Source organism: Streptomyces sp. SCSIO 30461, from assembly GCF_037023745.1.
In the GTDB taxonomy this organism is placed as follows: Bacteria; Actinomycetota; Actinomycetes; order Streptomycetales; family Streptomycetaceae; genus Streptomyces.
Genome location: NZ_CP146101.1, coordinates 7,110,001 through 7,222,908, shown reverse-complemented (window position 1 = coordinate 7,222,908; position 112,908 = coordinate 7,110,001). Strand labels below are relative to the sequence as shown.

Genomic DNA, 112,908 nt, shown 5'->3' with positions numbered 1-112,908 from the left:
AGTTCCCCGAAACGGGCCAGGGCCAGCGCCCCCGCCACCGCGATGGCGAAGCCGGTGACGGCCAGCCAGGTGAGGCCTTCGCGGGGGCTGTCGCCGAGCCAGACGACGCCGACGGCGGAGGGCAGCAGGGTCTCCGTCAGAACCAGGCCCGCGGTAGCCGTGGTCACCGAGCCGTGCGCGAACGCCGAGGTGAGCAGCAGGAAGGCGCAGGCACCGCCGAGCACGATGGCGTACAGCGCCGGGTTGCCGAAGTCGAGCGAGTCGAGGAGCCGCACCGCCACCTCGGGCACTCCGAAGCCGATGCCCGCGCCGAGGCCCAGGACCAGCGCCCGAGCGCGGCCTGGGAGGCGCCCGGCCGCCGCGCCGATCAGCAGCACCACGACAGCCGTACCGAGCAGCACCCACTTCAGGGCGGGCGGCGGGGTGGCGCTGCCTTCCGGGCCCGAGGCGATGCCCAGCATGGCGAGCCCGGCGCAGACCATGCCCACCGCGCCCCACTCGACCCGGGTAAGCCGCACCGACAGCAGCCGGGTCGCCGCGACGGCCGTCACCGCCAGGCTCGCGGCGAGCGCCGCACTCACCGCGTAGATCGGGATCAGGCGAAGGGCGACGATCTGGAGACCGAAGCCGGCGCCGTCCAGGGCGAGCCCTGCGATGTACCGCCACTGCCGCACCGCACGCAGCAGCAGCGCGGTGTCCAGCCCGGAGGTCGCGTCCGGGCCGGCGACGGAGCGGGCCGCGATCGCCTGGAAGACCGTCGCCAGGCCGTAGCAGACCGCCGAGGCAATCGCGCAGAGCATCCCGAAGTGCACAAACCGACTCTAGATGGGGAGGCTTCGTGGACCGGGCTTACGGCGGCACGGCACGTCCCTCTAGTGTGTGCGGCGTTCCATGGGCTGGCTTGATATGTGCATACATGTGCGCGAGGACGAGAACGGGGGGCCGGGGAATGGCACGGCGCAGGCTGAGGTCGGGGACGGTCGTGCTCGGCGGTATGGGGGTGCTCGCGGCGACGCTCACCTCCTGCGGCTCGGAGCCGGACGAGCGGTGCGTGGACCCCGTGACGTACGAGGTGCTGCCCGACTACGAGTGCGATGACGACGGCGGCAGCGGTCGCCACTACTACGGAGGCAGCATCAGCAACGGGAAGGCCTCCGGCGGAAGCTACGACAAGTCGGCTGTCAAGACCGGCGGTTTCGGCTCATCCGGCTCCAGCGGCGGCTGAGCGCGAGACGCAGGCACAGGGAACGACCGAGCAGCGATGAGACGCCACACCATCGAGCCCCGCCCCGGCTGGCAGCAGACCGTCGAGGAGCAGGGCGTCATCTACCCGCTCACCCGCTACCCGGACGGTTCACTGCGTCCGTACTGGGACGAGAGCGCGTACTACGAGTTCTCCCTGCCCGAGGTCGAGGCGCTGGAGGAGGTCGTCGAGGAACTTCACGTCATGTGCCTGGCAGCGGCCGGGCACATCGTGGAGCAGGACCGGTTCGCCGACCTCGGCATCACCGACCGCAGGCTGGCCCGGCGGGTCACCGAGTCCTGGCGCCGCCGCGCCGAGCTGCCCTCCCTCTACGGGCGCTTCGACCTGCGCTACGACGGCACGGGACCGGCGAAGCTGCTGGAGTACAACGCCGACACCCCCACCTCGCTGGTGGAGGCCGCGAGTCCGCAGTGGTTCTGGATGGAGGAGCTCTTCCCGGGCGCCGACCAGTGGAATTCCCTGCACGAGCGTCTGGTGGACGCCTGGAAGCGGCAGGCACCGCTGTTGCCGCCCGGCCCGGTGCACTTCGCGCACTCGGACGGCGACGAGCTCGGCGAGGACCTGATGACGGTCGCGTACCTCCGTGAGACCGCGCAGCAGGCCGGGCTGGCCACCGAGGCGCTGTCGGTCGAGCGGATCGGCTGGGACCGGATCTCCGGGCGGTTCGTGGACGACCGGCTCCGCTTCATCCGCAGCTGCTTCAAGCTGTATCCGTGGGAGTGGCTGGCCACCGACCCCTTCGGCCCGCACGTCCTGGACACCCTGGACAACGGCGGCGGCACCGGGACCACCTGTTGGATCGAGCCCGCCTGGAAGATGCTGCTCTCCAACAAGGCCCTGATGGCGGTGCTGTGGGAGCTGTACCCGGGGCATCCGAACCTGCTCCCGTCCTATCTCGACGGTCCGCGCGAGCTCGCCACGACCACCGGCTACGTGGCCAAGCCGCTGCTGGGCCGGGAGGGCGCGGGCGTCACCATCCACGAGCCCGGCGACGCGGACCCCGTCATACGCGACGAGCCCTGCTGCTACCAGGAGCTCGCGCCGCTTGCCGAATTCGACGGCAATCGTGTCGTGCTCGGCGCCTGGGTCGTGGAGGACGAGGCGGCGGGGCTCGGCATCCGCGAATCGGCGGGGCTGATCACGGACGAGTACGCCCGCTTCATCCCGCATGTGATCCTCTGAGTCGCCGGGGCCTCGCGGAGGCACGCCGCCGCGAGGCCCCGGCGCTCGGTCACTCCCCGGCCAGCACCGCGCGGAGCTGGTCCAGACCCCAGTCCAGATCCTCCTTGCTGATCACCAGTGGGGGAGCGATCCGGATCGTGGACCCATGGGTGTCCTTGACCAGCACGCCCCGGTCCATCAGCTTCTCGGAGATCTCCCGGCCCGTACCGTGCGACGGCGCCATGTCGACTCCCGCCCACAGCCCGCGCCCGCGCACCGCGTCGACCGCGCCGCCGCCGACCAGCAGCCCCAGCTCGTGATGCAGATGCTCACCCAGCTCGGCCGCGCGCTGCTGGAACTCGCCCGTACGCAGCATCCCGATGACCTCAAGCGCGACCGCGCAGGCCAGTGGGTTCCCGCCGAACGTCGAACCGTGCTCACCCGGGCGATAGATCCCGAGGACGTCGCTGGACGACACGACAGCCGAGACCGGGACGACACCGCCGCCCAGTGCCTTGCCGAGCACGTACATGTCCGGGACCACGCCCTCGTGCTCGCAGGCGAAGGTACGGCCGGTACGGCCCAGACCCGACTGGATCTCGTCGGCGATGAACAGCACACCGCGCTCGCGGGTCAGCTCCCGCACCCCGGTCAGGTATCCGGCCGGGGGCACCAGGACCCCGGCCTCGCCCTGGATCGGTTCGAGCAGCACGGCCACCGTGTTGTCACTGAGCGCGCGCTCCAGCGCGGTGAGGTCGCCGTACGGGACGATCTCGAATCCGGGGGTGTACGGGCCGAAGTCGGCACGGGCCTCCGGGTCGGTGGAGAAGCTGATGATCGTCGTCGTGCGCCCGTGGAAGTTGTTGGCCGCGACGATGATCTTCGCCTGGCCCTGCGGCACTCCCTTGACCTGGTAGCCCCACTTACGGGCCGTCTTGACGGCGGTCTCGATCGCCTCGGCACCGGTGTTCATCGGAAGCACCATCTCCATGCCGCACAGCTCGGCGAGCCGGCCGCAGAAGTCGGCGAACCGGTCGTGGTGGAACGCCCGCGAGGTCAGCGTCACCCGCTCCAGCTGGGCCTTCGCCGCGTCGATCAGCCGCCGGTTGCCATGGCCGAAGTTGAGCGCCGAATAGCCGGCCAGCATGTCGAGGTAGCGGCGGCCCTCGACATCGGTCATCCACGCGCCGTCCGCGGACGCGACGACGATCGGCAGCGGGTGGTAGTTGTGGGCGCTGTGCGCCTCCGCGGAGGCGATTGCCTTGTCCGTGGGCGTCGCCTTCTCCGTAGCAGACACGGGGTCTCCGTTCGTCCTGCGGCGTGGGTGTGTGGGCCGATGGCCTGCCGAACCCGGGCCGGGATGGTGGCCCTTTCGCCGGCCCCTTTCTCCGGCCTCTTTCTATCGTCGCTCGCGCGGAGCGGGAAGAAACCTGAGTGGCGCAACCCGGGCCGTGGGGTGTCCGCACCGGTGAGTGGGGTGGGCGGAACGCACGGCGGCGGGACGACGACGGCGTCATGCCGCCCAGGCCATGGGGTCGTGTGTTCCTCGTCTCACCGGCGATCCTCGTCAGGCCCGGAGTGTCACGCCGGGCGCCCCGTCGCGGCTCCGGCCCCCCGGCGGTTCCCGGAACCGTGCGGCCCGATCGCAGTCGGACTGCCCCGCTCTGCCCCGGGCACATGCCCGGGGCAGAGCGGCGGCGGGGAAGTCGCGGCACCTGCCCGGAAACCGTTCCCGGACTGTCCGCGGCACCTGAGAGAATGCTGCACATGGCCTCTGACAGTCCTCGCGTGCTTTCCGGAATCCAGCCCACCTCAGGTTCGTTCCACCTGGGCAACTACCTGGGCGCGGTCCGCCAGTGGGTGGCGTTGCAGGAGACCCACGACGCCTTCTACATGGTCGTGGACCTCCACGCGATCACGGTTCCCCAGGACCCGGCGGAGCTGCGAGCCAACACGCGGCTCGCTGCAGCCCAGCTGCTCGCGGCGGGTCTCGACCCCGAGCGCTGCACGCTGTTCATCCAGAGCCACGTGCCCGAGCACGCCCAGCTCGGCTGGGTGATGAACTGCCTCACCGGCTTCGGCGAGGCGTCCCGGATGACCCAGTTCAAGGACAAGTCCGCCAAGCAGGGCGCCGACCGTGCCACGGTCGGGCTCTTCACCTATCCGATCCTCCAGGTCGCGGACATCCTGCTCTACCAGGCCAACGAGGTACCGGTCGGCGAGGACCAGCGTCAGCACATCGAGCTCACGCGCGATCTCGCCGAGCGTTTCAACGGCCGCTTCGGACAGACGTTCAAGGTCCCGTCGGCGTACATCCTGAAGGAGACGGCGAAGATCTACGACCTTCAGGACCCGTCCGGCAAGATGAGCAAGTCGGCGGCCAACCCCAAGGGCCTGATCAACCTGCTCGACGAGCCGAAGGCGACGGCCAAGAAGGTCAAGAGCGCGGTCACCGACACGGAGACCGTGATCCGCTTCGACGCCGAGCGCAAGCCGGGTGTCAGCAACCTGCTCACCATCATGTCCACCCTCACCGGTACGGCCATCGCCGATCTTGAACAGAGCTACGAGGGCAAGGGCTACGGCGCGCTGAAGACCGACCTCGCCGAGATCATGGTGGACTTCGTGACGCCGTTCCGGGACCGCACCCAGGAGTACCTGGGAGACCCGGAGACTTTGGACGCGATCCTGGCCAAGGGTGCGGAGAAGGCCCGCGCGGTCGCCGCCGAGACCCTTTCCCAGGCCTATGAGCGGGTGGGTTTCCTGCCGGCCAAGCACTGAGTCCGGTCCTGAGTCCAGGCACTGGTCCAGGGCACCGAGCAAAGGCAGCGGAAGCAGTGAGTCCAAGGACACAGGCATCGGGGCCGGGGGCAGACCAAGGGCCCTGGCGGGAGGCCCGCCGCAGCCGTCACACTGGCGGCTGTGGGGACCGGCTGCGGACCGGCTTCACGACGACCACCGGAGAGAGCATCGACCCGGGTTCCGGACACGCGGCCGGAGACCCGGAGGGGAGTACGACGTGGGGACCGTAACGCTCGGCGTTTCGATCGCGGTCCCGGAGCCGTTCGGCAGCCTGCTCCAGCAGCGGCGCGCGGGCTTCGGTGACGCCGCCGCGTACGGCATTCCCACACATGTCACCCTGCTCCCGCCCACCGAGGTCGACGCCTCGGCGCTGCCCTCCGTCGAGGGGCATTTGAGCAGGGTGGCCGCCGTGGGGCGGTCCTTCCCGATGCGGCTGCGCGGCACCGGCACGTTCCGCCCGCTGTCGCCCGTCGTCTTCGTCAAGGTCGTCGAGGGAGCGACGGACTGCACCCGGCTCCAGCAGCAGGTCAGGGAGCCGTCCGGCCCGCTGGCCAGGGAGCTCCACTTCCCGTACCACCCGCATGTGACCATCGCCCACGGCATCGCCGATGAGGCCATGGACCTGGCGTACGAAGAGCTCGCGGGCTACGAGGCGGTGTGGACCTGCGCCTCCTTCGCGTTGTACGAGCAGGGTTCGGACGCCGTGTGGCGCAAGCTGCGGGAGTACGACTTCGGGGGCGGCGGATCCGGACTGCACAATGTGCCTCCGCAGGGCACCGCCGTCGATTCCGACGCCCCGGCGCCCGCGCCCAGGTAGGGATGGGCGGGACTCGCCGTGCTCGCGGGGCTGGCGACCCCGCTCGCCCTGGCCGCTCCCGCCGCGGCGCAATCCGGCACCTATGCCTTCGTGGCCAACCAGGGCGCGGACAACGTGTCCGTGATCGACACCACCAGCAACACCGTGGTGGACACCGTCGGGGCGCACGGCAGACCGGCGGCGCGATCGCGTCTCTCGCGCTCGTCCTCATGGGGTCGGTCCGGTGGAGCCCCTGGCCCGGGTGCGGCAACTCCTGACCGACGCCCGGCCCTCACACGGGCAGCCGCCGGAACACCGCGCGCGGTACATGCCTCAACGCCGACATCACCACCCGCAGCCGCCCCGGCACCCACACCGTCTCGGTACGCCGCCGCAACCCCGTCTCGATGGCCAGGGCGACCGTCTCCGGAGTCGTCGCCAGCGGTGCCTCGGGCAGCCCGGCCGTCATCTTGGACCGTACGAACCCGGGCCTGACCACCATCACATGCACACCGGTCCCGTGCAGCGCGTCGCCGAGACCCTGCGCGAAGGCGTCCAGACCCGCCTTGGACGACCCGTAGATGAAGTTGGCCCGGCGGGCCCGCTCGCCCGCCACCGACGAGAGCACGACCAGCGAGCCGTGCCCCTGGGCCTGGAGTGCCGCTGCGCAGACCAGACCGGCTGAGACCGCGCCGGTGTAGTTGGTCTGGGCTACCTGTACCGCCGAGAGCGGTTGGGCCTCGTCCCGCGCCTGGTCGCCGAGTACACCGAAGGCGAGCAGCACCATGTCGATGTCGCCTTCGGTGAAGACCTTGCCCAGCACCTCCTCGTGCCGTGCGGGTTCGAGGGCGTCGAACGGCACGGTGCGCACATCCGCGCCCAGGGTCCGGAGCGAGTCCGCGGCCTCGTCCATGGCGGGGGACGGCCGCCCGGCCAGCCAGACCGTGCGCGTACGCCGCGCCAGCAGCCGGCGGGCGGTGGCCAGGCCGATCTCGGATGTGCCTCCGAGGACGAGCAGGGACTGCGGTGCGCCGAATGCGTCCTTCATGAGGTGCTCCTTCTTCGAGCGATGGCGGTGGACGTCTACAGGGACAGGCGGCGGGACAGGTCCGAGACGAACACCCCGCGCGGATCGAGCTCCGCGCGCAGCGTCCGGAAGCGCTCCGCCTCCGGGTACATCGCCGCCAGCAGTTCGGGCCGCAACCGGGAGTCCTTCGCCAGGTACACCCGTCCACCGGCGTCCGCCACGTCCTCGTCCAACGCGTCGAGCAGCGTGTCGAGACCGGGCAGCCATGCCGGGACGTCCAGGGCGAGTGTCCAGCCGGGCCGGGGGAACGACAGCCAGCCCGCGTCGGCTTCGCCGAATCGCTTCAGCACCGCGAGGAACGCCGGACAGCGGTGCCGTGCGATCCGCCGCACGATCCGGTGCAGTGCCTCCTCCTGACCGAACCCGACCACGAACTGGTACTGCACGAAGCCACTGCGCCCGTAGATCCGGTTCCAGTGCGGTACGCCGTCCAGTGGGTGGAAGAACGTCGAGACCGGCTGGAGTTCACCCGTACGTGAACGAGGAGCCCTGCGGTACCAGAGCTCGTTGAACCAGGACACCGATGTGCGGCCGATGAGCCCCCGCGGTACGAAGTCCGGCGCGAGGCCGGTGAATCCGGGGGCGGCGGGCAGCCGTCGCGGCCGGAACTCCAGAGGCTGCCGCAGGGTGTGCGGCGGAAGGGCGTCGAGCGGCGCGTGGTCCCCGCGGGTGAGGATCGCGCGGCCGGTCGATCCGCCGCGCGCGAGCAGGTCGATCCAGGCGACCGAGTAGCGGTAGCGGTTGTCGCCGGCGGTGAGCCGGACCATCAGATCGTCCAGGTCCAGGGTCCGTTCCGTGTCGACGGACATCAGGGACGTCTCGACGGGGTGCAGCCCGAGCGTGGCGGACAGGATGACCCCGGTCAGGCCCATACCGCCCGCCGTCGCGTCGAACAGGTCGGTGCCGGGCACGGCGACACGGACTTCGCCGTCGGCGGTGAGCAGTTCCAGCGAGCGGACATGGCGGGTGAAGGAGCCGCAGACATGGTGGTTCTTGCCGTGGATGTCGGCGCCGATGGCCCCGCCGACGGTCACATAGCGGGTCCCGGGGGTGACCGGGACGAACCAGCCGAGTGGCAGCAGCACCTCCGTCAACTGGTGCAGGCTGACACCCGCGTCGCACACCACGATGCCCGCTTCGGCGTCAACGGTCCTGATGCGGGCGAGGCCGGTCATGTCGACCACGGCGCCGCCCGCGTTCTGCGCTGCGTCACCGTACGCCCGTCCCAGACCGCGTGCGATGGAACCGCGTCCGCCGCAGTGGCGTACGGCTTCCACCGCCTCCTCGTGGGTGCGGGGGCGGATGACCAGTCGCGCGGCGGACGGGGCGGTGCGGCCCCAGCCGGTCACGGTGACGGGGCTCGCAGGGGGGGCAGTGGCGGCGTCACCGGATTCGGCGGCACGGGACTCGGCGGAGCAGTCGGCGGGCATACCCGGACGCTAGCGCCCCTTATATGTGAATTGCCGGTATCTCTTCCCTGGGCTCCACCGACTCGCCTGACTCGCCGAAATGGGTGATTAAACGGGTGTCATTAAAGATGTGCCGTGAATGACGGCCTCTGGTTGAGAAGAGTCGCCCGTATGCGACACGTCGACTGGACGCATTGGCCGCACCTGACGTCCATGCCGGGCTTGGCGTCCTTGCCGTACTGGGTGCACGCCGACCAGCGTCTGCTGACGGCCCTGCGCGACTGCGGGCGGGATCAGCGCGTGGCCGCCGTGGCCCGTGCCTTCTCGCACGGCGGCGAGCACGGCGCGGTGTGGCTTGCGGCGGGCCTGGTGTGCGCTGCTGCGGACCGGGAACGCCGCCAGGGTTGGCTGCGCGGCACCGCGCTGGTGGGCGCGGCCCACTTGGCGAGCATGGGCGTCAAACGCCTTGTCCGGCGTCCGCGCCCCCGCCTTCCCTGTCTCGAACCGCTGGTGAAGACCCTGAGCCGGCACTCGTTCCCCAGCTCGCACGCCACTGCCGCGGCCGCGGCGACGGTCGCCTTCGGCGCCCTGCGCCCGGCGGGGGGACGGCTGGTGCCGCCGTTGGCCGCCGCGGTGTGCGTCTCCCGGCTGGTCGTCGGGGTCCACTACCCGACCGATGTGGCCGCGGGTGCGCTGCTGGGCGGGCTGACGGCACGTCTGGGTGCGGGCTGGCTGCGGTCCGCGCCGGTCGCCGGAGGCAGAGCGCGCGGCAGGGGCAGGGGTGACGCCAGGGACGGCGGAGGAGGCGGTCATGGCTGAGCCCGGTACGGTCGTCCTGGACCAGCCGGAGCGGCGCCCGGACGGCCTCGGTACCACCGCGACCGCCCCCGCCCGCCGCCGTACGGGCGGCGTGCTCACCGGACTGCTCAGGACTGCCCGCCCGCACCAGTGGATCAAGAACGTCCTGGTGGCTGCGGCCCCCGTGGCGGCCGGCGAGCTCGCCTCCTGGGACACGGCCGCCCAACTGGGCCTGGTCTTCGTACTCTTCACGACGGCCGCTTCATCGGTCTATCTGATCAATGATGCGCGCGATGCCGAAGCCGACCGCGCCCATCCGGTGAAGTGCCGCCGCCCGGTGGCCGCGGGCGAGGTCCCCGTATCCGCCGCCTACACCACGGGCGCGTTGCTCTCGCTGGCGACGATCGGCGCCTCCGTGGCGCTGTGCAACGCGCTGACCGCCGCGCTGCTCAGCGCCTACGTCGCGATGCAGCTTGCCTACTGCGTACGGCTCAAGCACGTCCTCGTGGTGGACCTGGCCGTGGTCACCACCGGATTCCTGATGCGGGCCATGACCGGCGGGGTGGCGCTGTCCATCCCGCTGTCCCGGTGGTTCCTGATCACCGCGGGGTTCGGCGCGCTGTTCATGGTCGCGGCCAAGCGCTATTCGGAGGCCGTGCGGATGGCGGACGCGGGTGGCGCGACCCGGGCGCTGCTCACCTCGTACACCACCGGATATCTGCGCTTCGTCTGGCAGCTCGCGGCCGGGGTCGCCGTACTCGGCTACTGCCTCTGGGCGCTGGAGTCCGGGGACGCCGCCACCGTGAACGGTTCGCTGCTGCCCTGGCGCCAGCTCTCGATGATCGCCTTCACCCTGGGCGTGCTGCGTTACGCGGTCTTCGCGGACCGGGGCGCGGCCGGTGCCCCCGAGGAGGTCGTCCTGCGGGACCGGCCGCTGGCTGTCATCGGGCTGGTGTGGCTGGCGATGTACGGCATGGCCGTGGCGGGCGTCTGACGATCGGGTCCATACCGCGCCGATGTGTGGATCGTGCTCGATGTGCGGATCGATCTCGGCTCGGAAGGGCAGGCGTACGGCATGGACTGGCTGACCCGAATTCCCGTCATCGGACCGCTCGCGCGGCGCCTGATGAAGACCCACGCCTGGCGCACCTATGAGCGGCTCGACCGGGTGCACTGGACCCGGTTGGCCGCCGCGATCACATTCATCAGTTTCCTGGCGCTCTTCCCGCTGATCACCGTGGCCGCCGCGGTCGGCGCGGCACTGCTCAGCGACGGTCAGCTGAAGGACCTGGAGAACCGGCTCGCCGACCAGGTCCCGGGGATCTCCGACCAGCTCGACATCGAGGGCCTCGTCTCCAACGCCGGGACGATCGGGCTGATCGCGGGTGCCCTTCTGCTGCTCACCGGCATCAGCTGGATCGGCTCGATGCGCGACTGCCTGCGCGCGGTCTGGGAGCTGGACGACACCGACGAGGGCAACCCGATCGTGCGCAAGGGCAAGGACGCCCTGGTGCTGCTCGGCTTCGGCGCGGTGGTGCTCGCCTCGTTCGCCGCGTCCGCCCTCGGCTCCACCGCGCTGGGCTGGAGCGCCGAACAGCTGGGCATCGACCGCACCGGCGCGGGGGGCGTTCTGCTCCGCGTCTGCGCCCTCGCCATCGCCGTGCTCGCCGACTTTCTGATGCTGCTCTACGCCCTGACCCTGCTGCCCGCGGTGCAGCCGCCGCGCCGCAGGCTGATCGTCGCCGCGCTGCTCGGCGCCGTCGGCTTCGAACTGCTCAAACTGCTGCTCAGCGGGTACATCTCGGGCATCGCGGCCAGGTCGATGTACGGCGCCTTCGGGGTACCGGTGGCCCTGCTGCTGTGGATGAACTTCACCGCGAAACTGCTGCTGTACTGCGCGTCCTGGACGGCGACCGGAAGCGCGAGCACCGACGCCGACGCCCAGGAACCCGCTCGGACCGGTCCTAGCGGCGAGGGAGGCGGCGGACCAGATCGGGCAGCGGCCAGCGCCGGTTGACCAGGAGCCCCCCGCCGGCCAGCAGCACCAGCACGCCGCCGGTGATGGCGAGCGCGACTCCGACTCCGCTGGAGCCCTCGTGTGCCGCTGCGGAGGCGTGCTCGGGCTCGGCGCCGTTCTTCACGCCCTCCCCGTTCGCGTCTCCGTCGCCGCTGCCTTCGCTGTCGCCACCGCCACCACCGGAGGTCGACTGCGAGCCGCCCGATGGGCCGGTCACCGCGGACCTGGGCGGGACCAGTTCGCCGACCGGCTCCACCTTGCCGGCGGCGGCGAAGCCCCAGTCGAGCAGGCGCTCGGTCTCCTTGTAGACCGCCTGGCTCTCCTTCGACGACGGGTTCATCACCGTGACGAGGAGCACCCTGCCGTTCCGCTCGGCCACTCCGGTGAAGGTCGCGCCCGCGTGGGTGGTGTTGCCGTTCTTGACGCCCGCGATGCCCTGGTAGGCGTTGACGCCGGATGCGCCGGTGAGCAGCCTGTTGGTGTTCTGGATCTCGAAGGTCGGCCGCGCCTTCCCCGGTTTCTTCTCGCCGGGGAACCGGGCGCGTACGGTCGAACAGTACTCGCGGAAGTCCTTCTTCTGGAGACCGCTGCGGGCGATCAGCGTCAGGTCGTACGCGCTCGACACCTGGCCCGTCTCGTCGTAGCCGTCCGGGGTGACCACCTGGGTGTCGAGGGCCTGCAGTTCCTCCGCGTGGTCCTGCATGTCCCGTACGGTCTGGTCGATCCCGCCGTTCATCGCGGAGAGGACATGGACGGCGTCGTTGCCCGAACGCAGGAAGACGCCGAGCCAGAGGTCGTGGACGGTGTAGGACTGCTTCTCCTTGACCCCGACGAGGCTGCTGCCCTCGCCCACCCCCATCAGCTCTTCACGGGTGACCGTGTGCACGTCGTCCTTGTTCATCCTGGGCAGCAGGGTGTCCGCGAACAGCATCTTCAGCGTGGAGGCGGGGGCGAGCCGCCAGTGCGCGTTGTGGGACGCGAGCACGTCGCCGCTCTCCGCGTCCGCGACGATCCAGGAGCGGGCCGACAGGTCCTTGGGCAGCACCGGGGCGCTGGCGCCGAGGTTGACCTGGGTGCCCGGGACACCGAGCTGAGTACCGCCGACTGTCGACATCTGCGCGGGCGGATTCGGAGCCTTGGGGTCCGCCTTGGTGGCACCGGCCGCTGCCTTGGGCGCCGTGGTGGCCGCGAGCGCGGGGGAGGCGGCGATCGAAGGCAGCAGTACGGCGGCGATGACCGTCAATGCGGTCTTTTTCAAAGCAGACACGATCGAGAAAGTACATGGACTTGTCATCGAATCTGACACCGGACGGAGGACCCGCCGCGAGCTCCCCCGGGACAGCCCATCCGCCGGACCCCGCCGTACCGGAGTGGTGGACAGCGGTGATACTGGGTCCATGAAGCTCAGCCGCCCCGTCTCCTGGTTCCTGCTCGTGTTCGGGGTATGGAGCTGGGTCATCTGGGTCACTTTCATCAAGAACCTGTGGCAGGACGCCGGCGGGCTCGCCTTCGACGCCGCGGGTGACCCGACTGCCTACTTCTGGGTCCATCTGCTGCTCGCCATCACGTCCTTTCTCCTGGGGACGGTGATCGGGGCCATCGGGTTGCGTGGTCTGCGGGCCTTGCGCCACGACCACGAGACCGCTGCGAACCACGAGAACCACGGGTAAGAGGGAGCGCTGCCATGCCGGTGGTTCTGCTGGTGATCGTCTTGGTCCTCGCGCTGTTCGGCGGCGTGCACTGGTACGTGTGGCGGCGGTTGGTCCGCGACACGACCATGCCCGGAAGTGCCGTACGCCACATCGGCACCGTCGCCGTGGTACTGCTGCCGCTGCTCTCCGTGGGGGCGATGACCTCGGGGCGGGCGGGTGTGCCGTTCTGGCTCCAGCAGGTGCTCGCCTGGCCGGGCTATCTGTGGCTCGCGGTGCTGCTCTACCTGACGCTCGCCCTGGTGGTGGCCGAGGGCGTACGGCCGCTGCTGCGGCGCTGGCTCGCGCACAGGGCTGACATGGGGTCAGCGGATGCAGGCCGGGTGGCTCTGCCGACGGCAGCCGAGGCCCCGTCCGTCGCGGTGGTCGCCCACGGCGGCGGAGCCTCGGTCGCAGCACCTCTTGAGCCTCTCGACGCCGGTACGGCCCCGAAGACCCCTCCCGCGGCCGACCCCACCGACCCCGCCGACCCCGCCGACCCCGCGGGTTCGTCCGGGTTCTCCCCTTTCCCCTCCTCCGGGGGTGTGACACGACGGCTGTTCGTCGCCCGGGTCGCGGGCGGCGCGGCCGCGGCGGTCGCCGCCGGGACCGTCGGCTACGGGACGTACGGGGTGCTGCGTGGGCCCCGGGTGAAGAGGGTCACCGTGCCGCTCGCCAAGCTGGCGCGCGGGGCGCACGGCTACCGGATCGCGGTCGTCAGCGATGTCCACCTCGGGCCGGTGCTCGGCCGCGCCCATGCCCAGCGGATCGTGGACACGATCAACGCCACCCAGCCCGATCTGGTCGCCGTCGTCGGCGATCTGGTCGACGGCAGCGTGGCCGACCTCGGACGGGCCGCCGAGCCCCTGGCGCAGATCGAGGCACCCGACGGAGCCTTCTTCGTCACCGGCAACCACGAGTACTTCTCCGGCGCCGACGCATGGGTCGACCATGTCCGTGAGCTCGGCCTCACCCCGCTGCGCAACGACCGTGTCGAGCTGGCCGGCTTCGATCTCGCGGGCGTGGACGACGTCGCGGGCGAGAGCGAGGGCAAGGGGCCCGACTTCGTCCGTGCGCTCGGGGACCGCGACCGCAGCCGCGCCTCGGTGCTGCTCGCCCATCAGCCCGTCGTGATCCACGACGCCGTACGCCATGGAGTGGACCTCCAGCTCTCCGGTCACACCCACGGCGGCCAGCTGTGGCCCGGCAACCTGATCGCCGACGCCGCCAATCCGACCCTTGCCGGTCTGGAGCGCTACGGCGACACCCAGCTCTACGTCTCGCGCGGCGCGGGCGCCTGGGGTCCCCCGGTCCGGGTCGGCGCACCGTCCGACATCACCGTCGTGGAGCTGGCATCCCGCCAGGCCTGAACGCCGTCCGGACCGCCACCGCCACCGCCACGACGGGTCGGGCCGCAGGACACGGCCCTCAGCAGGACGTTCCAGCGCGGCGTCCGGACTGGCCGGCGGTCTACCGTGCGGTCATGGGCGTGAGCGGTGGCACGGACGGTACTGCGGACGGTGCGGGGTCCGCGTATGTGGAGAGCCCGGCGCGGCTCATCGCGCTGTCCGACGGGATCTACGCGATCGCCATGACGCTCCTGGTGCTGGATGTCTCGGTGCCCGAGGGCCTGGATACGGCGGGCTTTCGGCACGAGATGAGCGAGGTATGGCCGAAGCTCGCCGCCTACGCGCTCAGTTTCGGCGTACTGGGCGCCTTCTGGCGCGACCAGCGCCAGATCCTGCACCGGGTACGGCGGGTCGACACCTTCACCATCCGGCTGACCCTGGCAGGCCTCGGCGCGGCGGCGCTGCTGCCGTTCCCCACCTCGCTGCTCTCCGAGTACGGCAGCGAGGAGCCCCTCGCGGTGTCCGCCTACGCGGCCACTGTCGCCCTGCTCAGCCTGCTGCACCTTGCGCTGTTCACCAGCATCTGGCGGCGCTCACACCTCCAGGCCCGTCCCATTCCCGCCCGGTTGGGCAGGACCGTCGTCACGGAGCAGGGCGCGGTCGCCTTGGTCTGCGCGGCGTCTGTGGTGGTGGCGTTCACCGTCGCCCCGCAAGCGGCTCTGTACACGTGGCTGCTGACGTTCCCGGTCAAGCACGCGGTCCGGTGGCGCGGCCGGGTAGCTGCCCACCGGACCTGACAGCCAGGACGTCTCAGGAACCGGAGCAGGCTCGGAGGAAGTCGACGAGAGCCTCGGTCACCTCGGCCGGGCGTTCCTGCTGCGTCCAGTGGCCGCACCCGGCGAGCTTGACGGGCTTGCGGTGCAGGTTCGGCATGAGGGCGGGCAGGCGTTCGATGAGTTCGGGCATACCCGGGAACGCCGGGACGGGGTCGCGGTCGCCGTAGACGTAGAGCGCGGGCCTGGTGACCAGGGCTCCCTGCCATGGGGCGGTGAGCTCCCAGTTGCGGTCGAGGTTGCGGTACCAGTTCAGGGCTCCGGTGAAGCCCTGCGAGAAACTACCGGTGAGAGAGTCGAGATCCTCCTCGGTGAGCCAGGGCGGCAGCACCTCGGGGTCGGACATGTCCGCGAGCCAGCCCCGTTCGAGGTCGACCAGTGGCTGCCTGACCTCGGGGTGGTCGCCGGACGCCGAACAGAGGAACTTGCGCAGCGTGGTACGCGTGTCCCGCGCGAACTCGGCGTCAGCGACACCCGGGCGGTTGAAGTAGTTCCAGTAGAAACGGCCGCCGAACTGCTTGTCCATGGCGGCCAGCGGCGGCACCGGCCCGCGGAACGAGGGTGCCACGCTCAGGCCGGCCACGCCGAGCACCATGTCCGGTCGCAACAGCGCGGTGTGCCAGGCGACCGGCGCTCCCCAGTCGTGCCCGACGACGTAGGCCCGGCGCTCTCCCAGTGCCTGGATCAGCCCGACGACATCACCGACCAGATGGAAGATGCTGTACGCGCCGACATCGGCGGGATGGTCGCTGCTCCCGTACCCACGCTGGTCCGGTGCGACCACCCGGAAGCCCGCCTCGGCCAGCGGGTCGAACTGGTGGCGCCACGAGTGCCAGGATTCGGGGAACCCGTGCAGGAGCACCACCAGCGGGCCTTCGCCCTGCTCGGCGATGTGCAGCCGGATCCCGTTCACGTCGATCATCCGATGCTCAACCATGGGCACCGAGCGTACGCCGCCAGGCCGGGATTCCCCCGGCTTGGCTACTCAGCCACGCCGCTTCGCACCTTCGGCACCACGAACTCCTGCATCAGGTCCACGGCGTCCCGCACCAGCGGGCGGACGATCTTGAAACGGGAGAGCCGGACCGTGCGTGCCACCAGCGGGGTGCACTTGTGCACGAAGGCCCGGGTGCGCTCCGTGTCCTCGCTGCGGTCGAACACCCAGTAGAGGACCACGCCCATGAGATACAGCCACAGCAGATCAGGCAGCAGGCCGCTCAGCTCCGTGTCCAGCTTCGCTCCCACCTTCGAGTCGCCCAGCACATCGCGGAAGATCTGCACCGCCTGGGCGCGGGCCGGGTGGGACTCGTCGGAGAAGGGGCTCAACGGGCTGTCCGGGTCAGCCGCCGTGCTGAAGAACTGGGCCGCGAACTCGTGATAAGGGCGGGCGCAGTCCACCCAGGCCGCCACCGCGATCTCCAGCCGCTCCTCGAAGTCCTCGATTCCTCGGAGGCGCTCCTGGGTCATGGCGGCGTGTTCCCGGGTCATGCGGTCGTAGAAGCCGGTGATCAACGACGCCTTCGAGTCGAAGTAGTAGTAGGCGTTGCCGACCGAGACTCCGGCTTCCGTGGCGATGGCCCGCATGGTGGTCTTCTCGTATCCACGCTCCTGGAAGAGCCGCATGGCTGTCTCGAGGATGAGCGTCCGGGTCTGCTCGCTCTTGCCCGGCTTCGCCGCCGGCCTGCCGCGCTTCTCGTCCTGGAGGTCGTTCTCGTGGGTCACGGTGCCCGAGCCTAACCGGGCGGGACCGGCGCCTCGCACCGCCCGTCCACGCAGGAAGCCGCGGTGGCCTCCCGGTACTTCGCGGCGGCCAGCACGGTGACCCTGGCGAAGGGCGCGCCGGCCGGGGTCGCAAGCCAGTGGGCCTTCGGCCGGTAATCGGCCAGGGCCCAGAGGCAGACGATCCAGGCGGCGGTCGACCGGTACACCTGGCCGCGGTCCCCGACCACGGTGATCTCCCGCAGGGTGCTCGCGTGGTCGAGACCGGGGAAGCGGCGTCTGGCCTCGTCCGATGCCGCGGGCACCAGGTCCAGCGGGACCAATTGCCGCTGTCGCATCAGCCAGTGCCGCAGATGGACGCAGAGCGAGCACTGCGCGTCGTAGAGGACCGTCAGCCGCTTCACCGGTGTCCCCATGAGCCGCTCACACGCCCGTGGCGGGTGCGGGCGGGGCCCAGTGGCCGTCGCCGCGTGCGCCGGTCCAGCCCTGGGGCGGCACGGGCGGGATCTGCTCACGCTCCATCATCCCGCGACGGCGGATCTTGTTGAGGACGTAGACGTTGCCCAGGTGCATCATCCCGAGGACCAGCAGCACGACGCCGAGCTTGACCGAGAGTGCTTCGAAGACCCCACGGGCGGTCGTGACGGTGCTGTCCTGGTTCAGATAGAGCGCGACGAAGCCGAGGTTGACCAGGTAGAAGCCGACCACCAGCAGGTGATTGACGGCGTCGGCGAGATCCTCGTTCCCCTTCAGCACATCAGCGAGGAATATCCGCCCGTTGCGGCTGAGCGTGCGGGCCACCCAGACGGTGAGCGCCACGCTGATCAGCAGGTAGACGGCATACGCGAGCACAGTGAGGTCCATGCCCCACCCTCCCTTGAACACGTTCAAAAGGCTGTCGTCATGGACTGTAGACCTCTTGCTGAACGCGTTCAAGTCAGGTCGCCCGTCGTTCTGATCGGACACGTCCGGGCTGCGGGGGCGCCTCTGCCGGTCCGCGCGTTCAGCGCGGGCCGGACCCGGCTCGGCGCCGCTGCGCCCCCAAGCCGCAGCCGAGGTGTCGTCTCACGCGGCTGTCTCGGCAGGCGTCAGCCCTGTGGTGCGGGTCGCGAGGTGGCGATGCGTCCTTTCCGCGCCGCTTGCGTGATGGCCACGCCTGTGCAGACGAGCCAGGCGGCCATCGGCCAGACGGCCACGCGTTCGAACGCGCCCTGCACCGGACGGACAGCCTCCAAGCGGGTGGCCACTCCGGCGATGAGGGAGACGACTCCGCATACGACCCCTGTTGTTCCCCACCGGTGATTGCCCATGCGGTGAAATGCCAGACCCAGGAAGAGGGCTCCCAGCCCCCCGAAGATGATGGTGATCCCCGCGGACGTCAGGTGAACGTCCACTCGCTCGTTCAGGGGATTCAAGCCTGTGGAGATCAAGGCCGCACCGCTGATGGCGGCGACGAATAGTCCGGCATTCCTCCATAGCGTGGGGCGAAAGAAGTCGACATTGCACCATGCGCCCACGATGAGGCAGATTCCGGCAATGACCCAGGAGATGTCGCTCGCACTGTGCCACGATGAGCAAGCCCACACTCCGTCGATGCGTCCGCAGTGTGTGATTCCCAGAGCGGAAATGGGGTCGTGCCTCAAGCGGTAACTAGGCCACCACCGGAAGGCCACGATCGAATCGACGACGAAAAGTTGTGCAACAGCAGCCCACGCCAACCCTCCGATCGCCACTCTTCTGGAAACGGGTAGCTCACGACCGTTCATGCGGACGACCTTTTCACGATCCGTTCATGAGGCCGCCTTGGCGCGCCGACAGGAACCTCGGCTGCCTCCGCCACGCCTCGGTCTGAAACGATCGGATAAGTGGGTGCGGTGCGAGGCGAGTTGCGGTTGAATCGCGTCGATGACTCTTGTGCATGATGTGACGGGGCGCGGCCCTGCAGTGGTACTCCTCCATTCATCCGTCTGTGACCGGCGGATGTGGGATGCCCAGTGGAAGGTACTGGCCGAAGCCGGACACCACGTGGTGCGCTGTGACTTCCGGGGCTACGGCGAGACCCCCGCCGAGGAGGTGCGGGCGTACGAGGACGCGGATGACGTGCTGGCCCTGCTGGACGGCCTCGGTGTCAAGCGCGCCACCCTGGTCGGGGCGTCCCACGGCGGTGAGGTCGCCGTGGAATTCGCCGCCCGCCATCCCGAGCGGGTGAACGGGCTGGTGCTGCTCTGCGCGGGGCTTCCCGGGTATGAACCGGGCCCGGCGCTCAAGGACTTCGGCGCGCGCGAGGACGCCCTGCTCGAGGCGGACGACCTCGATGGCGCTGTCGAGCTCAATGTGGCCACATGGCTTGGCCCCGAGGCGGACGAGCCGACGCGTGAGCGCGTACGCGCCATGCAGCGGCACGCGTTCGAGGTCCAACTCGCCGCCCACTACGCGGCCCAGGCCGCGGCAGCCGCGCCGGTGGAGGCTGCGGAGGCGGCGCCCGAGCGGCCCTTCGACCTCACCGCCGTCGAGGCCCGCACCCTTGTCGTCACGGGAGCGCATGACGTGGACGACTTCCGCACCATGGGCACCCTTATCGCCGACGGCATCTCCGGGGCGCATCGCGTCGAGCTGCCCTGGGCCGGCCATCTCCCCTCACTGGAACGGCCCGACGAGGTCAGCGCTCTGCTCACCGGCTTTCTCAGCGGACTGCCCGGCCGCTGAGAAAGCGGTGCCCCTCCACGCCGGGGCCTGGCGGGGCTCCTGGAGCACGGCTGAGAGGGCACCTCCCAGGCGAAGCTCTGGGGGAGTCGCGAGCCGGTGAACCCATCCGGTCACAGCGCCGGGCGTATCGCCCCGTGAGGCTCAGACGCTCAGCGTGCGTGCGTAGTTGACCTGCCCCATGACCCACTGGATGGCCCCCGGGTTCGCCGCGGGGATCATCGTGGTGTGGTGGCGGCCACCGCTGCTGACGCTCACCTGGATGAAGCCCGTCGTCACCTTCTCCTTCATCAGCAGGAAGAACAGGCCGAGCAGGCAGAAGACCGCGAAGACCACCGCCAGCACGATCGCGACGGTGGGGATCTTCTCCTCGGTGCGGGACATGTCGGTGACGTTCCACACCGCTCCCTTGAGGGGGAGGGTGCCCGCCGGGGTGACGATCGAGTCCTGGAGCACGGTGATGTCCCCGAGTGACAGGAGTGGCATCCCCGGCGTGCCGGCGTGTACACCGGGAACCGCGGGCAGCGTATGCGGGTAGCCGTAGCCCGGCACGGTGTGGGGGTAGCCGTACGCGGGACCGGCGTACTCGGGCGTGCCCGGCGGCTGCGGCGGTCCCCACTGGTAGTCGCCGCTGTCCTGGTAGGGGTTCGGCGCGCTCATCTGCTCCCCGCTCTCACGCAACATCGATCAATGGCAAACGGCAATGGCGAAGGGCCCGTTTCCGTACGGTGAGCGTACAGAAGCGGGCCCTTGCGCGCTGCCCTGCTCGGGAGTTCCCGGTCGCCGACGCGGTCGGCTCGGGAATCAGAAGCGGCGCGTGATCAGCGCCCGCTTGACCTCCTGGATCGCCTTGGTGACCTCGATGCCACGGGGGCAGGCGTCCGTGCAGTTGAAGGTCGTACGGCAGCGCCACACACCGTCACGGTCGTTGAGGATCTCCAGGCGCTGCTCCCCGGCCTCGTCACGCGAGTCGAAGATGAAGCGGTGCGCGTTGACGATCGCGGCGGGGCCGAAGTACTGCCCGTCGTTCCAGAACACCGGGCAGGACGACGTGCACGCCGCGCAGAGGATGCACTTGGTGGTGTCGTCGAAGCGCTCGCGTTCCTCGGCGGACTGCAGGCGCTCACGCGTCGGCTCGTTGCCGGTCGTGACCAGGAACGGCATGACGTCCCGGTACGCCTGGAAGAACGGCTCCATGTCCACGACCAGGTCCTTGAGGACCGTGAGGCCCTTGATGGCCTCGACCGTGATGGGCTTCTCCGGGTTGATGTCCTTGATCAGCGTCTTGCAGGCGAGCCTGTTCTTGCCGTTGATCCGCATCGCGTCGGAGCCGCAGATGCCGTGCGCGCAGGAGCGCCGGAAGGTCAGCGTGCCGTCGACGTCCCACTTGATCTTGTGGAGGCCGTCGAGCACCCGCTCCTTGGGGTCGATCTCGATCTGGAAGTCCTGCCACTCCGCCTCGGCCGAGACCTCGGGGTTGAAGCGGCGGATCCGGAACGTGACCGTGATGTACGGGGACGCGGGGCTGGCCGGGATCGCGTCCGACTTCTCGAGTACGGGGGTTGCCATCAGTACTTACGCTCCATCGGCTGGTAGCGGGTCTGGACGACGGGCTTGTAGTCGAGACGCACGGTCTCGGAGCCGTCGGCGCCGACCTCGCGGTACGCCATGGTGTGGCGCATGAAGTTGACGTCGTCGCGGTTCGGGAAGTCCTCGCGGTAGTGACCGCCGCGGGACTCCTTGCGAGCCAGCGCCGAGACGGCCATGACCTCGGCCAGGTCGAGCAGGTTGCCCAGCTCGATGGCTTCCAGCAGGTCCGTGTTGAAGCGCTTGCCCTTGTCCTGGATGGACACGTTCTTGTAGCGCTCGCGCAGCTCGGCGATCTTCTCGACGGCCGTCTTGATGGTCTGCTCGGTACGGAACACCATCACGTTGGCGTCCATCGTCTCCTGGAGCTCCTTGCGGATCTGGGCGACCCGCTCGCTGCCGGTGGAGGCGCGCAGCCCCTCGACCATCGCCTCCACGAGGGAGGCGGGGTTCTCGGGAAGCTCCACGTAGTCCGCCTTCGCCGAGTACTCGGCGGCGGCGATACCGGCGCGGCGTCCGAAGACGTTGATGTCGAGCAGCGAGTTGGTGCCCAGGCGGTTGGCGCCGTGCACCGACACGCAGGCGACCTCACCCGCGGCGTACAGACCCGGGACGACGGTGGCGTTGTCGCTGAGGACTTCACCCTCGACGTTGGTCGGGATGCCGCCCATCGCGTAGTGCGCGGTCGGCTGGATCGGGATCGGGTCCGTGTAGGGCTCGATGCCGAGGTACGTACGCGCGAACTCGGTGATGTCCGGGAGCTTGGCGTCCAGCTGCTCCGGCGGCAGGTGGGTCAGGTCCAGGTAGACGTGGTCGCCCTCCGGACCGCAACCGCGACCCTCGCGGATCTCCGTGTAGATGGAGCGCGAGACGACGTCACGCGAGGCGAGGTCCTTCATGACGGGCGCGTACTTCTCCATGAAGCGCTCGCCGTCCTTGTTGCGGAGAATGCCGCCCTCACCGCGGGCGCCCTCCGTCAGCAGGATGCCCATGCGCCAGATGCCCGTCGGGTGGAACTGGAAGAACTCCATGTCCTCCAGCGGCAGACCGCGCCGGTAGCAGGCGGCCTGGCCGTCACCGGTCAGGGTGTGCGCGTTGGAGGTCACCTTGAAGAACTTGCCGGTGCCGCCGGACGCGTAGATGACCGCCTTCGCCTGGAAGACGTGGATCTCGCCGGTGGCCAGTTCGTACGCGACGACGCCGGCCGACTTCTTGACCCCGTCGACCTCGGTGATCAGCTGGTCCAGGACGTAGAACTCGTTGAAGAACTCCACGCCCTCCTTGACGCAGTTCTGGTAAAGCGTCTGGAGGATCATGTGACCGGTGCGGTCCGCGGCGTAGCAGGACCGGCGCACCGGGGCCTCGCCGTGGTTGCGGGAGTGGCCGCCGAAGCGGCGCTGGTCGATGGTGCCGTCCGGGGTCCGGTTGAACGGAAGGCCCATCTTCTCCAGGTCGAGGACGGCGTCGATGGCCTCCTTCGCCAGGATCTCGGCGGCGTCCTGGTCGACCAGGTAGTCACCGCCCTTGACGGTGTCGAAGGTGTGCCACTCCCAGTTGTCCTCCTCCACGTTGGCCAGCGCGGCGGCCATACCGCCCTGCGCGGCGCCCGTGTGGGAGCGGGTGGGGTAGAGCTTCGTCAGCACGGCGGTGCGGCTGCGCTTCGTCGACTCGATGGCGGCGCGCATACCGGCGCCACCGGCGCCGACGATGACGGTGTCGTACTTGTGGATCTTCATCAGTGTTTCGCCTCAGCCCCGTGCCTAGCGGATGTTCGGGTCGAAGGTGAAGATCACCAGCGTGCCCAGAAGGATGGTGAACACCGTGGCGGTGTACAGCAGGCCCTTGAGCCACAGGCGCGTGTTCGCCCGCTCCGCGTAGTCGTTGATGACGGTACGCAGGCCGTTGGCGCCGTGCAGCATGGCCAGCCACAGCATCAGCAGGTCCCAGACCTGCCAGAACGGGGACGCCCAGCGGCCGGCCACGAAGGCGAAGCCGATCTTGGAGACGCCGCCGTCCAGCACGAGCTGGATCAGCAGGTGGCCGATGACGAGGACGACGAGGACGACACCGGACAGGCGCATGAAGAGCCATGCGGCCATCTCGAAGTTGCCGCGTGTGGTCCTCGCGGTCTTGGAGGTGCGCTTGCGCGGCGCCTCGATGACAGGGGCGGGGTGCTCGGAGTCGTAGAGGGCGGAGCCCTCGACGTCCCCGATCGCGGAAGGGGTCTCAGCGGACATGTCTGGCGTCAGCTCCCGAACAGTTCACGTGCGGCGTGGCCGAGGACGGGGTAGATGGCGCCTGCCATCAGCACGACCCAGATGCCCATGACGGTCCAGAGCATCTGCTTCTGGTAGCGCGGGCCCTTTGACCAGAAATCGACGGCGATGACGCGAAGGCCGTTGAGCGCGTGGAAGAGGATGGCGGCCACGAGGCCGTACTCCAGCAACGCGACGAGCGGTGTCTTGTACGTCGCCACGACCTCGTCGTAGGCCTCGGGTGAGACGCGGACGAGCGCGGTGTCCAGCACGTGTACGAACAGGAAGAAGAAGATGAGGACGCCGGTGACTCGGTGAGCCACCCAGGACCACATACCTTCCCGGCCGCGGTACAGCGTTCCAGCCGGCACGGAAAAACCCTCCGGGAGCGGGGATTGGAGCCGGCCGCCAGCGTTCTCCCAAAGGTGACAGCTCTGTCGGTCTGGCCCGGCCGGGTACGGTCCACCGGCCCCGGCCATGGTAGCGACGAGTTGTCGGTTCCCTCGCGCGGGGTCGTGTTGTGTGATCAAACAGGCACGGACGGGCTATCAGGTCGGCCTCCCGGACAACCGGAATGGCCCTGGCGGCTCTGTACGGGCACGACGGGCGGAGTGGCGGCCGTGGCGGCCATCAGGCGGGTGAGCCGGGCGCGGGTGAGCCGGCGCAGTTCGTCGGCCGCGATCACGCGCTCGTCGTCCGGATCGTTGCCGAGTCGTGAGCGGATCGCCGCCAGCGTCTGGTCGAGCTGCTCGTCCGGACGGTAGCCCTCCAGGCAGATCACGAAGGCATGGCCGAATCTGCTCCGGTAGGCGGTGTGTGCGGCGTCCAACGCCATCAGGGCGGCAGGCGGCGCGTCCGGTGGCAGGACGGGGGTCTCGCCGGCGAGGGCCTCGTGCACGTCCGCGGCCGAGAGGTCGTAGCCGGCCTCGTCGGCGGCGGCGAGGAGCGCGTGCAGGTCGGGGTAGGGCCGATGGGCGGCGATGCGGCGGCTCCAGCGGCTGCTGCCGCAGCAGCCGAGCAGGGTCGCTTCGGCGGAGGCGACGGGTGCGGTGTTGAACCGCTCCAGACCGGGCAGGCGGGGACGGGGAGGTGCGCCCACCGAGCCGCGAGGCCGTCCGGCGGGGGCGGGGACCCGTGGGAGGCCGCCGTGCGATTCGCTGGACCTGGACAGCGTGTGCTCCTCGGCTCCGTGGCTTGCTTCCCCCTCCAGCTGCCGTGGCCGGGCGTGTCGGACGCCTTGCGAACAGTGGGGCGTGTGAGTCTCGACGTTATCGATCCTGGAGTGGAAGCCGTCCGGATGTTGCATGAACTTCACCCGGACGAGAGAGTTTCGGGGCGCATTGTAGACGAATGCGCCTGACTTCGCCCGATTCATCTTGATTGGTCATACTTCTTCGTGACGAGGAGGCTGATCAGATGATCTGGCAGTCCAAGGGCGGACGACCGCTCGCGGGCTCGATAGCCGTGGTGACGGCTGCCCTGACGGCGCTGGTGTCCTGCTCATCGGGAGCGTCCGAGGCGTCCCGCGACACCGCGGCAGGCGAGCCGGGCGAACGGCATCCGCCGGGCGCCGCCACCGACGCCGCCGGAGAGGCCACAAGCCCCACTCCTGCACCGACGAAGAGTCATCCGCTCTCCACCGCCCCCCGCACCATCCCCTCGGTCCGCTCCCACGAGCCGGCCCGCGGCCCCGGCTGGCGCCCGGCCCCCGGCAGCGCGATCGTCGTCGCCAAGGGCAGCGAGGCACTCGCCGACGAGGCACGGCTGCTGGCCGAGGAGCTGAAGACCGGAGTACGCAACGGCGGCCAGGTCCGGGCAGGCGATGTGGAACTGGCGCTGGGCTCCAAGGGCTCCGGCGCCCCCGAGTCGTACGCCCTCACCACCCGCGGCGACCGGGTCCGGATCACCGGCCCCGACGAAGCGGGCGTCTTCTACGGCACCCGCACCCTCAAGCAGGCGTTGCGCTCGGGTGGCACCATGCCCGAGGGCGTGGTCCGTGACCGGCCCGACCGTCCGCAGCGCGGGCTGAACGTCGACATCGCCCGCAAGTACTACAGCGCGGCCTGGATAGAGGCGCGGCTGCGTGAGATGGCCGACCTCAAGCTGAACACGCTGGGCCTGCACTTCTCCGACGACCAGGGCTTCCGAATAGCCTCCGACTCCCATCCCGAGGTGGTCTCCGCACAGCACCTCAGCAAGGCCGAGGTGCGCCGGATCATCGCCCTCGCCCGCAGTCTGCACATCGAAGTCGTCCCCGAGGTCGATTCGCCCGGGCATCTGGGCGCGGTGCTGCGGGCGCATCCGGACCTGCGGCTGCTCAATACCGACGGCGTGCCGAGGCAGGGCGCGATCGACATATCCAAGCCCGGCGCCGCCAGGCTCGTCGACGAGCTGCTGCGCGAGTACGCGGGCCTCTTCCCGGCCGGCTCGTTCCACGTCGGCGCCGACGAGTACCAGGCGCTTACCGTGCGCGACCCGGCCGCCTCGTATCCGCAGCTCGCCCGGGCGGCGGTGCGCGAGTACGGGCCGGACGCCGGTGTGAAGGACCTGGCCACCGGCTGGCTGAACGACCGTGCCGCCGTCGTGCGAGCCGCGGGCAAGCAGCCGAAGGCGTGGAACGACGGGTTCTTCGACGGAGGCGTGATCAGCCCCGCCGAGGACATCGAGGTCGAGTACTGGACCGGCAAGGAGATCGGCGCCAGGTCGCCGCAGGAGTATCTGGCCGAGGGCCGCAAGGTGGTCAACCTCAACGACGAGTACCTCTACTACGTACTCGGCGAGCCCAACGACTTCACCTACCCGACCGGCCGCCGCATCTACGAGCAGTGGACCCCGCTCGTCCTGCGCGGCAGCGCGGCGGTCCCGGCCCGCTATTCCAACCAGATCCTGGGCGGGCGCCTGGCCGTCTGGAGCGACCTGGCCGACTCCCAGACCGAGGAGCAGGTGGCGGCGGGGATCAGGATGCCGCTGCGGGCGGTCTCCCAGAAGCTCTGGACGCCCGGTCAGCCGCCGTTGGACTGGGCGGCGTTCGGCGGGCTGGCGGACCGACTGGGGTAGGCGGGGCGGCGCGCCGATAGGGCGGGTGGGGGCGGGGCGCCCCTGTCGCGCTGGACGACGCACGCCCGTGACGCATAGGGTCCGCGGGCGGTCCGACCAGACCGCCCTGGCACCTTTGGGGAGAGGGGCGCCGGATCATCCGCACCACCACAGGGGGACTCTCAGCCGTGCAATGTTCCAACTGCACCACGCATCCGGCCGTGACGAGCGAGGGTCTCTGCGAGGACTGCACCGCGGCGCTGGACTCGGCACCCGGGTCCACGCCCACGCCCGCTCCTGCCGGGTCCTCCGCCCCGGCCCCGGCCGCGACCCAGGCGGCTCCGGAGGCTCCGGCCCCCGTCTCGACCCCGGCGGCGGCCCCGGCCCCGGTCTCGACCCTGACTCCGCCCCCCGTACCCGCACCCGGGCCGGTGCTCCGTGCGCCCGTCGTGCTCTCGTACGTCGTCATCACCATGCTCGCGGTCGTGGCGCTGACCGACCTGGCGCGGACCGCGGCGGCCGCGCACATCCGCGGGCTCATGGAGGACGTGGGTGCGCACACCGAGGACGAGCTGTACAGCGGTGAACTGTTCATGGCCGGCTCCTTGACGGCCTATGTGATCGCTCTGCTCACGACGGGTGTCTTCTTCGTCATCTGGTTCCACCGCACGCGCGTCAACGCCGGGGCGCTGCGCCCCGATCTGCAGCGCCGCGGTTCCGGCTGGGCGATCGGCGGCTGGATCATCCCGATCGGCAACCTCTGGCTACCGCGCTCGGTTGCCGGTGACATCTGGGACGCGTCCCTGCCCGACTACGGGCAGGGCGGGAAGGGCTCGTCGCACGCCCTGCTCAACTCCTGGTGGGCGCTGTGGCTGGTCTCGGCGTTGGCCGGCCGGATCGCGGGCAGCTCATACGACGGTGCCGACACCCCCGACGCGATCAGTACCGCCGCTGCTGTGGTGATGGTCGGCAATCTGATCGACATCGTGGCCGCCCTGCTGGCGATCGCCGTCGTTCACAGGTTGACGGTCATGCAGCACCGGAAGATCAGCGGAGCCGTGCCGAGCGTGGCGCTGCCCCAGTCCGGGCAGCAGGTCTGAGACGCCACGAGTTCGACACTTTTCAGCCGACGGGGTGACGATTTTGCGCCACGCGACGCAGAATGATGCGGAGACTACGGGGAGCACGCAGCGTCCGCATCGTTCGGGAGGCGTCGATGGGCCTGGTGGAACTGATCGCAGGAGCGGATGAGAGGAGCCTGGCCGCCAGTGGTGTGGCCTGCCTCGACCGCTGCCTGCCCCTCCTCGTGGAGGAGACCGATGTGCTGCGCCCACTCTGGGCGGGCATCGCGGACGGTGAGGACGGCTGGGCCGGGCAGCTCCGTTCCGCCAGGGCGGCGCTGGACGACACATCGGCGATCGGTGAGGCCGCGGCTCCGGTGCGGAAGATGATCCGCGAGGCTCCCGCCGAATGGTCTTCCGGGAAGCTCTGCGCGTGGGCCACGGCCTGCTCGGCGCTCGCGCTCGAACTCCACCAGGAGATCGACCCGTCGGGCGGTGCCGAAGGGCCGCTCGCCGCGGGCGAGCAGCGCCGACAGGTGCAGATTCTGGAAGCGCTGTCGGCGATCCCTGGCGGCGCCGGGCTGCGCGCCGCGCTCGACCTCTCAACGGAGGGGCAGCGTGTGCTGCGCGCCGCCCTCTCCCGCAGGGCGAGGGCGGCGCGGGCCTGAGAACCGTCCGACCCCGAGCGGCTGTCAGTTCGCAGGAGCCTTCGCGGCGGCATCCACGACGGCGACGGCCCCGTCCGCTCCGCCCTTCGCCACGACCACGCCGCCGCTGAGCAGTTCGTCGTAGCCGTCGCCGTCGGTGTCCCGAGCGGCGAATGCCGCCGCCGCTGAGGCCGAGGCCGGCTCACCGGCCGCAGCGGCCCACCGGCCGTCGAGTACCGGTGCCCCGGTGGTGGTCAGTCCGTTGGCCGAGCCGTGGAAGGTGGCGATGCCCCGACCCGTGAGCGCGGCCAGGTCGGCGTAGCCGTCGCCGTTCAGATCGCCCGCGGCCAGGGCCTGCCCGCCCGCGCCGAACAGCGTCGTGGGGAACGCGGTGTCAAAACCGTTCGCCGTGCCGTTCATGATGAAGAGGGGAAGGTCACCCAGCGGCGTACGGAAGGACAGCGCGGCGTCCTCGTAGCCGTCCCCGTTGAAGTCCCCGGTCGTCACCTGGAGGCCGGACAGGCCGGAGATCCAGGGGATGCTCCCCGGAGTGAGGCCTGCCGCCATGGCCGTGGCCAGTGCCCGGATCTCGGGCAGATTGGCGTACAGCCTGTCACCGGGGCAGTCGGTCGCGGAGCCGTCGCGGTGACCTGAGATGCGGCGCAGGCTGACCCGCTGCCCCGCCCGGTACTTGCCGTTGTCGGTGGACACGGTGAGCGTGACGCTTCCCGAAGGGTCCTGCTTGTAGAGCCCCAGCTTCCAGGCGGCGACCCAGGCGACCGCCCTGCGCGCCGCCGCGCTGCTGGTGGCGGTCATGTAGTTGCCGAGCACCGAGACGCTGCTCGTGTCGACGTTGAGGCCGAGGGTGTGCGCGCCCTGGACGGGGCGGTCGATACCGCCGGCCCGGCCTTCGAAGATCTTGCCGCACTTGTCCACGAGGAACTGGTAGCCGATGTCGTTCCAGCCCTGACTGACCACGTGGTAGCGGAAGATGGCACGGATGATCGAGGGCGACTGGGCGCAGGTGTAGTTGTTCGTCCCCGCCGTGTGGTGGACGAAGACCGCCTTGGTGGTGCGGTTGTACTTCGGCGGTTCCTTGACGAGCGACTCGTCGGCGCCCCAGCCGGAGCGGCTGACGACGGCGGGCCTCGGGACCGCGGCCCGGATACGGGCGTCCGCCGACGGCGGCGACCCGGGGGCCGACGGCGGCGCCCCGGCGACGTCCCGTCCACCGCCCGCCTGGCCGGGATCGACCAGCTCCAGGCGTAGTCCACGCGGCAGGGCGTCCCCCCGCGCCCGCAGTTGTACGCCGTCGGCGGGCCCGGTCCACAGTGGCGCGGTTCCCCCGCGCAGTGCCGTGCCCGCCCGCTCGGGAACGGGGTCCGGCGCCCGGACACCGGCTTCGAGTGCCTGCCACGCGGACCAGGCACCCGTACGGCTGTCCCGGGTGCGCACCTCGACCGTGCCGTCCAGCGCCGCCCCGGGGTCGTCCCAGGTCAGACCGAGCAGGCTGAACGGCTCGGTGGCGCGGGCGGGCAGCGTGCGCAGCTCAGGATCACCACCGGCCGGCAGGGGGACGCTGCGGACGCCACCGGCCGCACGGGTCTCGGGGGAGGGGGTTGGTTCGGCTGTGGGCGGGGGAGCCGGCGCGGCGTACGTCGTGGGCCCAGTGAGGGACACCCCCACGGCAACGGCGACGGTGGTGAGGAGGGCGCTGCGTGGACGCCTCTGGGCGCGACTGGTCATGCCGCGCGAGCTTACGGAGCACTTCGCGCCACATGACGCAGGCCCGGCGCCGGTCTCCGCGTTGATCGCCCGAAATGAGGAAGTGATCGACGGGCCATCGGCGTACGTCCCGACGGCTGCCGGGGTGGCGTCTGCCGCCTCACGGTGATGGTCGAGATTCAGCCGTCGATGCGTCAACTATAGTTACGCGCAAGCTCGTCAACTATAGTCACGCTTGAGGGATGGGGGGGTGCGGTGGAGGATCGAGGGATTGACCCTCAGCCGGTTCGACCGGTACCCGTCCCGGGTCCTGGGGCATCGTTCAGCGACCGCCTCAACTTCCTCTTCGACCGGGTGCGCCCGCCCGGGGCCGAGGAGTACACGAACGCCCATGTGGCCCGCACGATCTCGGCTTACGGCGAGGACGGCTACACGCGTTCCCACATCAGCCTGCTCCGCGCCGGCAAGCGGACCCCGACCATCACCATCGTTCCGCTCCTCGCCCGCTTCTTCGGCGTGGAGGCCGCCTACTTCGTCGAGGACGAGGTCACCCGGAAGATCGCGACACAGTTCGAGATCCTCCGGAAGCTGAGGGAGGGCGGAGTGGAGCAGATCGCTCTCCGGTCGATGGGCGTGTCCGCCGCGGGGCAGCGCAAGGTACTGGCGGCACTCGAAGCCGTACGGAGAGAGGAAGGACTGCCCGACGACCCCGCGAAGGACCTGCCGTGACCGGTGACTGCTGCCGGGACGAGAGGAGGAACCCCGATGTGGCTCAGCCGTCGTAACCGCCGAACCGGCCGCGAGGCTGCCGGAGCCGGTCGACCGGACGGGCCCGAGCGAGTCGGCCGGATCGGCCGTCGCATCCCTGATGGAGTCGCCGAACCCGACGAGGTCGAACGCCGCAGCAGGGATTTCGTCCGGAAGCTCGGGCTGCCCGCCGTCGACAGCGTCCTCGATCTGGTGCCGTTCATGGAGGAGCGCCTCGACCGGTCGATCCGGCTCATGCCGTTCGCGTCGGACCCGGCCGATCCCGACTCACTCGACGCCTCTTCCCCGTGCGGAATGTGGCTGGCCACGCACGAAACCGACTATGTGTTCTACGACACCGCTGTCGGCCGGGCACATGCCGAGATCGTCGTGGGCCATGAGTTCGGCCATATGCTCAAGCGCCACCGGGGCAGTGCCCCGATCGACGCGGGCAGCCTCGGCGGACTCATCACCGACATCGACCCCGCCACCGTGCAACTCGTCCTGGGACGTACCCGGTTCCACGAACCGGAGGAGTTCGAGGCCGAGATGCTGGGGTCCCTGCTGCAAGAGCATGTGAGCGCGTCCCGTGCACCGGATGTCCGGGCAGGACGGGAAGCCGACGCCGACCCCATAGCCCGCACCCTGCTGCGCTGAGCGAAAGCCGACCGACAGAACCCGTGAAAGACGTACTCCATCCGCTGTGCCTCGCCATCGCGGGCACCGGCTTCCTGTTCCTGCTCCGCGACCTCCTGGTCCGCGACCCGGGCCAGGACGGGAACCGGAGCCGCCGCGACCCGGCACTCATCGCCTTGGCCTTCACCTACGGTTTCTCCGCGCTCAGCTACGCCGTGTCCCTCACCTGGGTCTGGGTACGCATCGACGGTTTCTTCGGTGTGCCCAATATCGTCGTACCGATCGCCCAGGGCTTTGTGATCGTCGTACTCGCCCTCCAGGCGGCCGTCCTCGCGTACTGGTCGAGGCCGCCCGACAGGGCCCGCCGCCGCACCCGGATGCTGCTCGTCGCCGCCGTGGCGGTGATCACGGCGATGGCCGTGCTGTTCACCCTGCTCACCCCGGCCACCACCAGGCCCACCGACTTCTCCCTCTACTACGCGCACGATCCGGTCTTCCAGACCTACGTGCTGCTGTACTTCGGCACGTACAGCGTCGCCGAGACCTACCTCGCGGTGTCCTGCTGGAGGTACGCGCGCAACGCGGTGAACCGGTCGATCGCGTTCAGCCTGCGGCTCGTCACCGTGGGCGCGGCCATCACCCTCGTCTACAGCGGAATCCGGATTGCCGCGATCATCGGAGCCGAGACCGGCTTCAGCGTCAGCCACCTCAACGACCTCGCCTGGGCCTGCGGAGACATCGGCGCCACACTCACCCAGATCGGCTATCTCATTCCGACGGTCGCCCTGCGCGCGGCAGGTGTACGCCGCTGGGCCACCGCGCATCTCCGCTACCGGCGTCTCGGGCCGCTGTGGTCCGCGCTCGACCAGGCCGACCCGGGCATCACACTGCGCCGCCCGTCCCGTCAGGGCCGGGACGTGATCCGGGGCCGCAGCGCCCACTTCCCGTTGCTGCGCCGCCGAGTCGAGATCCGCCAGGGCCAGAAGCTGATGCGCCGCTACCTCGACCCCGCGGTAAGGACGCGGGCGGAGCAGCGCCGTGCGGCCGAAGGCCTCTCCGGACCCGAGTTCGCCGCGGCCGTCACCGCCGACCAGATCCACGCCGCCCTCGTATGGCACACCGCGGGCGAACCCGCCCCGGAGCCGGCAGAGTTCGCCGACTCCGAGTTGCTCCTCGACACGATCGACGACGAATTGCTGCACCTTCAGCGCGTGGCCGCGTACTTCGCGTCCGCCGCCACCCCTGACCCGTTCGACCCGTCTGCCCCATCCGCACCGTCCGTTACGAGCGCCACCTCAGGTTCAGGAGCCCGCCCGTGATCCTCCGTCGTACCCTGCTCATCGCCTGCACGGCCATCGCCGCGACAGCGTCCATGGCCGCGATGTCCGTGGCTGCCCCGCGTTTCCGTGGCGAGGGCGGCAAGGGCGAGGGGGGTGGCAAGGGCCATGGCGGAGATGCCGAGCCTTCGCGCACCGAGGACCTGCACCTGGCGCCCGCCCGCGAGCAAATCGCCGCCCTGAAGCAGCGGGTGATCACCAGCCGTGCCCTGCTGGAGCAGTACCTGCGTCATATCGAGGCGACCGACCCCGGGCTCAACGCCGTCGTCACTCTGGACGCCGAGGCCGCACGCGCGGCGGCCGACGCCGCCGATCGGCATCTGGCGAAGACCGGCAAGCCGCTCGGCGCGCTCCATGGTCTGCCCCTCACGGTGAAGGACGCCCTGGAGACCAAGGGCCTGCGAACCACCTCCGGTTCGCCCGACCTCAGCGGCCATGTCCCCGAGCGGGACGCGGACGCCGTCGCGCTGCTGCGCGCCGCCGGGGCCGTCATCGTCGGCAAGACCAACGTCCCGGTGATGTGCCAGGATCTCCAGACCTCCAACCCGGTCTTCGGCACGACCAGGCACCCGTATGACGTGACGAGGACCCCCGGCGGCTCATCCGGTGGTGCGGCTGTCGCCGTCGCCACGGGCATGACCAGTGTGGAGCTCTGCTCCGACCTCGCGGGTTCCCTGCGCCTCCCGGCCGCCTACTGCGGGGTGTACGCGTTGCGTCCCAGCGGCGGTGTGGTGCCCACTCGGGGCCATATCCCGAGGCCCCCGGACTGGGTCACCAGCTCCGACATGCTCACCATCGGCCCGCTCGCCCGCAACGCCGAGGACCTCGATCTCGCGCTGGACGTATTGGCCGCCCCCGCCCCGGCCGATGCCGCCGCCTGGCGGATCGACCTGCCCGAGCCACGGCACGGACGGCTGGCGGACCACCGCTTCGGACTCTGGCAGGACGACCCGTACTGCCACGTCGACGAGGACACCCGCACCCTGCTGGACCAGGTCGCCGCACTCCTGCGGGCAGCGGGCGCCAGCGTCGACGACAGCGCGCGACCGGTGGACTTCGCCGAAAGCGACCGGCTGTTCCAGCGTCTGATGTTCGCCACGGCGAGCGCCACCGCCGCAGACGACGCATTCGCCGCCGATGTCGCGGCTGCCGAGAAGATCCCCGTCGGTGACCCCAGTGGCCTCTTCCTGCACTCACGCACCATGCGACACCGGGACTGGCTGCGTGCCAACGAGGACCGCGAGCGGTTGCGCGGCCGGTGGGCCGACTACTTCGCCACCCACGACATCCTCATCGCACCGGCCGTCCCCGCCGCTTCCGTCGCCGACCAGGCGTCCGTGCCCGTCCCGCAGCGGTCGATCACCGTCGATGGCGAGAATCGTCCGTACTTCGACCAGACCGCCTGGCTGAACCTGGCCGGCCTGGCCGGTCTTCCGTCCGTCGTGATGCCCGCGGGCAGGACCGCCGACGGCCTGCCACTGGCCGTCCAGCTCATCGGCCCGTACCTCGCCGACCGCACCGTGACCGCCGCCGCAACCCGGCTGGCCCGTCGCCTGACCGGTGCGACCGGCCCGCACGGTTGCGACAACCGGCGTGACGCCCACGCCCGCGCCCTGCCCGGCGCGTGACCGGGCGCCCATGAACCGGGCTCGCTCTGCCCCCACGGGGGTGGGGCGGGGCGAGCCCGCACATCGAGCTCGCGCCCCCGTCGGGGTGCGGGTGCCTCCACCGCCGGTCGGGTGCCCCCGCCGGCGCCGCCGACCGGTGTCAGCGGGTGTCTCCCAGCGAGATCAGCAGAGTGCGCAGGATGCGGGTCAGCGATTCGCGGTCCTCGTGCTCCAGACCGGCGAGGATCTGCTGCTCGTTGCGCACATGGCCTTCCACCGTGCGGTCCACCAGTTCACGTCCCTCGTCGGTGAGGCTGATGTGGAGGCTGCGTCGGTCCCCGGGGACGGGTTCGCGGGTGACGAGGCCGCGGGAGACGAGCCGGTCGACGCGATTGGTGAGGGCGGCCGAGCCGATCATGACCCCGGCCGCCAGCGCTTTGGCCGTCAGCGGCTCGCCGCTGCGCCGCAGCGTGGCGAGGACGTCGAACTCCCATGACTCCAGGCCGTGCTCGGCGAAGTAGTCCCGCACTCGCGCGCCGACCAGCCGTGACAACCGCTGGATGCGGCCGACGGTACCCATGGTGTCGAGGTCCAGGTCCGTGCGTTGGCTGGCCCACTGGTCGAGGAAGTCGTCCACGGCGTCGCGCATCTGTTCACCTTCTCGGGTTGGCTGCAAGGATTGTTTCATCTGCGTTAGTTAGACATCGAACTGTTTGACATTGACGCGCGCCGGCCTCTAACGTCTCGACGTCGGATAGTTCGATATCGAAGGGCCAAGGTGTGTGCATGCAGTCATCAGCGGCCGATCAGGCCGCCGGCCGATCAGGCGCTGGAGGCGCCGCGCGGTCCGGCAGCGCCCTCGGAGAGGAGCGCGCCATGCGGGTGCACGTCGCGGGTGGAACCGGCGACTTCGGTGGCCGATGCCAGGGCACGCCCGACTCCGGATCGGTCACATGAGCGGCCAACGCATCGCGGCCACCTCCGCGCTGACCGCAGTCGCCCCCGCCGTATGGGGCTCGACGTACCTGGTCACCACCGAATTCCTGCCGCCCGGCACTCCCTTGCTGGCGTCCACGCTGCGGGCTCTGCCCGCAGGACTCATCCTGCTGCTGGTGACACGGATGCCGCCCCGGGGTATCTGGTGGTGGCGGGCCGCGGTCCTCGGTGTGTTGAACATCGGGGCCTTCTTCTACCTCCTCTTCCTCGCCGCCTACCACCTGCCCGGTGGAGTGGCCGCGTTGGTGATGTCCATCCAGCCGATGGTCGTGTTGCTGCTCGGGGCGCTCCTTCTCAAGGCCCGAATCCGGTCGTCGCACGTCGGAGCCTGTGTCCTGGCCGCAGGCGGGGTCGCGACGCTGGTTCTGCAGCCGCACGCGGGTCTGGACGCCACGGGTGTGCTGGCAGGGCTCCTCGCCGCGCTGTCCATGGCATCCGGAATCGTCCTCACCAAGAAGTGGGGGCGTCCCGACGGGGTGAGCCTGCTGGCGTTCACGGGCTGGCAGCTCACCGTCGGGGGGTTGGTCCTGCTGCCCATCACGCTGGTGGGGGAAGGGTTGCCGGACCACATCACCTGGAGGAACGTCGGCGGATTCACGTATCTCGGCATCGTCGGCGCACTGATCGCCTACGTCCTGTGGTTCCGCGGTCTGTCGAAACTCCCGGCTCTCGCGGCCTCGTTCCTTTCCTTCGCCTCGCCGCTGTGCGCGACCGTGCTCGGTTATCTCTTCCTCGACCAGAGCCTGAGCCCGCTGCAACTACTCGGTGCGGTGGCCGTGGTGGGGGCCGTTGTCATGGCGCAGCCGCGCAAGCGCCGCAGGACACCGGCGCAAGAACCGGCCGCACGGGGCGCGGGCCGGATCGCGGACGGCTCGCCGCCGCCCACGCCCGTCACCGCGCCGCCAGCCGGGCCGACGACCCTCCCGGACACCCCCTTGCCTCGCCCCTGACCCGTCCCGGCGATCCGGGCGTCAGCGCTGACGTCACCCAAGCCCACGGTCGTGTCCGGGGGTACGGCGTCCTCAGGGCGTGCGCGTGGCCGCCGATCGGCCGCGTGGCGCGCGTGGCCGCCGTCAGAGCGGGGGCGCGAGATCGATCTCCGCCCATACGGTCTTGCACGGCACCGGCCCTGGGTGGACACCCCACCGGTCGGCGAGCGCCTCGACGAGAAGCAGCCCCCGGCCCGACTCCACGTCGGGGGAAGGTGGTTGGGGAGCGGGCAGGCGGTCACCGCGTGTGTCGGTCACCTCGATACGGAGGGTGTCCGGCGTCGCCTCCAGACGCAGTCGGAAGTCCCGTCCGGACACCCGCCCGTGCAGTGCGGCGTTCGTGGCCAACTCGGCGATCACATGGACCGTGGAGTCCGAGACCAGGCCCCACGAGCGGAGTTGCTCGGTGGCGAGCAGCCGGGCGAGGCGGGCGCCGCGACGGGTCGAGGACAGCCGGACGCTGAATTGCAAGGCGGTGGCGAGAGGTCGCCGAGTTCGCTGGTTCATGTGACTCAGCGTGGCGGCGTGCGCATGCTCGGAACAGTGATGTGGCCGATACGTACCGTGACTGTCTTGGTGCTGTCCTGTCTTGTCTCGGCTGTCTTGGGTGACGGGTGGGTACGCCGGGCGTTGGACACGGTCAGCGCGCGGCGCGACGAAGGGGCGGTGGGTGCGGATGAGCAGTGGGCCGGAAGTGAACGGCGGTGTGGACGAGCCGGGTTGGGACGTCGATCCGGAAGACGAGATCGCACCGGTGGTGGAGATGGCGGGCAGGCAGCTCAGGATCTGGCGGGAGGGCGCGGGGCTGAGGGTGCCGGAGCTGGCGCTGCGTCTGGGGTACAGCGAGGACCAGATCCGCAAGGTCGAGCGGGGAGCGCGGATTCCGCGTCCGGAGTATCTGGACGGTATGGACCGGGAGGTGGGCGCGGAGGGGAAGATCTCCGCGATGAAGGAGGGGCTGGCGGAGGCGCGGTATCCGAAGCGAGTGAGGGAGTTGGCGAAGCTGGAGGCGAAGGCGGTCGAGGTCCAGTCGTACGGCAGTCACAACTTCCATGGCCTGCTCCAGACAAAGGAGTATGCGTCGGCGCTGATCGGTACGAGGCGCCCCGGGCATGCGCCGGACGAGGTGCAGCGGTTGGTGGAGGCGCGTATGGCGCGGCATTCGATCTTCGAGCGCCTGCCCGCTCCGGCCCTGAGCTTTGTCCAGGAAGAGGTGACCCTCCGGCGTCCTATCGGGGGCAGAATGGTCCTGCGGCGTCAGCTCGAACATCTGCTGGAGCTCGGCCGGTTGCGGAATGTCGAGATCCAGGTGATGCCGACGGACCGGGACGACCACGCGGGAATGGCCGGTGCGATGCAGGTGCTGAAGTTCAGGGACGGCACGGCAGTGGGGCGTGCGGAAGGAGTGTTCAACAGCCGCCCGGTCTCCGAGCCGAAACAGCTCCGGATCATCGAGTTGCGCTGTGGCATCATCCAGGCTCAGGCTCTCAGCCCACGGGAGTCACTGGCGTTCATCGAGCAAGTGCTGGGAGAGACATGACCCTCAAGCCCTCCATCGGGGACGGCCCTCGGCTCCAGTGGTTCAAGAGCAGTTACAGCGACAGCAGCGAAGGCGACGACTGCGTCGAGGTCGCCTGGTTCAAGAGCAGCTACAGCGACAGCAGCGACAGCAACGAGTGTGTCGAGGTCGCCGCCACCGCCGCCTGCCCCTGCGTCCATGTCCGTGATTCCAAGAACCCCGGCGGGCCTCAGCTCGACTTCGGCTCGGCCGCCTGGTCCGGCTTCGTCTCGTTCGCGGGCGAGACCTCGGTCTGACTCCGCCGCCCCCGGTGGCGACGCACCAGCGCCGGTATCCATGGCGCTGCGCCCGCCGCGAGCAGCAGCACCAGCAGCGGGAGCCGCCACCACCAGGTGGGGCTCGGTGCGGATGGTGCCGCGGGGGTGTCGGACACCCATGGACGTGCGGTCTTCGACCACGCGAGGAACGCGTCGCCTATGGGCATCAGGCCGAAGGCGTAGCGCTTGGTCCACGGGGTCTCCACCGGTGCGCCCAGCAGTTCGCTGAGGTTGGTGAGGCCTTCCGCGAGTGGCGCGTCGCCGTGGGCCTGGGCCGCGCCCGCCGTGACCACCGAAGCGGACAGGCACCCCCGTCATGCGCCCCGACCCTATCCACTCCCCGCGTCGGGGGCTCGGGGCCCTGTGGAAGCATGGGAAGCATGACCAGCACCGTCATCACCAACATCGGCGCCCTCGTCACCAACGATCCCGCCGCCGGCGACGGCCCCCTCGGGCTGATCGAGAACGCCGCGCTGGTCATCGACGGTGACACCGTCGCCTGGACCGGACCCGGCGCCGACGCGCCCGCCGCCGACGCGGCGTGTGACGCGGGCGGCCGGGCGGTGATCCCCGGGTTCGTCGACTCGCACTCGCACCTGGTGTTCGCCGGTGACCGCACCCAGGAGTTCAACGCCCGGATGTCCGGTCGGGCCTACTCGGCGGGCGGGATCCGCACCACCGTCGCCGCCACCCGCTCCGCGAGCGACGCGGAGCTGGAGGCCAACCTCACCCGCTATCTGGGCGAGGCGCTGCGGCAGGGGACCACGACCTTCGAGACGAAGTCCGGGTACGGACTGACCACCCACGACGAGGAGCGGGCCCTCCGGATCGCCGCCCGGCACACCGACGAGGTCACCTACCTCGGCGCCCATGTGGTGTCCCCGGACTATGCCGACGACCCCGCCGCGTATGTCGCCCTCGTCACCGGCGAGATGCTGGACGCCTGCGCTCCGCACGCCCGCTGGGTGGATGTGTTCTGCGAGAAGGGCGCCTTCGACGGTGACCAGGCGCGTGCCGTGCTGACGGCGAGCATGGCCAAGGGCCTCGTCCCGCGTGTGCACGCCAACCAGCTGACGTACGGCCCGGGCGTGCGGCTCGCGGTCGAGCTCGGCGCGGCGTCGGCCGACCACTGCACCCACCTCACGGACGAGGACGTGGACGCGCTCGCGAACGGCGACACCGTGGCGACGCTGCTCCCCGGTGCTGAGTTCTCCACGCGTGCCGAGTGGCCGAACGCCCGCAGGCTGATCGACGCCGGGGTGACGGTGGCGCTGTCCACGGACTGCAACCCGGGCTCTTCGTTCACCTCGTCCGTGCCGTTCTGTATCGCCCTGGCCGTACGCGACATGGGCATGACCCCCGACGAGGCCCTGTGGTCCGCCACGGCAGGCGGTGCAGCGGCCCTGCGCCGCACCGACATCGGTCGTCTCGTCCCGGGCGCCCGCGCGGACCTCGCACTGCTGGACGCTCCGTCGCACGTCCACCTGGCGTACCGACCGGGGGTGCCCCTGGTCGGTGAGGTCTGGCGGCGAGGCGCCCGGGTGGCCTGACGGCGTCCGAGCGCCCACCGCGCCACGCCCGTCCGGGCTCGGCGCTCCGCCGGGACCCGACGGTCAGGCGCCGGGGGATTCGACCGGCAGGCCCCGCTCCATCGCCGCCGATGCCAACCGCTTGTCATAGGTGACGAAAGCGGTGAGTGCCTGTTCGAGGTACTCCGCACTCGCGAGGTGGACGGCGTCGAGCGTGCGCAGGTGGCGAATGGGGAACATTCCGGCGGCCCTGAGAACAGGGTCGGTGATTCTGATCCGCAGCATCCGGTCGAGAAGCTCTTCGGCGGCATCCCCGACTTCGGGATCGGCGCCGGCTCGTACCAGCGCGCGAGCCACCTCGGTTTGAGACAGCGCGGATGTGACGTGCCCTTCGGCTGCGCGTGCGCTCAGGAACGTGCGCAGTGAAGCGGTCTCGGGCTCGGGGATGACGAGCTTCAGCAGCGCGCATGAGTCCAGGTAGATCAACGGTCTTCTTCCTCGCGCATGCGCAGCAGCACCTCGGAGAGCTTCGACGGTTCGGCGGACCGCGCGGTCAGCGGCTCCCAGTCGGCGAGGCCCCGCGCCGACGCTGCGTTGTCAGGATCCACCGTGCCCGTGCGGACCAGGTCCTCCAAGACCCGCTGCTCCGGGTCGGGCGGGCCGAGCACGGCGATGAGACGGCCATTGCGAGTGATCTCGACCCGCTCGCCCGCCGCCACTCTGTCGATCAGCTCACTGGCATGCTGCTGCAGCTGCCGGATGGGAACGCGTGTGGTCATACGGCAAAGCTAGATGCCGTGTGCGGCGCTTGCCATGAATGTGCGGCGCCTTCACCCGCCCGAAGTACGTCCAGCGTGCTCGTGGTCCCGTGCGCTCCTGCCCTGTGCGACACTCGGCCAGGCGATTATCGAACGTGCGTGCGTATGCCGGGCCCTGGACCGGGAAGGACCCACTCCCCGCTGCTCCACGCGAGTCGCTGAACGGCTCATTCGTACCTCTGGTCACGGGTTGACCGTCTCACCCTGTCCCGGGACGTTTTCGGCCGGTACCGTCCTGTCCGGGGAAGCTCAGGGGGAGATCCGGGAGAGTTCCGGGTGAGCCGGGGGGTCGAGTTGAGCGGTCTGCGCATACATGTCGTCAAGCCGGGGGAACTGACCGAATCCGAGTGCGAGTCCTGGCGCGAGCTGCGGGCCAAGTCCGATGCTCCCGCCAACCCGTTCATGGAGCCCGAGTTCACCCTTGCCGTCGCGGCAGTGCGGCCCGGTGCGCGGGTCGCGGTGATCGAGGACGCCGGGGACCAGGCCGGGTTCTTCCCCTACGAGAAAGGCCCCTTGGGACAGGGCCGGGCCGTCGGCCTCGGGGTGTCCGACTGCCAGGGAGCCGTGCTGCGGCCCGGACTGCGGATGTCGGCGCGGGAACTGCTGCGCGGCTGCTCCCTGGCCACCTGGGAGTACGACAACCTGGAGTCCGGGCAGGCGCTGTTCCTTACGGGCGGCGCCGAGGAGTTCGCCTCTCCGGTGATCGACATCGGCGCGGGGTACGCCGCCTACGAGGAGCATCTGCGGCGCCACGCCCCCAAGTTCCACCGGACCACGGCCGCGAAGGAGCGAAGGCTCGCCCGGCAGACGGAGACGGACCGCGGCGCGGTGCGGTTCGTCTTCGACGAGCGGGATCCCGCCGCACTGCGCACCCTCATGGAGTGGAAGTCGGCTCAGTACCGAAGGACAGGCCGCCGCGACCGCTTCGCCCAGGACTGGATCAGCACCCTCGTGCGGAGGCTGCACGGAACCCGCGCACCCGGCTGCTCCGGCGTGCTGTCCGTGCTGTACACGGCGGACCGGCCGATCGCCGCGCATTTCGGGTTGCGCTCGCGCACCGTGCTGTCCTGCTGGTTTCCCGCCTATGACACCGAATTCGCCAAGTACTCGCCAGGTCTTGTCCTGCACCTCAGGATGGCGGAGGCGGCGGCGGCTGACGGCATCGGGCTGCTCGATCTGGGCCGGGGCGCGGCCGAGTACAAGGACTCGCTCAAGACCGGTGAACTACGCGTCCACGAGGGCTCGGCGACCCGCCCGGGGGCTCGGGCGGCGTTGCACCGGCTGAGCCGGGAGCCCGCGCGCCGCGCCCACAGCTACGTACGCAACCGGCCACGGCTCGCCCGGCACGCCCAGCGGACGCTCAGGCTGCTCGGACGGCTGCGGGGCCAGTGAGCACGGAGGGGGAAGCACATGTACCAGGTCGCCGAACTCGACCTCGATCTCGACGGCGCCGAACCCGAGCTGCGACCGGCCCCGGGGGCGCCGCCCATCGTGCCCGGCGAGGTGTTCGTGCTCGTACGGCTGCATGGACGGCCCGCCGCAGGCTTCACCGGGACCGTGCCCGACGGTGCCGACCCGGCCACCGTACTCGCCGAACAGGCCGTGGCAGTCGTCGAGCGGGCCCGGCAGCGGCTGGGCGCGGCGGCGTCCGCACGGCCGGTGAGCAGCGGACTGCCGCCGGCCACCGTGGTCGTCGCCACCCGCGAGCGCCCCGACCGGCTCACCGCGGCCCTCGACTCGCTGCTCGCCCAGGACCACCCCGACTTCGAGATCGTCGTCGTCGACAACGCGCCCGTCACCGACACCACCCGCGAGCTCATCACCTACAAGTACGTCGACCGGGTCCGTTACGCGTACGAGCCCGTCCCGGGTCTGGCCGCCGCGCACAACAGGGGCATCGCCACAGCGCACGGACCGGTGCTCGCGTTCACGGACGACGACGTGATCGCCGACCCGCACTGGCTCAGCGCGCTCAGCGCACCGTTCGCGCGCGATCCGCGCATCGGCTGTGTGACGGGGCTGATCCTGCCCGCGCGGCTCGGCACACCCGCGCAGATCCTGCTCGAAAGCCACGGCGGCTTCGCCAAGGGCTTCACCGCCCGCACCTGGGATCCGGCCCGTCCGCCCGCCGCCGCCGAGCCGCTCTTCCCGTTCACGGCCGGGCGCTTCGGATCGGGCGCCAACATGGCCTTCAGGACCCGTGCGCTGCGCGCCGTCGGCGGCTTCGACCCGGCCACCGGCACCGGAACCGCCGCACGCGGCGGGGACGACCTCTATGCCTTCGTGCGGATACTCGCCGCCGGGCACCGGCTGCACTACACCCCGGACGCGCTGGTCTGGCACCACCACCGTGAGACTCCGCAGGACCTGCGCGACCAGGCGTACGGCTACGGCGCCGGGCTCACGGCCTATCTCACCGCCCTCGTCGCCCGCCGCCCCGCGCTCGTGCCGGCGCTGCTGGCCCGGCTGCCGCGCGGTCTCGCCCACGCCCGCGCGATGACCGCCGAGCGGGGAGAGGGACAGGACGGGGTGCCGGGAGAGCACGGCGTCCAGCGGTACGCCTGGCCACGGGAGCTGTCCCGACTGGAGCGCCGGGGGATGTGGTACGGGCCCGTCGGGTACCTCAAGGCCCGGCGAAGGGTGCGGGGGATGCCGCTGCCCTGGAAGCCGGGGGAGAAGACCGGCGAGAAGCCCGCGGTGCGGCCTGGGGAGGCGGCGCGATGAGCGGCGGCGGCAGTGCAAGCGGCAGCAGCGGTAGCAGCGGTAGCGACCGGAGTGCCCGGGTGTCCGCCCGTACACCCGTGCCCGTCCGCATACCCGTGCTGCTCTACCACGCCGTGATGGACGACCCGCCCGGCTGGATCGCCGAGTTCAGCGTCACGCCGAGGGGCTTCTCCGCCCAGCTCGACGCCGTCCGGGCCAGTGGGCGTACCCCGGTGACCATCAGCGCTCTCACCGACCACCTACTCGGCCGTGGCGAACTCCCGCCCCGGCCCGTGCTGCTCACCTTCGACGACGGCTTCGCCGATCTGCCGGGGCCCACGGCTGAGGCGCTCGCGTCCCGCGGGCTGCCCGCCACCGCCTACCTCACCACCGGTGCCATCACCCCGGGACTGCGCAGCCTGCTGCCACCCGCGCCGATGATGACGCTGGCCCAGGCACCGCTGCTGGAGCGGTACGGCCTGGAGGTCGGCGCGCACACGGTCACCCACCCCCAGCTCGACACCCTCGGACCCCGGCGCCTGCGGCACGAACTACGGCACTCCAAAGCCGCGCTGGAGGACACCCTGGGCCACGAGGTGCGACACCTCGCCTATCCGCACGGCTACAACAGCCGTGCCGTACGCCGTGCCGCGCGTGCCGCCGGATACGAGTCGGCCGTCGCCGTACGCCATGCGCTCAGCTCGGATCGGGACGAGGCCTACCGCATCGCCCGGCTGATCGTGCGGCGCGGGCACAGTGTGGCCGACGTCGGGACATGGATGGCGGGCACGGGAGTGCGGGTCGCACCGTATCCGGACTCGCTGCCGACTATGGGGTGGCGGCTGTGGCGGCGCGCTCGGGCAGCGGTGAGAGGGCCGGAGTTCGCGGGATGAGCCGAACGAAACGTGACCTCTGTGATTGCGTGCCGGTTGCCCGTTCGTCTGCATTTCGGGTGAGAGGGGTTCAAATCCGCACCAGGTTCCTATAATTCGCTGAAGGGGCAGCGGCGTGACGAGCCGCGACCACATCCGTGGGGGGAGTCGCACCGTGCAGCAGCAACGCGTGCCCGCAACGGCGGTCACGGGCGGCCCTGAGTCGGCGCCGCCCCCCGCCCGACGCCGTCGAGGGCACCTCGCCCGACTGACCGGCCGCCCCCAGACGCTGTTCAGCCGGCTGCCGCTCCTGCTCGCGGCAGGCCTCTGGCTGTACGCCGTGCCCCGCACGGACTTCCGCGACATCGGCGACTTCGGGCTGCTGGACCGCTTCCCCCCGGCGTACTACGCCGCCCTCGCCGTGCTCACGGCAGGATTCCTGGTCACCCTGCGGCGCGCCGGGACCGCCCCGTGGTGGCCGGCCGCATACTGCCTCGCGATGCTCGTCGCGCTGAAGGCGCCGCCTGCGCTGCTCTATGACTCCGTGCGTTACGCCTGGGCGTCGAAACACGACGCCGTCATCACCCGGATCCTGGCCGAAGGCGCGGTCCATCCGACCGCCGAGCTCTCGGGCGGGATGTCCGCGTACGACCAGTGGCCCGGGTTCTTCGCGCTCAACGCGGCCCTGGTGCGTGCCTTCGGCGTGGACGCCGCCGCGGCGTACACCAACTGGGCGCCGGTCGCACTCGGTGCGCTCATGCTGCCGGTACTCGTGCTGGTCTACCGCACCTTCAGCGACGACTGGCGGTTGGTGTGGACGGCGGTGTGGATCTTCCAGCTCGCCAACTGGGTGGGACAGGACTACCTCTCCCCGCAGGGTTTCGCGTATCTGTTGTATCTGACCGTGCTGGCTCTCGTCGTGCGGCACTTCGTGAGGCCGGGCTCCGCCGGTCGGCTGCGCGAGCGCGGCGGACTCGACCCGGCCGCCGCCGCGGTGCCGCCACCCACCGGGACCCGGCAGCGGGCGGTCGCCGTCGCGATCGCCGCCCCGCTGATGGCCGCGATCAACGCCTCGCACCAGCTCACCCCGGTGATGCTGTGCGCGACCCTGGCCGCGCTGTGCCTCACCCGCCGCTACCGCAACTGGGGGTTGCTCACCGTCGCCGTGCTGATCATGGTGGTCTGGGACCTCACCATGGGGCGGACGCTGTTCCTGGACACGCTCGGCACGCTGCGCGAATCGGCGGGCGATCTGCTGTCCAACTCCCGTGCGGGATACGCGGGGGAGCCGACCGGTCCTGGACCCGAGCTGGTGGGCGCCGCCAATATCGCCATGGTGGGCTTGCTGGCCGTGCTCGCCGGTGCTGCGGTGCTGCTGCGCCGCCGGTTGACCCGGAGCGCGCTGCCGCTGCTGCTGGCCGCGGCGGCGCCGGTGCCGATGTTCGCGGTCAACGACTACGGCGGCGAAATGCTCTTCAGGGTGTATCTCTTCGGGCTTCCCGGCACCGCGTTCTTCGCCGCCGCCGCGCTCGTCCCGGCGGCGGCCGGCCGCCGCCGCGCCCTGACCGTGGCCCGGAGGATCGCGCTGCCCGCCCTGCCTGTGGTGCTCATCGCCCTGTCGGCCGGCTTCCTGCCCTCGTACTACGGCAAGGAAGGCATGCACTACGCGCCGCCCGCGGAGCTCGCCCTGACCCGACGGGCCTACGACCGCGCGCCGGAGGGAGCGCTGATCCTCGCCACGACCGGCTCGTTCCCCGGTGCGTACCACCGCTACGACCACTATGAGCGCTGGTTCTTCACCGAGCAGGACATCCCGGAGAATCTGCGGATGCTCAAGGACCCGGCGGGCTACCTGGCCCGTGGGATACCCGAGGGGCGGTCGGCGTACGTGATCCTCACACCGACCCAGGAGAAGGCCGTGACGGGTGAGGGATATCTGCCGCCCGGCGGGTTCACGGCGCTGAAGGCGGCGCTCACGGCGTCCCCGCTCTTCCGGATCGTGGAGGAGAGCGAGCACGGGCTCGTCCTCCGGTACAGCAGCCGGTGACCGTGACAGGGAGATCGTCATGCGGGTTATGCGGGTCATGCACACCATGAAGCCGGGACACATCGGGTTCAGAACCGCCCTGGCCGCATCCGGCTGGATCGCCCTCGGAGCGACCGCGCTGCCCGGCGGGTCCCCGCTGCGCTGGCTCCCGGTGCTCGCATTCACGGTCATGGGCCCGGGACTCGCCCTGCTGTACCCGCAGCCGGACGGTGGCGGACTGCGGCCGGGGGCCCGGCTTGAGGCGCTCGCGCTGGCCGCCCCGGTCAGCCTCTCGCTGGGTGCGCTCACGGCCACCTCGCTGCTGCTCGTCCAGGCCTTTTCGGCCACCGCATTCCTGGTGTCGCTCGCCTGCTTCGCCACGCTCGCCGCCGCCCTGCCGGGACTGCCGCTGCCCGCGGCCACCCGGGGAGCGGTCGAGCGGACCCGTCCCGCGTCGGACCCCGAGCCCGGGAGCGGCGGATGACGGGAACCCACCCCGCACACCCCAGGGGCACGAGGGCCACGCGGACGACGCGGAGTGCCTACGCCGTCGTCCTCGCCACCATCGGCGCACTGCTCGCCGGTCTCGGGGTGTGGATCGCCCATGGCGACGGAAGGGAGGACGATCCGGGCTCCCCGGGTGGCCATGCGCTGCCCGGCAACGCGGCATCCGGCGCGTTCCCCGATGGCTCCTGCGCGCCCACCGAGAAGCTGGAGCCGCGCTGCGGGGCTTGGTGGGGCGCCTACATCCCGTACGCGCCCAGCGGCTCCCTCACCGAGGCGGTGTACGCGTTCGAAGCGAAGATCGGCCGCAGGCTCGATCTCGTCTACAACTACCACGACATGTCCCGCACCCCGTTGGACGGCCGACTGCTCACCGCCGACGAACAGGAACTGGGCCGCGACCGGTTGCTGATGCTGGCCTGGGAGTCCACGGTCTGGACCGAGCCGCACCACGCCAACTGGACGGAGACCCAGCTGGGCTGGAAGAACATCGCATCGGGCGCGTACGACCGCGACATCATCGACCCCCAGGCGCGCCGCCTGAAGGCCTACGGGAAGCGCCTGTTCTTCTCCTTCGACCAGGAGGCCGACTTCCGCATCAAGGAGGGCGCGGGCAGCCCTGAGGAGTTCGTCGCCGCCTACCGCCACATCCACGACCGCTTCCGCCGGCTCGGCGTCGACAACGTGGTGTGGGTGTGGACCGTCTCCGGCTACCTCGGCAACGCCGAGCTGATGAAACGGCTGTACCCGGGTGATGACTACGTGGACTGGATCGGCATGGACCAGTACAACTACTACCTCTGCCACAGATCCCCGAACTGGCTGGACTTCGAACGCAGTCAGCGTCCTTCCTACGACTGGCTGCGTGCGCACATCTCCGACCGCAAGCCGCTGATGCTCGCGGAGTTCGCCACCGCGCCCGATCCGGTCCTGCCGCAGCGCCAGCGCGACTGGTACGCCCGTATCCCCCAGGTCGCTCCGAGCCTGCCCCGGGTGCGGGCGCTGGTGCACTGGAACCGCGCGGTGCCGGGAGCGGGTTGCGACCTCACGGTCGACAGCGGCCCCGGCCTGGACGGCTACCGGATCGCCGGGCGCGACCCCTACTTCAGACAGCCCGTCCCGACCCGCTGACGCCTTCCGTCCGCCGTCCGCCTGGACAGGAGGCACCGGTACGCCGACCCCCCGACCGCCAGCGCCACACACGCCGACGGGGTGGGCGGCCCGCCAGGGCGGCTCTGACGCCCGGCGCCGCGGCCAGGGCCACGGCTGTCATCGACAGCAGCACCGCGAGGCCCGCGCCCGAGATGCCCAGCGGTCCGAGCAGCACCGCCGTGCTGCCCAGCACCGACACGCACATCGCTCCCTGGAGCACCGCCAGGGCGCCCGTACGCCCCTGGACCCGCAGCACCCCTATGTAGAGCTCGACCACGACCCGCGGCAGCGCGGCTGCGGCCAATAGCCGCAGCACCAGGGTGCCGTGCTCGGCGTAGTCCGGGCCGAACGGTGCGAGGATCCGCGGGGCGAACACCACCAGGACCAGCACCACGGGCACCAGCAGCAGCGTCATTCTGCGCAGTGCCCCGCGTACGCCGTCGGCCAGGCCCTCCGGGCTGTGCGAGGCGTGCGCGGTCAGCGATGAGGCCATGTTGATGGCCATGAACTCCATGGTGCCGCCGACGGTGTAGGCGATGTAGAAGAAGCCGTTGTGCGCCGCGTCGAACCGCACGGCGACCATCACCGGTACGAGGTTGATCACCGCCAGCGAGAACAGCGCACCGACCGAGTCCCCGGCCAGGAACCGCCCGATGTCCCGCAGCCGAGGCGGCTCGCGGTCGTGGTCGGCAGCCGCCTGGCACGGAATGAGCCGGCCGAACACCAGCCAGCCCAGCGGCAGTACGGACAGCGCGATGGCCGCCGCCCAGGACACGAAGACCCCGAGCACCGGCAGGGCGGTGGCGAACGCGACGAGCAGCAGCAGCTTGCCGAGCGAGAACACGGCGTTGCCCACGGGCACCCAGACCGCCTTGCGCAGCCCGGTGAGCACCCCGTCCTGGAGGGTCAGCAGCGCCCAGGCCACACATGCGGCGGTGAAGACCAGCCCTGCGGCCGGACCGTGCAGGGGCGCATACGAGGGTCCCCACAGGTCGAGCGTGAGCAGGAAGCCCGCGCACACCAGGCACACCACGGCGGAACTGGCCGTGTACACACGCCAGACCAGTCCTGCGGTGGCCCGCCCGGCCCTCGGCACGTAGCGCACCACCGCGCCGATCATCGTGGTGGCGGTGACCGATGCGAGCAACCGCATGGCGGCGATCGCGGCGGAGCCCTGGCCGACCGCCTCCTCGGTGTAGTACCGCGCGGCCACCAGCCAGAAGCCGAGCCCGAGCGCGGCCGATACACCGGTCGACAACATCAGGGCATAGGCGTTGCGGAACAGGGAGTCCCCATCGCCCCGGGAGGTACCGGCTGCCTCTGGCGTCGCCGGTGCGCGTCCCCGTCCGCCCAGTCGTGCGGTGTCAGCCACCGGTCCCGTCCCGGTACGGGCCGACGAGTCCTGCGGCGGCCCCTTCGGCGGGACGGATGCCGTCCGTACGCAGCACCGCCAGCACCTGCTTCGCCTTCAGCGGGTCGGCCGGCAGGGCATGGCGGGCGAACCAGCGGGCGGGCGCGGGATCCGGGGACGGGTCCGTGAACAGGGCGGAGGCGTAGTCGTCGAGCGGCGGATCGTAGAGATAGCCGGTGGTGATCCGCCGGCGCGCCAACGCGGCGATCGCCGCGTCCCGGTCGGCGACCAGCAGTGGCACCCGGAACAGCGGTTGTACGAAGCCGGGTCCGCGGCTGCCGCCTGAGCCCGGACCGGGCGCTCCCCAGGGGCTGTCCAACAGTCGTCGCGTACCGTCGAGATGGGCCGCCAGACGTTCGTCGAGGCGGTCGAGCAGCCGGGCGGAACGCCGCAGTCTGGCCGCCCCGGGCGCCATCCGGTAGGTGTGCATGTCGACCCGCACCCAGGAGTGGAACAGCCCGAGGGCGGGCGCACCGGTCACCGCCCGTTCCAACTCGGCGGCCCGCAGCGGCATGCGTATCGCCTCGCGCTCTGCCAGCCCGAGCAGTCGCTGCACGGCCCGCGCGGCCCGCACCAGCCTCAGTCCGCGCACCGAAGCCTCGGCGTACGGCCGCAGGGCGTAGGCGAGTTCGGACAACGCACGCGAAGGCAGCAGCAGGTCGTCGCGTGCCTCTTCGAGCGCGGACCGTCGCGCAGGGTCGGCGACGGTCAGGAAGCCTCCGGCCTTGGCCCCCGCGTGCTTGGAGAGCGAGAACACCGACGCGTCCCCGTAGTCGCCGACCGGCCTCCCGTCCGGCAGCTGTGAACCGATGGCGTGCGCGGCGTCCTCGATCAGTGGGATGCCCAGCGTGTCGCAGCGGTCGCGCAGCGCGGGTGCGGGGTCGGGGTTGCCGTACAGATTGGTGGTGAGCACGGCGGAGAGGCTCCGCCATGATGCGTCCGGAACGGCTGCCGGGTCGATGGAGCCGTCCCGGGCGTTGAGCGGCGCCTGTACCGGCCGTAGTCCGGCCGCGAGCACCACGAAGAAGATCACGTCATCGTTGACGGGGGACATCAGCACCCGCCCGCCGGGTCTGCACCAGTGGCGCAGCGCCAGGTACAGGCCGAAGCGGCACGACGGCACATACAGGCACTCCCGGCCGGTGCGGTCGCGCATCCACGCGTCCAATGCCCCGTTGATCGCCATATGACCCCCCTGAACCCCGGGCTCAATGTGGCGCATTCCGGACCGCACCGTCAATAAGGCGGAAGGGCCCATCCCTTGACGGAATGGACCCTTCGGATGCCCTCGGAAGGGGCCGCTGCCGCGCTGCCGCGGCATGCCCTACGGGCGAGGCGTCACTCCTCGACCGTGAGGCCCTTTCTCAGCTTGTTCAGCGTGCGCGCGAGCAGCCGGGACACATGCATCTGCGAGATGCCCAGCTCGTCGCCGATCTCCGACTGGGTCATGCCCACCACGAAACGCAGCGAGAGGATCTTGCGGTCACGCGGCGACAGCGAGGCGATCAGCGGCTTGAGTGACTCGATGTACTCGATGCCCTCCAGGCTGCGGTCCTCGTAGCCGATCCGGTCGGCCAGCGCGCCCTCCGAGTCATCCTCGTCGGGCTGGGCGTCCAGCGAGCTCGCGGTGTACGCGTTGCTCGCGGCCATGCCCTCGACCACCTCGTCCCTGCTGATGCCGAGACGCTCGGCCAGCTCACCGACGGTCGGCGCGCGGTCGAACTTCTGGGCGAGCTCGTCGCCCGCCTTCGCGAGGTCGAGACGGAGTTCCTGGAGGCGGCGCGGTACGCGCACGGACCAGGAGGTGTCACGGAAGAAGCGCTTGATCTCGCCGACGATGGTCGGCATCGCGAAGGTGGGGAACTCGACACCGCGGCTGAGCTGGAAGCGGTCGATCGCCTTGATCAGGCCGATCGTGCCGACCTGGATGATGTCCTCCATCGGCTCGCTCCGGGAGCGGAACCGAGACGCGGCGAACTTGACGAGCGCCAGGTTCAGTTCGACGAGCGTGTTGCGCACGTATGCGTACTCGTGCGTGCCTTCCTCAAGCGCCTCGAGACGGGCGAAGAGGGTCTTGGACAGGGCCCGGGCGTCAACAGCGCCCACTTCCTCGAAGGGCGGGATGTCCGGGAGGTCGAGCAGCTCGTCGAGCTGCGCGGTGAGTCCGGTGTGCTCTGTGCGCTCGGCCTGCGTGGGGCTGGCGAGCGGGGTGGTGTCTTCGAGGCGATCGTGCGGACGTGTCGACGTCGCGTGCGGGGTCCGCGTTTCGTCGAGCCGGGGTGACATGGTCTCCTCCATCGTTCTCGGCACAAGGCTGCCGATGCCTGATTGCTGCGCTGCGGTTTGCGGCGCCTCCGAAGCCGTCTCGTGTCGGTGATGTCCCTACTAGGCCTACCCGGTTTTTACTCGACATGGCAAGTGTTGTATGTCATATAAGTCCCTTTTGTGGGGGAGTTGGGGGCTCGAATGAAGCCCGTCGGCCTCCGCTCGCCGCGTGGAAGGCGTAGTGTTCTGTGGGCGTCTAAGACGCCCAGTGCATCGGCGACATCGGCGAAGAGGGTGGGCATGGACCGCGGGACGGTCAGTAACGCCAATCCGGTCCGGCTTCGGGTGGAAGTCCGGACCGAAGGTCGGAGTGAGATCGTCACGCCGGCGGGTGAGCTTGATCACCACACGGCCGATCTGTTGCGTACGCCACTGGAGGACGCGGTGGAGCAGGGGCGTGCACGCCTGGTCGTGGACTGCTCACTCCTTGAGTTCTGTGACTCCACGGGCCTCAACGTGCTGCTCGGTGCGCGGCTGAAAGCCGAGGCCGCGGGGGGTGCGGTGCATCTGGCCGGTATGCGGCCGATCGTCGCCAGGGTGTTCGAGATCACGGGCGCGGAGGCCGTGTTCACGGTCCATGACTCCCTGGCCGCGGCCCTGGCGGACTGACCGCCGCATTCCGGTCCGGCTGATCGGGTGTTGTCCCGATTCGGCCGGGCAGAAGACCCCCCGCAGACCCGCGTGTCTCCTCCACACGCTCTGTACTGACGTAATCACTGAAGCAAAGCGAACTGGTGAATCGGTGAGGTGAAGCGCTGATGAGCACCACCCGGCAGCATCCGCCGGGCGACCGCGGCCCGGAACCGGACGGCGCTCCTGCCGACGCCTCCGTGGCCTCTGGGCCCGCCTCCGCCGTCCATGACGGCATGGTGCGCACACTCCTGCTCGGGAACGCCAGCGGCATCGTGCCGCTCGCCCGTGACTTCACGCGGCAGGCGCTGTACGACTGGGGCTGGCTGCCGGCCGCCTCCGCCGACCGCCGCGCCGCCGCGGAGGATGTGCTGCTCGTGGTCTCGGAGCTGGTGACCAACGCCTGTCTGCACGCCGAGGGCCCGGAGGAGCTCCGGGTGTCCTTCCAGGGGAAGGTGCTGCGCCTCGAGGTCGCCGACCGCGGCGCCGGTCACCCCGCACCCCGTACCCCGCACCGGTCCGGACGGCCCGGAGGGCACGGGATGTTCATCGTGCAGCGCCTCTGCCTGGACTGGGGTGTACGGCGGACCCCCGGTGCGCCGGGCAAGACCGTGTGGGCGGAGCTCGCCGCGCCTGCCTAGCGCGGCCCGGGCGGGGCCGGACGGCCGTGGCTCCTGCGGCGGCGACCCCGAATCGCGAGGTCCCCGTCACGGTGGCGCGTGTGGGCGTTGTCCGAGCCGTTTTCGAAGCTGTTGTGGAGCACGGCGATCCGTCGTGCTCTTTGTCTTCCCTCCATCAGGGCCCAGGCGTACCTTGAGCGCCCGATCTGATGTGCCGTCAGTAACTTCTGGCGGCGTTCCGGCCTTGAGGGGGCTCGAGGTGTCGTACCGGAAGCGGACAGCTCTCATGCTCGCAGCGGCTCTGGCGGGCTCGGTGGTCCTGACGGCCGCCTCCGCCGCCCATGCCGACGTCGTGGACGTGAACTACCAGTGCCAGACCCCGATAGGCCCCAAGGGAGCCGTGTCGCCGATCGACATCAAGGCCGTCGAGAAGGGCAGTGGCTACCGGCTCACCATGTCGTTCGAGAAGGGCGTCTCGTCCAGCCCGGTCGAGCTGGGCAAGGGCGCGATGAACCCGAGCGCGCAGATCAGGCTGGGCGGCGCCGACAGCGGGACGCTGACGGTGTCGGGCCCGGCCAACTCCGCGGCCATTCCGGCCAACACCCCCATCAAGATCAATGACTTGTCGGGGACGTACACCCCGAAGAAGACCGGTCAGGTCACCTTCACGGCTGGTGTGCTCACCATCAAGGCCCTGGGGACGACCACCACGTGCACGCCGCAGAACAGTCCGAAGCCGTCACTCACCCTCGACGTACAGGGGGCGAGCGGGGGCACGGACTCGGACTCGGGCACCTCGTCGGCTTCGGGAACGGCTTCGGGTGACGAACTGCCCAGGACGGGACCGATCGACTCGGCGCTCGCGCTCGGCACGCTCGGTGGGACCGTGCTGCTCGCCGGAGCCGCGGGAGTGCTCTGGCTCACCCGCCGCGGCACCCGGTCCACGAACTGATCCGCTGTGATCGCCGCCACCGCCGCGCTGCTCTGCGCGCTGTCCACGACCGTGCCCGTCGAGCCCTCCGCGCCGTGGACTGCCCAGCCCGCGGCGGGTGGCAGGCCGTACGTCTATCTGGAAGGGCCGCCCGGGACCGTGCTGCAGGACACGCTGTCCGTGACCAACCCGGGTGACCGGCCGCTGACCGTACGGGTGGCCGTACGGGAGGATGGCCCGGCCGCCCGGATCGCGCTCGCGTCGGAGCGCCTCACCATCCCGCCCCGGACTCGCGCGGACATCCCCTTCGCCCTGACCGTGCCGGCCGCCGCGGTGCCCGGCGACCACTCCGCCGCGATCGTCGCGGCTGCGGCGGGAAGACGGTCAGCCGTGCCCGTCCGGCTGCGGATCAGCGGCCCCAGCCTCGCCGCGCTGAGCGTCGAGGATGTGCGCCTGGACGGCGAGCGGATCAACTACACCCTGGTCAACCGCGGCAACACCGTCCTGAAGCCGCGCCTCGCCGTGCGCGCCCGCGGTCTCACCGGGCAGCTGATGGCGCGCCCAGCCCGTCGGCTGCCCGTGACGCTGCCCCCGGGCGGGCGCGCCGAACTCACCGAACCCTGGCCGGATCCGCCCGCGCTCGACTCGGTCGATGTGTCCCTCCTGGCGACCGCGGCAGGTGGAGCCCATGCCGAGGGGAGCGCCGAGGCGCTGTACCTCACGCCCGGCGGCGCTGCTTCGGTCGGGGCGCTCGGGCTCGGGGCCGTGGGAGGAGGAACGGCGGTGCTACGGGGGGTGTGTGCGCGCCGTCGGACCCGATGCCGCCATGACGACGGTGCGGCGACGGCGGGAGCGGTGCGGTGAGGCTGACGATCCGGTCCGGGCTGCTCGGGGTGCTGCTCGTCTGGGCGCTGGCGGCGGTGTCGGTACTTGCGCCCGCACCGCCGGCTGCCTCCACTGCCTCGGCCGTCTCCTTGGCCCTCGTTGCTCCCATTGCTCCCATTGCTTCCGTCGCTTCTGCCGCGGACGGCTCTGTCACCGACGACGGGAAGCCGGCCGTCAGATTGTCCGCCCCGCAGGCGGGCAAGGGCGGCGACATCGCCGTCAGCGGTACCGGATGGCGGCCGAAGACCCTGCTGATGCTGTTGATCTGCGGTCAGTCCAGTCCTGACCGCGGCGTGATCAGCGGTACCAACGCCTGCGCCAACGCCGACGGACGCGCGGTCACCACCGACGACAGAGGGGCGTTCAGTACGAAGCTGCCGGTCGCAGAGCCTCCGAAGCCCTGCCCGTGCGTGGTGCACGTGGCCACCGTCACCGGTGAACAGGCGGCCGTGGACTCCGTGTTCACCGTCGCGGGGCATCCCGCCGCCCCGCTGCCCCAGCCGGCCGGTGACGGCAGACTCGCCCTTCTCGCCACGCTCCGGCTGCGCGGTTCCAGCGGACTGCTGGTGTGGTTCGGCGCCCCACCCGGCCGTGAACTCGTGTTCACCGTCGGCAATCTCGGCTCCACGCCGATCCGCGACCCGGTCTTCGAGGTCGGTACTGCCCACGGGGTGTTCGCCCCGCAGTGGGAGGAACGGCAGTGGCGGGGAACCGTCGAGCCGGGCAAGAAGGCACAGATCAGCCTGCCCGTCGAGCTCACGGCCGGCGCGCACGGCGACTACCAGGTCTCCGTCAAGTACGGCTCGAAGGTCATCGCCGAGCAGCCGTGGCGCGTGGGCAGGCCGTGGGGCGTGACGTTGTTCTGGGTGCTGCTCGCGGTCGTCGTCCCGGCGGCGCTGTACCGGATCGGCATGGCGATCGTGGACCGCGTACGGCCCCGCATCCGGCAACGGACCCGGTCGTGGACGAGCCGTCGGCGCCTCGGCGGACGCCACCGCACCGCCCGCGCCGCGGACAACGGCAGCTCATCCGCCACCACCACGCACGGCGGCCCCGACGCGCTGCCGTGGTTCACCCCCGACTCCGCACCGTCAGAGAACCGGTCCACGACGAAAGGACACACGTGAGCTTGCAACGGAGGATGAGCGCGGCAGGGGTCGCGCTGATGCTCTGCGGCGCGGGGATCCTGCTGACCGCGGGTCAGGCCCACGCCGCCGAGGTGTCGTACGCGACGGAGTGCATACCGCCGCCGATTTCGGGGCTGCCCCCCGTCCACGGCACGACGAAGGCCCGGATCACCGCACCGGCCGAGGCGAAGGTCGGGGACGAGATCGAGGTGGTCTGGAAGACCGTCGAGGCCGCTTCGAAGAACCCGGACGTCCTCGACCTGGGACAGAACACGGTCAAGCCGACCGGGACGGTCAAGGTGGCCGGGGCGCAGACCGCGGACCTGGCGATGGAGGGACCGCGGGAGAACCCGCCGATACCCAAGAACAGCCCGATGGTGCTGTCCGAGATGAAGGGGAAGCTCAAGCTGACCTCGGCCGGCGAGATCACGCTGACGCCGGACGCGTACAACATCAACGTCTCCAAGCCGATCTCGACGGACACCAAGTGCTCGCCGGAAGCCGCGGTGCAGCCGGGCGCGACGATCAAGGTGACGGAGGGCGGCGGCGGTTCGGGTGGGACCACGACCTCGGGCGGTACGACCGCGTCCGGTGGGACCACGATCTCGGGCGGTACGACCGCGTCCGGTGGGACCACGACGTCCGGCGGTACGACCGCGTCCGGTGGGACCACGGCCTCAGGCGGGACCACGGGCGGTGACGACAGCGGCCAGACCGACTTCGAGGGCAAGGAGATCGAGGTCGCCTACGCCTGCAAGACCCCCATCGGAGACAAGAACGCCGTATCCCCGGTGCGGATCAACGCCAAGAAGAACGGCGACGGTTTCGCCCTCACGGTGAAGTTCTCCGAATCGGTCATGGACAGCCCCGCCGACATCCCGGCGAACTCGGTCACCCCTTCCATGGAGGTCAAGCTCGGTGGCGCCGACACCGGCTTCGTCCGCGTGGCCGGACCGGCGAACAAGGACCCGATCAAGTCCGGTGAGCCGATCGCGATCCCCGACCTCACCGGCACCTACAAGCCGGGAGCGAGCGGTACTTCGACGCTCAGCCCGGGTGTGCTCACCGTGATGGCCCTCGGCACCACCACGACCTGCACCCCGCCCGCCGACGTCCGGGTCTCCTTGGAGCTCGACACCACCGCCCAGCCGGGCGGTGCGGCCGGCGGGTCCATCTCCGGCACCGCGTCCGGCTCGGCTTCAGGCTCACCCGGTGGCGGCCTCGCCGACACCGGCGCCGAGGACGGCGGCGCGCTGCGCGCTCTCGCCCTGGTGGCTGGCACGGTGATCCTGCTGGGCGGCGCGGTGTTCACCTTCACGCCGTGGCAGCGGCTGAGGGGAATCCGCTAGGGCGTGTTGCGAAAGTCCCTCCTGGCCCGCGACGCCTGGCACGCACGCTCGCTGCGTTGTCGGAGTCATCCACGTACGTCCAGTACGAGGATGATCCTCCGCCTTGCGATCGCACGCACCAGACGCCGCAGGCCCCGCCCTGCGGGCGGACGGAGCTCCTTTCGCAACACGCCCTAGTGCCTGATGCGGCGCCGGGTCCGTCCGCCCGGACATGACCCGGCCCCGTTCCCGGGGCGCTACGGGACCGGCCCGGCGCGCGGTGTGCGTGCCGGGCCGGAGTCGCGACCGTGCGGACGTTCGTCAGTGCACGTCGCCCATGAGGGCGCGGATCTTCTTGCCCGCCGTCATGAACACCAGGCCCGCGACCACGGCGATGACCGCCCACATCGAGTAGTACAGGGCGTCGCCCAGCGGCTCGTTGAGCTTGGTGGTCCAGCCGTTCAGCGCGTTGCCCGTGGCGGTCGCCAGGAACCACAGCCCCAGCATCTGCCCGACGAACTGCTGCGGCGCGAGTTTCGTGGACAGCGAGAGGCCGACCGGGGACAGGCACATCTCGCCGAGAGTCTGCACGAGGTAGACGCTGAGCAGCCAGAAGACGGTGACCTTGCCGGTCTCGCTGTTCGCGGCCGCAGCGCCAGCCAGGCCCATGATGGCGAATGAGCCGCCGATGAGCAGCATCGCCAGGGCGAACTTGGTCACGGTGCTGGGCTCGCGGTTGCGCTTGGCGAGCCTGACCCACAGGGCCGCGAAAAGCGGCGCCAGGACGATGACCATCGCCGGGTTCACCGACTGGTACCAGGAGGCGGGGAACTCCCAGCCGAGGATCACGCGGTCGGTCTTGTTGTCCGCGAAGAGCGTCAACAGCGAACCGGACTGGTCGTAGATCATCCAGAACAGCACGGCCGTGGCGAAGAACCAGGCGAACGCCTGGATCTTGGGCTTGTCCGTGGTGGTCAGCGCCGGGTTGCGGTACATCGCGACGAAGTAGACGACGGGCACGACGATGCCGAGGACGGCCAGCACGTTCACGAGGTGCTCGATGTCGTACGTACCCAGGACGATGTCGGCGGCCAGGGCGACGACGGCCAGACCGCCCCACAGCAGCACCTTGCGCAGCGCGGAGCGCTTCTCCTCCGGGGTCGCCGGGGTGCCGGGCGCCTTGCCGACGTCGCCGAGGTGGCGGCTGCCGAGGACGTACTGGACGACGGCCAGCGTCATACCGACGCCGGCCACGGAGAAACCGAGGTGCCAGTCGACGTTCTCACCGAGGTAGCCCACCACCAGCGGGGCCGCCAGGGCGCCCGTGTTGATCGCCATGTAGAAGAGCGAGAACCCGGCGTCCCTGCGGGCGCTCGACTGGCCCTCGTACAGGCCGCCGACCATGGCGGAGATGTTGGGCTTCAGCAGCCCCGTACCGGCGGCGATCAGCGCGAGGCCGACGAAGAAGGCCGTGTCGGACGGAACCGCCAGGGTGAAGTGGCCGAGGGCGATGATGATGCCGCCGATCAGCACGGCCTTGCGGGCGCCCCAGAGGCGGTCGGCGATCCAGCCGCCGGGCATCGCCGCCATGTAGACCACGGCGTTGTAGACGCCGTAGATGGAGGCGGCGAGGGCCTCGCGGTCCTCAAGGGGGCCGTCGAGCACGCCCGCGACGAGGTAGAGCGTGAGGATGGCGCGCATTCCGTACCAGGAGAAGCGCTCCCACATCTCCGTCATGAACAGAGTGGCCATACCTCGGGGGTGACCGAAGAAGGTCTTCTCATCGGAAGGGGACCCGGGGGTGTCCTTCGTCAGGCTGGACGCCATGTCGTTCCTTCTGCTCTGGACGCGGCGCGCCGCTTCATGAGCGCAGCCCGCGTCCGGTGGGGGGATCGCCGGTACCGGCGGCGAGGGTGTCCGGTCGTCCCACGCCCATGGAGGCCGGCCCTCGGGTCGTGCGCGCCCAGCACGGCGGTGGCCGGATCCGGGCAGCAAAGAGACCCTTGGCGCAAGAGGCGACCAAAGGTCCCTGACGAGTACTTCAGGCGTTAGGTCACCATACGGCAGGAAACGTGGGTATTAGCAGCACCTGGGTGAGTCTTGAGACTGGAATCACAGGTATATCTGGAACCGTCTGCCCGGAATTGAAGGTCGTAGGCAAGTTCACCTCTCATACTCACAGGCCTTGTGGATCATGCGTCGGCAGGTCCCCCTCGCGGACTACCATCAGCCCATGACCCGTGTACTGCTCGCCGAGGACGACGCATCCATCTCCGAGCCGCTGGCGCGCGCCCTGCGCCGGGAGGGGTACGAGGTCGAGGTCCGCGAGGACGGCCCGACGGCCCTCGACGCGGGGCTCCAGGGCGGGGTCGATCTGGTCGTGCTCGACCTCGGGCTGCCCGGAATGGACGGCCTGGAAGTGGCCCGCAGGCTGCGTGCCGAAGGGCACACCGTGCCGATCCTGGTACTGACCGCGCGCGCCGACGAGGTGGACACGGTGGTCGGTCTGGACGCAGGTGCCGACGACTACGTCACCAAGCCGTTCCGTCTCGCCGAACTGCTCGCCCGCGTCCGGGCGCTGCTCAGGCGCGGAGCCACGGAGCCGGCCGCGGCGCCGTCGACGCACGGAGTGCGGATCGACGTGGAGTCGCACCGCGCCTGGATGGGTGACGAGGAGCTCCAGCTCACGGCCAAGGAGTTCGACCTGCTCCGGGTGCTGGTACGGGACGCCGGACGGGTCGTCACCCGCGACCAGCTGATGCGCGAGGTGTGGGACACCACCTGGTGGTCCTCCACCAAGACCTTGGACATGCACATCTCCTGGCTCCGCAAGAAGCTCGGCGACGACGCGGCCAACCCCCGGTACATCGCGACGGTCCGCGGCGTCGGCTTCCGCTTCGAGAAGAGCTGAAGGCTCCGCGGAGCCGAACCCGTAGCACCGGTAGAAAAGGGGCACCGTGCGCCGCCGCCTCATCAGTTCCACGCTCGCAGTGGTGCTGGTCGTCATCGCCGTCTTCGGAATCTCCCTGGTCATCGTGGAGACCCGGACGATCAGCAACAGCGCCCAGGAGAGCGTGGACTCGGAGGCGCTGCGGCTGGTCAGCGTCATCGAGTCCAGGGTCGCCGGACACGAGCCCGTCGACGCCAAGGCGCTCGCCGAGCAGATCGGCCCCGAGCGCTTCGCGGAGATCACGGTCCCCGGGAGCGCCCCGATCGTGATCGGTGAGCGCCCTTCCGGAGGTGTGATCCGGGGCACCGCCACAGGCGAGGAGGGAGAGCGGGTCACCGTCGAGGAGTCCCGCTCCACCGTCACCCGCGAGGTCGGGCGCACTTTGCTGATCATCGCCGCCGTGGCCCTGCTCGCGGTGGTCGCCGCGGTGCTGCTCGCCGTTCGGCAGGCGAACCGGCTCGCTTCGCCGCTCACCGATCTCGCCGAGACCGCCGAGCGGCTCGGTTCGGGCGATCCGCGCCCCCGCCACCGGCGCTACGGCGTCCCCGAGCTCGACCGTGTCGCGGATGTGCTCGACGCCAGCGCGGAGCGGATCGCACGCATGCTCACCGCCGAGCGCCGCCTCGCCGCGGATGCCTCCCACCAGCTGCGTACGCCTCTGACCGCGCTGTCCATGAGGCTGGAGGAGATCTCCGCCACGGACGACCCGGACACGGTGAAGGAGGAGGCGATCGTCGCGCTCACCCAGGTGGAGCGGCTCACCGATGTCGTGGAGCGCCTCCTCACCAACTCCCGGGACCCGAGGTCCGGCTCCGCCGTCGCCTTCGACGTGGACGAGGTGGTGAAGCAGCAGATCGAGGAGTGGCGGCCCGCCTACCGCAGCGTGGGCCGCGCGATCGTCTGCTCGGGCAAGCACGGAATGCGGGCGGTGGGCACTCCGGGCGCGGTGGCGCAGGTGCTGGCCGCACTGATCGAGAACTCACTGATGCACGGCGGCGGCACGGTCGCCCTGCGTACCAGGGTCACCGGCAACCAGGCGGTCATCGAGGTGACGGACGAGGGTCACGGCGTCCCCGCCGACCTCGGCGCGCGTATCTTCGAGCGCACCATCAGCGGGCGCAACTCGACGGGGATCGGGCTGGCGGTGGCGCGTGATCTGGCGGAGGCCGACGGGGGGCGCCTGGAACTCCTCCAGCAGCAGCCTGCGGTCTTCGCGCTGTTCCTCAGCCGTGAGGCGAACGGTCCCGCAGAGCATCAAGTGAGCCCGCGGAGCGCGGAGCGCGACCGCCCGATCCGCTAGCGCCTTGCCGGCGTGGCCTCAGGAACCCACTCGGTCCGGGGCCGCCGCCCGCCGCTGCTCCAGGAACGATTCCGCGGTCTGGACGGCCTCCCGCGCGGGCAGTGCGCGGAACACCCATGTGCGGTACGACCAGAAGCGGAACAGCGTGGCGACGCCGATCCCGAAGAACTTGAAGAAGTTGCTCTGGAGCGGTCCGTCCCAGCCGAAACCGTATGTCGCCGTGTAAAGGATCCCGTTCTCGATCACCGCGCCGGCCGCGCTGAACAGCAGGAACAGGGTCAGTTCCTTCGTGCGTCCGCTCTTGTCGCGGTCCCGGTAGGTGAAGTACCGGAAGCCGACGTAGTTGAACAGGATCGCGATCAAGGTGGCGAGCAGGCTCGCGCGGACCACCGGGATCTCGGTGGTCTGGCGCAGCAGGTTGAACGCGGCCATGTTGACGAGCAGACCCATCGCGCCGACCGCGCCGAACTTGGCGACCTCTCGCGCGAGCCGGTCCAGTCGCACACGTAGTGCGGCTCGTTCGCTCATGGTGATCGGGGGCCCCGTCCGTCAGGTGTTCTGGTCTCGGTTGGCGTCGACATCGACGCCATGCGTCCCGGTCGTGTCAGCAGGTGTCTCGATCTCGTCGACGCGACCACTCTAACCAGCGTCCCTGGCACCTGCCTGTGGACAACCGCGAAGGTGTCCGCGCTCACCACCCCGATATGTGCCATCGTACGAAAATCTACCCGTGACGGGACCGTATGGAGCTCCGGATACCCTGGGAGGGTGACGTTCCCGGTAGTCGGCATGGTCGGCGGTGGCCAGCTCGCTCGTATGACACACGAGGCGGGCATCCCGCTCGGCATCAGATTCAAGCTCCTCAGTGACACTCCCCAGGACTCGGCGGCCCAGGTGGTCGGCGATGTCGTCATCGGCGACTATCGCGACCTGGACACGCTGCGTGACTTCGCTCGCGGCTGCGATGTGATCACCTTCGATCACGAGCATGTCCCGACCGAGCACCTGCGCGCCCTGGAGGCGGACGGCATCCCCGTACGCCCCGGCCCCGACGCGCTGGTGCACGCCCAGGACAAGGGCGTGATGCGGGCCCGCCTGGACGAGATCGGGGTCCCGAGCCCCCGCCACCGGATCGTCGCCGATCCGGTGGACGCGGCGACCTTCGCCGCCGAGGTCGGAGGCTTCCCTGTGATCCTCAAGACCGTCCGAGGCGGCTACGACGGCAAGGGCGTCTGGGTGGTCCGCAGCGAGCGGGACGCCGCGGAACCGTTCCGCGCGGGCGTCCCGGTACTCGCCGAGGAGAAGGTCGACTACCGCCGCGAGCTGGCGGCGAACATCGTTCGCTCCCCGCACGGGCAGGCCGTCGCCTACCCCGTCGTGGAGTCCCGCCAGGTCGACGGAGTCTGCGGCACGGTGATCGCACCCGCCCCCGACCTGGACGACGAGCTGGCCGGGCAGGCCCAGCAGCTCGCGCTGCGCATCGCCAAGGAGCTCTGCGTCGTCGGGCATCTCGCGGTCGAACTCTTCGAGACCACGGACGGGCGAATCCTCGTCAACGAACTCGCCATGCGCCCGCACAACTCCGGGCACTGGACCCAGGACGGCGCGGTCACCTCCCAGTTCGCCAACCATGTGCGGGCCGTACTGGACCTTCCGCTCGGCGATCCCCGGCCCCGGGCCCCCTGGACGGTGATGGCGAACGTCCTCGGCGGCGACTATCCCGACATGTACGCGGGCTACCTGCATTGCATGGCACACGACCCCCGGTTGAAGATTCATATGTACGGCAAGGACGTGAAGCCCGGTCGCAAGGTGGGGCACGTCAACACCTACGGCGACGATCTCGACGACGTGCTGGAACGCGCGCGTCACGCCGCCGACTATCTCAGGGGAACGATCACCGAATGACCCACCCTTCCGGCCTCTCCGGCTCCGCGCCGCACCCGTCGGCCCCGCTCGTCGGCATCGTCATGGGCTCCGACTCCGACTGGCCCGTCATGGAGGCCGCGGCGCAGGCGCTGGACGAGTTCGAGATCCCCTACGAGGTCGATGTCGTCTCCGCGCACCGGATGCCGCGCGAGATGATCGCGTACGGCGAGCAGGCCGACGGCAGGGGCCTGAGGGCGATCATCGCGGGCGCCGGCGGGGCCGCCCACCTGCCGGGCATGCTGGCCTCGGTCACCCCGCTGCCTGTCATCGGCGTGCCGGTGCCGTTGAAGTACCTGGACGGGATGGACTCCCTGCTGTCCATCGTGCAGATGCCCGCGGGCGTGCCGGTGGCCACCGTCTCGGTGGGCGGGGCACGCAACGCGGGCCTTCTCGCCGTCCGTATCCTCGCGACGCAGGACCGCGACCTGATGTCCCGTATGCGTGACTTCCAGCAGGAGCTGAACGAGCAGGCGACGGAGAAGGGCAAGCGGCTGCGGGCCAAGGTCGAGGGTTCCGCCGCCTTCGGCTTCGGCAAGTAAGGGGCCCCCGTGGACTCCGCCGTGGAGGACGTGAACCAGCTCGACCGGGCCCGGTCCCTGCTCGCAGCCCACCCCGTGGTCGACGGCCACAACGACCTGCCCTGGGCACTGCGCGCCCAGGTCCGCTACGACCTGGACCGGCTCGACATCGCCACCGACCAGACCGGCCGGCTGCACACCGACATCCCCCGGCTGCGGGCCGGCGGGGTCGGAGCCCAGTTCTGGTCCGTGTTCGTACGGAGCGACTACACCGGCGACGAAGCGGTCAGCGCCACGCTGGAGCAGATCGACGCCGTCGGGCAGCTGCTCGCCCGCTATCCGAACCACCTGGTCCGCGCCCTGACCGCCGACGACATGGAGGCGGCGCGTACCGATGGGCGTATCGCCTCCCTCATGGGAGCGGAGGGCGGGCACTCCATCAACAACTCGCTCGCCACCCTGCGGGTCCTGCACGCGCTGGGCGTGCGCTATATGACGCTCACGCACAACGACAACATCGACTGGGCGGACTCAGCGACCGACCGGCCGCGCATCGGCGGCCTCTCGGAGTTCGGCCGGGAGGTCGTGCGGGAGATGAACCGTATCGGCATGCTCGTGGACCTCTCGCACGTGGCCGCGACGACGATGCGGGACGCCCTGGACACCACGGCAGCGCCGGTCGTGTTCTCCCACTCCTCGGCCCGGGCGGTCTGCGACCACCCGAGGAACATCCCGGACGACATCCTGGAGCGGCTGCCCGCGAACGGGGGCGTGGCGATGGCCACGTTCGTGCCGAAGTTCATCCTCCCCGCCGCGGTCGCCTGGACCGCCGCGGCGGACGAGAACATGACGGCGCACGGGCTGCACCCGCTGGACACCACCGAGGCGGGAATGAAGGTCCAGCGGGCGTTCGCTGCGGCCAACCCGCAGCCGATGGCCACGGCATCGACGGTCGCCGACCATCTGGACCATATGCGGGAGGTGGCGGGCGTCGACCACATCGGTATCGGCGGAGACTTCGACGGCACGGCCTTCACCCCGGTCGGCCTCGACGATGTCGCAGGCTACCCCAACCTGGTCGCCGAGTTGCTGCGGCGCGGCTGGTCCGAGCCCGACCTGGCCAAGCTGACCTGGCGGAACGCAGTACGGGTGCTGCGGGACGCGGAGTCGGTCGCCCTGGACCTCAGCGCGGTGCGCGGCCCGTCGAACGCGACCATCGAGTCGCTCGACGCAGTCTGAGCCGAACCGCCCACCGCCGCCCTCAGGCGGTGGGCCTCAGGCGCGGGGCCGCCCCATGGCCCGGTAGGTCCATCCGGCCTCGCGCCACTTCGCCCCGTCCAGCGCGTTGCGGCCGTCCAGCACGATGCGCCGGGACACCGCCCCGCCCAGCTCGGCGGGGTCGAGCTCGCGGAACTCACGCCACTCGGTCAGATGCAGCACCACGTCGGCGCCGCGCACCGCCTCCAGGGCGCTGTCCGCGTAGCCGAGCGTGGGGAACAGCAGCCGCGCGTTGGCCATGCCCTTCGGGTCGTACACGGTGACCTGGCCGCCCTGGAGGTGGATCTGCCCGGCCACGTTCAGCGCCGGTGAGTCGCGTACGTCGTCCGAGTCCGGCTTGAACGTCGCGCCGAGCACCGCGACCCGTTTTCCGAGGAACGAGTCACCGCCCACGGCCTCCCTGGCCAGCTCCACCATGTGCCCGCGGCGCCGCATGTTGATCGAGTCGACCTCGCGCAGGAAGGTCAGCGCCTGGTCGGCCCCCAGCTCTCCGGCACGGGCCATGAAGGCGCGGATGTCCTTCGGCAGGCAGCCGCCGCCGAAGCCGATGCCCGCCCGCAGGAACTTGGCGCCGATCCGCTCGTCATGGCCGATCGCCTCCGCGAGCTTCGCCACGTCGCCGCCCGCGGCCTCGCAGACCTCGGCCATGGCGTTGATGAAGGAGATCTTGGTGGCCAGGAAGGAATTCGCCGAGGTCTTCACCAGCTCCGCCGTCGGGAAGTCCGTCACGACGAACGGCGAGCCCTCGGCGATCGGGGTCGCATACACCTCGCGCAGCAGCTTCTCGGCGCGCTCGCTCCGCACACCAGCGACGATCCGGTCCGGGTGCAGGGTGTCGCGCACGGCGAAACCCTCGCGCAGGAACTCCGGGTTCCATGCCAGCTCCACGTCATCCGGCGCCCGCTCGGTGAGCAGCAGGCCGAGCCGCTCGGCGGAGCCGACCGGCACGGTCGACTTGCCCACGATCAGGGAGCCGCCCGTGACACGGGGTGCGAGGGCGTGGAACGCGGCGTCGACGTAGGACATGTCGCAGGCGTACTCACCGTGCTTCTGCGGAGTGTTCACACAGACGAAGTGCACATCGCCGCGGAATTCCGCCAGCTCGTCCCAGGAAGTGGTGAACCGCAGTCGCCCGGTCGATCCCTCGATGCCCGCGACATGCTTCGCCAGAAGTTCCTCGAGGCCGGGTTCGTACATCGGGACCCGGCCGGCCGCGAGCATCTCGATCTTCTCGGGCACGACATCGAGGCCGAGCACCTCGAAGCCCAGCTCCGCCATGGCCGCCGCATGCGTGGCGCCGAGATATCCGGTGCCGATCACGGTGATCTTGAGGGCCATTCGGTGCTCCTGAAGGGTGCGGGGGGAGATCCGGCCCGAGCATAGTCGTGCCGGGGCGAGGGCATTTTCCCGTTGTCAGATAGCTCACGTACGCCCGGACCGCGACGACCACTAGAATTTGTGTTACTTAACGGTAATTAGCAGCGGCTGGGGAGCGACAGACCTAGGCGCCTGAGGGAGACAAGCACCGTGTCTGACTTCGACCTGTACCGCCCGTCCGAGGAGCACGACATGCTCCGCGAGACGGTACGTTCGCTCGCCGAGGCGAAGATCGCCCCCTTCGCGGCGGCGGTGGACGAGGAGGCCCGCTTCCCGCAGGAGGCCCTCGACGCGCTCGTCGCCTCCGACCTGCACGCCGTCCACGTCCCCGAGGAGTACGGCGGCGCCGGTGCCGACGCGCTTGCCACCGTGATCGTCATCGAGGAGGTCGCCCGCGTGTGCGTCTCCTCCTCCCTCATTCCCGCTGTCAACAAGCTCGGCTCGCTGCCGGTGATCCTCTCCGGCTCCGAGGAGCTGAAGAAGAAGTACATGGCCCCGCTCGCCAAGGGCGACGCGATGTTCTCGTACTGCCTCTCCGAGCCGGACGCGGGCTCCGACGCCGCCGGAATGAAGACCCGGGCCGTCCGCGACGGAGACCACTACGTCCTCAACGGTGTGAAGCGCTGGATCACCAACGCCGGCGTCTCCGAGTACTACACGGTGATGGCCGTCACCGATCCCGAGAAGCGCTCCAAGGGCATCTCCGCCTTCGTGGTCGAGAAGAGCGACGAGGGCGTCTCCTTCGGCGCACCCGAGAAGAAGCTCGGTATCAAGGGCTCCCCGACCCGCGAGGTCTACCTCGACAACGTCCGCATCCCCGCCGACCGCATGATCGGCGCCGAGGGCACCGGCTTCGCCACCGCCATGAAGACCCTGGACCACACCCGCATCACCATCGCGGCCCAGGCCCTCGGTGTCGCCCAGGGCGCGCTCGACTACGCCAAGGGCTACGTGCAGGAGCGCAAGCAGTTCGGCAAGCCGATCGCCGACTTCCAGGGCGTCCAGTTCATGCTCGCCGACATGGCCATGAAGATCGAGGCCGCCCGCCAGCTCACGTACTCGGCCGCCGCCAAGTCCGAGCGCGTCGACGGCGACCTGACCTTCTTCGGCGCCGCGGCGAAGTGCTTCGCCTCCGACGTCGCCATGGAGGTCACCACGGACGCGGTCCAGCTCCTCGGCGGCTACGGCTACACCCGTGACTACCCGGTGGAGCGCATGATGCGCGACGCCAAGATCACGCAGATTTATGAAGGCACGAACCAAGTTCAGCGCATCGTGATGGCAAGGAACCTTCCCTAGCAGGGTTTTTGCAGGTCGGAGGCTGTTTCAAGGTCCGGAGGGACGCCCTTGGCCTTCTGCCCGTCGCGGCCCGATCAGGGCTGTTCTGGGCGTCATGCTGGGGGAGCCCTGGGCAGATGCCGGGCTGAGAACGACCACTGACCTGTACGGACAAAACAGCCCCCGGCGTGACGCCGGGGGCTGTTGCCGTAGTGCGCCCAGCATGGGCGATCGATTGGGGGTGGAAGTCCCCTGGGGGAAGAGGTGGTGCTAACCCCGAGCCGGAGGCAAGGGCGTCATCGTGAGGTGGGGTCTGGAGGAAGCCCGAGGCGAGACCTGGGTACCGAGGAACACGAACCGCGTATGAGGCGTGTTGGTCTGGGTGAGTCGGCTACGGACGACGATGCCCGTCACTGCCAAGAGGGCCAGTGCGTAGACGCGGCGGGGATCTGGGGACATTGATCGTTCTTACCTGGGGAGATCTGTCCGGGTGTCGGTTGTGCTGAAGATGTCGCCGCGCCGACGGGTTGTGCCGGGAGGTGCTGCCTGACCGGGCAGAAGTCAGCAGAGGCCGTAGTACCAGCCGGGATGAGCCGCGTGGACGGCGGGCTGGGAAGGGCCGAACATCGAGTGGAACGGGTGATGTGGTGGTTGCTCGTGCCGGTCACGTGGACCGCAGTAATACCGCTTCGGCGGTGCCGACCGGGGAGGGACCGGTGCATTCCGGAAGTGCCCCGGCGGAGCGCAGTGGCCGGTCGGCGCACTCCACGGAGGACGTTCACCGCGATCAGGAGTCCTCGCTTTGGGAGTGGATGCTCTCGAAGGAGAACCTGCTCGCGGCGCTCAACCGTGTCGAGATGAACCGGGGTGCTCCCGGGGTGGACGGGATGACCACGGCGGAACTTCGCCCGTGGCTGCTCGTCAACTGGCCCGTTGTGCGGGGTGAACTCGACGCGGGCACCTACCGGCCGGCGCCGGTCCGTCAGGTGATCATCGGCAAGCCTGGCGGCGGCGAGCGGATGCTGGGGGTGCCGCGGGTGCTGGACCGCTTGATCCAGCAGGCCATCGCGCAAGTGCTCGTGCCCATTTTCGACCCGGAGTTCTCGGGGTCGTCCTTCGGGTTCCGTCCCGGCCGGTCCGCCCATCAGGCGGTGCGGGTCGCGCGGCGGGCCATCGAGGACGGTCACCGGTGGGTCGTGGACCTTGATCTGGACCGGTTCTTCGACCGGGTTCAGCACGATGTCCTGATGGCACGGGTCGCGCGCAGGGTCGGTGACCGCCAGGTCTTGAGGCTGATTCGCCGGTATCTGGACGCCGGGATCATGGTGGACGGCGTGAGACAGCCGAGCGAGGAAGGGACCCCGCAGGGCTCCCCGCTCTCGCCTGTCTTGTCGAACATCATGCTCGACGACCTCGACCGGGAGTTGTTCAAGCGCGGTCATCGGTTCGTGCGTTACGCCGACGACGTGCGCGTCTTCGTGCGGAGCAGACGAGCCGCCCACAGAGTGCTCGACTCGGTCACGACCGTGGTCGAGCAGCGGCTGAAATTGAAGGTCAACCGGGACAAGTCGAAGGTGGTCCCAGCTTCCGTCATGACGATGCTGGGGTTCGGCTTCTACTTCGTCCGGGGCGGGAAGGTCAGAGTCCGGGCCGATCCGAAGGCGCTCGCGCGCTGGAAGGTGCGGATCAAGGAGCTGAGCTCGCGCCGGTGGAGTATCGCGATGGATGAACGCATCGCGAAGATCAACCGCTTCACCACTGGCTGGATGGGCTACTTCCAGCTCGCGGACACCCCCAAGGTGTTCCAGGAGCTGGACAAGTGGTTGCACCGCAGGATGCGGCAGATCCGCTGGAAGGAATGGAAGCGCTACGCGGCCAGACGCCGGAACCTGCGCGCGCTCGGGATCCCTGAGCGGTCCGCCCGTGAATGGGCGGTCAGCAGCAAGGGGTACTGGCGGATCGCGGGCTCGGTCGTTCTCCAGCGGGCCCTGCCCACCTCCTACTGGGACGACCTGGGTCTGCACATGCTCAAGCCGACCTGGCAACGGCTGAGATCAGCTCGATGAACCGCCGGATGCGGGCCCGCATGTCCGGTGGTGTGAGAGGAGGGACGGGCGACCCGTCCCTCCTACTCGATGTGCGCCCAGCATGGGCGATCGATTGGGGGTGGAAGTCCCCTGGGGGAAGAGGTGGTGCTAACCCCGAGCCGGAGGCAAGGGCGTCATCGTGAGGTGGGGTCTGGAGGAAGCCCGAGGCGAGACCTGGGTACCGAGGAACACGAACCGCGTATGAGGCGTGTTGGTCTGGGTGAGTCGGCTACGGACGACGATGCCCGTCACTGCCAAGAGGGCCAGTGCGTAGACGCGGCGGGGATCTGGGGACATTGATCGTTCTTACCTGGGGAGATCTGTCCGGGTGTCGGTTGTGCTGAAGATGTCGCCGCGCCGACGGGTTGTGCCGGGAGGTGCTGCCTGACCGGGCAGAAGTCAGCAGAGGCCGTAGTACCAGCCGGGATGAGCCGCGTGGACGGCGGGCTGGGAAGGGCCGAACATCGAGTGGAACGGGTGATGTGGTGGTTGCTCGTGCCGGTCACGTGGACCGCAGTAATACCGCTTCGGCGGTGCCGACCGGGGAGGGACCGGTGCATTCCGGAAGTGCCCCGGCGGAGCGCAGTGGCCGGTCGGCGCACTCCACGGAGGACGTTCACCGCGATCAGGAGTCCTCGCTTTGGGAGTGGATGCTCTCGAAGGAGAACCTGCTCGCGGCGCTCAACCGTGTCGAGATGAACCGGGGTGCTCCCGGGGTGGACGGGATGACCACGGCGGAACTTCGCCCGTGGCTGCTCGTCAACTGGCCCGTTGTGCGGGGTGAACTCGACGCGGGCACCTACCGGCCGGCGCCGGTCCGTCAGGTGATCATCGGCAAGCCTGGCGGCGGCGAGCGGATGCTGGGGGTGCCGCGGGTGCTGGACCGCTTGATCCAGCAGGCCATCGCGCAAGTGCTCGTGCCCATTTTCGACCCGGAGTTCTCGGGGTCGTCCTTCGGGTTCCGTCCCGGCCGGTCCGCCCATCAGGCGGTGCGGGTCGCGCGGCGGGCCATCGAGGACGGTCACCGGTGGGTCGTGGACCTTGATCTGGACCGGTTCTTCGACCGGGTTCAGCACGATGTCCTGATGGCACGGGTCGCGCGCAGGGTCGGTGACCGCCAGGTCTTGAGGCTGATTCGCCGGTATCTGGACGCCGGGATCATGGTGGACGGCGTGAGACAGCCGAGCGAGGAAGGGACCCCGCAGGGCTCCCCGCTCTCGCCTGTCTTGTCGAACATCATGCTCGACGACCTCGACCGGGAGTTGTTCAAGCGCGGTCATCGGTTCGTGCGTTACGCCGACGACGTGCGCGTCTTCGTGCGGAGCAGACGAGCCGCCCACAGAGTGCTCGACTCGGTCACGACCGTGGTCGAGCAGCGGCTGAAATTGAAGGTCAACCGGGACAAGTCGAAGGTGGTCCCAGCTTCCGTCATGACGATGCTGGGGTTCGGCTTCTACTTCGTCCGGGGCGGGAAGGTCAGAGTCCGGGCCGATCCGAAGGCGCTCGCGCGCTGGAAGGTGCGGATCAAGGAGCTGAGCTCGCGCCGGTGGAGTATCGCGATGGATGAACGCATCGCGAAGATCAACCGCTTCACCACTGGCTGGATGGGCTACTTCCAGCTCGCGGACACCCCCAAGGTGTTCCAGGAGCTGGACAAGTGGTTGCACCGCAGGATGCGGCAGATCCGCTGGAAGGAATGGAAGCGCTACGCGGCCAGACGCCGGAACCTGCGCGCGCTCGGGATCCCTGAGCGGTCCGCCCGTGAATGGGCGGTCAGCAGCAAGGGGTACTGGCGGATCGCGGGCTCGGTCGTTCTCCAGCGGGCCCTGCCCACCTCCTACTGGGACGACCTGGGTCTGCACATGCTCAAGCCGACCTGGCAACGGCTGAGATCAGCTCGATGAACCGCCGGATGCGGGCCCGCATGTCCGGTGGTGTGAGAGGAGGGACGGGCGACCCGTCCCTCCTACTCGATCCTGGATCAGGCGACCTCTGCCGCCTCCGCAGGGTCGTCGGCGCCGGGCGTCAGCATCGTCGCGATGGCGGCCCGGCCGCGCTGCTCGGCCCCTTCGAAGATGTAGTGGTGGTGCTCCCTCGGTACGTCCGTACTGCTGTGGCCCATCCAGTCGGCCACATCGTTCTCGGGGACTCCGGCATACAGCAGCCGCGACCCGTAGTGGTGCCGGAGCGAGTGAGCCTTGCAGTACTGCACCTGGGGCGACGGGAAGATCCACGCGGACACCGAACTCGGTATCACCACCGCACCGCCGCCCACGATCACTACCGCAACCACCCCGCCGATGCCCTACGCGAACTCGGTCTCACCGCGTCAGTACGCATCACGCCTGGATCTCCAACTGAAGGGACTGTCGCGCGGTGTATCCGGGCCGAGTTAGGACGCGAGGGTGTCGCACGAACCGGACAGATCGCTGGGGATGGGAGCGGTGTATGAAGATATTACGCCGTCCGTTCCTGTGGGTGCGACGAACCGCACTCCGTCCACGCGGGCCGACTTGTACTTGGTGCCGTGAATCTTCACCTTTCCCGAGAAATTGAGTACGAGTGAACCTGTCGTGGTGCCCATTTGAGCGGAATGGGTGATGAAGCCGTAGCGGCACGACGGAATGGTTATGGTCGTGGACTTCGAAACCGTATCCGAAGTCGTCCAGGTGTGACTGTAGGTCGTGGTCACGCTGGCCTCAACGACCTTCGCCACGGACGCCTTCACCGAGGCGCTCACGGAGAGCGTGTCGCTCTCGGAGTACGTGTGCGACCAGGTCAGCGTGTATGTCTCGTTCAGGGCACCGTAGTTGTAGACCCTGTCGTGAACTTGGATCGGCGTCGCGTAACCGAGGCTGTACTCGCTCTCCACGTAGGACATCTTGCAGCCGCCGACGGGCTTGAGTGCTTGACATACCTCCAGCAGTGAGGCGGCCTCGCTGCTGGAGGCGGACACCGCGTAGACGTCGGCTGCCGTCGCGGGCGCGGTTCCCATGGCCATACAGCCAGCGATGATGCCAGCGCCTACAGCGGTGTTGCGGACGATTCGCCTCGCGCTCATGAGCGTACTCTCCGTTTCCCGGTCCCTGTCAGGACCTCAGACACTGTTTCCGTCGCGTAGGGACAGCAGCCAACGACTTGCTTGTTGAGACGAAAAGGTTCGGTTGCCTGGTGCCGACCGACAACACCGCTGGTCGGCACCTCACCGGCGAGGCAGCCAGAGAGGTGCCTTTCGATATGTCCCCACGTCAAACTCACAGCGGCGGAATAAATGCCGTCCGGCCCACTTGCCCATGTCCCCCTTACTGTTGGGGAAGGCGACCTCCGCTGCGTTTGAACGGAGACCTTACGCTGAATCAGGTTTCTGCATAACGCGGCTGAGAAACCTGTGAAAGATTTGAGGTTACTCGGCGGTCTCTTCAGCCTCGATGGGAGTGCCGTGAAGTAGGCGGGCCGGCCACGGTGACCCGGCTGACGAAGCAGTGGACCGCCGACCACGCCGAGTTCTATGATTCAGCAGCCCGCCATTCGCGATCAGTGATCTTCATCGTGGTGACCGGGCCGGAGCAGACATAGGGTGCCTCGCCATGAACAGCGAGACAGACGGCGCCCAGTCGCACGCCATGGTCAGTACCGCCGGATACAGCGAGGCGGCGGAGGCTCTTGCCGAGCAGTACGAGAGCGTGACCTTCAGCGAGGTACACCGAGAGGTGCTGCACCTGTTCCCCTCCCGGCCGAGTTCCGTGCTGGATGTCGGGGCGGGCAGCGGGCGCGACGCGGCGGCGCTGGCCGCTCAGGGACACCGGGTCGTCGCCGCCGAACCCACCGCCGAACTGCGCGCCCTGGGCCGGCGTATCCCTGGAAGGGCTGGTGGCCCTGGTGACCGGCGGGAGTTCCGGCATCGGCGGCGGTGTCGCGGACGCCCTCGTACGAGCGGGGGCGGGCGTGGTGGTCGTGGCGCGGGGTCAGGAGCGACTCGCCGCCAAGGCCGAGGCGCTGGCGGCCGAGGGCTGCCGGGTGGGCTGGGTGAGCGCTGACCTGGGGAACCGCGAGGGGGCCCGGAGCGCCGCCGAGGAGGCCGTGGGTGTGTTCGGGGAACCGGACATCCTCGTCAATGCTGCCGGGATCAACCTCAGGCCGCCCATGGGGGAAGTCGGCGAGGCCGTGTGGGACGCCACGATGGCGGTGAACCTGGAGGCGCCCTATCTGCTCGGGGAGCGCTTCGGGCCCCGGATGGCCGAGCGGGGATACGGGCGGATCATCCACATCACCTCGCAGCAGGCGCACCGCGCCTTTGTGCACAGCGGTGCCTACGGGGTGTCCAAGGGAGCGCTGGAGTCGCTGGCGCGTTCGCAGGCCGAGGCATGGTCCCCGTATGGAGTCACCTGCAACACGCTCGTACCGGGCTTCGTGCTGACGCCCCTGAACGCCCGGCTGTCGTCCGACCCGCAGAAGGTGGCCGCTCTGGCCGCGCGGACCATGGTCGGGCGGAACGGGCTGCCCGATGACTTCGCCGGGGCCGCGGTGTTTCTGGCGAGTCGAGCGTCCGACTACGTCACCGGGCACTCGATGTTCGTCGACGGCGGGTTCTCCGTGCACTGAGCGCGCCCCGGTGGCATCCCGTCGGCCCCTGTGCCGGGACCGCCGCCCGGGTGCAGTTGTTCAGCCTTCCTGAGCAGCGGCACGGCGCGCCTGTTTGAAGTTGATCTCCGGAGTCTACGGATCCCGGCGCGAGTCAAGAGATCACGACTCGCTCACCTCTTCCGAAGGAGATCCCCACCATGTTCCGACACCCACGCTGGCTCGTCGCCCTGGCGGCGGCCACCACCGTCGCCGCTCTTGCCGCGCCGGCTGTGGCCGCCGAGCAGATAGCCGTGACCGAAACGACCGCTGCCGGCGAGGTGACGGAAGCTGCCGACGTGGCCGGGTTGGCCGACATCCTGGCTGCCATGGAAGGGAGGTCCGCGTCCGAGCTGACCATGTCCTTCGGAGTCCGCGATCGCAAGCCCGTTTCCGTCAATGACAACGCCTTCCACAGCGGGGAGATTGTTGAATTCAGGGGGACTGGATACGAGCCGGGCGAAGAGGTGTACGTACGGCTCATCCCGACCGCGTCGTTCCGGCTGAACCGCGATGTCGAGGAAGCCGAGGACAGCCTGTTCGCCGACTTCGGGGATCCGCGCCGCGACCGTCATATCGTGCTGCTCGGGATCTTCGCTGCCGACGAGGACGGCGTGGTGTCCGGTGCGGTCACCATCGAGGACCGCTTCCGGAGGAATCAAGAGGTCCTTCCGGGTGAGTACCTCTTCCAGCTCGCGGGCCGTGAGTCGGGACTCTGGCAGCAGGTGCGCGTGAGGATCCTGCCGTCTCGGCACGGCCGGGACGAGCACGGCCGCGGTGAGCACAGCCGGCGTGATCACAACCGTGGCGAGGCGAGCGCCGACGAGCACGGTCGCGGCGAGGACAAGAAGGAAGACGCGCACAAGAAGCAGGACGCGCCCAGGAAGAACGGTGCGCACAAGCAGGAAAAGGCCGAGCAGAGCCACGGCAAGCCGCGGGCCTGATCTGCCCCCAGCTTCGCGCGCCATCGGCGGCGCGGCGCCGTTCCCCGCACTTCCCCCGCTGAAAGGATTCGCATGTCCAGATCCAAGGGCGCCGCACGAGTATTGGGCACGGGTGTGTGCCTGGGCTCGCTCCTGGCGCTGTCCGCGCCCGCGGCTTCCGCAACGACCACGAACGTCATCTGCACCGAGATCGAATCCGGGGTGGTCTCCTGCCTGCTCCCCGGCGGTCTGTCCCAGATCGACACGGCCTCGTTGATGAGAGACGCCCAGGCCGTGACGGAGACCGTTTTCACCACCTCCACCCCGATGGTCATCACCGCCTTCGGCGGAGCCGGCCGCTACGGCGACAACGGAGGGGGGCTCTACCGGGGTGGCACCGGCGGCCTCGGTGGCAGGGCCCAGACCGTCACCACCGTGAGTGAACACTCCGTTCTGTACTACTACGTAGGTGAGTTGGGAGGTACCTCCGCGGGCGGCCGCGGTGGCGCGTCGACGCTCGTCTCCACTGTCGACCTCACCGAGGAGGAGCTGTGCATCGCCAACTACGCGGGCTGCACGGAGACGAACGTGCTGGCCGACGCCGGTGGCGGTGGCGGTGGCGGGGAGGGCAACGCCAACGGTGACGGTGGCGCGGGCGGCGACGGAGGCATCGCTGTCTCCGGTCGGATCATCTCGGCCGGCGCCGACGGCCAGAACGGTCGCGCCACCGCCGGCACGCTCACCCGCACCGGTGCGGGCGGGGACGGCGCGTCCGAGGGTGATGGTGGCGACGGCGGTCGCGGCGGTCGCGGTGTCGCCAGCAAGAGCGGTACGGACGGCCAGGACGGCATCGGCGGACTGGGCGGCCCGGTCCATACCTCCAACGGTCCCAACGCCGGCGCGTCCTGGACCACCGCTTCCGCACTCTCCTTCGGCGCCGACGGACAGGGCGGCGAGGGCGAGTGGCGTGTGAACGGAACCAACTACGGCAGCGGCGGTGGCGGTGGCGGTGGCTGGGGCGGCGGTGGTGGCGGTGGCGGCGGTGGTGAGGTCGTCACCGGTGGAGGTGGCGGCGGCGGCGGAAGCTGGGCCGCCGCGGACAGCGTCTTCGCCTCGGACGTCCCCGTCATCTCCAACGCCAACAGCGAAGGAAACGGCTCCGTCTACATGACGTTCGTGGGTACCGTCACGGGCGCCGACGAGCCGGAGGACGGTACGGACGGCGGCTCCGACGACAACGGCGGCAACGCCGACGAGGGTCGCGACAAGGACGACGAGGCTCGCGAGGAGCAAGAGGGCCGCGAGCACCACTCGGCCCGTGATCACCACTCGGGCCGTGAGCACCAAGGCGGCGAGAACGAGAAGAGCAGCAGGTACGAGGGCAGCGAACGCGAAAGCGGCAGCCGCGGTGACCACAGGGGAAGCAGCGGGGAGAGCGGCAGCGACAGCGAGGACAACGCTTACAGCAGCCGTGAAAGCTGACTGCTGGCGTCCGCGTCATCCGCAGTGTCAATCCGCAGTGTCAAAGGGTCCCGCCGACGGCGGGACCCTTTGACAGTCGGTGAAGTCGGCCGGGTGTCAGCGGTCCGATGTGACCGTGACCCGCTCGTCGTTCTTGATCTGCTCCACGAGCTGCTTGACCTTGTCCTTGTCCCAGACCAGGTTGCCGCCGCGGCTGCCGGAGATCGGTATGTTCATGGACTGCCCGTCGCCGCCGTTGACGCTCTTCATCGCGAAGAACATCTCGCCCAGGTCGAACAGCGACATGTCCTTGTCGACGATCAGGGTGTCCAGGCCCGCGCCCAGCGTCGGGTACAGCGAGAACGGGTTGAGGATGGTGCCAGGCGTCGCCGCCTGGTTGGCCAGGGCGGACAGGAACTTCTGCTGGTTCTTCGTCCGGTCCAGATCGCTGCCCGCGAAGGCGTAGCGGGTGCGGACGAACGCGAGGGCTTGCTCCCCGTTGAGGGTCTGCTTGCCCGCCTGGAAGTCAGCGCCGGAGTTCTTGTCCTTGAAGGCCTTCGGGATGTCCATCTCGACGCCGCCGAGGGCGTCCACGATGTTCGCGAAACCGGCGAAGCCGATTTCCGCGTAGTGGTCGATCCGAAGTCCCGTGTTGTACTCCACGGTGCGGACCAGCAGTTCGGGGCCGTCTTCGGAGTATGCCGCGTTGAGCTTCACATGGCGGCCGGTGCCCTTGTACGCCTTTCCGGACTCGGAGCCGACGAAGCTCGGTATCTCCACGTCCGAGTCACGGGGCAGCGAGACCATCGTGTTCCCGCTGCCGCATGCCGCGAGGATCATCATCGAGTCGGTGCGCTTGCCCTCGGCCGACCCGGTGTGCAGCTTCTTCTTGTCCTCGTCGCTCAGACCCTCACGACTGTCCGAGCCGACGATCAGATACGTCGTGCACTCGCCTTCCTCCGGCCGCTCGATGACCTTGGAGAGGTCCACCTCGCGGCGCATCTTGGAGTCGGCCCAGAAGTACGTGCCTATGGAGACGCCGAGCACGATGACGAGCACGGATATGAAGCCGACCTTGAAGCGGCGGCGCCAGTCGGGCGCCGGGCGTCCGGGCGCGTAGCCGTCCCCCGGGCCGTACCCCCCGTCGTCGTAGCCGCCGCCGTGGCCCTGGGAGCCGGATGCGCCGTGGCCCGTGTGCCGACCGGAAGGGTTCCCGTAGACCTGGCCCGTGTTGTAGCCGCTGTCGTAGGGGGCGCCGTAGCTGTCCTCATACCCCTGCGACTGCTGCTGCGGGACCGGTCGTCGCTGCACATGGCGCATCACGCGGGGGCCCTCGGGCTCCGCACCCCGGCCGCCGCGTCCGTATCCATCGGGCCAATCATTCATGCGGGACAGTGTGCAGGCCGCTTCCTGCCCGCCGACAGGGTGGGTGACGAATCGCACCGCCGCTGTAGCGAAGCTGATGCAATGCGAAGGCCCCTGGCCTGGGCACAGACCGTGCACAGGGTGGACATAAAGTGGACGACATGACACACCAGGCCCAGAATCCGGAGGGCGTCATTCCGGGTAAGCCCACCTCGGCTTCACGCACCACTCTCAGCCACATCATGACGGCGAATGAAACGAACCTTCTCGGAACCGTGCACGGTGGCGTGATCATGAAGCTCGTGGACGACGCGGCCGGGGCCGTCGCGGGGCGGCACTCGGGTGGGCCCGCTGTCACCGCGTCCATGGACGAGATGGTGTTCCTGGCTCCGGTCAGGGTGGGTGACCTGGTTCATGTGCGCGCCCAGTGCAACTGGACGGGGCGCAGCTCCATGGAGATCGGCGTACGTGTGCTCGCCGAGCGCTGGAACGAGTCGACGCCGCCCACGCAGGTCGGGTCGGCTTATCTGGTGTTCGCCGCGGTCGACGCGGACGGCAAGCCCCGCCCGGTTCCTCCGGTGATGCCCGAGTCGGAGCGGGACAAGCGCCGCTACCAGGAAGCGCAGATTCGCCGTACCCACCGCCTCGCCCGCCGACGTGCGATCAAGGAGCTTCGCGAGCAGCGCGCCGCCGAGGGGCTGGACGACTGACACACGGTCTCAGCGGCGCCCGCCCTCGCGACGCCGGTCAGGGGCACACCGCCTCGTCACCCGTCGTCGTCCCGAACGCCCCGCGCCCCGTCAGGGCCGACTCCGCCCGCACGGGGGTGACCTTGGTGAAGTCCGTGCCCGCAAGCACCCGCAGCGTGGGCCCCTGGTTCTTCACCGGGCGCAGCTCGCTGCCCGGCAGCGCGGCGGCCAGGGTGTGCGCCGAGCGGTCCCAGCGGGGGTCGTACAGCACGACCGTGCGGCGTACGTCGTGGCGGGCGCCGCTGTTGCGAGGTCTGCCGCTGGTGGTGAAACCGGTCGCGCGCAGACCGGCGTCCACGCGGGCACCGAGTCCGTCGATGCTGGTGCCGTTGTAGACCTGCACGCGGACCTGTGCTGGTGGCACGTCGACCAGCGCCTTCGCCGTGCCGTGGCGCCTGTCCGCGGATCCGGGCGGTGACAGGGGCTTGTCCTCGCGCAGCGCGCTGAAGAGCGCCTCCGCCTTCACCGGGTCCCACTGCACCGTCGAACCGATGCCCTTGATCGGGTGACTGGTGTTCCGCACCGGCACCGAGGTGAACTCCGACGAGGCGGGCGTGAAGTCGCGCATCGTGCTGCCGAGAGCCAGCATCTGATCGGCGCCGAAGGCCCGGTCGGCCCGCACCGACTGCAGCATCGCCTGGCTGACCTGGCGGAACTTCACGGGGTTCAGCAGCACGCCGCTGCTGGTCGCCTGCTGGATCAGCGCCGCCATGAAGCGCTGCTGACGCTGCATCCTGCCGAGGTCGGCTGCTCCGTCGACATGCCGTGAGCGCACATACTGCAGAGCCTTGCCGCCGTCCAGCTCGTGGGTGCCGGCCGGCAGGTCCAGACCGGTGTACGTGTCCTTCAGCGGCCGGGCGGTGCAGATCCGCACTCCGCCGACCGCGTCCACCGTCTTCATGAAGCTGGTGAAGTCGATCTCCAGGTAGTGGTCGACCTTGAGCTTGGTGATGCGTTCGACCGTGCTCACCGTGAGCGCGGGTCCGCCCTCCGCGTACGCCGCGTTCAGTTTCACGGAATGGGTGCCGTGGCGCTGTCCGGTGGTCATGTCCGTGTGGGCGGGGAGCGTCACGAAGGTGTCCCTCGGCAGGCTCACCACGCTCGCCCGCTCCTGGTTCTCCGACACATGGACCAGCATGATCGTGTCCGTGCAGTGGCAGGGCACGCCGCCGAGCCGGTACCTGCGGCGTTCGGCGGGGGTGATCCGGTCCCGTCCGTCGGTGCCCACCAGCAGGATGTTCGTGCCGCGTCCCGCCGCCGGGCGGTTCTTCATGTCCTTGAACGGGTCGACCCGGCCGATGCCGCCGTCCACACCGGAGACGAGCGCGTGTCCGATTCCGCCCACGCCGAGTACCAGCATCGACAGGCCCGTGACCACCCGCATCCGCCAGTCCGGGCGGCGTGCCGGGGTTCCTGTCCGCGCCGCGGTCCCGGCCTGTGAGCCACGACCCTGTGGGCCGCGTTCCCGTGGTCTGCGCCGCGGTGGCTGCGCGGGGGCCACGGGCCTCGGGCGGGGCGAGCGGGGCGGTGTGGGCACGAGTGGCACCTCGCTGGGGCCGGGGGCGGGGGCGTTCGGGGGATCCTCAGAACCGTAGGCCCATACGATCTTGGCCACCGGGAGGCGGACCGGGCGGCGCGCACCGGTGTCGCCCGTTCGCGGTAACGTGGCGTGCGAAGCCGCAGTCTCCCCGGAATGATCCCCGGACCCCCGAGGAAGCCATGTCCACCGCAGCACCCGCCGTCTCCGTGATCATGCCGGTCCTCAACGAGGAGCGGCATCTGCGCGATTCCGTCCGCCACATCCTCCAGCAGGAGTATGCGGGGGAGATGGAGGTGGTGATCGCGCTCGGCCCCTCCGCGGACCGCACCGACGAGATCGCCGCGGAGCTCGTGCGGGAGGACTCCCGGGTGCACACGGTGCCCAATCCCACCGGGCGTACCCCTGCCGCGCTCAACGCCGCGATCAAGGCGTCACATCACCCGATGGTGGTACGGGTCGACGGCCACGGAATGCTGTCGCCCGACTACATCGCGACCGCCGTGCGGCTGCTGGAGGAGACCGGCGCCCAGAACGTCGGCGGCATCATGCACGCCGAGGGTGAGAGCGACTGGGAGCGCGCCGTCGCCGCCGCGATGACATCGAAGATCGGCGTCGGCAACGCCGCCTTCCACACCGGTGGTGAGGCCGGTCCCGCCGAGACCGTCTATCTGGGGGTCTTCCGGCGCGCGGCACTGGAGCAGCAGGGCGGCTACAACGAGGAGTTCATCCGCGCCCAGGACTGGGAGCTGAACTTCCGCATCCGCGAGGCGGGCGGGCTGATCTGGTTCTCGCCCGAGCTGAGGGTGCAGTACCGCCCGCGCCCGAGCGTCCGAGCACTGGCCAGGCAGTACAAGGACTACGGCCGCTGGCGGCATGTCGTCGCCCGCTACCACCAGGGTTCGATCAACCTGCGCTACCTCGCCCCGCCTACGGCCCTGTGCGCGATCGCCGCCGGCATCGTGGTCGGCGCCGCCCTCACTCCGCTGGGCTTCGTCATCCCCGGTGGCTATCTCGCGGCGATCGTCGCGGGCTCGCTGCCGGCGGGCCGCGGTCTGCCGTTGAAGGCCAGGCTCCGGATCCCGGTGGCGCTTGCCACCATGCACATGTCGTGGGGCTTCGGCTTCCTGACCAGCCCGCGTTCGCTCGCGCGGAAGGTCATCGCGAGCCGCAGGCCCGCAGTGCGCGACTCAGTGCCGGACGCGCCACTCGACGTCTGAGCGTCCCGTACGCGGTATCCGGTCGCCCTCATACGGCGGCGGGACCCGGGGTGCCCGTACCCGGGTCCCGCCACCATCACGTTGCCGCAGCTACCAGGTGAAACCTTCCTGCACCTCCATGCAGGCCGTGGTGTCGGCTCCGTTGAGCGGGCGCGCCGACTTCGGCGCCTTGCCGTCGTCGGTGGTCGCCGCCTTCGGATACGTGCTTCCCTCGCGCCAGTCGGCCCCGACCACCAGTGTCACACCTGACACATCCGTGGACTTGCGCACCGAGGACACCGGGATGCCGAGGGACTTGGCGACCGCCTGTGCGTCGCCCTCCAACTCGGCGCTCGGGAAGTACACCGCCGTGCGCTCCAGCGGCTCGGCTTGCTGCCGGTCCGCGCCGGCCCGGGTGAACCCCTTGTCCACGAGCGTACCGGCGACCTCGGTGGCCCGCCCGCTCGCGGCACCGAGTTCATCGGTATACGTGCCGTTCCTCACCCGGATCCCGATCTCCGCGTTCGGGGCGGCCGAGTCGTTCGACACAGGCGGGGTCTTTCGCTTGGACGCCTTGCCGTCCAGCGGGATGTCCTCCCGTATGGACCGGAACAACTGCTCCGCGTCCGGCTGCTTGGGCTCCACCTTGCCCGCGAAATTGGACCGCTGGGTGTAGAAGTTCGGCATCGTGGTCATGGTGATGCGCTCGGTCGGCACCAGCTTCAGCTCTTCGGCGAGGTCGTAGAGCTTCCCCACGGTGTCCAGGCCCTTGTCCACGGTCAGCGCCGACGTGGCGGCCTCCGCCAGGGCACGCAGCTTGGTCGGGTCGGTGAGCTTGGTGCTCTTGCGCAGCTCGCGGACCATCGAGTTCATGTACATGTGCTGGGCGTGGGTACGGGCCAGATCGGTGCCGTCCTCGAACCCGTACCGGGTGCGGAGCCACTGCAGGGCCTGTTCACCCTTGATCGGATGGGTGCCCTTGGCCAGCTTCAGACCGGAGCCCTTGCCGTCCGCGGTGCGGGATTCGACGTTCTCCCTGACACAGACCGGCACGCCGCCGATCGCGTCCGCCATCGAGACCACGCCGGCGAAGTCCACCATCATGAAGTGGTCGATGGTGATGCCGGTGAGCTGGTACCACGTCGCCACGGTGCAGCCGGGACCGCCGCGCTGGAGGGATTCGTTGGTGAGCGTCCAGCCGGTGGCCTTGTAGGTCTTCCCGGTGTCGCGTTCGGTGCACTCCGGGATCTTCAGCACGGTGTCCCGCGGCATGCTGAGCACCGACATGTTGCTGCGGTCGGCGGAGACGTGCACCAGCATCTGCACATCGGCGAGCGGCGGCCCGTCGAAGGTGTCCCGCGCTCCGCCGAGTTCCTGGTTCGCCTTGGAGTTACGCGCGTCGGACCCGATGAGCAGGATGTTCAGCGGTGTCTGGCCGGCGGAGTTCGCCCTGTGCTCGGCCATCCGGTTGCTGCCGAGGTTGAGGTCGTCCTTCTTGATGTTGTTGTTGAGGTGGCGGTAGTACAGGTATCCGGCGCCGGCCGTGCCGAGTATCAGCAGGGACAGCACGGCGGCGACCCACCGGAGTATCCGGCGTTTCCCGCGTCGGCCGCGTTGTGGGCCGGCGCCGTGGTTCCGGGCGCCGGTCCGTGCCGCGGCCCTTGAACCCCCGGCGCCGCCGGATCTGCCGGCGCTGTCTTCGCCGCCTCCCTGCGCGTGCCCGTACCCGCTGTCCTGTCCGTCCGCGTGCGGGAAGCGCTCCCGCGTCCCCTCCCCACGCACGCCGCTGTGTACCACCCCAGGTCCCCCTGTAGTCATGTCAGGCGCCAGGGGGCCCGGTCGTCCGGGCTCACTGGGCGCAAACTTGTTTGTCCGCCGTGACCTTCTCCACCTGAGGCGCCTTCGCCGGTCCACTGACGGGCACCCCTGCGCCCTTGAAGTCGGGACCGAGGGTCAGCGTCATCGCCTCAAGGCCTACGGCGTCCTCGGTGCCGGGCTTCAGCGCCGAGGCAGGCAGGCCCATCAGGTCCGCGAGCTTGCGGGCCTGGTCGGCCTGGTTGGGCGCGTACGCCAGCTGTGTCGCTGCGACATCAGTCGGTGCGTTGCCCTTGTTGCTGGACTTGAGGACCCCTTCGGAGTTCTGCAGCCAGTCCAGGGTCCGCTGGGCGGAGCCCGCCGGGCCGCCACCGTTGAAGACATCGACCCGTACGTCCGACGCCTCGGCCCGCTCTCCCTTGAGGAGCGCGTCCTGCTTGGTCTTGGCGGCCTTCTTCTTCTGCGCTTCGACCTCGGTGAGTGAGACGTCGTTCTTGATCGCCGAGAACAGCTCCTCCGCCTTGGAATCGTTGAGGACGACGGTCGCCTTGCGGCCCACCGGCTCGTCAGGGTTGTCCAGGACGGGCACGGTGGTGAACGACAGGTTCTTCATGTCGAACTTGCCGAGCTCCAGACCGAGGTCGCGGAGCCTGCCGATGTCGCTGATCTTGTTGTCGACGGTCAGCGCCTTGGTTCCGGCCTCCGCGAGCTTGAACAGCTTGGTGGGGCTGGTGAGGGTGTCGTTCGACTTCAGCTTGCGCATCAGCCCGCTGAGGAACTGCTGCTGCACCTTGATGCGGTCGAGGTCGCCGCTGTTCCCGAAGGACTTCCGGGTCCTGACGAACGCGAGCGCCTGCTCGCCCTCGATGACGTGCTCGCCCTCGGGCAGGTCGAGTCCGGACTCCTTGTCGTTGACCGGCTTCGCCAGGCAGATCGGCACCCCTTCGACGGCCGACGTCAGGGTCTTCACGGCGTTGAAGTCGGCCACCATGAAGTGGTCGAGCTGTATGCCGGTGATCTTCGTGACCGTGCGCATGGTGCAGCTCGGGGTGCGGCCGGACTGGCCGAGGCTCACATTGAACCGGACGCCCTGCGACCCGGGGATGTCCTTGACGGAGCCGTCCTCCTGCGTGGTCTCGCAGTTCGGGATGTCCGTGATCAGGTCGCGGGGGATGCTCAACGCGGTCGCGTTCCCACGGTCCTTGGAGACATGCAGCAGCACCGTGGTGTCCGCGTGGCCGGGGCTGTCCTTGTCGCCGTAGCCGCTGTTGCCCTCACCGGTGCGCTTGTCCGTGCCGATCAGCAGGATGTTGATCGCCCGGTCGGGACTGAAGCCTCCGGTGCCCGCCCCGTCGTCCGAGATGGATGTGATGTTGGAGTTCAGGTGCTCGTAGTACAGGTATCCGGCGCCGACCGTGCAGACCATCAGCAGCGCGAGCGTGCCGCCGGTCCACAGCAGCACCTTCTTCTTGGGGCTCTTGCGCTGCTTGCGCTTGCGGCGTCCGGGGCCACCGGCGTGTGTGCCGCCGTCGGCGCCGCCCGGAGCGCCCGCGCCACGGGCGGACCGGCGGGTCCGCTGCCCGGGGACGTCCGACCTGCCGGGAGCGCCCGTCCGGGAAGTGGCGGTGCGGGTGGCGCCGACACGATCGCCGGCTCTCGACGGAGCGCCGTCGGAGCGGGGGGCGCCGACCGAATGCCCTGCGGAGCGGTCCAGTCGCAATTCGTAATTGCCCGTCTGCGGGTTCAGTACCCACTGGTCGGCGGGATCGATGTCGTCCGCCCGGCCACGGCTCTGCGCGTCCACGGTTGTTTGCGTCCTCCGTCGGTGCCACGCGAGGCGTCTCTCCCCCCTGAAGACGCTCGGTTTCTCGATCCGGTTGTCGGTGACTTCGCAGCTTTCGCTTACCGGATCGCGTCACACTATCCGCCCAGCTCAGCGCCGGGCGACGTCCGTGACAAATTCCACGCACCTTATAACCGGGCAATTTGCCCAAACCTCATAGACGGTGAGTGAGGCCTTGGCTGTCGCTTTACTCGCGGCAGCCGAAATGTCACACGCAGCCGCCGGAAGCGGCGCTGCTGCCGGTGAATGTCGGGGTCGCGCTCGGGTTGGCGGCGGAGCCCGTACCGTCCTGATTCTGGTCACTCTCCGCGGTCGAGTCGCTCGGATCGGTGCTCGATGTCCTGGAGGGGGCGACCACCACGGGCTGGTCCTCGCGCAGCCGATCGAAGAGCTGACTCGCCTTCGGCTCCACCAGTGCGTCGCGGTTGGGGTCCTGCGCATACGGCTGGCGCGGCACGGTCAGGAACCGCACCCGGTTCATGGGCACGTTCCGCAGGGCCCTGGTGAGGTCGAAGAGGTCCTTCAGCGAGTTCAGTCCCGGATCCGTCGTGATCGACTTGGTCGCCGCGTCCAGCACCGGGTAGAGCTTCGTCGGGTTGAGCAGTACCCCGTCGCTCTGCACCTTGTTGACGAGGGCGCCGAGGAACTGCTGTTGCCTGCCCATGCGTTCGGTGTCGCTTCCGTTGCCGAGCGTCTTGCGGGCACGTACGAAGCCGAGGGCCTGCTCTCCGTTGAGGGTCTGCCTGCCCGCCTTCAGCTTGAGGTGCGCGTCCTGGTCGTCGACGGGCTTCTTCAGGCAGATCGTGACCCCGTCGACAGCGTCGACCATGTCCTTGAAACCTCGGAAGTCGACCACCATGTGGTGGTCGACGCGGATGCCGGTGAGGCGCTCGACCGTGCGGATCGTGCAGGCCGCGCCCCCGAGCGAGAAGGCCGAATTGAACTGCGCGACCTGGTAGGCGGTACGGGTGCCACCGGGCGTACGGCAGCTCGGGATGGTCACCATCAGGTCGCGGGGCACGGAGACGGCGGTCGCGCTGCGCCGGTCCCGGGCCAGGTGCAGCAGGATCGTGGTGTCGGACCGCTGGCCCTTGGTCCTGCCGTACGTGCGGTTCCCGGAGCCGACCCGGGTGTCGGAGCCGATGAGCAGAAGATTGAGCGCGCCGTGGGCGGTGGACAGCGGTCGCTCCTTCTCGTAGCGGGCCAGCTCCTCCGCCGCGGTGAGGTCGGTGGTGATGTTGCTGTCGAGCTTCCGGTAGAGCCACCAGCTGACGGAGGAGACAGCGAGCACGACCACGGAGACGCTGAGGGCGGCCCAGCGCAGCCGATGGCGCCTGCGGGGGCCGGGTCCGGGGTCGGGTTCATGCCCGGCCCCGCCGAAGCCGTCGCCGCCCGAACCTCCGGAGCCGCCCGAACCTCCGGAGCCGCCCGAACCTCCCGAGCCGCCCGAACCTCCGGACCCTCCCGAGCCGCCCGAACCTCCGGATCCGCTGTGGTCGTCACCCCCGAGGCCGGGACCAGCAGCCGGACGGATCCCCAGGCGCCTGATCCGGGCGGCGCCCACACGCGCCGAACCGATCCCCGCCCCGGCGCCTCCAGGGCCGACGCGGGCGGTGCCGAATCCGGACGGGGCGATGTCCGATGGGCCGAACAGCGGCACCGGGGGCGCCAGCAGCGGTTCGGCCGGGCGGTCGGACCCCACCGGTGGGATGCCCGGCACTCCCGGGGCCGCCTCCAGCGGTGCCGGCAGTGGCGGAGCTGCCGGCGGTGCCGGCGGGACGGGTCCGGAGCCGTCCGCGGCAGGGCGGGTCGAGCCGTCCGCGGCAGCCGCGGCCGACTTGTCGTCCTCCGGTTCGGTGGGCGGGCCGGCGCTGTCCGTCACGTGGGACCATCCTCGCGGTCGTTCTCCGTACGTACGTACCGCCGATCATGTCCCGGACCCGGCGCTCCGGCCTGTGGGCCCGGGGGGCCGGTGCGCCGTACGGGTGGACCCGGTGCGCCTCACAGGGCGCGGTGGGTGACCCGCTCGCTCTCCACGCGCTTCTCCAGCTCCTCCGGGGACAACTGGTCCAGGTTGCGGCACAGGACCACCGAGCCGCCTGCGGCGAGCGGTGCGTACAGACCGTGGGACAGTCCCTCCCAGGTGTCGTACGCCTGTCCGGACAGCAGTCGGGAGCCGGCGGTCAGGCCGAGCCGTCCGGCATCCGTCCGGGCGCGCTCCACGAGCCGGGCGCCTGTCAGTTCCGCACCGCCGGCGACGGCGAGCGCGGGTGCGTCCGGGTCGACCGGCTCGTAAGGATGGAAGAGGTCGGCCATGCCGGGGACCTCCACCGCGTAGTCGGTGAAGCCCTTGGGCGGCTGCGGGAACCGGCCGCCGAGCGGGCGCAGCGCGAGAGCCACCCGTTCCCCGGGGCAGGCGCGGGCCGCGTCCAGCGTCTCGGGGCCGCTCACCACCAGATCGGCCGTCTCGGGCGCGCCGCCCACGTCCGCCACCACGCCGACGGAAGCACAGGCGAGTAGCCATACCGCGCTCTGCCAGTGCGCTGGCAGCAGCAGCGCCACCCGCTGGCCGGGTTCGGCGGAGAGCCCGTCCTGGAGCAGGTTGGCCGTCTTGGCCACCCAATTGGCGAAGGTCGCGACGGACAATTCGACGCGTTCACCGGTGGCGTCGTCGTAGAAGGTGACCAAGGGGCGTGCCTGGTCGGCCTTGAAGGCGGATCGCAGCAGGTCGGCGGGGGTGCGGTCGCTGGGGTTCACCCGCGCAAGGGTACGCCGCGCCGTCGGGGAGGGCCCGGCCTTCATGGCGACGACGCCCACGGTCGGGCCAACGATCCGTCATTTTCCCGGGCGGCGAGGGCGGGTGACGCGCTCAAAGATCGTGCTCATGCGTGCCTTCCTTGCTTCCTCGATCAGCGTCGCGTGCACCGCCGCGCTCGTGCTTCCCGTTCTCGTGCTGGAGTCGGGTACGGCTGCCGCCGCTGCGTCCGACCTGCCGCTGTCGGAGCCGCTGGGCTCCACCCAGTCCCTGCCGCTGTCCCGTATCCCCGGTGTGGAGCGGGCGGGTGACACAGCCGAGGCGCAGGGTCTCGCGCCGAGCGATGTCCAGCCGTTCTCGCTGCTCGGGGTGGTCTGGGACGACCCCGACGTGGTGCTGCACGGTGCGGTCCAGGTCCGCACCCGGGCCGTGGGATCCGGTTCATGGACCGGGTGGCAGGCGCTCGAAGCGGACGACCACCAGCACGGTGCCGACCCGGGCTCGATGGAGCGAGCCGGAGGCGGCCGGGTCCACGGAGCGACGGCGCCGCTGTGGGTCGGTGCTTCGGACGGCGTGGAGGTCCGGGTGATTCCGGAGCGGAGCGCCTCCGGAGCGGCGGATGTCGGGGCCGTCGCCGGGACGCTGCGTGACCGGTCGCCGGCACTGCCGTCGGGATTGCGCGTGGAGCTCGTCGACCCGGGGCAGGGGCCGGAGACGGCGGCGGCTGCGGAGAGGGCGCAGGGGGCGGGCGGCTCGGTCGGTCCGGCGCCGGGGGACGGCACCGTATCCGCCACACGGCCCGGCGGTCCCGCGGTGCAGCCGGGCATTCCCGCAGCACAGCCCGGCAACCCCGCGACGCAGCCCGGTAACCCCTCGGCCGTAGCGCCCCTCCCCGAGACCGTGGTCGAGTCGCTGTTGGATCCCCTCGCCGGTGAGGAGGAGCTCGCGGTGCCCGGCCAGGAGGCCGCCGCCGAGGCCGCCCGGCTCGCGGCGATGTCGCCCGCAGCAGCAGCCGCCACCGCCGTCAACGCCGATCTCGCGCCGCTGGGCGCCGATCTGATTCCCGCTCTGGACAAGGACGGGACGCAGAGCGAAGCCGGGGCCCTGGAAGACGCGAGCGTGCTCAAGACCTATATCGGCCCGCGTCCCGCCATCGTCACCCGCAAGGGCTGGGGAGCGGACGAGTCGCTCCGGGAACCGCAGTTCATCTACTCGAAAACAGTCAAAGCGGCGTTTGTGCACCACACTGCGACAGGCAACACGTACACCTGTGCCCAGGCGCCCTCCGTCATCCGCGGGATCTACCGCTACCACGTGGTCAGCAGCGGCTGGCGGGACATCGGCTACAACTTCGTGATCGACAAGTGCGGAAACATCTACGAGGGGCGCGCCGGTGGTGTGACCAAGGCGGTCATGGGCGCGCACACGCTCGGGTTCAACACCGACAGCATGGGCATCGCGGTCATCGGCACCTTCAGCTCGGCCCAGCCGTCCACCGCCTCGGTGAACGCGATCGCCCGGCTCACCGCCTGGAAGCTGGGGCTGTTCGGGGCGAACCCCAAGGGCACGACACTGCTCACGTCGGGTGGCGGCAACAAATTCCCGAAGGGCACCAAGGCCAAGCTCAACGTCATCTCAGGGCACCGCGACGGGTTCGCCACGGACTGCCCCGGCGCCCGGCTCTACAGCAAGCTCGCCACGGTGCGCACCACGGCGGCGAGGCTTCAGGGGCGCTGAGCCGCCTGCGACCTCTGAGCTGCCGGAGGCGCCAGGGCACCCCGTAGAACCGCAGAATCGCACCTCAGTACGCCTGCTGGGTCGTTCGCTCGTACGTCCGTACGCGTATCACCGCACCGCCGCACACATATGTACGAACAGGCTGCATACACTGACGGGTCATACGCACGAACAGCCCCAGCCCCAGCAGGAACAGGAAGCAGAGAAGGCAATTGACCCAGGCCCAAGAAGCGATCCTCCTGGTCGGCGGCAAAGGCACCCGGCTGCGCCCGCTCACCGTGAACACGCCCAAGCCCATGGTTCCGGCGGCCGGAGTGCCGTTCCTGACCCATCAGCTTGCCAGGGCGCGCGCGGCCGGCGTCGAGCACATCGTGCTCGCCACGTCGTACCTCGCGGAGGTCTTCGAGCCGTACTTCGGCGACGGCTCGTCCATGGGCATTGAACTGGAGTACGTGACCGAGGTGGAGCCCCTCGGCACCGGCGGAGCGATCCGGAACGTGGCCTCGCGGCTGCGGTCCGGCCCCGACGAGCCGGTGCTGATCTTCAACGGGGACATCCTCACCGGGCTCGACATCAGGGCTCTGGTGGACACTCACGAGCGCACCGGGGCGGATGTCTCACTCCATCTGACCCGGGTCGCCGACCCGAGGGCCTTCGGCCTGGTCCCCACGGACGGGCAGGGGCGGGTGACGGCCTTCCTTGAGAAGCCGCAGACGCCCGAGGAGATCGTCACCGACCAGATCAACGCGGGTGCCTATGTCTTCCGCCGTTCGGTCATCGACGGCATCCCGACCGGCCGCCCGGTCTCCGTCGAACGTGAGACCTTCCCCGAGCTGCTGGCGGCGGGGGCGCATCTGCAGGGCATGGTCGACTCCACGTACTGGCTGGACCTGGGAACCCCTCAGGCGTTCGTACGAGGCTCCGCCGATCTGGTGCTCGGCAGTGCCCCGTCTCCCGCAGTTCCCGGACGTCACGGTGAGCGGCTGGTGCTGCCCACGGCCACCGTCGCGTCGGACGCCAAACTCACCGGTGGCACGGTCGTCGGCGACGGCGCGTCCGTCGGCGAAGGCACGCGGGTCAGCGGCAGCACGATCCTGGACGGCGCCGTCATCGAAGCGGGGGCGGTCGTCACGGACTCGCTGATCGGCGCCGGAGCGCGGGTGGGCGCCCGCTCGGTGCTGTCCGGCGTGGTCGTCGGGGACGGTGCGGTCATCGGTCCGGACAACGAACTGCGCGAGGGCGTGCGGGTGTGGTGCGACACCACACTGCCCGCGGGCGCGGTCCGCTTCTCCTCGGACCAGTAGCCTCGAAGGAAGCCCGACAGCCCAGCAGACCCGACGCCCCGAGGACCCGATCCGTGGCTGGACGTTTCGCCCCCCGTACCCCCGTCACCCGCGCCACCACGCGCGGTGGCGAGGTGGCGGTGCCGACGGCCAGGGCTACGGGAGCCGGGCCAGGGGCATCGTCGGAATCGGGGTGCTGCCCGAGTTCGGGTTCCGGAACATCGGCGTCAGGAGGCCGGGAGCGGCGCTATGTGCCGCCCGGCCCGCTCGACCTCGGACTGGTGCTCGGCCCGCTGCGCCGCGGCCCCGCCGATCCCACGTTCCGCACCACACCTGACGGGTCGGTGTGGCGTGCCAGCCTCACCCCGGCGGGTCCCGGCACCCTGCGGGTCGCCGCCCGTGACGGCGCGGTGCGCGCCGAAGCCTGGGGTCCGGGAGCCGAATGGCTGCTGGAACAGCTCCCCGCCCTGCTCGGCGGTTCCGACGACCCTGACGCCTTCGAGCCGCGCCACCGCCTTGTCGCGGTCAGCCGACACCGCCGCCCGGGGCTGCGGCTGACCGCCACGGGCCTGGTCATGGAATCCCTGATCCCGTCGATCCTGGAGCAGAAGGTCACCGCCGACGAGGCCTACCGTGCCTGGCGGCTGCTCGTACGGAAGTACGGTGAGCCCGCACCGGGACCCGCGCCCGACCGCATGGCCGTGATGCCGCAGCCGCGTACCTGGGCCCTCATCCCGTCCTGGGAGTGGCACCGCGCGGGTGTGGACGACAAGCGCGCCGCCACCATCCTGCGTGCCGTACGGGTCGCCCGGCGTATGGAGGAGGCCGCCGCGATGCCTCCGGAGCAGGCCCAGGCCCGACTGGAGCTGATCCCCGGCATCGGCCCCTGGACCAGTGCCGAGACCATCCAGCGCAGCAACGGCGCACCCGACGCCGTCACCGTCGGGGACCTGCACCTTCCCGGTATCGTCGGCCACGCTCTCGCCGGCGACCGGGACGCCGACGATGCCGCGATGCTTGCGCTGCTGGAGCCGTACGCGGGCCAGCGGCACCGCGCCACCCGGCTGATCCTGCTGAGCGGGCGCACCCCGGCGCGCCGGCAGCCGAGGATGCCGCGCGGGGACATCGGGCCCCTCTGACGCCGGTCACGACAGCCCTGGTCCCGGTCATGGCAGCGGTCCGATGCCGGCCACGACGGCGGCTGAGCCGGTGAACCCGGCCGCGGGGACCTCACCGCACGCTGATGAACATCTCCGCGTCGCGCCCCGGCCTGTCCTTCGGCGGCTCCGCCGCACGTCCCACGGCCACCGCGCCCATCGGGTCCCAGTGCGCGGGCAGGTCGAGCACCTCACGCACCACTTCGCGGCAGAACATCGTCGATGACACCCACGCCGAGCCGAGGCCCTCGCCAGCGAGCGCCACCAGGAAGTTCTGCACCCCGGCACCGGTCGCGACGACGAACATCTCGCGTTCCGCCGTGTCCCGGCGCTCGTCGCCGTAGGTGTGCGAGCCGTCCATCACCAGGCACGGCACCACCAGGTACGGAGCACGGCGCAGCACATCGCCGCGCTTGATCCGCCCGGCGATCGACTCCTCCGACTTGCCGTCCCGTCGCAGATCCGCGATCCAGGCGTCCCGCATCGCGTCGAGCAGCCGTTCCCGCGCCTCGGCGGACTCCAGCAGCACGAAGCGCCAGGGTGTCGTGTGATGGGGTGCCGGAGCGGTCACTGCGGCGGCGACCGCCCGCCGCACGGAGCCGGGATCCACCGGTTCGTCCGTGAAGGCCCGTACGGTCCGGCGCAGTGTGACCGCTTCCCGCACGGCCTCCGACGTGCCGAGTCGGAACATGTCGTCGGCGGCGACCCGCACCAGCGCCCGTGCACCTTCGGCCCGTTCGCCGTGCCCCGCCACCACATGCCGGAGCCCGCGCACCACGGCCACCGGCAATCCGGCGGTCTTGCCCTTGACCAGGTCACCGGCCGAGGCCAGTTCGTCGGCCGTGGCGACCACCGTGGCACTCAGCGGGTTCCCATGGGCGTCGACTCCGCCGCGCAGGTCGTCGAGCACCCGTACGCCCGCCGCTCCGATGGCGACATCGGTGAGCCCGGTGCGCCAAGGCCGCCCGAAGGTGTCGGTGATGACGACACCGACCTCGACCCCGAGGGTGTCCCGCAGCCCCTCCCGGATGCGCTCGGCGGAGGCATCCGGGTCATCGGGCAGCAGCAGTACCGTTCCGGAGGGGGTGTTGGAGGCGTCGACCCCGGCCGCGGCCATGATCAGGCCCTGCCGGTTCTGCACGATGCGAAGGCCTCCGCGGCGCGCTACGACCCGGACGGTCTCCGCGTCGATCGCGGCCTCCCGGTCGCCGGCGGCGAGGACGCGGCCCTCCGCCTTGCTCACGATCTTGGAGGTGACGAGCAGCACGTCACCGTCGGCCAGGCCCGGTTCGGTGGCCGCGATCAGCTTGGCGACGTCATCGCCGGCCCGCACTTCCGGAATGCCGGGCAGCGCCCAGACACGGTACGACGGTGACGCCGGAGATCCCGCGGCCGGCGCCGGAAGGGTGCTGGACGGCGAGGAAGGATCCGTCGGCGACGCGGGCGTCGTCATGCGCGCACCTCCGCCGCGAGCGCCAGAGCCTCCCGGGCCATCGCCGTGGTCGCGTCGATGTCCGTCATCATCAGCGGCACGGCCTTGCAACGGATACCGGCCGCTTCGACCTCGGCCACGGACCCTGCGTCCACCGTGTCGACCAGCCAGCCGTCCAACAGCCCTGAGCCGTAGTGCCCGGCCACGGCGGCGGCGGTGGATTCGACCCCGACGGCCGCGAGCACCTTGTCGGCCATGCCGCGCACCGGCGCGTCGCCGACGATGGGGGACAGGCCCACCACGGGTACGCCCGCGTCCGCGATCGCCTCCCTGATGCCGGGCACCGCGAGGATCGTCCCGATGCTGACCACCGGATTGGACGGCGGGAAGACGATCACATCGGCGGCCTCGATCGCCTCCAGTACTCCGGGCGCGGGTTTGGCCTGCTCGGCTCCGACCGGCACGATCGCGTGGGCGTCCACGGAGGCCCGGAGCCTGACCCAGTACTCCTGGAAGTGGATCGCCTTGCGCTCGCCGTCCGCCTCGATGGCGACATGGGTCTCGACCCGGTCGTCCGACATCGGCAGCAGGCGCACACCCGGCTGCCACCGCGCGCACAGCGCCTCGGTGACGGCGCTGAGCGGATATCCCGCGCCCAGCATCTGGGTACGGACGATATGGGTGGCGAAGTCACGGTCGCCGAGGCCGAACCACTCGGGGCCCACTCCATAGGCCGCGAGCTCACTCTTGACCTGGAAGCTCTCGTCCTCGCGACCCCAACCCTGCTCCTCGTTGATGCCGCCGCCGAGCGTGTACATCACCGTGTCGAGATCGGGGCAGACCTTCAGCCCGAACAGATGGATGTCGTCACCGGTGTTGCCGATGACCGTGATCTCGGCTTCGGGCGCCGCCGCCTTGAGACCTCGGAGAAAACGAGCACCGCCGATACCGCCGGCCAGAACCACAATGCGCATGGGGACAGTGTGTCAGTGCCCGGTCGGCGCCGACGGGGGTGGTGATCGGCCGCGGCTTCGATCAGGCGGTGACGGGGGCCTGCCGGGCGGACGTGCAGTGGGCCGCGGTGTGCATCGGCATCTCGGTGAGCCCGGGGAAGTACACATGCAGGCTCACGGCCGGTTCGAGCGAGTCGTTGACCACCTCGTGCACATATCCGGGTGCGAAAACCCGCTGTGCCCCGGGTGCCAAGGTGCGCGTCGTTGTGGCGGTGCGCTCCGCCAACTCGCCGTCCAGGACGGTCAGCACACCGGATGACCGGCCGTGGTCGTGCAGTCCGCTGCCCTGTCCCGGCACCCAGGAGAGCAGCCAGACCTCGTAGCCGGGGCCGGTGCGCAGCCGGTGGTACCAGCGGGTGGTGGCGTCGTATCGGACCAGATGGGCCCACTGGCCACGGTCGGCGGTGATGGAGCGGGCGAGCCCGACGAACTCGGCCACGGTCGCGGGGTGCTCCCGTGCGGGCTGGAGGAGGTGCTGGACCTCGAGGATGTCGCCTGCGATCTGGACGTCGCTGTTGCTGTTCATGGGGTGCGGTGGTTCCTCGGCTGAGAAGAGAAGAGCAGTCAGAGCTGGGGTGTCGCGAATCCCGCAGAGCCCGCGAAGCGGCGAGTCGGGGAGGTGGAGCCGGAGCGCTGGGGCATCAACAGCTGGAACAGCAACAGCGAGTCAGGGCAGCGCGGCGGAACCCACGGAGGTGGGTCGCGTGAGGCGCTGCGGTCGCTGGCATGTCCTCCAAGGTGGCCAACCGGAGCCAGGATGTCAACTCAATGACCGATTTGGGGGTAATGATTCACCTCATCCGGTTACTCCGCTCGGAGAAAGGTTTGTGCGTGGGTGCGGCCGGAGACATGGCGCAGCAGTCGCACTCCCAAACATCGCCGGATCTTCGTGATCGGACTGTGATCCGGATCGCTTGTGTGGCCGGATCGCAACAAGGTCGAACACTCCGGCGTCCTCCTTTTCGAAGGGATCGGTGCATACCGGCTCTCCGAGGGCTCGTTGAGGAGGGGAGAGGTGGCGGAGTGGAGGGTGTGGATGAGGCGATAGAGGATGTCTTATTTCTTATGATTTACACACTTTCCGCATGGCCTTGGTTCCGCAGGGTGAATACGGGGCGCAATAGCAGATCTCGGCTTGACTGGCCCGGATCCACACACTTGTAATTTCACTCGTGTCGTTCGGCCGAAATCGGTAACGGCCGCTTCACGGGGACGCAAAGACAGACGAGGGGCGCACATGACCGAGCTGTTCCAACAACTGCTGGTCGAAGACGCGGAAGAGGAACTCGGCTGGCAGGAGCGCGCGTTGTGCGCCCAGACCGACCCTGAGTCCTTTTTCCCGGAGAAGGGCGGTTCCACTCGCGAGGCCAAGAAGGTCTGCTTGGCCTGTGAAGTCCGTTCCGAATGCCTTGAGTACGCCCTGGCCAATGACGAGCGATTCGGAATCTGGGGAGGTCTGTCCGAGCGTGAGCGGCGCCGACTGAAGAAGGCTGCTATCTGACCGAATGCGGACTGGCGCCGACCGCTGCGGACTGGCGCAGCCCTGCGCAGACGGACATGGGCTGACACGGACCGATGTGGACCGGTGCGGACCGGCCACACCCCGACCTTCCGCGGACCCTCCATCGCAGCGCTCGGGGCTCCACCGACTTTTCCTAGCGTTAGTGTGGGGGCCCGTCCCAGACGCTTCAGCGCCCCCTTGCGGGGTGACCCCGGCCGGAGGGCCCGTACCTCGATGTCCGCCACCCCACCTGTGCTCGTTCCCACCACCCCACCCGAGTTCCCGAAGCACGTCGTCACCGCCGTCCTCGTCTCACACGACGGTGCCCGCTGGCTGCCGGACGCGCTCACCGGGCTGCTCGGCCAGGAACGCCCGGTACAGAACCTCGTCGCGGCCGACACGGGCAGCGCCGACGACTCCGCGCGGCTGCTCACCGAAGCGCTCGGTGCCGAACGGGTACTGCATCTCGCGCGCCGCTCGGGCTTCGGCGCCGCCGTGGACGAAGCCGTCCGTACGGCGGGCTCGCCCACCCCCGACGACCTGCCCTATCTGAAGCGGCCCAGCGGCTGGGACCCGGCCACCAGGACCTGGCGCGACGACACGTACGACATGCCGGAACTGCCGTACGGCGAGCCCGTCCAGTGGCTCTGGCTGCTCCACGACGACTGCGCCCCGGCGCCCGACGCGCTCGCCGAACTGCTGCGCGTCGCCGACTCCGACGCGTACGCGGCGATCATCGGACCCAAGCTGCGCGGCTGGTACGACCGCAAGCAGCTGCTCGAAGCCGGTGTCTCCATCGCCAACAGCGGTCGCCGGTGGACCGGTCTCGACCGCCGCGAGCAGGACCAGGGCCAGCACGACCAGGTCCGCACCGTCCTCTCCGTCTCGTCGGCGGGCATGCTCGTCCGACGCGATGTATGGGAGGAGCTCGGCGGCTTTGACCGCCGTCTGCCCCTCATGCGCGACGACGTCGACCTGTGCTGGCGCGCCCATGCCGCCGGCCACCGCGTCCTGGTCGCCCCCAGCGCCGTATTGCGCCACGCGGAGGCTGCCGCGCGCGAGCGCCGGACCGTCGACTGCGCCGGGCGTTCCTTCTCGCGGCAGCCGAAGGACGGCCGTCCCTCCTCTTCAGGGACCGGTCCCTCGATCCCCTTCGCGCGCCAGGGCGCCTCGCCCCATCGGGTGGACAAGGCCGGCGCCGTCTACACCCTGCTGGCCAATGCCCGAGGCCGCGCCGTCCCCTTCGTGCTGCTGCGGCTCGTGGTCGGCACCCTCCTGCGCACCCTCGCCTATCTCGTCGGCAAGGCCCCCGGCCAGGCCGTCGACGAGGTGATGGGCCTCTTCGGCACCCTGCTGCGCCCTGGGCGGATCCTCGCCGCGCGGCGCAGGCGCCGAAAGCCCGCGGTGCACCCGGCCGACCTCAGGCCGCTCTTCCCGCCGCCTGGCGCCACCATCCGCGCCACAGCCGAACAGATCGCGAGCAGCCTCGGCGCCGGCCGCTCGTCCGACGCGCCGACGTCATCGGGTTCACGGCACGGCGCCGTGGAGTCCGGACCCGGTGGCGATGACGCGGACTTCCTGGAGATCGAGCAGTTCGCCCGGCTCAAGCGGATCGCCCGCAAACCCGGGCCCGTCCTCTTCGCCGTGCTGCTGCTGGTGTCGCTCGTCGCCTGCCGCGGGCTGCTCACCGGCGGGGCACTCGCGGGCGGCGCGCTGCTCCCGACCCCGGATTCGGTGTCGGAGCTGTGGGGACGCTACGCCGACGCATGGCATCCACTCGGGACCGGCGGAACCCAGGCGGCGCCCCCGTACCTCGCGATCCTCGCCGTGCTGTCGGGACTGCTGCTCGGCTCCACCGGCCTCAGCCTGACCCTGCTGCTGGTCTGCTCGGTTCCGCTCGCCGGAGTGACGGCGTACTTCGCCTCCCGGTCGCTCGTCGAGTCCCGGCTGCTCCGTGCCTGGGCCGCCGTCGCCTACGCCTTCCTGCCCGCGGCGACCGGTGCGCTGGCCACTGGGCGGCTCGGCACCGCCGTGCTCGTGGTGGTGCTGCCGCTGATCGCCCGCGCGAAGCTGGCGGCGTACGGATTCGCCGGCGGTACGAGCGGTGCGGACCGCGCCCTCGGCAGCTGGCGCGCCACCTGGGCCTATGCCCTGCTGCTGACCTTCGCGATGGCCTTCACGCCGATCGTCTGGCCGATCGCTCTCGTGCTCGCAGTCTCCGCTCTCGTGCTGCGCCGCGCCGACCTCACCGCGTACGCCCTGCGCTCCCTCGCAGTCGTCGGCACCCCTCTGCTGGTCCTCGCCCCTTGGTCGCTGTCCCTGCTGAGCGCCCCCGCCGGCTTCTTCCGGGAAGCGGGTCTCGACCTCGGGCCCGGTGCGGCCGGAGCGCTGGATCTGCTCGGCATCAGCCCGGGCGGCCCCAAGACCCTCGGTGGCCTGGTCCTGATCGGCATCGTGCTGGCCGCGCTGGCCGCCCTGCTCCGCGAAGAGCGGCGGCACGCCATCCGCACCGCCTGGGGCATCGCCCTCACCGGCCTGGTGTTCGCCGCTTTCGCCAACGGATCCGGCTGGGCCGGACCGGCCACCCTGGTCTACGGAATCGCCCTGCTGGCCGCCGCCGTGATGGGCGCCGAGGGCGTACGGGAGCGGGTCGCCGCCCAGTCCTTCGGCTGGCGTCAGCCGACCGCGGGCCTCATCGCGATCGTGGCGGGGGTGGCTCCGCTGCTCGCAGCAGTGAACTGGATGGTCAGCGGGGCCGCAGGGCCGCTGGAGCGCCGCGACCCGGTGCAGGTGCCCGCGTTCGTCGCCGAGGAGAGCGACACGCGCGACCAGTCGCGCACCCTCGTGCTCGGCGGCAGTTCGCCCGACCAGGTGTCGTACAGCCTGGTCCGCGGTTCGGGCGCCCGCCTCGGTGACGCCGAGCTGGCGCAGGCGGGCGGGAGCGACGCCCGGCTCGACAAGATCGTCGCCCGGCTCGTCGCCGGGTCCGGAGCCGACCAGACCAGCCAACTCAGCGGATTCGCCATCCGGTACGTGCTCGTACGGGACGGAGCGCCGCGCCGGTTCGGCCGCGTTCTGGACGCCACGCCCGGTCTCTACCGCCTCAGCCAGCTCGACGGCAGCGCGCTGTGGCGGGTGGACCGCCAGATCGCGCGCGCCGTCATCGTGAACGGCGACGCGGACAAGGCGGCACAGGCGGCCGGTGCGGACGGGACTGCCGCGGCCGGTGCCGACGCGGCGGAGCCGGTGCCGGTGGCCGCGGGCCCGGTGGAGGCTCACACCGACATCCCCAAGGGAGCCGAGGGCCGGGTGCTGCGTATCGCGGACCGCGCCGACGACGGCTGGCAGGCCACCCTCAACGGCCGTACCCTGCCGAAGACGACGGTCGACGGCTGGGCTCAGGGCTTCGAACTCCCCGCCGAGGGAGGCAGGTTGGACCTCGTGTACGAGGAGCCTGTCACCCGCACCGCCTGGCTCTGGACCCAGGGCCTGCTCGCCGTCGTACTGGTGGTGCTGGCTCTGCCCGGCAGGCGGCGGGAGATCGACGACGACCTGCCGGAAGAGGAGGCCGCGGTGCCCGCCGAGCCGGTGGAAGGCGAAGGGCGCCGGGCGCGCAGGCTGCGGGCGCAGGCGACGTCGGAAGCCGAGGCCGCGGTCGAGCCCGATCCGGATCCGGAGTTCGCGCCCGAGCCCGAGCCGTGTGCGGCGGTTCCGTACCAGCGGCAGGGCGACGACGAGAGCCACGAGAACACCGGGATGCCGTACCCGTACGACGAGCAGGCGTACGGATACGCCGGCGGGCAGACCTACGACGGGCAGCAGCCGTACCAGCCGTACGACCCGTACGGCGGGCAGGGTTACGTGCCGGAGCAGCAGCAGTACGGGCAGCAGCCGCAACAGCCGTACGACCCGTACCGGAACGCTCCGTACGACCCGTACGGCTATGAGACCGAGCAGCGTCCCGACGGGAGCAGTAACCAGTGAACCGCACGACACTCTCTCTCTGCGCGGCCGTCACCGCTCTCGCCGCCGCCACCGGCCTCGCCGCGCTCACCGCACCCGACGGCGGAGGTGCGGCGGCTGCCGCGACGGGGGCCTCGGCCCGGCTGCCGGTCGAGCGTACGAGCCTGCTGTGCCCGGCGCCGAGTACATCGGACGTCGCGGAGACCGCGTACACCTCGTTCACCCCGGCCGGTGCCGCGGCCGACACGGACGCGCGCTCCGCGGCAGCACTCCTACCGGCCGTGTCGACGCTCAAGGACGCGATTCAGGACGCCGCGCAGACGGACGGCAAGAAGAAGGGCACCGAGAAGGCCGAGAAGCAGCCCGCCACCGGCAAGGCAGGCAAGCCGGTGATCGCCCTCAAGGAGCCCGGCAAGCCGGTCGCCGCCAAGGAGTCCGGCGGCGACTCACCCGCCCTGGTCGGCACCGCGACCGGCCGTCTTGCCCCGGGCTGGACGACCCAGCAGACCACCACGGTCCTCGCGGGCAGCGGACGCGGGGTGCTCGGCATCAGCTGCACCGCGCCCGACACCGACTTCTGGTTCCCCGGCGCCAGCCTCGCCAAGGACCGGCAGGACTATGTGCACCTCACCAACCCCGACGACACAGCCGCCGTCGCCGACATCGAGCTCTACGGCAAGGACGGCGCCCTCAAGTCCCAGCTGACCGACGGCATCCCGGTACCGGCCGGCGGCAGCGTCCCTGTGTTGCTGCCGACCCTGACGGCGGACAAGGCGGAGGACGTGACCGTGCACGTCACCACCAGGACCGGCCGGGTCGGCGCCGCGGTGCGCGGGGCGGGCGACACGACCGGCAGCGACTGGCTGCCCGCGTCCGCCGACCCGTCGAGCACGCTGGTGCTTCCCGGCATCCCCAGGGACGCCACGTCCGTACGCCTGGTGGTCTTCGCACCGGGTGACGACGACGCCGACCTGAAGCTGCGGCTCGCCACCTCGTCGGGCACGATCACCCCGGCCGGGGCCGAGGGTCTGCGGGTGAAGTCGGGCATGACCGCCTCCCTCGACCTGAAGGACGTCACCAAGGGGGAGCCCGGCTCGCTGCTGCTCAGCCCTTCGGGCAACGGCAAGGCGGTCCCCGTCGTCGCCGCGCTCCAGGTCACCCGGGGCAAGGGCGACAAGCAGGAGATCGCCTTCCTCCCGGCGACGGCACCCGTGACGGAGCGCGCCTCGGTGGCCGACAACCGTGCCAAGGGCTCGGTGCTGTCCCTGACGGCACCGACCGCCACCGCCACGGTCAAAGTCACGGCGTCCGCCGGGACCGAGGCGGGCGGGCAGACGACACAGACCTACACGGTGAAGGCGGGTACGACGCTGGCGGTCGCCCCGCCGGTGCCGTCCGGGCTCAAGGGCGCGTACGCCCTGACCGTCGAACCCCAGTCGGGCGGGCCCGTGCACGTGGCGCGCACCCTGATGCTGCCGCAGGGCGGGATCGAGATGTTCACGGTCCAGACCCTCCCCGACGACCGCGGCATGGTTCAGGTACCCGGGGCCCGGCAGGATCTCTCCGTCCTGGACGACTGACGCCCTGCCTCCCGCGCGGCGAGTGCGGGTACCGCGGGGGAGCCCGGGTATCGCGCGAGGAGGCCGCGGCACGTGCCCTGGGGGCGCCGACCGGGTGAGTTACTCCTGGCCGTAGCGCGGGTCGACGGACTCGGGCGAGAGCCCCAGCAGGTCCGCGACCTGCTCCACCACGACCTCGTGGACCAGGAGGGCCCGCTCGTCCCGGTTCTTCGTGCGGATCTCCACCGGCCGCCGATAGACGACGATGCGGGCGGGCTGACCCCTGCCGGCCGCCACGGAGCTGCCGAGCGGCACGGTCTCGGTGTCGTCGAGCGCCCCAGGCACATCGAGGACCACGAACTCCACGTCGCTGAGCTGGGGCCAGCGGCGCTCGAGCCGTTCGACCGAATCCCGTACGAGATCGCGGAAGCTCTCCGCCCTGCTCGCGGCGAGTGGCACCTGGGGCGGCGCGACGGGTCCCCGCATACCGCGGCCGTGGCGATCACGGCGGCGTGGCCGCGGCTCCCTGGGCTCGGGCGGGCGTGGGGGTACGGGACTGTCCATCACTGACGCAGGGTAGCTCTACAGAGTCCCCGGACACCGGGCCTGTCGGCCGCACGTGGCCCATGTCGTTCCACAGGGTGACCCCCCGTTCGACGTGTCGCTTGAAGTGTCGCTTATTGAGCATTCCGGCCAAGCTTGGGCTCGATTCCATATCTCCCCGTGACCGTGAATGCCGCTGTGATTGACGCGAAATGTGGTGAACAGTGACCGGATCACATAGGTCACTCGTGTGCGCACGCCGCTTCCCGCGCAGGTCAGAATGGGCACTCCGAAGGCATCTGTGCCGGACGTCACAGCACGACACGGGGGAGTGACCCGGTGGAGAGTCGTCGCAGCCCGCTCAAGAGTGCGGTACCGTCCAACGTCGTGAGCCCTGTACGTCGTTGTTCGCGCACCGCGTGCGGCCGCCCTGCCGTCGCGACGCTGACGTACGTCTATGCCGACTCGACCGCGGTCCTCGGCCCGCTCGCCACTTACGCCGAGCCCCACTGCTACGACCTGTGCGCCGAGCACGGCGAGCGCCTCACCGCGCCCCGCGGCTGGGAGGTCGTACGGCTCTCGGACGGATCGGCCCCGGCCCGGCCCAGTGGCGACGATCTCGAAGCCCTGGCCAACGCGGTCCGCGAGGCGGCCCGCCCCCAGCAGCGCGCCGCGCAGGCGGGCGGAGGCGTGCGCCGCGAACCCATGGAGGTCGCGCGGCGCGGCCATCTGCGGGTGCTCCGTTCACCGGATTCCTGAGACCGCGGGCCGCTCGTCCCGCCCGGCGCCGCCTGGTGCGCCTCACCGTGGCCCGCCTTCGGCTTCCTTGGCACCAGCTGTGTATTCCGCTCCGTACCCCCCTTCTACGGGTAGTTTGAGGTGACCGCAGAGACTTCAGGAAGGTTGGGCCGTGGCTGATTCTGCTGCTGCTGATCTGTCGCAGATCGTGAAGGCGTACGACGTGCGCGGGGTGGTGCCCGATCAGTGGGACGAGTCGCTGGCCGAACTCTTCGGCGCCGCGTTCGTACAGGTGACAGGTGCGGACGCCATCGTCGTAGGCCATGACATGCGCCCGTCGTCGCCCGGCCTCTCCGCCGCCTTCGCACGCGGTGCGGCGAACCGCGGCGCCGATGTGACGCTGATCGGACTGTGTTCGACCGACCAGCTGTACTTCGCGTCCGGCCACTTCGGGCTGCCGGGCGCCATGTTCACCGCCTCGCACAATCCCGCGCAGTACAACGGCATCAAGATGTGCCGGGCCGGAGCGGCGCCGGTGGGACAGGACACGGGCCTCTCCGAGATCCGCGTCCTGGTCGAGGGCTGGGTCGCCGACGGAGCGCCCGCGGCTGCGGCGACGCCCGGTTCGATCAGCGAGCGTGACACGCTCGACGACTACGCGGCGTACCTCCTCTCCCTGGTGGACGTGTCCGCCATCCGCCCGCTGAAGGTGGTGGTGGACGCGGGCAACGGCATGGGCGGCCACACGGTCCCGACCGTGTTCGCCTCGCTGCCGATCGACCTCGTGCCGATGTACTTCGAGCTCGACGGCACGTTCCCCAACCATGAGGCGAATCCGCTGGACCCGAAGAACATCGTGGATCTCCAGGACCGGGTACGAGCCGTGGGCGCCGACATCGGCCTCGCCTTCGACGGCGACGCCGACCGCTGCTTCGTCGTGGACGAGCGGGGCGAGCCGGTGTCGCCGTCGGCGATCACCGCGCTGGTGGCCGCCCGTGAGCTCGACAAGCATCCCGGCGGCACCGTGATCCACAACCTGATCACGTCATGGTCGGTGCCGGAGGTCGTGCGCGAGCACGGTGGCTCGCCGGTGCGCACCCGGGTCGGGCACTCCTTCATCAAGGAGGAGATGGCCCGCAGCGGCGCGATCTTCGGCGGCGAGCACTCCGCGCACTACTACTTCCGCGACTTCTGGAACGCCGACACGGGCATGCTCGCGGCGCTGCACGTCCTCGCCGCCCTCGGCAACCAGGACGGCCCGCTGTCCTCACTGGTGGCCCGGTTCGACCGCTACCGGGGCTCCGGCGAGATCAACTCCACGGTGGCCGACCAGAGCGCACGTACCGCCCTGGTCCGCGAGGCGTTCGCCGGCCGGGAAGGCGTCACCGTCGACACTCTCGACGGCCTGACGGTGTCGAGCGACGACTGGTGGTTCAACCTCCGCCCCTCCAACACCGAACCGCTGCTGCGGCTGAACGTCGAGGCGCGCGACGAGTCGACCATGGCGTCGGTGCGCGATGAGGTGCTGTCGCTGGTACGCGGGTCCTGACGGGGCCGACGGCGCTTTCCGGCCCGACGGCCCGATGTGAGCGGGTGTAGCCGCCCGGCCTGCGTGGTTTTCCGTGCGGGCCGGGTGGCGCCACGCGGCGTCACGCGTTGCCATGACGTGCCATGAGGACGCAGCACGACGCGCCGCGGCCATCGAGGCGGACGAGCGGCGGACCCTGACCCGCCGACCCGCGCCGTACGTCCCCCGGCGGTAGGCTGACGTGGCCTGAACCCAATACGTATGCATCGGGTTCCAACCACATGTTCGAGATGTTCGAAGGGACGCCCCATGCCGCTTGAAGCCGGCCTTCTGGAGATCCTCGCCTGCCCGGCCTGCCACGCCCCGCTCGGCGACGAAACGGCGGCTGACACGCCCGAGCTGATCTGCACCGGCAAGGACTGCGGCCTGGCGTACCCCGTACGCGACGGCATCCCCGTCCTGCTGGTGGACGAAGCCCGCCGCCCCGCGTGATGTCAACTAACGCAACGTAATACCATATAACGCTGAGTGCACCACGCAGAGCCCGCCCCCGCACCCTTACGGCGAATCGGAGGCCCACCACCATGCTCGACGAGTCACTCCTCGACGCCCCGGAAGCCCTCGCCCGCGCCGATCGCCGCGAACTCCTCCGCGGCGCAGCCGAGGCAGGCGCGCGGGTGCGCACCGCCGCGCGCCACGCCGCCGAGGCGGGGATCGCCGAGCTGAGGCCCGAGGGACGCCCCCGGGCCGTCCTCATCGCCGGACCGGGCACCGCCGCCACCGGTGTGGCCGACCTGATCTCCGCGCTCGCCGGGGCGTCGGCACCGGTCACGCGGCTGCATCCGACCGGCGTCGCACCCGCTGCCGGGGCGCTGCGCTGGGCGCTGCCCGGCTGGGCGGGCTCCGTCGATCTGCTGCTCATCGCCACCACGGACGGATCCGAGCCGGGACTCGCCCTGCTGGCCGAGCAGGCCTACCGGCGCGGCTGCACCATCGTCGCCGTCGCCCCGCAGCGCTCCCCGCTCGCCGAGGCGGTCAACGGTGTGCACGGCATGGTGGTGCCGATGGCGACCGCGCCGTACGAGCTCTACGACGAGACCCAGGCAGCGGCGAGCCCCGGCGCGTTCTGGGCACTGTTCACCCCGCTGCTCGCCCTGCTCGACCGCGTGGGCCTGGTCGCGGCGCCCTCGGATGCGCTTGAGAGCGTCGCCGACCGGCTCGACAGCATGGCCGAGCGCTGCGGGCCCGCTATCGCGACCTACAGCAATCCCGCCAAGACGCTTGCGGCCGAACTCGCCGACACCCTCCCGCTGATCTGGACCGAGGGAACCGCGGGCCCCGTCGGACGCCGCTTCGCCGCCGTGATCGCCGAACTGGCAGGGCTTCCCGCACTCTCCGCGGAGCTCCCCGAGGCGCTTCCGGCACACGGCGTACTGCTCGCAGGCGGCTTCGCCGCGGGGGCCGACCCCGACGACTTCTTCCGCGACCGGGTCGATGAACCCCAGGCGCTGCGCGCCCGTGTCCTGCTGCTGCGCGACCGGGTCGACGGGGCCGGGGCGCTCACCGCGGCCCCCGCCGCCCGCGAGCTGGCGCTCAGTCACGACACGGCGATCAGCGAGCTGGAGCCGGAGGAGGGCAGCGAGCTGGAGACCCTCGCGGAGCTGCTCGCCGTGACCGACTTCGCCGCAGGTTATCTCGCTCTCGCGACCAGCGCGGGGGCCAACGGCTGAGCCGACGCACAGCCCCGGCCTCACTCCAGGCTCCAGCCCAGGCCGGCCCAGCCAGGCCCAGCCCAGTTCCGACCGACCCCGATCCCGGCAGCAGCCCGATCCGGGGCACTCCGTCTCCATCCGCACCTGCGCCCGCAACGCGCATAGGTCCGCGTCGCGGGTTCCGTACGGGGCACGCCGGGAGTCCGCGTACCGGCACTTGCCGTTTCCGCCACGCAGCTGCCAACTTCAAGCCAGTCACCAGCCACATACCAAGCCGAGGATCCCCGTTCATGGACCGCCTCTCCAACACCGTGCGCCCCTACACCTGGGGATCGACGACCCTCATTCCCGAGCTGCTCGGCGTCGCCCCCAGTGGCGAACCCCAGGCCGAACTGTGGATGGGCGCCCACCCCGCAGGTCCGTCCGGCACCGACCGGGGAGCCCTCAACGAGGTCATCGCAGCCGATCCCGTACGCGAACTCGGCGTCGCCACCACCGCCAGGTTCGGCCCCCGGCTCCCATTCCTGTTCAAGGTGCTCGCGGCCGGCAGCCCGCTCTCACTCCAGGTGCACCCCGACCGCGCCCGGGCCAGGGAGGGCTTCGCCGCCGAGGAGGAGGCCGGTGTGCCCCTGGACGCCCCGGACCGCAACTACAAGGACGACAACCACAAGCCCGAGCTGATCTGCGCCCTCACCCCGTTCGACGGCTTCTGCGGCTTCCGCTCGTCGATCGAGGCCGCCGACCTCATCGCCGGGCTCGGCGTCGACTCGCTCAAGCCGTACGTCGACCTGCTGCACGCCCACCCGGAGGACGCCGCGCTCCGCGAGGTCCTCACCGCCGTGCTCAGCGCCGACCGCTCCGAGCTCGCCCGCACCGTGGACGAAGCGGCAGCCGCGTCCGCGCGCATCGGCGGACCGTACACCCCGTTCGCCACGCTCGCCCACCACTTCCCCGGCGACCCGGGCGTCATCGCGGCCATGCTCCTCAACCACGTCGTGCTCCAGCCGGGCGAGGCCATGTACCTCGGTGCCGGGGTCCCCCACGCGTACCTCTCCGGGCTCGGCGTCGAGATCATGGCCAACTCCGACAATGTCCTGCGCTGCGGGCTGACCCCCAAGCACGTGGATGTGCCCGAGCTGCTGCGCGTCGTCCGCTTCGATCCCTCCGAACCCATCGTGCTGCGCCCGGAGGCGTCCCCCTCGGGCGAAGAGGTCTACGACATCCCGATCGACGAGTTCCGGCTGTCCCGCTTCGTAAGGGGGCCGGGCGCGGAGCCCACCGACATCACCGCCCACACCCCGCAGATCCTGCTGGCCACGGCCGGACGCCCCGAGGCCGGCGGACTCAGCCTCGCTCCCGGCGAGTCGGTCTTCGTCCCGGCGGGCGAAAAGGCCGAACTGTCCGGTACGGGCACCGTGTTTCGTGCCACAGTGGCGGCCTGAGATCGCGCCCACCCCGGCTGCTGCAACAATGGCCCGCCGTGCCCCGGGGCTGCGCCCCGGGCCACGTCCCGTGATTCGCGGGGACCGATCGGCATCAGGGACATCAAGGGCTTCGAGGAAGGACACCCCGCACTCATGAGCGCGTCAGGCGGAACCAAGGCGATCGTCGCGGCACTCGCCGCGAACCTCGCCATCGCGGTAGCCAAGTTCGTGGCGTTCCTCTTCAGCGGCTCCTCGTCGATGCTTGCGGAGAGCGTCCACTCGATGGCCGATTCCGGCAATCAGGGCCTGCTGCTCCTCGGCGGCAAGAAGGCCCGACGGGAGGCCACCCCGCAGCATCCCTTCGGCTATGGCCGCGAGCGCTACATCTACGCCTTCCTCGTGTCGATCGTGCTCTTCTCGGTCGGTGGCATGTTCGCCGTCTACGAGGGCTACGAGAAGATCGCGCATCCCCACGAGATCAAGGACTGGTACTGGCCGATCGGCGTGCTCGTCTTCGCGATCATCGCGGAGGGCTTCTCCTTCCGCACCGCCATCAAGGAGTCCAACGTCCTGCGCGGCAACCGCTCCTGGAAGGAGTTCGTCCGCCACGCCAAGGCACCCGAGCTGCCCGTCGTCCTGCTTGAGGACTTCGGCGCGCTGGTCGGCCTGATCCTCGCACTCGGCGGTGTCGGCCTCGCGCTCCTCACCGGCAACGGTGTCTGGGACGGCATCGGCACCGTTTGCATCGGCGTCCTGCTGATCCTCATCGCACTGGTGCTGGCCGCCGAGACCAAGTCGCTGCTCCTCGGCGAGGCAGCCGGCGCCGAGGACGTCGAGAAGATCAAGGACGCGGTCGTGGACGGCCGGACGGTCACCGGGATCATCCACATGCGCACGCTCCACATCGGACCGGAGGAGCTGCTGGTCGCGATCAAGGTAGCCGTCCGGCACAACGACACGGCGGTCCAGGTCGCGGAGGCGATCAACGCAGCCGAGGACCGCATCCGCACCGCCGTGCCGATCGCACGGGTCATCTATGTGGAGCCCGACATCTACAGTGAGGCCGCCGCCGCGGCTGGGCCCGATCCGGCCAGATCCCCGGGTGGCCCGGGCCCGGAGCTCGATCACTGACGCCTGCGCCGACCCCCCGCCTGACGTCGGTCGAACACGCGCGAGCGGTCGTCGCCGCACCACGCGGACACCGCCGCGCCACCGGCTTGAACCACCGGTGACGGGCGAGGCAGGCCCGTGGGCGGGCTGTGGCGGGCCGAGTCGAGCGGTGTAGATTCGTGGCCAGAGCCAGACGTCGCTGCTGATGGCGGTCGGTCGGTCCGATTTCGTGAACCGGCCGAGGGAGAGAGGGCCTCCGACGGACTGCGCTGCGGACGTCTGCGCGCGTCCGGGTCTGCGTGTGTTCGTGCACTCGTACGCCTGGTTCGTCGTCGAGCCCGCAGCAGTCAGCAAGCCCCGAACGAGCCCAACCATCCCTCGACCCATCAGAGGAGCAGCTCGCAATGACGACCCTCGCCGCCGGCCAGGACTTCAAGGTCGCCGACCTCTCTCTCGCGGACTTCGGCCGCAAGGAGATCACCCTGGCCGAGCACGAGATGCCCGGCTTGATGTCCATCCGCAAGGAGTACGCGGCTTCCCAGCCGCTGGCCGGTGCCCGTATCACCGGCTCCCTGCACATGACCGTGCAGACCGCTGTACTCATCGAGACCCTCGTCGCCCTCGGCGCCGAGGTGCGTTGGGCCTCCTGCAACATCTTCTCCACCCAGGACCACGCCGCCGCGGCCATCGCCGTCGGCCCCGATGGCACGGTCGACAACCCCAGGGGCGTCCCGGTCTTCGCCTGGAAGGGCGAGACGCTGGAGGAGTACTGGTGGTGCACGGAGCAGGCTCTGACCTGGCCGAACACCCCCACCGGCGGCCCGAACATGATCCTGGACGACGGCGGTGACGCCACTCTGCTCGTCCACAAGGGCGTCGAGTTCGAGAAGGCCGGCGAGGCCCCGGACCCGTCCACCGCGGACAGCGAGGAGTACGGCCACATCCTGCGGCTGCTGAACCGCACCCTCGCCGAGAACCCGCAGAAGTGGACGCAGCTCGCGTCCGAGATCCGCGGCGTCACCGAGGAGACCACCACCGGCGTCCACCGCCTCTACGAGATGATGGCCGCGGGCACCCTGCTCTTCCCGGCGATCAACGTGAACGACGCCGTCACCAAGTCGAAGTTCGACAACAAGTACGGCTGCCGCCACTCCCTCATCGACGGCATCAACCGCGCGACCGACGTCCTCATCGGCGGCAAGACCGCCGTCGTCTGCGGCTACGGCGACGTCGGCAAGGGTTGCGCAGAGTCGCTGCGCGGCCAGGGAGCCCGGGTCATCATCACCGAGATCGACCCGATCTGCGCCCTCCAGGCCGCCATGGACGGCTACCAGGTCACCACCCTGGACGACGTCGTGGAGACCGCCGACATCTTCATCACCACGACCGGCAACAAGGACATCATCATGGCCTCGGACATGGCCAAGATGAAGCACCAGGCGATCGTGGGCAACATCGGCCACTTCGACAACGAGATCGACATGGCCGGCCTTGCCAAGATCCCCGGCATCGTCAAGGACGAGGTCAAGCCCCAGGTGCACACCTGGACCTTCGCCGACGGCAAGGTCCTGATCGTCCTCTCCGAGGGCCGTCTGCTGAACCTCGGCAACGCGACCGGCCACCCGTCCTTCGTCATGTCGAACTCGTTCGCCGACCAGACCCTGGCCCAGATCGAGCTCTTCACCAAGCCCGAGGAGTACCCGACCGACGTCTATGTGCTCCCCAAGCACCTGGACGAGAAGGTCGCCCGCCTCCACCTCGCCTCCCTCGGCGTCAAGCTGACGACCTTGCGCCCGGAGCAGGCCGAGTACATCGGCGTGCAGGTCGAGGGCCCGTACAAGCCCGACCACTACCGCTACTGATCAGTCGCCGGTCCGATCGACCCCGGACCGGACGCCCTCCACCGTTCGGTGGCAAGGCACCAGGCAGGCCCCCGCACCCCCGTGTCGGGGGCCTGCCCTGTACCCGGAGGACTCACGCACCCCCATGCCCCGCGGCCGCTATTCGCTCCACGATCCGCACGATCACACGCCCCTCGGCGATGAACACTTCCACTGCGCCCCCGGCCCTTCCGGCTGGCGCTACGTCTCCCAACTGACCACCCCTTCCGGAGACCACACGGGCTCTGTCGACCTGGCCATCGACGAACTCGGCCGCCCCATTCGCCTCGAACTCCACGCCGCGAGCTGGCAGGTCCGAGGTGCCGCGATCGACGGAGTGACCTGGGTCCGTACCGACCCCACCGGTACGCACGCCACCGAGGGCAATGTCCGCGCCCACGCCTTCACCGGTATGTCACCCGCCTTTCTGGTCGCGACCTCCCGACTGCTCCGCCTCGCAGCCGGCGCCCCCGCGACTCGTGTCCGCCTTGTCGCCTTCACGGACCCAGTGCTCGCCCCCCGCACGGTCGACCAGTCCTGGGCCCTGGTGAAGAGTGAAGCGCACGCCACTGACAGTGGCCCCCTGACGGTGGACGAATACCAGGTCAGCGCCCTGGACACAGGCGAACAGCACACCGTCCACATCGCTGGCGACGTGGTGCTCGCCGCCCCTGGCATCGAGCTTGAGGACTTGGAATCCCCGCCCTCGGTCTTCCCCTGACCCAGGTGGGCGGCCACAGCCCTCAGGCGGGCGGTGCGAACCCGGTGGCGGGAGGGGGTGCGGCCGAAGCCTCGGACGAACCTGAAGGAAGGGCAGGTCGCGGAGACGGCGTGGGCGAAGCCGCCGCCGAGCCGGAAGGGCCGACGGGCTGAGGGAAGGAAACGGGACCGGCGGAACGCACCGACCCTCCAGGATGAGGGCGAGCCCCATGGCCGAGGCCGGCGCCCCCCGCAGCCCCGGCAGCCGCTGCCTGCGCCCGCCGTGCGTCCCGCGTCTGACGCTCACCCACCACGGCCGCCAGATACACCGGAGCCGGCACTCCGGCCGGAGCCGGCGCCCCGGTCCTGACAGCGAGATCACCGGCCAGCCGCTCGGCCAGCGAGCGGCTCACCTCCGCGTCCAGCTGATGCATTCGGGACAGGTACTGGCGTATGGCCAGCCACAGCTCGTCCGGCACCCCGGACAGATCCAGTCCGGCAAACCGCCCCGCCAGCCACGGCGGCGCGGCCACCATCGGGACGGCATGCGCCACGGGCACCCGCTCCCGGACGACCAGCGTCCCCGCGAACACATCGCCGATCCGCCGCCCACGGGCCGACACCAGGGAGGCGATACAGGCGACGACCCCGAAAGTCATCAGAATCTCCACCACACCCATCGCACCCCGGACCAGGGCGTGGCGGAATCGGATGGGCCCGCCGTCGTCCCGCAGCACCCTCAGTCCGCAGGCCATCTTGCCCAGCGAACGCCCATGGCTCAGCGTCTCCACCGCGATCGGCGCCCCCACCAGCACAAGCAGGAAGGTCGCGATCGACACGGCCATGACCGCGGCCTCGTCGAGCGAGGCCGTCGCGATCGCCAGGCCTATGGATACGAGCAGATACGCCGCCCACACGACGACGAGATCGATGGCGAGTGCCAACGCCCGGCTGGGCAGTTTCGCGGGCTGAAGCCCCAGTACGACCGCGTCCCCCGTCACTACCCCGCTCACACGCCCACCCTCTCCTCGACCCCGGATGCCCGACGACCTGCCGGGCACCCTCCATACGCCAGTCTGCCAAGCTGACCGGAAGAGCGCCGCGCAGCAGCGGCAACCACAACGGGAGCAGCAGCCGATCATGGATCTCGATGTCTTCGTGATGACGCACCGGGCGGAGTGGGACCGCCTGGACCGGTTGCTCCGCAGGGGACGCCGGCTCACGGGAGCCGAAGCCGATGAACTCGTGGTCCTCTACCAACGCGCGGCCACTCATCTCTCGCTCATCCAATCCAGTGCCCCCGACCCGACGGTCACGGGCCGCCTCACCCAGCTCGTCGCCCGGGCCCGTGCCACCGTCACGGGAACCCGCCGTGCCTCCTGGCGGGACGCGGCCCGCTTCCTGACCGAGGGCTTTCCCGCGGCGGTGTACGACTCCCGCCGCTGGTGGATCCCCACCGCCGTGCTCTCCACCCTTCTCGCAGCGGTCATCGGCTGGTGGATCGGGAGCCACCCGGAGGTGCAGTCGGCCATCGCCGCCCCCGATGAACTGCGGCAGCTCACCCGTCCAGGCGGCGAGTACGAGACGTATTACTCGAGCCACCCGGCGGCGTCCTTCGCCGCCCAGGTCTGGACGAACAACGCCCAGGCCGCCGCTATGTGCCTGGTTCTAGGCGCCTTCCTGTGCCTGCCGGTCATCT

General features: G+C 70.2%; 103 protein-coding genes and 2 pseudogenes (2 of these 105 cut by a window edge). 63 read left to right on the top strand and 42 right to left on the bottom strand.

Going from position 1 to position 112,908, the window contains the following annotated elements:
* Nucleotides 1-800, bottom strand: the 5' portion of a protein-coding gene (locus tag V1460_RS32395; RefSeq protein ID WP_338678299.1) for a hypothetical protein. It extends 46 nt beyond the left edge of the window; only the first 800 of its 846 coding nucleotides appear in the window; its start codon is at nt 798-800; its stop codon lies beyond the left edge, outside the window.
* A gap of 149 nt (nt 801-949) precedes the next feature.
* Between V1460_RS32395 and V1460_RS32390 the strand changes: the two genes are divergently transcribed.
* A complete protein-coding gene (locus V1460_RS32390) occupies nt 950-1,225 on the top strand; it encodes a hypothetical protein (RefSeq protein WP_338677153.1) in 276 nt (91 codons plus the stop codon).
* 36 nt (nt 1,226-1,261) lie between these two features.
* Nucleotides 1,262-2,446: a glutathionylspermidine synthase family protein gene (locus V1460_RS32385; RefSeq protein ID WP_338677152.1), complete on the top strand. Its 1,185-nt coding sequence runs from the start codon at nt 1,262-1,264 to the stop codon at nt 2,444-2,446.
* A 49-nt stretch (nt 2,447-2,495) separates the two neighbouring features.
* Here V1460_RS32385 and rocD read toward each other — a convergent pair whose 3' ends face one another.
* Nucleotides 2,496-3,722 carry an ornithine--oxo-acid transaminase gene (gene rocD / locus V1460_RS32380; RefSeq protein WP_338677151.1) on the bottom strand — a complete coding sequence of 409 codons (1,227 nt, stop codon included), beginning with the start codon at nt 3,720-3,722 and terminating at the stop codon, nt 2,496-2,498.
* A gap of 470 nt (nt 3,723-4,192) precedes the next feature.
* On the opposite strand from rocD, the gene trpS reads away from it, so the two are divergent.
* From trpS to V1460_RS32365, 3 genes and pseudogenes are all read left to right on the top strand, one after another.
* Nucleotides 4,193-5,206, top strand: coding sequence for a tryptophan--tRNA ligase (gene trpS, locus V1460_RS32375; protein WP_338677150.1), 1,014 nt, complete (start codon nt 4,193-4,195; stop codon nt 5,204-5,206).
* Nucleotides 5,207-5,444: 238 nt separating this feature from the next.
* Nucleotides 5,445-6,044: a 2'-5' RNA ligase family protein gene (locus V1460_RS32370; protein WP_338677149.1), complete on the top strand. Its 600-nt coding sequence runs from the start codon at nt 5,445-5,447 to the stop codon at nt 6,042-6,044.
* Between the two features lie 18 nt (nt 6,045-6,062).
* Nucleotides 6,063-6,212: pseudogene (locus tag V1460_RS32365) on the top strand (YncE family protein); the annotation flags it as partial.
* Between the two features lie 103 nt (nt 6,213-6,315).
* On the opposite strand, the gene V1460_RS32360 reads toward V1460_RS32365, so the two are convergent.
* Together V1460_RS32360 and V1460_RS32355 are read right to left on the bottom strand one after the other, a co-directional pair.
* Complete coding sequence (locus V1460_RS32360; RefSeq protein ID WP_338677148.1) at nt 6,316-7,071, bottom strand: decaprenylphospho-beta-D-erythro-pentofuranosid-2-ulose 2-reductase; 756 nt, start codon at nt 7,069-7,071, stop codon at nt 6,316-6,318.
* A gap of 35 nt (nt 7,072-7,106) precedes the next feature.
* Nucleotides 7,107-8,540: an FAD-binding oxidoreductase gene (locus tag V1460_RS32355; RefSeq protein ID WP_338677147.1), complete on the bottom strand. Its 1,434-nt coding sequence runs from the start codon at nt 8,538-8,540 to the stop codon at nt 7,107-7,109.
* Nucleotides 8,541-8,732: 192 nt separating this feature from the next.
* On the opposite strand from V1460_RS32355, the gene V1460_RS32350 reads away from it, so the two are divergent.
* The 3 genes from V1460_RS32350 to V1460_RS32340 all read left to right on the top strand — a co-directional run bounded on the left by V1460_RS32350 (nt 8,733) and on the right by V1460_RS32340 (nt 11,334).
* Nucleotides 8,733-9,338: a phosphatase PAP2 family protein gene (locus V1460_RS32350; RefSeq protein ID WP_338678298.1), complete on the top strand. Its 606-nt coding sequence runs from the start codon at nt 8,733-8,735 to the stop codon at nt 9,336-9,338.
* A complete protein-coding gene (locus tag V1460_RS32345) occupies nt 9,331-10,311 on the top strand; it encodes a decaprenyl-phosphate phosphoribosyltransferase (RefSeq protein ID WP_338677146.1) in 981 nt (326 codons plus the stop codon). Before V1460_RS32350 ends, V1460_RS32345 begins: the two co-directional genes overlap by 8 nt.
* An 81-nt stretch (nt 10,312-10,392) precedes the next feature.
* Nucleotides 10,393-11,334, top strand: a complete 942-nt coding sequence (locus tag V1460_RS32340; RefSeq protein ID WP_338678297.1) for a YihY/virulence factor BrkB family protein — start codon at nt 10,393-10,395, stop codon at nt 11,332-11,334.
* Here V1460_RS32340 and V1460_RS32335 read toward each other — a convergent pair.
* The gene (locus V1460_RS32335; RefSeq protein ID WP_338677145.1) at nt 11,282-12,601 is read right to left on the bottom strand and encodes a D-alanyl-D-alanine carboxypeptidase; all 1,320 of its coding nucleotides are present in this window, start codon (nt 12,599-12,601) and stop codon (nt 11,282-11,284) included. The genes V1460_RS32340 and V1460_RS32335 overlap by 53 nt on opposite strands.
* Before the next feature lie 130 nt (nt 12,602-12,731).
* Here V1460_RS32335 and V1460_RS32330 point away from each other — a divergent pair, with 130 nt between their 5' ends.
* The 3 genes from V1460_RS32330 to V1460_RS32320 all read left to right on the top strand — a co-directional run bounded on the left by V1460_RS32330 (nt 12,732) and on the right by V1460_RS32320 (nt 15,168).
* Nucleotides 12,732-13,004: an SCO4848 family membrane protein gene (locus V1460_RS32330; RefSeq protein WP_338677144.1), complete on the top strand. Its 273-nt coding sequence runs from the start codon at nt 12,732-12,734 to the stop codon at nt 13,002-13,004.
* A 14-nt stretch (nt 13,005-13,018) separates the two neighbouring features.
* Complete coding sequence (locus tag V1460_RS32325) at nt 13,019-14,392, top strand: metallophosphoesterase (RefSeq protein ID WP_338677143.1); 1,374 nt, start codon at nt 13,019-13,021, stop codon at nt 14,390-14,392.
* Between the two features lie 113 nt (nt 14,393-14,505).
* Nucleotides 14,506-15,168 (top strand): TMEM175 family protein, encoded by a 663-nt coding sequence (locus V1460_RS32320; RefSeq protein WP_338677142.1) that lies wholly within the window; start codon nt 14,506-14,508, stop codon nt 15,166-15,168.
* A 13-nt stretch (nt 15,169-15,181) separates the two neighbouring features.
* Here V1460_RS32320 and V1460_RS32315 read toward each other — a convergent pair whose 3' ends face one another.
* From V1460_RS32315 to V1460_RS32295, 5 genes are all read right to left on the bottom strand, one after another.
* On the bottom strand, nt 15,182-16,141 hold the full coding sequence (locus V1460_RS32315; protein WP_338677141.1) for an alpha/beta hydrolase: 960 nt from the start codon (nt 16,139-16,141) through the stop codon (nt 15,182-15,184).
* Nucleotides 16,142-16,185: 44 nt separating this feature from the next.
* On the bottom strand, nt 16,186-16,926 hold the full coding sequence (locus tag V1460_RS32310) for a TetR family transcriptional regulator (protein WP_338677140.1): 741 nt from the start codon (nt 16,924-16,926) through the stop codon (nt 16,186-16,188).
* An 11-nt stretch (nt 16,927-16,937) separates the two neighbouring features.
* Nucleotides 16,938-17,339, bottom strand: a complete 402-nt coding sequence (locus tag V1460_RS32305) for a DCC1-like thiol-disulfide oxidoreductase family protein (RefSeq protein ID WP_338677139.1) — start codon at nt 17,337-17,339, stop codon at nt 16,938-16,940.
* A 7-nt stretch (nt 17,340-17,346) separates the two neighbouring features.
* Entirely contained in the window at nt 17,347-17,787 is a 441-nt protein-coding gene (locus V1460_RS32300) for a hypothetical protein (RefSeq protein WP_338677138.1), read from the bottom strand.
* A gap of 224 nt (nt 17,788-18,011) precedes the next feature.
* Nucleotides 18,012-18,689, bottom strand: coding sequence for a hypothetical protein (locus V1460_RS32295; protein ID WP_338677137.1), 678 nt, complete (start codon nt 18,687-18,689; stop codon nt 18,012-18,014).
* A gap of 139 nt (nt 18,690-18,828) precedes the next feature.
* On the opposite strand from V1460_RS32295, the gene V1460_RS32290 reads away from it, so the two are divergent.
* Nucleotides 18,829-19,629: an alpha/beta hydrolase gene (locus V1460_RS32290; RefSeq protein WP_338677136.1), complete on the top strand. Its 801-nt coding sequence runs from the start codon at nt 18,829-18,831 to the stop codon at nt 19,627-19,629.
* Nucleotides 19,630-19,770: 141 nt separating this feature from the next.
* Here V1460_RS32290 and V1460_RS32285 read toward each other — a convergent pair whose 3' ends face one another.
* The 6 genes from V1460_RS32285 to V1460_RS32260 form a co-directional block, all read right to left on the bottom strand.
* Nucleotides 19,771-20,286 carry a hypothetical protein gene (locus V1460_RS32285; RefSeq protein ID WP_338677135.1) on the bottom strand — a complete coding sequence of 172 codons (516 nt, stop codon included), beginning with the start codon at nt 20,284-20,286 and terminating at the stop codon, nt 19,771-19,773.
* 144 nt (nt 20,287-20,430) lie between these two features.
* Entirely contained in the window at nt 20,431-21,195 is a 765-nt protein-coding gene (locus V1460_RS32280; protein ID WP_338677134.1) for a succinate dehydrogenase iron-sulfur subunit, read from the bottom strand.
* Nucleotides 21,195-22,949: a succinate dehydrogenase flavoprotein subunit gene (gene sdhA, locus V1460_RS32275; protein ID WP_338677133.1), complete on the bottom strand. Its 1,755-nt coding sequence runs from the start codon at nt 22,947-22,949 to the stop codon at nt 21,195-21,197. Before sdhA ends, V1460_RS32280 begins: the two co-directional genes overlap by 1 nt.
* Nucleotides 22,950-22,973: 24 nt before the next feature.
* Nucleotides 22,974-23,450 (bottom strand): succinate dehydrogenase hydrophobic membrane anchor subunit, encoded by a 477-nt coding sequence (locus tag V1460_RS32270; RefSeq protein WP_338677132.1) that lies wholly within the window; start codon nt 23,448-23,450, stop codon nt 22,974-22,976.
* 8 nt (nt 23,451-23,458) lie between these two features.
* Nucleotides 23,459-23,839: a succinate dehydrogenase, cytochrome b556 subunit gene (gene sdhC / locus V1460_RS32265; RefSeq protein WP_338677131.1), complete on the bottom strand. Its 381-nt coding sequence runs from the start codon at nt 23,837-23,839 to the stop codon at nt 23,459-23,461.
* 155 nt (nt 23,840-23,994) lie between these two features.
* Entirely contained in the window at nt 23,995-24,567 is a 573-nt protein-coding gene (locus V1460_RS32260) for a 2-oxo-4-hydroxy-4-carboxy-5-ureidoimidazoline decarboxylase (RefSeq protein ID WP_338677130.1), read from the bottom strand.
* 317 nt (nt 24,568-24,884) lie between these two features.
* Here V1460_RS32260 and V1460_RS32255 point away from each other — a divergent pair, with 317 nt between their 5' ends.
* From V1460_RS32255 to V1460_RS32245, 3 genes are all read left to right on the top strand, one after another.
* A complete protein-coding gene (locus V1460_RS32255) occupies nt 24,885-26,525 on the top strand; it encodes a glycoside hydrolase family 20 protein (protein ID WP_338677129.1) in 1,641 nt (546 codons plus the stop codon).
* Between the two features lie 200 nt (nt 26,526-26,725).
* Entirely contained in the window at nt 26,726-27,604 is an 879-nt protein-coding gene (locus V1460_RS32250; protein WP_338677128.1) for a DUF4328 domain-containing protein, read from the top strand.
* A gap of 116 nt (nt 27,605-27,720) precedes the next feature.
* Nucleotides 27,721-28,233, top strand: a complete 513-nt coding sequence (locus V1460_RS32245) for a hypothetical protein (RefSeq protein ID WP_338677127.1) — start codon at nt 27,721-27,723, stop codon at nt 28,231-28,233.
* Nucleotides 28,234-28,257: 24 nt separating this feature from the next.
* Here V1460_RS32245 and V1460_RS32240 read toward each other — a convergent pair whose 3' ends face one another.
* On the bottom strand, nt 28,258-29,958 hold the full coding sequence (locus tag V1460_RS32240; protein WP_338677126.1) for an N-acetylmuramoyl-L-alanine amidase: 1,701 nt from the start codon (nt 29,956-29,958) through the stop codon (nt 28,258-28,260).
* Nucleotides 29,959-30,291: 333 nt separating this feature from the next.
* On the opposite strand from V1460_RS32240, the gene V1460_RS32235 reads away from it, so the two are divergent.
* Genes V1460_RS32235 through V1460_RS32220 form a run of 4 tightly spaced genes read left to right on the top strand, consistent with a single transcriptional unit; the run spans nt 30,292 to nt 34,285 of the window.
* Nucleotides 30,292-30,666, top strand: a complete 375-nt coding sequence (locus V1460_RS32235) for a helix-turn-helix transcriptional regulator (protein WP_338677125.1) — start codon at nt 30,292-30,294, stop codon at nt 30,664-30,666.
* A gap of 36 nt (nt 30,667-30,702) precedes the next feature.
* On the top strand, nt 30,703-31,341 hold the full coding sequence (locus V1460_RS32230) for a hypothetical protein (protein WP_338677124.1): 639 nt from the start codon (nt 30,703-30,705) through the stop codon (nt 31,339-31,341).
* 23 nt (nt 31,342-31,364) lie between these two features.
* Nucleotides 31,365-32,639: an MAB_1171c family putative transporter gene (locus tag V1460_RS32225; protein WP_338677123.1), complete on the top strand. Its 1,275-nt coding sequence runs from the start codon at nt 31,365-31,367 to the stop codon at nt 32,637-32,639.
* Entirely contained in the window at nt 32,636-34,285 is a 1,650-nt protein-coding gene (locus tag V1460_RS32220) for an amidase (protein ID WP_338677122.1), read from the top strand. Before V1460_RS32225 ends, V1460_RS32220 begins: the two co-directional genes overlap by 4 nt.
* A gap of 139 nt (nt 34,286-34,424) precedes the next feature.
* Here the strand turns inward: V1460_RS32220 and V1460_RS32215 are convergent, their stop codons facing one another.
* Complete coding sequence (locus V1460_RS32215; protein WP_338677121.1) at nt 34,425-34,913, bottom strand: MarR family transcriptional regulator; 489 nt, start codon at nt 34,911-34,913, stop codon at nt 34,425-34,427.
* Between the two features lie 304 nt (nt 34,914-35,217).
* Here V1460_RS32215 and V1460_RS32210 point away from each other — a divergent pair, with 304 nt between their 5' ends.
* Complete coding sequence (locus tag V1460_RS32210) at nt 35,218-36,210, top strand: EamA family transporter (protein WP_338677120.1); 993 nt, start codon at nt 35,218-35,220, stop codon at nt 36,208-36,210.
* A gap of 123 nt (nt 36,211-36,333) precedes the next feature.
* On the opposite strand, the gene V1460_RS32205 is transcribed toward V1460_RS32210, so the two are convergent.
* On the bottom strand, nt 36,334-36,756 hold the full coding sequence (locus tag V1460_RS32205; protein ID WP_338677119.1) for an ATP-binding protein: 423 nt from the start codon (nt 36,754-36,756) through the stop codon (nt 36,334-36,336).
* A 169-nt stretch (nt 36,757-36,925) separates the two neighbouring features.
* On the opposite strand from V1460_RS32205, the gene V1460_RS32200 reads away from it, so the two are divergent.
* Complete coding sequence (locus tag V1460_RS32200; protein ID WP_338677118.1) at nt 36,926-37,789, top strand: helix-turn-helix transcriptional regulator; 864 nt, start codon at nt 36,926-36,928, stop codon at nt 37,787-37,789.
* Nucleotides 37,786-38,064, top strand: a complete 279-nt coding sequence (locus V1460_RS32195) for a DUF397 domain-containing protein (protein WP_338677117.1) — start codon at nt 37,786-37,788, stop codon at nt 38,062-38,064. The genes V1460_RS32200 and V1460_RS32195 overlap by 4 nt, the downstream gene beginning before the upstream one ends.
* Here V1460_RS32195 and V1460_RS32190 read toward each other — a convergent pair.
* Nucleotides 37,998-38,378 (bottom strand): hypothetical protein, encoded by a 381-nt coding sequence (locus tag V1460_RS32190; RefSeq protein ID WP_338677116.1) that lies wholly within the window; start codon nt 38,376-38,378, stop codon nt 37,998-38,000. The genes V1460_RS32195 and V1460_RS32190 overlap by 67 nt on opposite strands.
* Nucleotides 38,379-38,465: 87 nt before the next feature.
* Here V1460_RS32190 and hutI point away from each other — a divergent pair, with 87 nt between their 5' ends.
* The gene (gene hutI / locus V1460_RS32185; protein WP_338677115.1) at nt 38,466-39,635 is read left to right on the top strand and encodes an imidazolonepropionase; all 1,170 of its coding nucleotides are present in this window, start codon (nt 38,466-38,468) and stop codon (nt 39,633-39,635) included.
* A gap of 63 nt (nt 39,636-39,698) precedes the next feature.
* Here the strand turns inward: hutI and V1460_RS32180 are convergent, their stop codons facing one another.
* Nucleotides 39,699-40,100 carry a type II toxin-antitoxin system VapC family toxin gene (locus tag V1460_RS32180; RefSeq protein WP_338677114.1) on the bottom strand — a complete coding sequence of 134 codons (402 nt, stop codon included), beginning with the start codon at nt 40,098-40,100 and terminating at the stop codon, nt 39,699-39,701.
* Nucleotides 40,097-40,393 carry a type II toxin-antitoxin system prevent-host-death family antitoxin gene (locus V1460_RS32175; RefSeq protein WP_338677113.1) on the bottom strand — a complete coding sequence of 99 codons (297 nt, stop codon included), beginning with the start codon at nt 40,391-40,393 and terminating at the stop codon, nt 40,097-40,099. The genes V1460_RS32180 and V1460_RS32175 overlap by 4 nt, the downstream gene beginning before the upstream one ends.
* A gap of 342 nt (nt 40,394-40,735) precedes the next feature.
* Between V1460_RS32175 and V1460_RS32170 the strand changes: the two genes are divergently transcribed.
* The 6 genes from V1460_RS32170 (at nt 40,736) to V1460_RS32145 (ending at nt 47,668) form a co-directional block, all read left to right on the top strand.
* On the top strand, nt 40,736-41,824 hold the full coding sequence (locus V1460_RS32170) for a GNAT family N-acetyltransferase (RefSeq protein WP_338678296.1): 1,089 nt from the start codon (nt 40,736-40,738) through the stop codon (nt 41,822-41,824).
* Between the two features lie 18 nt (nt 41,825-41,842).
* Nucleotides 41,843-43,156, top strand: a complete 1,314-nt coding sequence (locus tag V1460_RS32165) for a glycosyltransferase (protein ID WP_338677112.1) — start codon at nt 41,843-41,845, stop codon at nt 43,154-43,156.
* 95 nt (nt 43,157-43,251) lie between these two features.
* Complete coding sequence (locus tag V1460_RS32160) at nt 43,252-44,028, top strand: polysaccharide deacetylase family protein (RefSeq protein ID WP_338678295.1); 777 nt, start codon at nt 43,252-43,254, stop codon at nt 44,026-44,028.
* Nucleotides 44,029-44,182: 154 nt separating this feature from the next.
* Complete coding sequence (locus V1460_RS32155) at nt 44,183-46,054, top strand: hypothetical protein (RefSeq protein ID WP_338677111.1); 1,872 nt, start codon at nt 44,183-44,185, stop codon at nt 46,052-46,054.
* A gap of 19 nt (nt 46,055-46,073) precedes the next feature.
* On the top strand, nt 46,074-46,517 hold the full coding sequence (locus V1460_RS32150; protein WP_338677110.1) for a hypothetical protein: 444 nt from the start codon (nt 46,074-46,076) through the stop codon (nt 46,515-46,517).
* Entirely contained in the window at nt 46,514-47,668 is a 1,155-nt protein-coding gene (locus V1460_RS32145; RefSeq protein WP_338677109.1) for a glycosyl hydrolase, read from the top strand. The genes V1460_RS32150 and V1460_RS32145 overlap by 4 nt, the downstream gene beginning before the upstream one ends.
* 70 nt (nt 47,669-47,738) lie before the next feature.
* Here V1460_RS32145 and V1460_RS32140 read toward each other — a convergent pair.
* The 3 genes and pseudogenes from V1460_RS32140 to V1460_RS32130 form a co-directional block, all read right to left on the bottom strand.
* A pseudogene (locus V1460_RS32140) lies at nt 47,739-49,061 on the bottom strand (lipopolysaccharide biosynthesis protein); the annotation flags it as partial.
* Nucleotides 49,054-50,256, bottom strand: a complete 1,203-nt coding sequence (locus V1460_RS32135) for a DegT/DnrJ/EryC1/StrS family aminotransferase (protein WP_338678294.1) — start codon at nt 50,254-50,256, stop codon at nt 49,054-49,056. The pseudogene V1460_RS32140 and the gene V1460_RS32135, both read right to left, overlap by 8 nt.
* Nucleotides 50,257-50,438: 182 nt before the next feature.
* Nucleotides 50,439-51,398, bottom strand: coding sequence for an RNA polymerase sigma factor SigF (locus tag V1460_RS32130; protein ID WP_407077563.1), 960 nt, complete (start codon nt 51,396-51,398; stop codon nt 50,439-50,441).
* Between the two features lie 267 nt (nt 51,399-51,665).
* On the opposite strand from V1460_RS32130, the gene V1460_RS32125 reads away from it, so the two are divergent.
* From V1460_RS32125 to V1460_RS32100, 6 genes are all read left to right on the top strand, one after another.
* A complete protein-coding gene (locus V1460_RS32125) occupies nt 51,666-52,034 on the top strand; it encodes an STAS domain-containing protein (protein WP_338677107.1) in 369 nt (122 codons plus the stop codon).
* 149 nt (nt 52,035-52,183) lie between these two features.
* The gene (locus tag V1460_RS32120) at nt 52,184-52,696 is read left to right on the top strand and encodes an ATP-binding protein (protein WP_338677106.1); all 513 of its coding nucleotides are present in this window, start codon (nt 52,184-52,186) and stop codon (nt 52,694-52,696) included.
* Nucleotides 52,697-52,934: 238 nt separating this feature from the next.
* Nucleotides 52,935-53,627 carry a peptidase gene (locus tag V1460_RS32115; protein WP_338677105.1) on the top strand — a complete coding sequence of 231 codons (693 nt, stop codon included), beginning with the start codon at nt 52,935-52,937 and terminating at the stop codon, nt 53,625-53,627.
* Nucleotides 53,628-53,633: 6 nt separating this feature from the next.
* Complete coding sequence (locus tag V1460_RS32110; protein ID WP_338677104.1) at nt 53,634-54,470, top strand: hypothetical protein; 837 nt, start codon at nt 53,634-53,636, stop codon at nt 54,468-54,470.
* Nucleotides 54,471-54,598: 128 nt separating this feature from the next.
* Complete coding sequence (locus V1460_RS32105; protein ID WP_338678293.1) at nt 54,599-55,618, top strand: hypothetical protein; 1,020 nt, start codon at nt 54,599-54,601, stop codon at nt 55,616-55,618.
* A gap of 14 nt (nt 55,619-55,632) precedes the next feature.
* Nucleotides 55,633-56,967 (top strand): hypothetical protein, encoded by a 1,335-nt coding sequence (locus V1460_RS32100; protein ID WP_407077645.1) that lies wholly within the window; start codon nt 55,633-55,635, stop codon nt 56,965-56,967.
* A gap of 300 nt (nt 56,968-57,267) precedes the next feature.
* Here the strand turns inward: V1460_RS32100 and V1460_RS32095 are convergent, their stop codons facing one another.
* Nucleotides 57,268-58,773, bottom strand: coding sequence for a peptide MFS transporter (locus tag V1460_RS32095; protein ID WP_338677103.1), 1,506 nt, complete (start codon nt 58,771-58,773; stop codon nt 57,268-57,270).
* Nucleotides 58,774-59,179: 406 nt separating this feature from the next.
* Here V1460_RS32095 and V1460_RS32090 point away from each other — a divergent pair, with 406 nt between their 5' ends.
* The gene (locus V1460_RS32090; RefSeq protein ID WP_338677102.1) at nt 59,180-59,857 is read left to right on the top strand and encodes a response regulator transcription factor; all 678 of its coding nucleotides are present in this window, start codon (nt 59,180-59,182) and stop codon (nt 59,855-59,857) included.
* Nucleotides 59,858-59,903: 46 nt separating this feature from the next.
* Nucleotides 59,904-61,196, top strand: coding sequence for an ATP-binding protein (locus tag V1460_RS32085; RefSeq protein ID WP_338677101.1), 1,293 nt, complete (start codon nt 59,904-59,906; stop codon nt 61,194-61,196).
* An 18-nt stretch (nt 61,197-61,214) separates the two neighbouring features.
* Here V1460_RS32085 and V1460_RS32080 read toward each other — a convergent pair whose 3' ends face one another.
* Nucleotides 61,215-61,724 (bottom strand): GtrA family protein, encoded by a 510-nt coding sequence (locus tag V1460_RS32080; RefSeq protein WP_338677100.1) that lies wholly within the window; start codon nt 61,722-61,724, stop codon nt 61,215-61,217.
* A gap of 183 nt (nt 61,725-61,907) precedes the next feature.
* Here V1460_RS32080 and V1460_RS32075 point away from each other — a divergent pair, with 183 nt between their 5' ends.
* From V1460_RS32075 to V1460_RS32065, 3 genes are read left to right on the top strand one after another with little or no spacing between them, the layout of a single operon-like run.
* Nucleotides 61,908-63,104, top strand: a complete 1,197-nt coding sequence (locus tag V1460_RS32075) for a 5-(carboxyamino)imidazole ribonucleotide synthase (RefSeq protein WP_407077644.1) — start codon at nt 61,908-61,910, stop codon at nt 63,102-63,104.
* Nucleotides 63,101-63,664 (top strand): 5-(carboxyamino)imidazole ribonucleotide mutase, encoded by a 564-nt coding sequence (gene purE, locus V1460_RS32070; protein ID WP_338677098.1) that lies wholly within the window; start codon nt 63,101-63,103, stop codon nt 63,662-63,664. Before V1460_RS32075 ends, purE begins: the two co-directional genes overlap by 4 nt.
* 30 nt (nt 63,665-63,694) lie before the next feature.
* Complete coding sequence (locus tag V1460_RS32065; RefSeq protein WP_338678291.1) at nt 63,695-64,882, top strand: dipeptidase; 1,188 nt, start codon at nt 63,695-63,697, stop codon at nt 64,880-64,882.
* Nucleotides 64,883-64,918: 36 nt separating this feature from the next.
* Here the strand turns inward: V1460_RS32065 and V1460_RS32060 are convergent, their stop codons facing one another.
* Nucleotides 64,919-66,259, bottom strand: coding sequence for a UDP-glucose/GDP-mannose dehydrogenase family protein (locus V1460_RS32060; protein ID WP_338677097.1), 1,341 nt, complete (start codon nt 66,257-66,259; stop codon nt 64,919-64,921).
* Nucleotides 66,260-66,448: 189 nt separating this feature from the next.
* Here V1460_RS32060 and V1460_RS32055 point away from each other — a divergent pair, with 189 nt between their 5' ends.
* The 3 genes from V1460_RS32055 (at nt 66,449) to ltrA (V1460_RS32045) (ending at nt 71,567) form a co-directional block, all read left to right on the top strand.
* The gene (locus V1460_RS32055) at nt 66,449-67,597 is read left to right on the top strand and encodes an acyl-CoA dehydrogenase (RefSeq protein WP_338677096.1); all 1,149 of its coding nucleotides are present in this window, start codon (nt 66,449-66,451) and stop codon (nt 67,595-67,597) included.
* Between the two features lie 695 nt (nt 67,598-68,292).
* Nucleotides 68,293-69,642: a group II intron reverse transcriptase/maturase gene (gene ltrA / locus V1460_RS32050; RefSeq protein ID WP_338673399.1), complete on the top strand. Its 1,350-nt coding sequence runs from the start codon at nt 68,293-68,295 to the stop codon at nt 69,640-69,642.
* A 575-nt stretch (nt 69,643-70,217) separates the two neighbouring features.
* On the top strand, nt 70,218-71,567 hold the full coding sequence (gene ltrA, locus V1460_RS32045; protein WP_338673399.1) for a group II intron reverse transcriptase/maturase: 1,350 nt from the start codon (nt 70,218-70,220) through the stop codon (nt 71,565-71,567).
* 77 nt (nt 71,568-71,644) lie between these two features.
* On the opposite strand, the gene V1460_RS32040 is transcribed toward ltrA (V1460_RS32045), so the two are convergent.
* The 3 genes from V1460_RS32040 to V1460_RS32030 form a co-directional block, all read right to left on the bottom strand.
* Nucleotides 71,645-71,905 carry a tyrosine-type recombinase/integrase gene (locus V1460_RS32040; RefSeq protein ID WP_338677095.1) on the bottom strand — a complete coding sequence of 87 codons (261 nt, stop codon included), beginning with the start codon at nt 71,903-71,905 and terminating at the stop codon, nt 71,645-71,647.
* Nucleotides 71,906-72,055: 150 nt separating this feature from the next.
* Nucleotides 72,056-72,724, bottom strand: a complete 669-nt coding sequence (locus tag V1460_RS32035; protein ID WP_338677094.1) for a hypothetical protein — start codon at nt 72,722-72,724, stop codon at nt 72,056-72,058.
* A gap of 445 nt (nt 72,725-73,169) precedes the next feature.
* Nucleotides 73,170-73,565 carry a hypothetical protein gene (locus tag V1460_RS32030; RefSeq protein WP_338677093.1) on the bottom strand — a complete coding sequence of 132 codons (396 nt, stop codon included), beginning with the start codon at nt 73,563-73,565 and terminating at the stop codon, nt 73,170-73,172.
* Between V1460_RS32030 and V1460_RS32025 the strand changes: the two genes are divergently transcribed.
* From V1460_RS32025 to V1460_RS32015, 3 genes are all read left to right on the top strand, one after another.
* Nucleotides 73,534-74,265, top strand: coding sequence for an SDR family oxidoreductase (locus V1460_RS32025; RefSeq protein ID WP_338677092.1), 732 nt, complete (start codon nt 73,534-73,536; stop codon nt 74,263-74,265). The genes V1460_RS32030 and V1460_RS32025 overlap by 32 nt on opposite strands.
* Nucleotides 74,266-74,444: 179 nt before the next feature.
* On the top strand, nt 74,445-75,227 hold the full coding sequence (locus tag V1460_RS32020; RefSeq protein WP_338677091.1) for a hypothetical protein: 783 nt from the start codon (nt 74,445-74,447) through the stop codon (nt 75,225-75,227).
* 72 nt (nt 75,228-75,299) lie between these two features.
* On the top strand, nt 75,300-76,688 hold the full coding sequence (locus tag V1460_RS32015; RefSeq protein WP_338677090.1) for a hypothetical protein: 1,389 nt from the start codon (nt 75,300-75,302) through the stop codon (nt 76,686-76,688).
* 96 nt (nt 76,689-76,784) lie between these two features.
* Here V1460_RS32015 and V1460_RS32010 read toward each other — a convergent pair whose 3' ends face one another.
* Nucleotides 76,785-78,053: an LCP family protein gene (locus V1460_RS32010; protein WP_338677089.1), complete on the bottom strand. Its 1,269-nt coding sequence runs from the start codon at nt 78,051-78,053 to the stop codon at nt 76,785-76,787.
* Between the two features lie 140 nt (nt 78,054-78,193).
* Here V1460_RS32010 and V1460_RS32005 point away from each other — a divergent pair, with 140 nt between their 5' ends.
* Nucleotides 78,194-78,742 carry an acyl-CoA thioesterase gene (locus tag V1460_RS32005; RefSeq protein ID WP_338677088.1) on the top strand — a complete coding sequence of 183 codons (549 nt, stop codon included), beginning with the start codon at nt 78,194-78,196 and terminating at the stop codon, nt 78,740-78,742.
* A 37-nt stretch (nt 78,743-78,779) separates the two neighbouring features.
* Here V1460_RS32005 and V1460_RS32000 read toward each other — a convergent pair whose 3' ends face one another.
* Nucleotides 78,780-80,165, bottom strand: coding sequence for an LCP family protein (locus V1460_RS32000; RefSeq protein WP_338677087.1), 1,386 nt, complete (start codon nt 80,163-80,165; stop codon nt 78,780-78,782).
* A gap of 335 nt (nt 80,166-80,500) precedes the next feature.
* Between V1460_RS32000 and V1460_RS31995 the strand changes: the two genes are divergently transcribed.
* Nucleotides 80,501-81,538, top strand: coding sequence for a glycosyltransferase family 2 protein (locus V1460_RS31995; protein WP_338677086.1), 1,038 nt, complete (start codon nt 80,501-80,503; stop codon nt 81,536-81,538).
* Between the two features lie 90 nt (nt 81,539-81,628).
* Here V1460_RS31995 and V1460_RS31990 read toward each other — a convergent pair whose 3' ends face one another.
* The 4 genes from V1460_RS31990 to V1460_RS31975 all read right to left on the bottom strand — a co-directional run bounded on the left by V1460_RS31990 (nt 81,629) and on the right by V1460_RS31975 (nt 87,932).
* The gene (locus V1460_RS31990; RefSeq protein WP_338677085.1) at nt 81,629-83,335 is read right to left on the bottom strand and encodes an LCP family protein; all 1,707 of its coding nucleotides are present in this window, start codon (nt 83,333-83,335) and stop codon (nt 81,629-81,631) included.
* 31 nt (nt 83,336-83,366) lie between these two features.
* Nucleotides 83,367-85,136, bottom strand: coding sequence for an LCP family protein (locus V1460_RS31985; protein ID WP_338677084.1), 1,770 nt, complete (start codon nt 85,134-85,136; stop codon nt 83,367-83,369).
* Nucleotides 85,137-85,383: 247 nt separating this feature from the next.
* Entirely contained in the window at nt 85,384-86,739 is a 1,356-nt protein-coding gene (locus tag V1460_RS31980) for an LCP family protein (protein ID WP_407077643.1), read from the bottom strand.
* A 437-nt stretch (nt 86,740-87,176) separates the two neighbouring features.
* Entirely contained in the window at nt 87,177-87,932 is a 756-nt protein-coding gene (locus V1460_RS31975) for a TIGR03089 family protein (RefSeq protein WP_338677082.1), read from the bottom strand.
* A gap of 127 nt (nt 87,933-88,059) precedes the next feature.
* Between V1460_RS31975 and V1460_RS31970 the strand changes: the two genes are divergently transcribed.
* The 3 genes from V1460_RS31970 (at nt 88,060) to V1460_RS31960 (ending at nt 92,089) form a co-directional block, all read left to right on the top strand.
* Nucleotides 88,060-89,667, top strand: coding sequence for a peptidoglycan recognition protein (locus V1460_RS31970; protein ID WP_338677081.1), 1,608 nt, complete (start codon nt 88,060-88,062; stop codon nt 89,665-89,667).
* Nucleotides 89,668-89,879: 212 nt separating this feature from the next.
* Nucleotides 89,880-90,971, top strand: a complete 1,092-nt coding sequence (locus tag V1460_RS31965; RefSeq protein ID WP_338677080.1) for an NDP-sugar synthase — start codon at nt 89,880-89,882, stop codon at nt 90,969-90,971.
* A 53-nt stretch (nt 90,972-91,024) separates the two neighbouring features.
* Entirely contained in the window at nt 91,025-92,089 is a 1,065-nt protein-coding gene (locus V1460_RS31960; protein WP_338677079.1) for a DNA-3-methyladenine glycosylase 2 family protein, read from the top strand.
* A 91-nt stretch (nt 92,090-92,180) separates the two neighbouring features.
* On the opposite strand, the gene V1460_RS31955 is transcribed toward V1460_RS31960, so the two are convergent.
* The 3 genes from V1460_RS31955 to V1460_RS31945 all read right to left on the bottom strand — a co-directional run bounded on the left by V1460_RS31955 (nt 92,181) and on the right by V1460_RS31945 (nt 95,078).
* Nucleotides 92,181-93,560, bottom strand: coding sequence for a coenzyme F420-0:L-glutamate ligase (locus tag V1460_RS31955; RefSeq protein WP_338677078.1), 1,380 nt, complete (start codon nt 93,558-93,560; stop codon nt 92,181-92,183).
* Nucleotides 93,557-94,513: a 2-phospho-L-lactate transferase gene (gene cofD, locus V1460_RS31950; protein ID WP_338677077.1), complete on the bottom strand. Its 957-nt coding sequence runs from the start codon at nt 94,511-94,513 to the stop codon at nt 93,557-93,559. The genes V1460_RS31955 and cofD overlap by 4 nt, the downstream gene beginning before the upstream one ends.
* A 61-nt stretch (nt 94,514-94,574) precedes the next feature.
* A complete protein-coding gene (locus tag V1460_RS31945; protein WP_338677076.1) occupies nt 94,575-95,078 on the bottom strand; it encodes a cysteine dioxygenase family protein in 504 nt (167 codons plus the stop codon).
* 711 nt (nt 95,079-95,789) lie between these two features.
* On the opposite strand from V1460_RS31945, the gene V1460_RS31940 reads away from it, so the two are divergent.
* From V1460_RS31940 to V1460_RS31930, 3 genes are all read left to right on the top strand, one after another.
* Nucleotides 95,790-96,053 carry a WhiB family transcriptional regulator gene (locus V1460_RS31940; protein WP_030742398.1) on the top strand — a complete coding sequence of 88 codons (264 nt, stop codon included), beginning with the start codon at nt 95,790-95,792 and terminating at the stop codon, nt 96,051-96,053.
* Nucleotides 96,054-96,287: 234 nt separating this feature from the next.
* Complete coding sequence (locus V1460_RS31935) at nt 96,288-100,037, top strand: glycosyltransferase family 2 protein (protein WP_338677075.1); 3,750 nt, start codon at nt 96,288-96,290, stop codon at nt 100,035-100,037.
* Nucleotides 100,034-101,596 (top strand): DUF5719 family protein, encoded by a 1,563-nt coding sequence (locus tag V1460_RS31930; protein ID WP_338677074.1) that lies wholly within the window; start codon nt 100,034-100,036, stop codon nt 101,594-101,596. Before V1460_RS31935 ends, V1460_RS31930 begins: the two co-directional genes overlap by 4 nt.
* Before the next feature lie 99 nt (nt 101,597-101,695).
* Here the strand turns inward: V1460_RS31930 and V1460_RS31925 are convergent, their stop codons facing one another.
* Complete coding sequence (locus V1460_RS31925; RefSeq protein ID WP_338677073.1) at nt 101,696-102,139, bottom strand: metallopeptidase family protein; 444 nt, start codon at nt 102,137-102,139, stop codon at nt 101,696-101,698.
* A gap of 318 nt (nt 102,140-102,457) precedes the next feature.
* On the opposite strand from V1460_RS31925, the gene V1460_RS31920 reads away from it, so the two are divergent.
* The 8 genes from V1460_RS31920 (at nt 102,458) to V1460_RS31885 (ending at nt 111,231) form a co-directional block, all read left to right on the top strand.
* Nucleotides 102,458-102,877: a DUF3499 domain-containing protein gene (locus tag V1460_RS31920; RefSeq protein ID WP_338677072.1), complete on the top strand. Its 420-nt coding sequence runs from the start codon at nt 102,458-102,460 to the stop codon at nt 102,875-102,877.
* A gap of 151 nt (nt 102,878-103,028) precedes the next feature.
* Complete coding sequence (locus V1460_RS31915) at nt 103,029-104,405, top strand: phosphomannomutase/phosphoglucomutase (protein ID WP_338677071.1); 1,377 nt, start codon at nt 103,029-103,031, stop codon at nt 104,403-104,405.
* Nucleotides 104,406-104,693: 288 nt separating this feature from the next.
* Entirely contained in the window at nt 104,694-104,876 is a 183-nt protein-coding gene (locus V1460_RS31910) for a Trm112 family protein (protein ID WP_338677070.1), read from the top strand.
* Nucleotides 104,877-104,968: 92 nt separating this feature from the next.
* Complete coding sequence (locus V1460_RS31905; RefSeq protein ID WP_338677069.1) at nt 104,969-106,114, top strand: SIS domain-containing protein; 1,146 nt, start codon at nt 104,969-104,971, stop codon at nt 106,112-106,114.
* Between the two features lie 272 nt (nt 106,115-106,386).
* Entirely contained in the window at nt 106,387-107,538 is a 1,152-nt protein-coding gene (manA, locus tag V1460_RS31900) for a mannose-6-phosphate isomerase, class I (protein WP_338677068.1), read from the top strand.
* Nucleotides 107,539-107,673: 135 nt separating this feature from the next.
* Nucleotides 107,674-108,651 (top strand): cation diffusion facilitator family transporter, encoded by a 978-nt coding sequence (locus V1460_RS31895; protein WP_338677067.1) that lies wholly within the window; start codon nt 107,674-107,676, stop codon nt 108,649-108,651.
* A 383-nt stretch (nt 108,652-109,034) separates the two neighbouring features.
* Nucleotides 109,035-110,492 (top strand): adenosylhomocysteinase, encoded by a 1,458-nt coding sequence (ahcY, locus tag V1460_RS31890; protein WP_338677066.1) that lies wholly within the window; start codon nt 109,035-109,037, stop codon nt 110,490-110,492.
* 124 nt (nt 110,493-110,616) lie between these two features.
* The gene (locus tag V1460_RS31885; RefSeq protein WP_338677065.1) at nt 110,617-111,231 is read left to right on the top strand and encodes a hypothetical protein; all 615 of its coding nucleotides are present in this window, start codon (nt 110,617-110,619) and stop codon (nt 111,229-111,231) included.
* Between the two features lie 22 nt (nt 111,232-111,253).
* Here V1460_RS31885 and V1460_RS31880 read toward each other — a convergent pair whose 3' ends face one another.
* On the bottom strand, nt 111,254-112,222 hold the full coding sequence (locus V1460_RS31880) for an RDD family protein (protein WP_338677064.1): 969 nt from the start codon (nt 112,220-112,222) through the stop codon (nt 111,254-111,256).
* A gap of 127 nt (nt 112,223-112,349) precedes the next feature.
* Here V1460_RS31880 and V1460_RS31875 point away from each other — a divergent pair, with 127 nt between their 5' ends.
* Nucleotides 112,350-112,908, top strand: the 5' portion of a protein-coding gene (locus V1460_RS31875; RefSeq protein WP_338677063.1) for a stage II sporulation protein M. 449 nt of this gene lie beyond the right edge of the window; the window shows 559 of its 1,008 coding nt (coding positions 1-559); it begins with the start codon at nt 112,350-112,352; its stop codon lies off the right edge, out of view.

What these genes read in the sequence shown, in the direction of transcription:
- V1460_RS32390 (WP_338677153.1), top strand. Translation starts at nt 950, where the DNA reads ATGGCACGGCGCAGGCTGAGGTCGGGGACGGTCGTGCTCGGCGGTATG.
- V1460_RS32385 (WP_338677152.1), top strand. Translation starts at nt 1,262, where the DNA reads ATGAGACGCCACACCATCGAGCCCCGCCCCGGCTGGCAGCAGACCGTC.
- trpS (WP_338677150.1), top strand. Translation starts at nt 4,193, where the DNA reads ATGGCCTCTGACAGTCCTCGCGTGCTTTCCGGAATCCAGCCCACCTCA.
- V1460_RS32360 (WP_338677148.1), bottom strand. Translation starts at nt 7,071, where the DNA reads ATGAAGGACGCATTCGGCGCACCGCAGTCCCTGCTCGTCCTCGGAGGC.
- V1460_RS32355 (WP_338677147.1), bottom strand. Translation starts at nt 8,540, where the DNA reads ATGCCCGCCGACTGCTCCGCCGAGTCCCGTGCCGCCGAATCCGGTGAC.
- V1460_RS32350 (WP_338678298.1), top strand. Translation starts at nt 8,733, where the DNA reads ATGCCGGGCTTGGCGTCCTTGCCGTACTGGGTGCACGCCGACCAGCGT.
- V1460_RS32345 (WP_338677146.1), top strand. Translation starts at nt 9,331, where the DNA reads ATGGCTGAGCCCGGTACGGTCGTCCTGGACCAGCCGGAGCGGCGCCCG.
- V1460_RS32340 (WP_338678297.1), top strand. Translation starts at nt 10,393, where the DNA reads ATGGACTGGCTGACCCGAATTCCCGTCATCGGACCGCTCGCGCGGCGC.
- V1460_RS32330 (WP_338677144.1), top strand. Translation starts at nt 12,732, where the DNA reads ATGAAGCTCAGCCGCCCCGTCTCCTGGTTCCTGCTCGTGTTCGGGGTA.
- V1460_RS32325 (WP_338677143.1), top strand. Translation starts at nt 13,019, where the DNA reads ATGCCGGTGGTTCTGCTGGTGATCGTCTTGGTCCTCGCGCTGTTCGGC.
- V1460_RS32320 (WP_338677142.1), top strand. Translation starts at nt 14,506, where the DNA reads ATGGGCGTGAGCGGTGGCACGGACGGTACTGCGGACGGTGCGGGGTCC.
- V1460_RS32315 (WP_338677141.1), bottom strand. Translation starts at nt 16,141, where the DNA reads ATGGTTGAGCATCGGATGATCGACGTGAACGGGATCCGGCTGCACATC.
- V1460_RS32305 (WP_338677139.1), bottom strand. Translation starts at nt 17,339, where the DNA reads ATGGGGACACCGGTGAAGCGGCTGACGGTCCTCTACGACGCGCAGTGC.
- V1460_RS32300 (WP_338677138.1), bottom strand. Translation starts at nt 17,787, where the DNA reads ATGGACCTCACTGTGCTCGCGTATGCCGTCTACCTGCTGATCAGCGTG.
- V1460_RS32295 (WP_338677137.1), bottom strand. Translation starts at nt 18,689, where the DNA reads ATGAACGGTCGTGAGCTACCCGTTTCCAGAAGAGTGGCGATCGGAGGG.
- V1460_RS32290 (WP_338677136.1), top strand. Translation starts at nt 18,829, where the DNA reads ATGACTCTTGTGCATGATGTGACGGGGCGCGGCCCTGCAGTGGTACTC.
- V1460_RS32285 (WP_338677135.1), bottom strand. Translation starts at nt 20,286, where the DNA reads ATGAGCGCGCCGAACCCCTACCAGGACAGCGGCGACTACCAGTGGGGA.
- V1460_RS32280 (WP_338677134.1), bottom strand. Translation starts at nt 21,195, where the DNA reads ATGGCAACCCCCGTACTCGAGAAGTCGGACGCGATCCCGGCCAGCCCC.
- sdhA (WP_338677133.1), bottom strand. Translation starts at nt 22,949, where the DNA reads ATGAAGATCCACAAGTACGACACCGTCATCGTCGGCGCCGGTGGCGCC.
- V1460_RS32270 (WP_338677132.1), bottom strand. Translation starts at nt 23,450, where the DNA reads ATGTCCGCTGAGACCCCTTCCGCGATCGGGGACGTCGAGGGCTCCGCC.
- V1460_RS32255 (WP_338677129.1), top strand. Translation starts at nt 24,885, where the DNA reads ATGATCTGGCAGTCCAAGGGCGGACGACCGCTCGCGGGCTCGATAGCC.
- V1460_RS32245 (WP_338677127.1), top strand. Translation starts at nt 27,721, where the DNA reads ATGGGCCTGGTGGAACTGATCGCAGGAGCGGATGAGAGGAGCCTGGCC.
- V1460_RS32240 (WP_338677126.1), bottom strand. Translation starts at nt 29,958, where the DNA reads ATGACCAGTCGCGCCCAGAGGCGTCCACGCAGCGCCCTCCTCACCACC.
- V1460_RS32230 (WP_338677124.1), top strand. Translation starts at nt 30,703, where the DNA reads ATGTGGCTCAGCCGTCGTAACCGCCGAACCGGCCGCGAGGCTGCCGGA.
- V1460_RS32215 (WP_338677121.1), bottom strand. Translation starts at nt 34,913, where the DNA reads ATGCGCGACGCCGTGGACGACTTCCTCGACCAGTGGGCCAGCCAACGC.
- V1460_RS32210 (WP_338677120.1), top strand. Translation starts at nt 35,218, where the DNA reads ATGAGCGGCCAACGCATCGCGGCCACCTCCGCGCTGACCGCAGTCGCC.
- V1460_RS32205 (WP_338677119.1), bottom strand. Translation starts at nt 36,756, where the DNA reads ATGAACCAGCGAACTCGGCGACCTCTCGCCACCGCCTTGCAATTCAGC.
- V1460_RS32200 (WP_338677118.1), top strand. Translation starts at nt 36,926, where the DNA reads ATGAGCAGTGGGCCGGAAGTGAACGGCGGTGTGGACGAGCCGGGTTGG.
- V1460_RS32195 (WP_338677117.1), top strand. Translation starts at nt 37,786, where the DNA reads ATGACCCTCAAGCCCTCCATCGGGGACGGCCCTCGGCTCCAGTGGTTC.
- hutI (WP_338677115.1), top strand. Translation starts at nt 38,466, where the DNA reads ATGACCAGCACCGTCATCACCAACATCGGCGCCCTCGTCACCAACGAT.
- V1460_RS32175 (WP_338677113.1), bottom strand. Translation starts at nt 40,393, where the DNA reads ATGACCACACGCGTTCCCATCCGGCAGCTGCAGCAGCATGCCAGTGAG.
- V1460_RS32165 (WP_338677112.1), top strand. Translation starts at nt 41,843, where the DNA reads ATGTACCAGGTCGCCGAACTCGACCTCGATCTCGACGGCGCCGAACCC.
- V1460_RS32150 (WP_338677110.1), top strand. Translation starts at nt 46,074, where the DNA reads ATGCGGGTTATGCGGGTCATGCACACCATGAAGCCGGGACACATCGGG.
- V1460_RS32145 (WP_338677109.1), top strand. Translation starts at nt 46,514, where the DNA reads ATGACGGGAACCCACCCCGCACACCCCAGGGGCACGAGGGCCACGCGG.
- V1460_RS32135 (WP_338678294.1), bottom strand. Translation starts at nt 50,256, where the DNA reads ATGCGCGACCGCACCGGCCGGGAGTGCCTGTATGTGCCGTCGTGCCGC.
- V1460_RS32130 (WP_407077563.1), bottom strand. Translation starts at nt 51,398, where the DNA reads ATGGAGGAGACCATGTCACCCCGGCTCGACGAAACGCGGACCCCGCAC.
- V1460_RS32125 (WP_338677107.1), top strand. Translation starts at nt 51,666, where the DNA reads ATGGACCGCGGGACGGTCAGTAACGCCAATCCGGTCCGGCTTCGGGTG.
- V1460_RS32120 (WP_338677106.1), top strand. Translation starts at nt 52,184, where the DNA reads ATGAGCACCACCCGGCAGCATCCGCCGGGCGACCGCGGCCCGGAACCG.
- V1460_RS32100 (WP_407077645.1), top strand. Translation starts at nt 55,633, where the DNA reads ATGAGCGCGGCAGGGGTCGCGCTGATGCTCTGCGGCGCGGGGATCCTG.
- V1460_RS32095 (WP_338677103.1), bottom strand. Translation starts at nt 58,773, where the DNA reads ATGGCGTCCAGCCTGACGAAGGACACCCCCGGGTCCCCTTCCGATGAG.
- V1460_RS32090 (WP_338677102.1), top strand. Translation starts at nt 59,180, where the DNA reads ATGACCCGTGTACTGCTCGCCGAGGACGACGCATCCATCTCCGAGCCG.
- V1460_RS32080 (WP_338677100.1), bottom strand. Translation starts at nt 61,724, where the DNA reads ATGAGCGAACGAGCCGCACTACGTGTGCGACTGGACCGGCTCGCGCGA.
- purE (WP_338677098.1), top strand. Translation starts at nt 63,101, where the DNA reads ATGACCCACCCTTCCGGCCTCTCCGGCTCCGCGCCGCACCCGTCGGCC.
- V1460_RS32060 (WP_338677097.1), bottom strand. Translation starts at nt 66,259, where the DNA reads ATGGCCCTCAAGATCACCGTGATCGGCACCGGATATCTCGGCGCCACG.
- V1460_RS32035 (WP_338677094.1), bottom strand. Translation starts at nt 72,724, where the DNA reads ATGAGCGCGAGGCGAATCGTCCGCAACACCGCTGTAGGCGCTGGCATC.
- V1460_RS32030 (WP_338677093.1), bottom strand. Translation starts at nt 73,565, where the DNA reads ATGCCGGAACTCCCGCCGGTCACCAGGGCCACCAGCCCTTCCAGGGAT.
- V1460_RS32020 (WP_338677091.1), top strand. Translation starts at nt 74,445, where the DNA reads ATGTTCCGACACCCACGCTGGCTCGTCGCCCTGGCGGCGGCCACCACC.
- V1460_RS32015 (WP_338677090.1), top strand. Translation starts at nt 75,300, where the DNA reads ATGTCCAGATCCAAGGGCGCCGCACGAGTATTGGGCACGGGTGTGTGC.
- V1460_RS32010 (WP_338677089.1), bottom strand. Translation starts at nt 78,053, where the DNA reads ATGAATGATTGGCCCGATGGATACGGACGCGGCGGCCGGGGTGCGGAG.
- V1460_RS32005 (WP_338677088.1), top strand. Translation starts at nt 78,194, where the DNA reads ATGACACACCAGGCCCAGAATCCGGAGGGCGTCATTCCGGGTAAGCCC.
- V1460_RS32000 (WP_338677087.1), bottom strand. Translation starts at nt 80,165, where the DNA reads ATGCGGGTGGTCACGGGCCTGTCGATGCTGGTACTCGGCGTGGGCGGA.
- V1460_RS31995 (WP_338677086.1), top strand. Translation starts at nt 80,501, where the DNA reads ATGTCCACCGCAGCACCCGCCGTCTCCGTGATCATGCCGGTCCTCAAC.
- V1460_RS31990 (WP_338677085.1), bottom strand. Translation starts at nt 83,335, where the DNA reads ATGACTACAGGGGGACCTGGGGTGGTACACAGCGGCGTGCGTGGGGAG.
- V1460_RS31970 (WP_338677081.1), top strand. Translation starts at nt 88,060, where the DNA reads ATGCGTGCCTTCCTTGCTTCCTCGATCAGCGTCGCGTGCACCGCCGCG.
- V1460_RS31955 (WP_338677078.1), bottom strand. Translation starts at nt 93,560, where the DNA reads ATGACGACGCCCGCGTCGCCGACGGATCCTTCCTCGCCGTCCAGCACC.
- cofD (WP_338677077.1), bottom strand. Translation starts at nt 94,513, where the DNA reads ATGCGCATTGTGGTTCTGGCCGGCGGTATCGGCGGTGCTCGTTTTCTC.
- V1460_RS31945 (WP_338677076.1), bottom strand. Translation starts at nt 95,078, where the DNA reads ATGAACAGCAACAGCGACGTCCAGATCGCAGGCGACATCCTCGAGGTC.
- V1460_RS31940 (WP_030742398.1), top strand. Translation starts at nt 95,790, where the DNA reads ATGACCGAGCTGTTCCAACAACTGCTGGTCGAAGACGCGGAAGAGGAA.
- V1460_RS31935 (WP_338677075.1), top strand. Translation starts at nt 96,288, where the DNA reads ATGTCCGCCACCCCACCTGTGCTCGTTCCCACCACCCCACCCGAGTTC.
- V1460_RS31925 (WP_338677073.1), bottom strand. Translation starts at nt 102,139, where the DNA reads ATGGACAGTCCCGTACCCCCACGCCCGCCCGAGCCCAGGGAGCCGCGG.
- V1460_RS31910 (WP_338677070.1), top strand. Translation starts at nt 104,694, where the DNA reads ATGCCGCTTGAAGCCGGCCTTCTGGAGATCCTCGCCTGCCCGGCCTGC.
- V1460_RS31905 (WP_338677069.1), top strand. Translation starts at nt 104,969, where the DNA reads ATGCTCGACGAGTCACTCCTCGACGCCCCGGAAGCCCTCGCCCGCGCC.
- manA (WP_338677068.1), top strand. Translation starts at nt 106,387, where the DNA reads ATGGACCGCCTCTCCAACACCGTGCGCCCCTACACCTGGGGATCGACG.
- V1460_RS31895 (WP_338677067.1), top strand. Translation starts at nt 107,674, where the DNA reads ATGAGCGCGTCAGGCGGAACCAAGGCGATCGTCGCGGCACTCGCCGCG.
- ahcY (WP_338677066.1), top strand. Translation starts at nt 109,035, where the DNA reads ATGACGACCCTCGCCGCCGGCCAGGACTTCAAGGTCGCCGACCTCTCT.
- V1460_RS31885 (WP_338677065.1), top strand. Translation starts at nt 110,617, where the DNA reads ATGCCCCGCGGCCGCTATTCGCTCCACGATCCGCACGATCACACGCCC.